This window comes from Vibrio sp. C8 (assembly GCF_054051265.1).
Genome location: NZ_JBPAOE010000022.1, coordinates 472,476 through 579,673 on the forward strand (window position 1 = coordinate 472,476; position 107,198 = coordinate 579,673).

General features: G+C 44.3%; 107 protein-coding genes (1 of these 107 only partly in view). 68 read left to right on the forward strand and 39 right to left on the reverse strand.

The window, feature by feature from the left end; translation table 11 throughout:
• Positions 1-241, reverse strand: partial view of an Hsp20/alpha crystallin family protein gene (locus ACRQQK_RS13380; protein WP_042479459.1) — the 5' portion only. Its footprint begins 182 nt before the window's first position; only the first 241 of its 423 coding nucleotides appear in the window; its start codon is at positions 239-241; the stop codon falls past the left edge of the window.
• A 275-nt stretch (positions 242-516) separates the two neighbouring features.
• Between ACRQQK_RS13380 and ACRQQK_RS13385 the strand changes: the two genes are divergently transcribed.
• From ACRQQK_RS13385 to ACRQQK_RS13405, 5 genes are all read left to right on the forward strand, one after another.
• A complete protein-coding gene (locus tag ACRQQK_RS13385) occupies positions 517-783 on the forward strand; it encodes a hypothetical protein (RefSeq protein WP_457512155.1) in 267 nt (88 codons plus the stop codon).
• 114 nt (positions 784-897) lie between these two features.
• Complete coding sequence (locus tag ACRQQK_RS13390; RefSeq protein ID WP_457512157.1) at positions 898-2,421, forward strand: ABC transporter substrate-binding protein; 1,524 nt, start codon at positions 898-900, stop codon at positions 2,419-2,421.
• A gap of 5 nt (positions 2,422-2,426) precedes the next feature.
• Positions 2,427-3,362: an ABC transporter permease gene (locus ACRQQK_RS13395; protein WP_102962326.1), complete on the forward strand. Its 936-nt coding sequence runs from the start codon at positions 2,427-2,429 to the stop codon at positions 3,360-3,362.
• Position 3,363: 1 nt separating this feature from the next.
• Positions 3,364-4,170 carry an ABC transporter permease gene (locus ACRQQK_RS13400; RefSeq protein ID WP_457512159.1) on the forward strand — a complete coding sequence of 269 codons (807 nt, stop codon included), beginning with the start codon at positions 3,364-3,366 and terminating at the stop codon, positions 4,168-4,170.
• Entirely contained in the window at positions 4,167-5,591 is a 1,425-nt protein-coding gene (locus tag ACRQQK_RS13405) for an ABC transporter ATP-binding protein (RefSeq protein ID WP_457512161.1), read from the forward strand. Before ACRQQK_RS13400 ends, ACRQQK_RS13405 begins: the two co-directional genes overlap by 4 nt.
• 70 nt (positions 5,592-5,661) lie before the next feature.
• Here the strand turns inward: ACRQQK_RS13405 and ACRQQK_RS13410 are convergent, their stop codons facing one another.
• Positions 5,662-7,728, reverse strand: coding sequence for an alpha-amylase (locus ACRQQK_RS13410; protein ID WP_457512163.1), 2,067 nt, complete (start codon positions 7,726-7,728; stop codon positions 5,662-5,664).
• A 205-nt stretch (positions 7,729-7,933) separates the two neighbouring features.
• On the opposite strand from ACRQQK_RS13410, the gene ACRQQK_RS13415 reads away from it, so the two are divergent.
• Positions 7,934-8,467, forward strand: a complete 534-nt coding sequence (locus ACRQQK_RS13415) for a hypothetical protein (protein ID WP_457512165.1) — start codon at positions 7,934-7,936, stop codon at positions 8,465-8,467.
• On the opposite strand, the gene ACRQQK_RS13420 is transcribed toward ACRQQK_RS13415, so the two are convergent.
• Entirely contained in the window at positions 8,451-8,864 is a 414-nt protein-coding gene (locus tag ACRQQK_RS13420; protein ID WP_457512167.1) for an XRE family transcriptional regulator, read from the reverse strand. The two genes, ACRQQK_RS13415 and ACRQQK_RS13420, sit on opposite strands and share 17 nt — an antisense overlap.
• 94 nt (positions 8,865-8,958) lie before the next feature.
• Here ACRQQK_RS13420 and ACRQQK_RS13425 point away from each other — a divergent pair, with 94 nt between their 5' ends.
• From ACRQQK_RS13425 to ACRQQK_RS13475, 11 genes are all read left to right on the forward strand, one after another.
• Entirely contained in the window at positions 8,959-9,867 is a 909-nt protein-coding gene (locus ACRQQK_RS13425; protein ID WP_457512169.1) for an aldo/keto reductase, read from the forward strand.
• A 431-nt stretch (positions 9,868-10,298) separates the two neighbouring features.
• Positions 10,299-11,234, forward strand: a complete 936-nt coding sequence (gene nifU, locus ACRQQK_RS13430; protein ID WP_457512171.1) for a Fe-S cluster assembly protein NifU — start codon at positions 10,299-10,301, stop codon at positions 11,232-11,234.
• Complete coding sequence (gene nifS / locus ACRQQK_RS13435; RefSeq protein WP_457512173.1) at positions 11,227-12,462, forward strand: cysteine desulfurase NifS; 1,236 nt, start codon at positions 11,227-11,229, stop codon at positions 12,460-12,462. The genes nifU and nifS overlap by 8 nt, the downstream gene beginning before the upstream one ends.
• Before the next feature lie 73 nt (positions 12,463-12,535).
• Positions 12,536-13,687, forward strand: coding sequence for a homocitrate synthase (nifV, locus tag ACRQQK_RS13440; protein ID WP_457512175.1), 1,152 nt, complete (start codon positions 12,536-12,538; stop codon positions 13,685-13,687).
• A gap of 10 nt (positions 13,688-13,697) precedes the next feature.
• Positions 13,698-13,991: a nitrogenase-stabilizing/protective protein NifW gene (locus ACRQQK_RS13445; RefSeq protein WP_457512177.1), complete on the forward strand. Its 294-nt coding sequence runs from the start codon at positions 13,698-13,700 to the stop codon at positions 13,989-13,991.
• A gap of 11 nt (positions 13,992-14,002) precedes the next feature.
• Positions 14,003-14,464 carry a nitrogen fixation protein NifZ gene (locus ACRQQK_RS13450; RefSeq protein WP_457512179.1) on the forward strand — a complete coding sequence of 154 codons (462 nt, stop codon included), beginning with the start codon at positions 14,003-14,005 and terminating at the stop codon, positions 14,462-14,464.
• 14 nt (positions 14,465-14,478) lie between these two features.
• Positions 14,479-15,324, forward strand: coding sequence for a peptidylprolyl isomerase (locus tag ACRQQK_RS13455; RefSeq protein WP_457512180.1), 846 nt, complete (start codon positions 14,479-14,481; stop codon positions 15,322-15,324).
• Positions 15,325-15,358: 34 nt separating this feature from the next.
• Entirely contained in the window at positions 15,359-16,123 is a 765-nt protein-coding gene (gene modA, locus ACRQQK_RS13460; RefSeq protein ID WP_457512182.1) for a molybdate ABC transporter substrate-binding protein, read from the forward strand.
• Between the two features lie 35 nt (positions 16,124-16,158).
• Positions 16,159-16,836, forward strand: a complete 678-nt coding sequence (modB, locus tag ACRQQK_RS13465; protein ID WP_457512382.1) for a molybdate ABC transporter permease subunit — start codon at positions 16,159-16,161, stop codon at positions 16,834-16,836.
• Positions 16,837-16,842: 6 nt separating this feature from the next.
• Complete coding sequence (gene modC, locus ACRQQK_RS13470) at positions 16,843-17,919, forward strand: molybdenum ABC transporter ATP-binding protein (RefSeq protein WP_457512184.1); 1,077 nt, start codon at positions 16,843-16,845, stop codon at positions 17,917-17,919.
• 74 nt (positions 17,920-17,993) lie between these two features.
• Positions 17,994-18,500 carry a GNAT family N-acetyltransferase gene (locus ACRQQK_RS13475; protein WP_457512186.1) on the forward strand — a complete coding sequence of 169 codons (507 nt, stop codon included), beginning with the start codon at positions 17,994-17,996 and terminating at the stop codon, positions 18,498-18,500.
• Positions 18,501-18,521: 21 nt separating this feature from the next.
• On the opposite strand, the gene ACRQQK_RS13480 is transcribed toward ACRQQK_RS13475, so the two are convergent.
• Positions 18,522-19,430 (reverse strand): DMT family transporter, encoded by a 909-nt coding sequence (locus ACRQQK_RS13480; protein WP_457512188.1) that lies wholly within the window; start codon positions 19,428-19,430, stop codon positions 18,522-18,524.
• A gap of 98 nt (positions 19,431-19,528) precedes the next feature.
• Between ACRQQK_RS13480 and ACRQQK_RS13485 the strand changes: the two genes are divergently transcribed.
• From ACRQQK_RS13485 to murQ, 3 genes are all read left to right on the forward strand, one after another.
• Positions 19,529-20,440: a LysR family transcriptional regulator gene (locus ACRQQK_RS13485; protein WP_457512190.1), complete on the forward strand. Its 912-nt coding sequence runs from the start codon at positions 19,529-19,531 to the stop codon at positions 20,438-20,440.
• A 73-nt stretch (positions 20,441-20,513) separates the two neighbouring features.
• Positions 20,514-21,071: a class IV adenylate cyclase gene (gene cyaB, locus ACRQQK_RS13490; protein ID WP_457512192.1), complete on the forward strand. Its 558-nt coding sequence runs from the start codon at positions 20,514-20,516 to the stop codon at positions 21,069-21,071.
• A gap of 35 nt (positions 21,072-21,106) precedes the next feature.
• Entirely contained in the window at positions 21,107-22,009 is a 903-nt protein-coding gene (murQ, locus tag ACRQQK_RS13495; protein ID WP_457512194.1) for an N-acetylmuramic acid 6-phosphate etherase, read from the forward strand.
• A gap of 94 nt (positions 22,010-22,103) precedes the next feature.
• Here the strand turns inward: murQ and ACRQQK_RS13500 are convergent, their stop codons facing one another.
• Positions 22,104-23,261, reverse strand: coding sequence for an iron-containing alcohol dehydrogenase (locus ACRQQK_RS13500; protein WP_457512196.1), 1,158 nt, complete (start codon positions 23,259-23,261; stop codon positions 22,104-22,106).
• Positions 23,262-23,686: 425 nt separating this feature from the next.
• On the opposite strand from ACRQQK_RS13500, the gene cspE reads away from it, so the two are divergent.
• From cspE to ACRQQK_RS13520, 4 genes are all read left to right on the forward strand, one after another.
• Positions 23,687-23,899, forward strand: a complete 213-nt coding sequence (cspE, locus tag ACRQQK_RS13505) for a transcription antiterminator/RNA stability regulator CspE (RefSeq protein WP_042479407.1) — start codon at positions 23,687-23,689, stop codon at positions 23,897-23,899.
• Between the two features lie 414 nt (positions 23,900-24,313).
• The gene (locus ACRQQK_RS13510) at positions 24,314-24,463 is read left to right on the forward strand and encodes a hypothetical protein (RefSeq protein ID WP_457512198.1); all 150 of its coding nucleotides are present in this window, start codon (positions 24,314-24,316) and stop codon (positions 24,461-24,463) included.
• 289 nt (positions 24,464-24,752) lie between these two features.
• Positions 24,753-26,177 carry an MATE family efflux transporter gene (locus tag ACRQQK_RS13515; protein WP_457512200.1) on the forward strand — a complete coding sequence of 475 codons (1,425 nt, stop codon included), beginning with the start codon at positions 24,753-24,755 and terminating at the stop codon, positions 26,175-26,177.
• A gap of 105 nt (positions 26,178-26,282) precedes the next feature.
• Positions 26,283-27,188, forward strand: coding sequence for a hypothetical protein (locus ACRQQK_RS13520; protein ID WP_457512202.1), 906 nt, complete (start codon positions 26,283-26,285; stop codon positions 27,186-27,188).
• Positions 27,189-27,195: 7 nt separating this feature from the next.
• Here the strand turns inward: ACRQQK_RS13520 and soxR are convergent, their stop codons facing one another.
• Positions 27,196-27,660 carry a redox-sensitive transcriptional activator SoxR gene (gene soxR, locus ACRQQK_RS13525; protein ID WP_457512204.1) on the reverse strand — a complete coding sequence of 155 codons (465 nt, stop codon included), beginning with the start codon at positions 27,658-27,660 and terminating at the stop codon, positions 27,196-27,198.
• A 116-nt stretch (positions 27,661-27,776) separates the two neighbouring features.
• On the opposite strand from soxR, the gene ACRQQK_RS13530 reads away from it, so the two are divergent.
• Entirely contained in the window at positions 27,777-28,979 is a 1,203-nt protein-coding gene (locus ACRQQK_RS13530) for an MFS transporter (RefSeq protein ID WP_457512206.1), read from the forward strand.
• 75 nt (positions 28,980-29,054) lie between these two features.
• On the opposite strand, the gene ACRQQK_RS13535 is transcribed toward ACRQQK_RS13530, so the two are convergent.
• Positions 29,055-29,681 (reverse strand): TetR/AcrR family transcriptional regulator, encoded by a 627-nt coding sequence (locus ACRQQK_RS13535; protein WP_457512208.1) that lies wholly within the window; start codon positions 29,679-29,681, stop codon positions 29,055-29,057.
• Between the two features lie 385 nt (positions 29,682-30,066).
• On the opposite strand from ACRQQK_RS13535, the gene ACRQQK_RS13540 reads away from it, so the two are divergent.
• Together ACRQQK_RS13540 and ACRQQK_RS13545 are read left to right on the forward strand one after the other, a co-directional pair.
• Positions 30,067-31,152 (forward strand): efflux RND transporter periplasmic adaptor subunit, encoded by a 1,086-nt coding sequence (locus ACRQQK_RS13540; RefSeq protein WP_457512210.1) that lies wholly within the window; start codon positions 30,067-30,069, stop codon positions 31,150-31,152.
• Positions 31,153-31,156: 4 nt separating this feature from the next.
• On the forward strand, positions 31,157-34,195 hold the full coding sequence (locus tag ACRQQK_RS13545) for an efflux RND transporter permease subunit (RefSeq protein ID WP_457512212.1): 3,039 nt from the start codon (positions 31,157-31,159) through the stop codon (positions 34,193-34,195).
• A gap of 275 nt (positions 34,196-34,470) precedes the next feature.
• Here the strand turns inward: ACRQQK_RS13545 and ACRQQK_RS13550 are convergent, their stop codons facing one another.
• A complete protein-coding gene (locus tag ACRQQK_RS13550; protein WP_457512214.1) occupies positions 34,471-35,364 on the reverse strand; it encodes a LysR substrate-binding domain-containing protein in 894 nt (297 codons plus the stop codon).
• 173 nt (positions 35,365-35,537) lie between these two features.
• Here ACRQQK_RS13550 and ACRQQK_RS13555 point away from each other — a divergent pair, with 173 nt between their 5' ends.
• The 9 genes from ACRQQK_RS13555 (at position 35,538) to ACRQQK_RS13595 (ending at position 42,422) form a co-directional block, all read left to right on the forward strand.
• Positions 35,538-36,518: a hydroxyacid dehydrogenase gene (locus tag ACRQQK_RS13555; RefSeq protein WP_457512216.1), complete on the forward strand. Its 981-nt coding sequence runs from the start codon at positions 35,538-35,540 to the stop codon at positions 36,516-36,518.
• A gap of 27 nt (positions 36,519-36,545) precedes the next feature.
• Complete coding sequence (locus tag ACRQQK_RS13560; protein ID WP_457512218.1) at positions 36,546-37,220, forward strand: RraA family protein; 675 nt, start codon at positions 36,546-36,548, stop codon at positions 37,218-37,220.
• A 259-nt stretch (positions 37,221-37,479) separates the two neighbouring features.
• A complete protein-coding gene (locus tag ACRQQK_RS13565) occupies positions 37,480-38,433 on the forward strand; it encodes a Bug family tripartite tricarboxylate transporter substrate binding protein (RefSeq protein WP_457512220.1) in 954 nt (317 codons plus the stop codon).
• Positions 38,434-38,486: 53 nt separating this feature from the next.
• Complete coding sequence (locus ACRQQK_RS13570) at positions 38,487-38,942, forward strand: tripartite tricarboxylate transporter TctB family protein (RefSeq protein WP_457512222.1); 456 nt, start codon at positions 38,487-38,489, stop codon at positions 38,940-38,942.
• Between the two features lie 12 nt (positions 38,943-38,954).
• Positions 38,955-40,436, forward strand: coding sequence for a tripartite tricarboxylate transporter permease (locus ACRQQK_RS13575; protein WP_457512224.1), 1,482 nt, complete (start codon positions 38,955-38,957; stop codon positions 40,434-40,436).
• 178 nt (positions 40,437-40,614) lie between these two features.
• The gene (locus tag ACRQQK_RS13580) at positions 40,615-40,932 is read left to right on the forward strand and encodes an NIPSNAP family protein (protein ID WP_457512226.1); all 318 of its coding nucleotides are present in this window, start codon (positions 40,615-40,617) and stop codon (positions 40,930-40,932) included.
• Positions 40,933-41,039: 107 nt separating this feature from the next.
• The gene (locus ACRQQK_RS13585) at positions 41,040-41,474 is read left to right on the forward strand and encodes a GNAT family N-acetyltransferase (protein ID WP_457512228.1); all 435 of its coding nucleotides are present in this window, start codon (positions 41,040-41,042) and stop codon (positions 41,472-41,474) included.
• A 105-nt stretch (positions 41,475-41,579) separates the two neighbouring features.
• Positions 41,580-41,924 (forward strand): hypothetical protein, encoded by a 345-nt coding sequence (locus ACRQQK_RS13590; protein ID WP_457512230.1) that lies wholly within the window; start codon positions 41,580-41,582, stop codon positions 41,922-41,924.
• Between the two features lie 27 nt (positions 41,925-41,951).
• Positions 41,952-42,422: an AAA family ATPase gene (locus tag ACRQQK_RS13595; RefSeq protein ID WP_457512232.1), complete on the forward strand. Its 471-nt coding sequence runs from the start codon at positions 41,952-41,954 to the stop codon at positions 42,420-42,422.
• A 124-nt stretch (positions 42,423-42,546) separates the two neighbouring features.
• On the opposite strand, the gene ACRQQK_RS13600 is transcribed toward ACRQQK_RS13595, so the two are convergent.
• From ACRQQK_RS13600 to norR, 3 genes are all read right to left on the reverse strand, one after another.
• A complete protein-coding gene (locus tag ACRQQK_RS13600; RefSeq protein ID WP_457512234.1) occupies positions 42,547-43,602 on the reverse strand; it encodes an FAD-binding oxidoreductase in 1,056 nt (351 codons plus the stop codon).
• Between the two features lie 54 nt (positions 43,603-43,656).
• Positions 43,657-45,330 carry a hydroxylamine reductase gene (gene hcp, locus ACRQQK_RS13605; RefSeq protein ID WP_457512236.1) on the reverse strand — a complete coding sequence of 558 codons (1,674 nt, stop codon included), beginning with the start codon at positions 45,328-45,330 and terminating at the stop codon, positions 43,657-43,659.
• 200 nt (positions 45,331-45,530) lie between these two features.
• The gene (gene norR / locus ACRQQK_RS13610) at positions 45,531-47,099 is read right to left on the reverse strand and encodes a nitric oxide reductase transcriptional regulator NorR (RefSeq protein WP_457512384.1); all 1,569 of its coding nucleotides are present in this window, start codon (positions 47,097-47,099) and stop codon (positions 45,531-45,533) included.
• A 182-nt stretch (positions 47,100-47,281) separates the two neighbouring features.
• On the opposite strand from norR, the gene ACRQQK_RS13615 reads away from it, so the two are divergent.
• Positions 47,282-48,484 carry an NnrS family protein gene (locus ACRQQK_RS13615; RefSeq protein WP_457512238.1) on the forward strand — a complete coding sequence of 401 codons (1,203 nt, stop codon included), beginning with the start codon at positions 47,282-47,284 and terminating at the stop codon, positions 48,482-48,484.
• 170 nt (positions 48,485-48,654) lie between these two features.
• Positions 48,655-49,845, forward strand: coding sequence for an NO-inducible flavohemoprotein (hmpA, locus tag ACRQQK_RS13620; RefSeq protein WP_457512240.1), 1,191 nt, complete (start codon positions 48,655-48,657; stop codon positions 49,843-49,845).
• A 70-nt stretch (positions 49,846-49,915) separates the two neighbouring features.
• Here hmpA and ACRQQK_RS13625 read toward each other — a convergent pair whose 3' ends face one another.
• The gene (locus ACRQQK_RS13625) at positions 49,916-51,292 is read right to left on the reverse strand and encodes an MFS transporter (RefSeq protein WP_102962360.1); all 1,377 of its coding nucleotides are present in this window, start codon (positions 51,290-51,292) and stop codon (positions 49,916-49,918) included.
• A gap of 268 nt (positions 51,293-51,560) precedes the next feature.
• On the opposite strand from ACRQQK_RS13625, the gene ACRQQK_RS13630 reads away from it, so the two are divergent.
• The gene (locus ACRQQK_RS13630; RefSeq protein ID WP_457512242.1) at positions 51,561-51,947 is read left to right on the forward strand and encodes a hypothetical protein; all 387 of its coding nucleotides are present in this window, start codon (positions 51,561-51,563) and stop codon (positions 51,945-51,947) included.
• A 50-nt stretch (positions 51,948-51,997) separates the two neighbouring features.
• On the opposite strand, the gene ACRQQK_RS13635 is transcribed toward ACRQQK_RS13630, so the two are convergent.
• Positions 51,998-52,507: an RNA methyltransferase gene (locus tag ACRQQK_RS13635; RefSeq protein ID WP_102962362.1), complete on the reverse strand. Its 510-nt coding sequence runs from the start codon at positions 52,505-52,507 to the stop codon at positions 51,998-52,000.
• A gap of 211 nt (positions 52,508-52,718) precedes the next feature.
• On the opposite strand from ACRQQK_RS13635, the gene ACRQQK_RS13640 reads away from it, so the two are divergent.
• Genes ACRQQK_RS13640 through ACRQQK_RS13655 form a run of 4 tightly spaced genes read left to right on the forward strand, consistent with a single transcriptional unit; the run spans position 52,719 to position 54,260 of the window.
• Positions 52,719-53,051 (forward strand): hypothetical protein, encoded by a 333-nt coding sequence (locus ACRQQK_RS13640; protein WP_457512244.1) that lies wholly within the window; start codon positions 52,719-52,721, stop codon positions 53,049-53,051.
• The gene (locus tag ACRQQK_RS13645; protein WP_457512246.1) at positions 53,026-53,196 is read left to right on the forward strand and encodes a DUF2059 domain-containing protein; all 171 of its coding nucleotides are present in this window, start codon (positions 53,026-53,028) and stop codon (positions 53,194-53,196) included. The genes ACRQQK_RS13640 and ACRQQK_RS13645 overlap by 26 nt, the downstream gene beginning before the upstream one ends.
• 36 nt (positions 53,197-53,232) lie before the next feature.
• On the forward strand, positions 53,233-53,727 hold the full coding sequence (locus tag ACRQQK_RS13650; RefSeq protein WP_457512248.1) for an AAA family ATPase: 495 nt from the start codon (positions 53,233-53,235) through the stop codon (positions 53,725-53,727).
• 38 nt (positions 53,728-53,765) lie between these two features.
• A complete protein-coding gene (locus ACRQQK_RS13655) occupies positions 53,766-54,260 on the forward strand; it encodes a DinB family protein (RefSeq protein ID WP_457512250.1) in 495 nt (164 codons plus the stop codon).
• Between the two features lie 87 nt (positions 54,261-54,347).
• On the opposite strand, the gene ACRQQK_RS13660 is transcribed toward ACRQQK_RS13655, so the two are convergent.
• The 5 genes from ACRQQK_RS13660 to nifL all read right to left on the reverse strand — a co-directional run bounded on the left by ACRQQK_RS13660 (position 54,348) and on the right by nifL (position 59,879).
• Positions 54,348-54,878: a nitrogen fixation protein NifQ gene (locus tag ACRQQK_RS13660; RefSeq protein ID WP_457512252.1), complete on the reverse strand. Its 531-nt coding sequence runs from the start codon at positions 54,876-54,878 to the stop codon at positions 54,348-54,350.
• 37 nt (positions 54,879-54,915) lie between these two features.
• Positions 54,916-55,203: a 4Fe-4S dicluster domain-containing protein gene (locus tag ACRQQK_RS13665; RefSeq protein ID WP_457512254.1), complete on the reverse strand. Its 288-nt coding sequence runs from the start codon at positions 55,201-55,203 to the stop codon at positions 54,916-54,918.
• Positions 55,181-56,539, reverse strand: a complete 1,359-nt coding sequence (gene nifB, locus ACRQQK_RS13670; RefSeq protein ID WP_457512256.1) for a nitrogenase cofactor biosynthesis protein NifB — start codon at positions 56,537-56,539, stop codon at positions 55,181-55,183. The genes ACRQQK_RS13665 and nifB overlap by 23 nt, the downstream gene beginning before the upstream one ends.
• Before the next feature lie 166 nt (positions 56,540-56,705).
• Positions 56,706-58,343: a nif-specific transcriptional activator NifA gene (gene nifA, locus ACRQQK_RS13675; protein ID WP_457512258.1), complete on the reverse strand. Its 1,638-nt coding sequence runs from the start codon at positions 58,341-58,343 to the stop codon at positions 56,706-56,708.
• Positions 58,344-58,349: 6 nt separating this feature from the next.
• Positions 58,350-59,879 carry a nitrogen fixation negative regulator NifL gene (gene nifL, locus ACRQQK_RS13680; RefSeq protein ID WP_457512260.1) on the reverse strand — a complete coding sequence of 510 codons (1,530 nt, stop codon included), beginning with the start codon at positions 59,877-59,879 and terminating at the stop codon, positions 58,350-58,352.
• Positions 59,880-60,193: 314 nt separating this feature from the next.
• Here nifL and rsxA point away from each other — a divergent pair, with 314 nt between their 5' ends.
• From rsxA to ACRQQK_RS13725, 9 genes are all read left to right on the forward strand, one after another.
• Positions 60,194-60,769 carry an electron transport complex subunit RsxA gene (gene rsxA / locus ACRQQK_RS13685; RefSeq protein ID WP_457512262.1) on the forward strand — a complete coding sequence of 192 codons (576 nt, stop codon included), beginning with the start codon at positions 60,194-60,196 and terminating at the stop codon, positions 60,767-60,769.
• 72 nt (positions 60,770-60,841) lie between these two features.
• Complete coding sequence (locus ACRQQK_RS13690) at positions 60,842-61,375, forward strand: RnfABCDGE type electron transport complex subunit B (protein WP_457512264.1); 534 nt, start codon at positions 60,842-60,844, stop codon at positions 61,373-61,375.
• Positions 61,376-61,384: 9 nt separating this feature from the next.
• Positions 61,385-63,025 (forward strand): electron transport complex subunit RsxC, encoded by a 1,641-nt coding sequence (gene rsxC / locus ACRQQK_RS13695; RefSeq protein ID WP_457512266.1) that lies wholly within the window; start codon positions 61,385-61,387, stop codon positions 63,023-63,025.
• On the forward strand, positions 63,022-64,023 hold the full coding sequence (locus ACRQQK_RS13700; RefSeq protein WP_457512268.1) for an RnfABCDGE type electron transport complex subunit D: 1,002 nt from the start codon (positions 63,022-63,024) through the stop codon (positions 64,021-64,023). The genes rsxC and ACRQQK_RS13700 overlap by 4 nt, the downstream gene beginning before the upstream one ends.
• Positions 64,020-64,628 carry an RnfABCDGE type electron transport complex subunit G gene (locus tag ACRQQK_RS13705; RefSeq protein ID WP_457512270.1) on the forward strand — a complete coding sequence of 203 codons (609 nt, stop codon included), beginning with the start codon at positions 64,020-64,022 and terminating at the stop codon, positions 64,626-64,628. Before ACRQQK_RS13700 ends, ACRQQK_RS13705 begins: the two co-directional genes overlap by 4 nt.
• Positions 64,621-65,328 carry an electron transport complex subunit E gene (locus ACRQQK_RS13710; protein WP_457512272.1) on the forward strand — a complete coding sequence of 236 codons (708 nt, stop codon included), beginning with the start codon at positions 64,621-64,623 and terminating at the stop codon, positions 65,326-65,328. Before ACRQQK_RS13705 ends, ACRQQK_RS13710 begins: the two co-directional genes overlap by 8 nt.
• On the forward strand, positions 65,325-65,579 hold the full coding sequence (locus ACRQQK_RS13715; protein ID WP_457512274.1) for an RnfH family protein: 255 nt from the start codon (positions 65,325-65,327) through the stop codon (positions 65,577-65,579). Before ACRQQK_RS13710 ends, ACRQQK_RS13715 begins: the two co-directional genes overlap by 4 nt.
• Positions 65,580-65,745: 166 nt before the next feature.
• Complete coding sequence (locus tag ACRQQK_RS13720; protein WP_457512276.1) at positions 65,746-66,282, forward strand: flavodoxin; 537 nt, start codon at positions 65,746-65,748, stop codon at positions 66,280-66,282.
• Between the two features lie 369 nt (positions 66,283-66,651).
• Positions 66,652-67,842, forward strand: coding sequence for a DEAD/DEAH box helicase (locus ACRQQK_RS13725; RefSeq protein ID WP_457512278.1), 1,191 nt, complete (start codon positions 66,652-66,654; stop codon positions 67,840-67,842).
• Positions 67,843-67,932: 90 nt separating this feature from the next.
• Here the strand turns inward: ACRQQK_RS13725 and ACRQQK_RS13730 are convergent, their stop codons facing one another.
• The 3 genes from ACRQQK_RS13730 to ACRQQK_RS13740 form a co-directional block, all read right to left on the reverse strand.
• The gene (locus ACRQQK_RS13730) at positions 67,933-68,544 is read right to left on the reverse strand and encodes a hypothetical protein (protein WP_457512280.1); all 612 of its coding nucleotides are present in this window, start codon (positions 68,542-68,544) and stop codon (positions 67,933-67,935) included.
• Positions 68,545-68,830: 286 nt separating this feature from the next.
• Positions 68,831-69,715, reverse strand: coding sequence for a DMT family transporter (locus tag ACRQQK_RS13735; RefSeq protein WP_457512282.1), 885 nt, complete (start codon positions 69,713-69,715; stop codon positions 68,831-68,833).
• 183 nt (positions 69,716-69,898) lie between these two features.
• Complete coding sequence (locus tag ACRQQK_RS13740; protein ID WP_457512284.1) at positions 69,899-71,254, reverse strand: outer membrane protein transport protein; 1,356 nt, start codon at positions 71,252-71,254, stop codon at positions 69,899-69,901.
• A gap of 287 nt (positions 71,255-71,541) precedes the next feature.
• Here ACRQQK_RS13740 and ACRQQK_RS13745 point away from each other — a divergent pair, with 287 nt between their 5' ends.
• Both ACRQQK_RS13745 and ACRQQK_RS13750 read left to right on the forward strand, forming a co-directional pair.
• Entirely contained in the window at positions 71,542-72,264 is a 723-nt protein-coding gene (locus ACRQQK_RS13745) for a sulfite exporter TauE/SafE family protein (RefSeq protein ID WP_457512286.1), read from the forward strand.
• Positions 72,265-72,554: 290 nt separating this feature from the next.
• Positions 72,555-72,986 carry a YccF domain-containing protein gene (locus tag ACRQQK_RS13750; RefSeq protein ID WP_457512288.1) on the forward strand — a complete coding sequence of 144 codons (432 nt, stop codon included), beginning with the start codon at positions 72,555-72,557 and terminating at the stop codon, positions 72,984-72,986.
• A 40-nt stretch (positions 72,987-73,026) separates the two neighbouring features.
• On the opposite strand, the gene ACRQQK_RS13755 is transcribed toward ACRQQK_RS13750, so the two are convergent.
• Both ACRQQK_RS13755 and ACRQQK_RS13760 read right to left on the reverse strand, forming a co-directional pair.
• Positions 73,027-73,893 (reverse strand): glycerol kinase, encoded by an 867-nt coding sequence (locus ACRQQK_RS13755; protein ID WP_457512290.1) that lies wholly within the window; start codon positions 73,891-73,893, stop codon positions 73,027-73,029.
• A gap of 139 nt (positions 73,894-74,032) precedes the next feature.
• Positions 74,033-74,308 (reverse strand): nitrogenase-stabilizing/protective protein NifW, encoded by a 276-nt coding sequence (locus tag ACRQQK_RS13760; RefSeq protein ID WP_081878616.1) that lies wholly within the window; start codon positions 74,306-74,308, stop codon positions 74,033-74,035.
• 190 nt (positions 74,309-74,498) lie between these two features.
• On the opposite strand from ACRQQK_RS13760, the gene ACRQQK_RS13765 reads away from it, so the two are divergent.
• From ACRQQK_RS13765 to ACRQQK_RS13780, 4 genes are all read left to right on the forward strand, one after another.
• Positions 74,499-75,104, forward strand: coding sequence for an alpha/beta hydrolase (locus tag ACRQQK_RS13765; protein ID WP_457512292.1), 606 nt, complete (start codon positions 74,499-74,501; stop codon positions 75,102-75,104).
• Positions 75,105-75,253: 149 nt separating this feature from the next.
• Positions 75,254-76,849 carry an ABC-F family ATPase gene (locus ACRQQK_RS13770; protein ID WP_457512294.1) on the forward strand — a complete coding sequence of 532 codons (1,596 nt, stop codon included), beginning with the start codon at positions 75,254-75,256 and terminating at the stop codon, positions 76,847-76,849.
• A gap of 147 nt (positions 76,850-76,996) precedes the next feature.
• Entirely contained in the window at positions 76,997-78,349 is a 1,353-nt protein-coding gene (gene yegD / locus ACRQQK_RS13775) for a molecular chaperone (RefSeq protein ID WP_457512296.1), read from the forward strand.
• Positions 78,350-78,532: 183 nt separating this feature from the next.
• Positions 78,533-79,549 carry a lipoate--protein ligase gene (locus tag ACRQQK_RS13780; RefSeq protein WP_457512298.1) on the forward strand — a complete coding sequence of 339 codons (1,017 nt, stop codon included), beginning with the start codon at positions 78,533-78,535 and terminating at the stop codon, positions 79,547-79,549.
• Between the two features lie 61 nt (positions 79,550-79,610).
• Here the strand turns inward: ACRQQK_RS13780 and ACRQQK_RS13785 are convergent, their stop codons facing one another.
• The 5 genes from ACRQQK_RS13785 to ACRQQK_RS13805 all read right to left on the reverse strand — a co-directional run bounded on the left by ACRQQK_RS13785 (position 79,611) and on the right by ACRQQK_RS13805 (position 84,639).
• Positions 79,611-79,787, reverse strand: coding sequence for a hypothetical protein (locus ACRQQK_RS13785; protein WP_167410244.1), 177 nt, complete (start codon positions 79,785-79,787; stop codon positions 79,611-79,613).
• Between the two features lie 67 nt (positions 79,788-79,854).
• On the reverse strand, positions 79,855-80,781 hold the full coding sequence (locus ACRQQK_RS13790) for a Gfo/Idh/MocA family protein (protein WP_457512301.1): 927 nt from the start codon (positions 80,779-80,781) through the stop codon (positions 79,855-79,857).
• Between the two features lie 111 nt (positions 80,782-80,892).
• Complete coding sequence (locus tag ACRQQK_RS13795) at positions 80,893-81,423, reverse strand: MltR family transcriptional regulator (RefSeq protein WP_102962386.1); 531 nt, start codon at positions 81,421-81,423, stop codon at positions 80,893-80,895.
• Positions 81,424-81,506: 83 nt separating this feature from the next.
• Positions 81,507-82,652 (reverse strand): mannitol-1-phosphate 5-dehydrogenase, encoded by a 1,146-nt coding sequence (locus ACRQQK_RS13800; protein ID WP_457512303.1) that lies wholly within the window; start codon positions 82,650-82,652, stop codon positions 81,507-81,509.
• Positions 82,653-82,746: 94 nt separating this feature from the next.
• Positions 82,747-84,639 (reverse strand): PTS mannitol transporter subunit IICBA, encoded by a 1,893-nt coding sequence (locus tag ACRQQK_RS13805; protein ID WP_102962608.1) that lies wholly within the window; start codon positions 84,637-84,639, stop codon positions 82,747-82,749.
• Between the two features lie 852 nt (positions 84,640-85,491).
• Here ACRQQK_RS13805 and ACRQQK_RS13810 point away from each other — a divergent pair.
• Both ACRQQK_RS13810 and ACRQQK_RS13815 read left to right on the forward strand, forming a co-directional pair.
• The gene (locus tag ACRQQK_RS13810; protein ID WP_457512305.1) at positions 85,492-86,439 is read left to right on the forward strand and encodes a M23 family metallopeptidase; all 948 of its coding nucleotides are present in this window, start codon (positions 85,492-85,494) and stop codon (positions 86,437-86,439) included.
• Between the two features lie 8 nt (positions 86,440-86,447).
• Positions 86,448-86,813: a bactofilin family protein gene (locus ACRQQK_RS13815; RefSeq protein ID WP_042479278.1), complete on the forward strand. Its 366-nt coding sequence runs from the start codon at positions 86,448-86,450 to the stop codon at positions 86,811-86,813.
• Between the two features lie 74 nt (positions 86,814-86,887).
• Here ACRQQK_RS13815 and sstT read toward each other — a convergent pair whose 3' ends face one another.
• The 7 genes from sstT to ACRQQK_RS13850 form a co-directional block, all read right to left on the reverse strand.
• Positions 86,888-88,108: a serine/threonine transporter SstT gene (gene sstT / locus ACRQQK_RS13820; RefSeq protein ID WP_457512307.1), complete on the reverse strand. Its 1,221-nt coding sequence runs from the start codon at positions 88,106-88,108 to the stop codon at positions 86,888-86,890.
• A gap of 233 nt (positions 88,109-88,341) precedes the next feature.
• Positions 88,342-89,400, reverse strand: a complete 1,059-nt coding sequence (gene rsgA / locus ACRQQK_RS13825) for a ribosome small subunit-dependent GTPase A (protein ID WP_457512309.1) — start codon at positions 89,398-89,400, stop codon at positions 88,342-88,344.
• Positions 89,401-89,698: 298 nt separating this feature from the next.
• Positions 89,699-90,148, reverse strand: a complete 450-nt coding sequence (locus ACRQQK_RS13830) for a copper chaperone PCu(A)C (protein ID WP_457512311.1) — start codon at positions 90,146-90,148, stop codon at positions 89,699-89,701.
• 4 nt (positions 90,149-90,152) lie between these two features.
• A complete protein-coding gene (locus ACRQQK_RS13835; RefSeq protein WP_457512313.1) occupies positions 90,153-90,755 on the reverse strand; it encodes an SCO family protein in 603 nt (200 codons plus the stop codon).
• Entirely contained in the window at positions 90,752-91,180 is a 429-nt protein-coding gene (locus tag ACRQQK_RS13840; RefSeq protein WP_457512315.1) for a hypothetical protein, read from the reverse strand. Before ACRQQK_RS13840 ends, ACRQQK_RS13835 begins: the two co-directional genes overlap by 4 nt.
• Before the next feature lie 151 nt (positions 91,181-91,331).
• The gene (locus tag ACRQQK_RS13845; protein WP_457512317.1) at positions 91,332-92,252 is read right to left on the reverse strand and encodes a DUF368 domain-containing protein; all 921 of its coding nucleotides are present in this window, start codon (positions 92,250-92,252) and stop codon (positions 91,332-91,334) included.
• A gap of 94 nt (positions 92,253-92,346) precedes the next feature.
• Positions 92,347-93,099 carry a flagellar brake protein gene (locus tag ACRQQK_RS13850; RefSeq protein WP_457512319.1) on the reverse strand — a complete coding sequence of 251 codons (753 nt, stop codon included), beginning with the start codon at positions 93,097-93,099 and terminating at the stop codon, positions 92,347-92,349.
• 122 nt (positions 93,100-93,221) lie between these two features.
• On the opposite strand from ACRQQK_RS13850, the gene ACRQQK_RS13855 reads away from it, so the two are divergent.
• Positions 93,222-93,500, forward strand: coding sequence for a GNAT family N-acetyltransferase (locus tag ACRQQK_RS13855; protein WP_102940002.1), 279 nt, complete (start codon positions 93,222-93,224; stop codon positions 93,498-93,500).
• Here ACRQQK_RS13855 and ACRQQK_RS13860 read toward each other — a convergent pair.
• Complete coding sequence (locus ACRQQK_RS13860) at positions 93,489-94,454, reverse strand: endonuclease/exonuclease/phosphatase family protein (RefSeq protein ID WP_457512322.1); 966 nt, start codon at positions 94,452-94,454, stop codon at positions 93,489-93,491. The two genes, ACRQQK_RS13855 and ACRQQK_RS13860, sit on opposite strands and share 12 nt — an antisense overlap.
• 113 nt (positions 94,455-94,567) lie before the next feature.
• Here ACRQQK_RS13860 and ACRQQK_RS13865 point away from each other — a divergent pair, with 113 nt between their 5' ends.
• Both ACRQQK_RS13865 and ACRQQK_RS13870 read left to right on the forward strand, forming a co-directional pair.
• Positions 94,568-95,743, forward strand: a complete 1,176-nt coding sequence (locus ACRQQK_RS13865) for an MFS transporter (RefSeq protein WP_457512324.1) — start codon at positions 94,568-94,570, stop codon at positions 95,741-95,743.
• A 186-nt stretch (positions 95,744-95,929) separates the two neighbouring features.
• The gene (locus ACRQQK_RS13870; RefSeq protein ID WP_457512326.1) at positions 95,930-97,477 is read left to right on the forward strand and encodes a methyl-accepting chemotaxis protein; all 1,548 of its coding nucleotides are present in this window, start codon (positions 95,930-95,932) and stop codon (positions 97,475-97,477) included.
• Between the two features lie 90 nt (positions 97,478-97,567).
• On the opposite strand, the gene ACRQQK_RS13875 is transcribed toward ACRQQK_RS13870, so the two are convergent.
• From ACRQQK_RS13875 to ACRQQK_RS13885, 3 genes are all read right to left on the reverse strand, one after another.
• Entirely contained in the window at positions 97,568-97,912 is a 345-nt protein-coding gene (locus ACRQQK_RS13875; protein WP_457512327.1) for a DUF3316 domain-containing protein, read from the reverse strand.
• Between the two features lie 289 nt (positions 97,913-98,201).
• Positions 98,202-99,494 (reverse strand): hypothetical protein, encoded by a 1,293-nt coding sequence (locus tag ACRQQK_RS13880; RefSeq protein ID WP_457512328.1) that lies wholly within the window; start codon positions 99,492-99,494, stop codon positions 98,202-98,204.
• A gap of 199 nt (positions 99,495-99,693) precedes the next feature.
• A complete protein-coding gene (locus ACRQQK_RS13885) occupies positions 99,694-100,410 on the reverse strand; it encodes an NUDIX hydrolase (RefSeq protein WP_457512330.1) in 717 nt (238 codons plus the stop codon).
• Positions 100,411-100,711: 301 nt separating this feature from the next.
• On the opposite strand from ACRQQK_RS13885, the gene pncB reads away from it, so the two are divergent.
• The 5 genes from pncB to ACRQQK_RS13910 all read left to right on the forward strand — a co-directional run.
• The gene (gene pncB, locus ACRQQK_RS13890) at positions 100,712-102,019 is read left to right on the forward strand and encodes a nicotinate phosphoribosyltransferase (RefSeq protein WP_457512332.1); all 1,308 of its coding nucleotides are present in this window, start codon (positions 100,712-100,714) and stop codon (positions 102,017-102,019) included.
• Between the two features lie 110 nt (positions 102,020-102,129).
• Positions 102,130-103,170, forward strand: coding sequence for an oxidoreductase (locus ACRQQK_RS13895; RefSeq protein WP_457512334.1), 1,041 nt, complete (start codon positions 102,130-102,132; stop codon positions 103,168-103,170).
• The gene (locus ACRQQK_RS13900; protein WP_457512336.1) at positions 103,167-103,640 is read left to right on the forward strand and encodes a heme-degrading domain-containing protein; all 474 of its coding nucleotides are present in this window, start codon (positions 103,167-103,169) and stop codon (positions 103,638-103,640) included. The genes ACRQQK_RS13895 and ACRQQK_RS13900 overlap by 4 nt, the downstream gene beginning before the upstream one ends.
• A gap of 30 nt (positions 103,641-103,670) precedes the next feature.
• Positions 103,671-104,810: an amidohydrolase gene (locus tag ACRQQK_RS13905; RefSeq protein WP_457512338.1), complete on the forward strand. Its 1,140-nt coding sequence runs from the start codon at positions 103,671-103,673 to the stop codon at positions 104,808-104,810.
• A gap of 736 nt (positions 104,811-105,546) precedes the next feature.
• Positions 105,547-107,198 (forward strand): type VI secretion system Vgr family protein (locus ACRQQK_RS13910; RefSeq protein WP_457512386.1); only part of this gene is annotated, 1,652 nt, incomplete at its 3' end.

The following is a 107,198-nucleotide window of genomic DNA, read 5'->3' on the forward strand; positions in this document are numbered from 1 at the left end:
TATTTTCTTCGGTTTTGCTGGTGGAGGCTTCAATTGTTAGCGCACCATTTTTATAGGTGATGATCACATCATCTTTAGCAACTCCCGGTAAATCGGCAATGATTTCAAATGCGGTTTCTTTTTCAATCACATCAACGCGAGGTGAAAAAGCCTCCGCATCAAATCGAGTGCGAATTGATGGGAATGCATGATCAAATACGCGATAGAAATCAGACCATGAATCACGAGGAATTAAGCTCATCATAACCTCCCATTTTCTATCTTTTGCTACCTCACTAATTGTAGTTCTTGTGGCGTCAAGTGAAGGGGAAATTGAAGTTAGATTGATCAAAATCAAGCCCAATTTAAGCGTAAGAAATACGAATTCAAACCAGAATGGCATATCGGAATTTTGTCATCAAATAGCCTTTTTTCTGTAACCCATTTTTAATGTTTGCTGCGTAGGTTATGCCGGTCTTAAAAATAGTGCTCATGGGAAAATTCCAGAGAACTAAGTGGTTAATTAAGCAGGAAATGATGGCAAGAGTAACTCACGATTTTGATGTGTTGATTATTGAACTACTGCAGCAGCAGGGGTTAATCAAGAAAGAAGCGGAAGCTTACTTAAAGAATGAAGTTTACCGTTTAGAGCCGGAAGAGATTCAGAAAATTAAAAACTACGCCAAGCATTTTGGTTTATCAGCCAAAGAGAAACTGATTCAGGAAATACTCGACCTACGCAGGGAAACCTTGTTTAACAAGCTATCTAAGAAGTTTGAGAGAGAACTAGAAATTACGGCTTAGCAAGCTTTGCATTTTGCTTCCTTAATTGGTTTTGAAAATTATTCTCATTAAGATTGAAACTTAAATTAATGTTATGTTATAACAAAACACTTTTGATTCAGTAGAGTTATAATTATGAGAATTTTTACAACAGCACTGTTGGCATTAATGTTTGTTTTTCAAGCAAATGCGAACACTCCTACTTCTAAATCAAACACAGTTACCATCAGTGCTGCGTTTGAATTTGCTAACGTTGACCCATCATCAAGTGGGTATATTTTTACTAGGATGCAGGTCATTGAGACGCTTTTTGATGTGGACAATGCGGGGAATTTGCTCCCAGGTCTGGCGTTAGAAGCGACGCCAAACAATGAGCTAACTGAATGGACAATCACACTGCGTGACGGCGTTCGCTTCCACGATGATTCACTGATGAACGCGGATACAGTGGTGAACAGTTTAAACATTGCGCTGGGAAAATATGGCTCGCTAGGCAAAGTGCCAGTGAAGAACATTTTAGCGCAAGGTGAAAACAAGGTTGTTATCGAACTATCTGAAGCATACAAAAGCCTACCTGCGGTACTTGCCAACTATTCCAATGTAATTTTAAGCCGAGCCTCTTATGCTGAAGATGGCAAAGTGGTGAACTTGATTGGCACAGGCCCATACTCGCTTTTTGAGGTTACGCCGCCGCACAAAATTACCGTTAAGAAATTCGATGGCTATTGGGGTAAGAAAGCGAGTATTGAATACGCCACTTATCTGACTGGTCATCGCGGTGAAAGTCGCGTATTACAAGCCATAAGTGGTCAGGCTGATATTGCACTCCAGCTTCCGCCAGCCAGCATTATGCGTTTAAAAATGAATCCGCAAACCGATGTTCAGTCTTACTCTTTACCGCGTACGCTTGTTTTAAAACTGAACAATGCTCACCCGTACCTCAATTCCGTTAAAGCGCGTCAGGCGTTGAGCCTTGCCATTGATCGCAAAGGCATTGCTAGCGCTGTGCTAGGCACTCCAGATTCAGGAACCGCGCAACTGTTGCCTCGCTCAATGAGTGATTGGTATTTAGAGTCTTTTGCCAATCCTGAAGTTGATATTCAGAAAGCTAAAGCGATGCTTAAAGAACTCGGTTGGACTGAAAACAGCCAAGGTCTGTTGCAGCGAGACGGTAGAACGTTTGAGTTGTCTTTGATTACCTACGCAGACCGTCCAGAGCTGACGAATGTAGCCACAGCACTTCAAGCACAGTGGAAAAAGCTGGGTGTAAAACTGAATGTAAGTATTACAAGTTCAAGTTCGATTCCAGCTGGTCATCAGGATGGTTCTTTAGAAGTGGCATTGATTGCGCGCAACTATGGCGTGATTGCAGACCCTCTGGTGGTATTAAGTAATGACTTCTCTGCGGAAGGTGGGGATTGGGGCGCAATGAATTGGTCAAATCCAGAGTTTAATCAGTTGATTAAGCAGCTTAACTACACATTAGATGCAGACAAGTATCGTGAAAAAGCTCAGAGAGCGGCAACCATTCTTGCTACTGAATTGCCAGTGATCCCTGTTTCCGCTTACACAGAAGAAGTCTCTGTGAACAAACGTCTCAAAGGTTTCCACTTTGATCCATTTGGCCGCAATTTTTATCTTAGCGACTTGGAGTTTTGATTCTCGTGGGGCAGTTAATTTATAACCGCATTTTGCAGCTTTTGGCTGTGGTATTTGGCGTTGGCGCATTGACGTTTGTTCTGATGCGTTCACTTCCGGGGGATATGGCTTTCCGTATTGCCTCTAGTCGCTACGGTCAGGATAACGTCAGTGCGGAAGCGGCCGAATATATTCGCCAAGAGTTGAATTTGAACCAATCGGGGATCTCGTCTTTTTTCTCTTGGTTAATCGATCTTGCGCAGTTTAACTTGGGCAACTCTTTGGTCAGTGGTCAGCCAGTCAGCGATATTGTCAGTCATCAGTTAGGGCATTCCTTAATGCTTGCAGTTGCTGGACTCGCTTTGTCCGTTTTGATTGCATTCCCGCTTGGTCTCGCGAGTGTGAAATGGCAGAAATGGTTTGAGCCTGTCGCTGTTGTTTTTTCAATCGCAGTTCGTGCGCTTCCTGTGTTTGTAATTGGTTTAATTTTCATTCTGATGTTTGCGCTTTATTGGCAATGGTTACCCGTTGCTGGTTTTGACACACCTCAGCATTTGATTCTGCCTACCCTGACTCTAGCGATAGCGTTGGCGGCAACCTCAAACCGGATTGTCGCGAGCTCAACTCGTCAGGTTTTACGTGCGCCTTTTTATCAGTTTTCAATGATGAAAGGGCTATCACCTTTACGAACGTTTCAGCGTCACGGAGTTCGCAATATTTTGCTGCCTGTTGTTGCGTTTATCGGTATCCAATTTATTACCGTGATTGAAGGGATAGTAATGATTGAATCTCTGTTCTCATGGCCGGGGGTTGGACACGGTTTAGCTCATGCGATTTTTGCCCGCGATATTCCTGTTATTCAGGGCACGGCGCTCTGTTTAGGTGTGATGTTTGTAATGTTGAATACAGTTGTTGACCTTCTGTGCTACTGGATAGACCCGCGAATTAAGGAGGAGCAATAACATGCTATCAGCCTTCGATAACAAAAAACTCTATAGCAACAGATCGCGCCTTATCGGTGTGTTGCTGCTGTGTGTGTTGATCTCGATGTCGATGATTGGCTGGGTTATGAACTTCGACCCGGCGGAGCAAAACTTGTCTGCGGTTTTGATGCCGCCGGGTGCCGAATACTGGTTAGGTTCCGATCACTATGGTCGCAATATGTTTGCCCGTTTAAGTGAAGCTCTGCGTCTTTCCCTGAGTCTGGCAATCTTCTGCGTGTTAAGTGCGAGTACCATTGGCTGCATATTGGGTGTGATTGCAGGTTGGTACGGCCGTTGGCTCGACAATGGGCTCAATATTATCGTCAACATACTTCTGGCTATGCCGGGCTTGGTTTTCGTGCTGTTGTTTGCAGCCTTGGTACCCGGTTCTTTTACCGCCATTTATATCGCGATTGCGCTGGTACAGTGGGTAGAGTATTTCCGTGTAAGTCGCTCGTTGACTCAGTCTCTTGCCAATAGCCCTGTAATTCAAAACGCTCTGTTGTTGGGCTTTGGCCGTGTTTACATTTTTCGCCACCATTTATGGCCGACACTACGTTCACCTGTGTTGACTATGGCAGCATTCGGTGCCGCTAACGCCGTGCTTTATATGGCTTCTCTTGGCTTTGTTTATGTGGGCATTCAGCCGCCAACCAGTGAACTCGGACAAATGATTGTTGAGCTTTTTCCATATTACGGTGATGCGCCGTGGTTACTTCTTCAACCTCTAACAATGCTGGCGTTAATTGTATTGGCATTCCATTTGATTGCAGGAGAGAAACGATGAGTGAATTGCTGAGAGTTTCGAATCTGCATATCTCAATGGGTGAGCGCACTCTGTTGGAAAATGTGTCGTTAGCGGTGAATAAAAGTGAACCGCTGGTGATCCTTGGTCAAACAGGGTCAGGTAAAAGCTTGTTGCTTAAGTGGATCATGGCGAGTATTGATTCTGCATTATCGTACACTGGTGAGATTGCTGTTCACGGAGAGGTGATGAATATGGCGCAGCGCCGTACTCTCTGGGGTAAACAAATGGCAATGCTGTCACAAGAGCCAATGTCGACGCTTGACCCTTTGATGATATCGGGTGAGCAAGTGGCAGAAGTGTCGAGATTTGTCCTAGGGCATTCCGCGCCACAAGCTCGTCTCATGGCACAACAAGAACTGGATCGTTATGGTTTAGCGCAGGCTTATCAAAAGCGTGTAGGGCAACTCTCAGGAGGTATGGCACAACGTATGGCGATTTGTGTGTCAACTGCCGCCAATGCTTCCATCATTCTTGTAGACGAGCCAACCAAGGGTTTGGATGTCAGTCGACGTGATGATGTTGTCGACATGCTGCGTGATAAAACCAAAAACGATGGCCTGATTGTAGTAACGCATGATGTTGAAGTTGCGCAGCGTCTAGGCGGACAAATACTGGTTCTGCATTATGGAAAGGTCGTCGAGCAAGGGCAAACACAGCAAGTGCTTGCTCATCCGAAGCAGGAATACACCCAAAAGCTGATTCATTCGACACCGAAAAATTGGCCACAAAGCCCAAGCAAAGATATTGCTCAGGAGCGAATCTTGAGTGTAGAAAACTTGGCAATACAACGCGGCAAACAAAAGTTGTTTGATTCGCTGACGTTTAACGTTCAACAAGGTGAGATTGTCGGCATTGTTGGCGACAGTGGTTGTGGTAAAAGCAGTTTGGGTGATGCGATTTTAGGGCATCTTAAAGTGTCTTCGGGTGAGATTGTTCGTCAAAAAACTCAGGGTAAAGCGAAGTGGCTTAAGTTATATCAAGATCCATTTACTTCGCTTTCTCAGCATCTCACTCTAGGAAAAATGTTGGATGATTTGATTGAACTGCACAAGTTGGATGCCAGTCGCGTTGCACCATTAATGAAAAAACTCGCTTTGCGTGAGCAAGTACTCGCGTGTAACAGCAGTCAAGTATCAGGTGGCGAGCTTCAGCGCTTTTCGATTTTACGTGCTTTACTGATGGAGCCTGTATTCTTATTTGCTGACGAACCGACGTCGCGTTTAGATCCTATTATTGCCAAAGAGGTGACAATGCAATTGGTACAGCTAGCACGTGAGCAAAACTGCAGCTTGCTAATCGTTAGCCATGACCCTGTTTTGATTAATGCGATTACAGATAAAGTCATCAACATTAGTGATTATGCCCCTCAAGCGGTAAGTTTGCAGGAGTGTATTGCTTAGCTTTCATCTCTTCCAAAAAAAGGACAAGAGCAAAAATGCCCTTGTCCTTTTCTATCTTGATTGTGAGTCATTACTTACCGACAAACGCAACGATAACTTTGTCTTCTCCTAGGGTACGAGAAAATACGTAAGGGCTATCTTGTTTCGAAGATACTTGTTTTATCACTTGGTGCTTGCCAGCACCAATGGCTGGGTGACGCTGCCTAAATTGCCCAACAGTTTGCCAGTGTTTCAGTAACCCTTCACGCTCGGCATCGAGTTTCCAAACCATGTCTGAGCGGGTTCCTTGATGGAAATCATCCGCATAAGGGCCTAAGTCTCTTGCGACTTCATCGCCGTAATAAACCTGAACAGCACCCGGGTTTAGCAACAGGGCGTTGGCTGCGTTACGTTGCATTTCAAACGACTTGAAACGGCTGAAAAACAGCTCGGTATCGTGTGAAGACATATAACTCACAGCGTTGAAATCCGCTTCTTGTTGCAGCGTTTTCGCGTTTGCCTGATAAACACTTTCCATCTGGCTAAAGCAGGTTGCACCTTTGTCCATTTTTTTCTGCACATCAAAGTTAATCAGCGCATCGAAGCCGTCATCAAAATACGGGCTGCGATAAGCGCCATGTCCCCAAACTTCGCCCATCATCCAAAATGGTTCGCCTTGCTTGTCATGCGCTTTGCGCCACTGGTTAAGATTATCGCTGGCGGCTTGTTTCAGACGTTTCCACACTTCACTTTCAACGTGTTTCACTGTATCTACACGGTAGCCATCAATTCCAAAGCGTTTCACCCAGTCGCTTTGCCATTCAATCAGATAATCAGACACGGTGAAGTTATCTTGTGCCTTCACTCTTGTTCCGGCGTTGTCCAGCAGCCACTTAGGTGGTTTAACGAATTCAGTCGATTCAGTGCGAAAGTCGGGTAGGCCAGCTAGCGTCATAGTGATATCACCAGAGCCCGGTTTCGGATAACCCGGTAGTCCGGTGCGAACCCAGTCCCCTCCCCACCAGTCTTTCCAGTTGTTGCTGTTGTAATCAATGAACTGATGGAAACTGTGCCAGTTCTCTCCCGCAGAATTTGATGGTGCCCAGTCCGCCCATTTTGCTGGCAGCTGTGAACCGTTAACAACGTTGATTTTATCGATTTGTAAATCAGCCAGTGTCGCGTAACCCGAGTGGTTAATAACCGCATCTAACAGAATTTTTATGCCCCGTTTATGAGCTTCTTCAACCAGTGTTTTTAAATCTTCATCTACACCAAAGTTTTCATCGATTTTGGTGAAATCACGAGTCCAGTATCCGTGGTAGCCATAAAATGGGAATGAGCCACTTTCTCCACCTCCCACGAATCCGTGGATTTGTTCCACAATCGGAGAGAGCCAAATAGCGTCTGTACCTAGGCTTTTGATGTAGTCTAACTTTTCAATCACGCCTTTGAGATCACCACCGTGAAAGGTGCCGACTTCATCTTTACCGTCTTTTTTTCGCCCATAACTGTTGTCGTTACTGGTATCGCCGTTGTTAAAACGGTCGACCATGACGAAATAGATATTGGCATTACGGTAGTTGAATGGCTGAGGCTTGGTTTCAACAGGTTCAAGTAAAATTAAGCCGCCGCTGTTCGCTTGTGGGGTTAATGAAACGGCACCTTGTTTTACTGTCACTACTTTGCCACTGAAAGCATCTCTTAATTGCGTTCCGTTTGTGAAAGTATCACCGACTTTGACAGTGACTTCGCCGCCAGAGTATTTCTCACAGGTAACATTTGGAATCGGTCGCTTGAACTCACTGTTCGCTGTTTTCTTAGGCTGACGAACAAACGTTAGTGTTTGTGCTTTGTCGTCATAGCTAAACGCATAATCGCCAGTGAAGCGAATTTTAAGTGGTAGCGTGGTTGCTCCTGAACAGTTGAGAGCTACAGGAGTATTAAATTTGATGCTTGATGTTTCACCTGCCTGGCAGTTCCCCTCTAACCCAGTCACCGTTAGTGTGTAGTTATCTTTGGTTAACGGAATTACTAACGGGTTTTGGCTGTCTAGTGGGTAGTCACGACTGTTGGTTGTCGTTGCTATGGTTAGGTTTGGCGCCGCGAAGGCACTTGGAATAATGGCACATAAGGCAAGGGTTACAGTTTTTAGTTTCATCGTCACGTCCATATGGGATCTTATAGTCCCTCTAGGTAAACAAACTTTAGGATAAATCGATTAAAGACTAGGCACATCATTCCTCGCCCTACGCCTTAAGAGCTTGAAGTGGTTCACAAAAGAGAATTTGGGGGCGTAGTTCTTCAGGCACTTGTAGAAAGTGATGAAAAGGCTAACACTAAGGACAGGAAAGAGAGGAAATCGTATGTGGAAATGGTTCGTCATCATGTTTTGGAGTGGGGTAGCATTCGCTGCACACCCAAGCTTTTTGCAGCCATTTATCAGCGGTGAGCAGCTTTGGCCCACTCAGCAAGAACTTCGTCAAACCGACACATGGTTAGAGTGCAGTGAAAATATCTATATCACCTCTTGGTGTGGCGATGAGTTTAACTACTATACCTTGAGAGTGTGGCCGGAAGTCACAGGAGACCAAGATGGGGGTATTAAAACACTGACTCTGCATGGCGCTTATTCGACCAATGATTGGAGTCTGCTGCAACTGAACTTGCGAAAAGATGGTTTTCAACTGCAAAGCATCCAACTTGGAGAGCAACAGTTTTCAATCCGTGACCAGTTGAAGACTGAGTCGACCCGAGAAGTTGATAAGGCCTTAGTTTTGTTCATTAATCGCAATGCCCACTCTTTTCCTAAAATCCTTCACTGGCAGAAAAATAACGTTATGGCAAAGCTTGTCACGGACGGAAAAAACGCTGAAGTTCAGTTTACTCGTTCGGAGTAATTGCTGAAGGTTGGCGCTGAAGAAAGTTCGCCATTGAGGTCTCGTCTAAATACCCATCGGCTTTTTTATGCGCTCGCAAATACTGATAGCCAGCAATCACTTGGCGCTGCTGATGTTGCTTTTCCTGACTTAAGGTTTCGCCAGTGACGAACTTGTGCGCAAGACAATAGGCTTCCATATCTACCACTTCTGCTTTGCGATACAGATAACCACATCCAGTTGCTAACCATTCCAGCGAACAGTTAGCGCGAATGGCAATCTGATTCGCCTTTGCTAAGCTAGGTTCACTACCTTTTAGGTATTTTCTTATCAGACCTTCAGATAGATCAACGCGTCGCGCAAACCCGCTGATGCTTTCTTCGCCAATTAATTCTTGTAAACGTGTAGAAAAAGTCACAACTTCGTACTCCAGTTCGAACTTCTATAGTTTATCGGTTGAGACGAGGAATAAACAAGCTTAGGATGAGCCCGTCGGATTAAGGAGTAATATTATGGTTGCAAAAGTGACAATCGCCCCGCAAGGACCAGATTTTTCAGAACTGGTTCAAGGGTATTGGCGAATGGCTGATTGGGGAATGACTCCTCAAGAGCGCCTGACGTTTATTAAACAGCACCTAGAATTAGGTATCACGACTGTTGATCACGCAGACGTTTATGGTAACTACGAATGTGAAGCCTTGTTTGGTGAAGCTTTGGCGTTAGAACCATCTCTTCGTGATCAAATGCAGATCATTACTAAGTGTGATATCAAACTGCGCAGCGAAAAGCACCCAGAACGCAAAATTAATCACTATGACACTAGTTCTGCACACATCTACCAATCGGTGAACAACTCACTCGAGCGTTTAGGTGTCAACGAAATTGACGTTTTGTTGATCCACCGTCTAGATCTCTTGCTTGACGCGGATGAAGTAGCAGAAGCGTTTGCTGAGCTTCACAAAGTCGGTAAGGTGAAACACTTTGGTGTTTCAAACTTCACACCGTCTCAGTTTTCACTGCTTCAATCTCGTTTGGGCAAACCACTGGTTACCAATCAGGTAGAAATTAACCCGCTTAACTTTAATGTTGCTGATGACGGTACATTAGACCAGCTACAAATGCTGCGTACCCGCCCTATGGCATGGTCATGCCTAGGTGGTGGTGAAATCTTTAAAGGTCAGTCAGAGCAAGCTGTTCGCGTACGTAATGTGTTAGAAGAACTGCGTGAAGAGATTGGTGCTGAAAGCATCGACCAAGTGATCTACGCTTGGGTTCGCCGTCTACCTTCTAAGCCACTTGCAATTGTTGGCTCAGGTAAGATTGAACGCGTTCAATCGGCAGTGGCTGCACTGGACTTAGAACTGACTCGTGAGCAATGGTACCGAGTTTGGGTTGCTTCTAAAGGCCACGGTGTGCCATAGAAAGTACTTAAATCAGTATTTTTTGAATCGAAACAGCTCCCTGCCATGAATGTGGCAGGGAGTTTTTTTATAAGTATCCTCTGAGTCATACCGCTCCTGCCTCTTAACTCTTGCTGGATTTATCCCTCTTAAATTAGACAGCCAGTTCACTCATCTGTCTGATTCGTTTTTTGTCGCTTTTGTCGATGTTGTTTGTTCGGAAGCCGACAAACGAAGCGACAAATTGTCGTTTTATCTCTGGTTGTTTTGTGACCTTCTTCAAATTCATATAGTAAATCAACCTGTTAGCAAGGAGGGTGGTCTGGATTAGTAATTGCACTGGATTAGACAATGAAGACGTTATGAAAAAGTTGATGTTGTAACAATACGGTTTCAGTAACGCACCAAACCAACGCAATGGAAGCGGGTGTCGGAAAAACAAGGGAGCGGTTATGTGGGATTATTCAGAGAAAGTTAAAGAACACTTCTTTAACCCAAGAAATGCCAAGTTGGTAACAGAGGCTAACGCACGGGGCGATGTGGGTTCGCTTAGCTGCGGAGACGCTCTAAGTTTGACTCTTAAAGTCGATCCAGAAACAAACATTATTCAGGATGCAGGTTTTCAAACTTTTGGTTGCGGCAGCGCAATCGCCTCTTCTTCTGCATTAACTGAAATGATCATTGGTAAATCCATTGATGATGCGTTGGCGATCACCAACAAAGATATCGCCGACTTTCTTGATGGTTTACCGCCAGAAAAAATGCACTGCTCGGTCATGGGTATGGAAGCACTGCATGCGGCTGTCGCTAACTATCGCGGAGAAACATTGGAAGACGATCACGAAGAAGGAGAGCTGATTTGCAAATGTTTTGCGATCGACGATCTGATGATCAAACGCGTGGTTGCTTCCAATAATCTCACCACACTGGAAGAAGTTGTTAACTACACCAAAGCGGGCGGCGCATGCACCTCTTGCCACGAAAAGATCGAATGGGTATTGGAAGAGTGTTTGGCAGAAAGAGTAACAGCGCTAGCTTCTTCTATAAAGACCAATGTACAACCTGCCATAACAGCAGTTGAGGCAAGTAAAGATTCTGAAAGAGATTTGGCTGTAATCCCTGAAGTCAGTGCGCTGATTGAGAAAATTATCGAGGAAGTTCGCCCTGCTGTACAAGCTGATGGCGGAGATATCCGCTTAGTCGATGTGGAAGATTATGTTGTGTTTGTTTCGCTCACGGGGGCGTGTACTGGCTGCGGTTTATCTGGTCTGACACTGGCAAATGTTGAGCACAAGATCAGCCGAGCATTGGGTGAGTCTTACACTGTTTTTCCGGTACAAGAAGACCCACAAATGAGCGCTAAGAAAGAGGGAACTTACAATGTCTAATATCCAACCAATGACCTATTTAGATAACTTTATTTACCTAGATAACAATGCAACGACGCGAATTGACCCACGAGTATTAGATGTGATGATCCCTTATCTTGATGAGTTTTATGGCAACCCCTCATCCATTCACCGCTTAGGTGCTCGTGTTGGTCAGGCGCTGGAAATTGCGAGGGAGCAAGTTCAGATGCTGCTAGGCGCGCAACACTCTAGCGAAGTCATTTTTACTTCTTGTGCCACAGAGGCCACTACTACCGCCATTTTGTCTGCTTTAGAAGCCAACCCTGAGAGACGCGAGATTGTCACATCGGTCGTTGAGCATCCCGCAACCTTAACACTGTGCCAAAACCTTGAACGCAAAGGTTACAAGGTGCATTGGATAGGCGTCGACGGTAAAGGTAACATTGATTTAGAAGCGTATGCCCAAGCATTGAGTGAAAACGTGGCGATTGTTTCAATGATGTGGGCAAACAACGAAACCGGCACTTTGTTCCCAGTAGAATCAATGGCGATGATGGCGAAAAGTGTCGGCGCACAAATGCATGTTGACGCGGTACAGGTGGCAGGGAAACGCATGATCAACGTGCATGAAACTGAAATTGATATGCTGTCGATTTCTGGTCACAAGTTCCATGCTCCAAAAGGGATTGGTGCTTTGTACTTGCGTCGTGGTACCCGTTTTCGTCCATTACTGCGTGGTGGTCATCAGGAGCGTGGTCGCAGAGCAGGCACTGAAAATGCGGCCTCAGCGATTGCGATGGGTAAAGCGGCAGAGCTGGCTTACCAAGCGATTGGTAGTGAGCTACACCGAATCAAGTTGATGCGAGATCGCTTAGAACAAGGTTTGCTTGCACGCATTCCTAGCACTTTTGTAACAGGCAATCCAAAGCAACGAGTCGCCAACACGACCAATATTGCGGTTGAGTATATCGAGGGTGAAGCGCTGCTTTTAATGATGAACCAAGTGGGTATCGCGGCGTCATCTGGCTCGGCCTGTACTTCCGGTTCGTTAGAACCCTCGCATGTAATGAAAGCGATGAAAATTCCATTCACTGCGGCACATGGTACTTTACGCTTCTCGTTGTCTCGCTTTACCAAAGATGAAGATATCGACTATGTGCTTGAGCAACTGCCGCCAATCGTGCATCGCTTACGCCAGATGTCGCCTTATTGGGATAACGCCGCCAATGCGGGTAACGTTGAAGAGTTTGTTCCAACGTATGCCTGATAGAGGTGTGCGGTGATTAGGGAAGGATTCCCTGTAGTGAGTAAATATCAGTGAGCAAAGGGATGGTGCATGTATGGTTACAGGGATAGCAGAACCCATTCATAGGTCAGTCATTATTAATGACACCACGCTTCGGGATGGTGAGCAGGGACCTGGTGTGGCGTTCACCATAGAAGAAAAAATGCATATTGCCATGTTGCTTGAAATGGCGGGTGTGCCTGAATTGGAAGTGGGCATTCCCGCAATGGGAGCGGAAGAGCAATACGTCATCAGTTCAGTGTGTCACTCCCTTAGTACTGCGCGAACTATGGGCTGGTGTCGGATGCTGGAGCACGATGTTCATTGTGCTTCCGGTCTTGGATTAAATTGGGTTGATCTCTCTATTCCAGTCTCAATTCAGCAGATCCGCAGCAAACTCAATTTGACGCCTAAAGCGTTGTTTGAACGCTGTGAAAGAGTGATTAGCCAAGCGTTAAATGCAGGTTTGAAGGTTTGCGTGGGAATGGAGGATGCTTCGCGTGCAAACGTCGATATGCTTTATCGGGTTGCAGAAGTGGCGGAACGTTGCGGTGCAAAGCGAGTTCGTTTTGCTGACACCAACGGCATCCTCGACCCATTTTCGACTTACCACGCTATCACTCAGTTACATGCTCATACGGATCTCGAGATTGAAATGCATGCACACAATGATCTTGGGCTCGCAACCGCGAACTCATTAGCGGCGATTCGCGCGGGTGCCGCGTCAGTCAATACGACCGTGAACGGGTTAGGTGAGCGAGCGGGCAATGCAGCACTAGAAGAGATTTCCGTTGCGCTTACGGTGTTACAACAGACTCCCTGCAACATTGATTTGCGCCAATTACCGACCATTTGCAACTACGTACATCTGGCCTCAGGTCGGCCACAAACTGCGCAAAAAGCGATCACAGGCGATGTGGTGTTCACCCATGAGTCGGGAATTCACGTTGATGGCTTGTTGAAAGACATCAATAACTACCAAGGTTTTTCCCCCGCGTTGGTCGGCCGTCAACATCATTTCGTGTTGGGCAAACATTCAGGGGTGAACGCCATTATGCGTATTTATCGCGATATGGGCATTGTGCTGACAAAGCTGCAATGCGAGCAGATAAAGCAGCAACTTCGAGTTTGGTCTGAGCAGCGTAAAAGCGTTCCGACCACTGACGATCTGCTCGAGTTTGCCATTCATCACCAGCAAATCGCGTAGGGCTACAGGTATGTATTTAGAGTTAGAGAGTGATTTCACCGAGCAACTGGCGTTGTTGGAAACCGCAGAAGATTTTCTCGACTACTTCGTTGTGGATTACGACTCAGAGTTGGTGGAAAAAAAACACATACCTCTGCTGCGATTGTTTCAGAAACTACTGGCTTGCAAACCTAACGCTGATTACGCCACTTATCAGAAGTCGCTGTGTTTGGCCTATAAGCAGATAAGTATGGGGCATGAGCCAATGATAAACGCTGGTGGATGTGCCAGTTGCGCCTCTGATTGCAGTGAGTCTGGCGAATAGGAGTGAACGAAATGGACATCGAATATGGTTCTGAAACCGTACGTTTTGCGCCTGGAAGAGAAGTGAGAATTGTACGTAATATCCGTAATGACGGCAGCTTTCAGGATTTTGCTAAAGGGGATTTGTTAGTGGAAGCGGGAAGCGTCGGAATAGTGCGTAGTTACGGCTATTTTTTGCAAACTCAGGTGATCTATCAGGTATTTATTCCAACGCAAAATCGGGTGATAGGAGTACGAGATAGCGAAGTGATCGATGCTGAACTGGCTTGGGTTCCTTGTCTGTTTCGTTCATTAGAGAAAGCCAAACTCACTTGCAGTTTGCGTATGTTTGGCAAGCCTCTTGCGCAAAAGGGGGATGTGATTGAAGTACATCGCGCCTACCGAGATCTGGATGATGGGACGGTCAGTTTTGACGTGAAGTTTGGTGACCATTTGGTGAAGTTGGATTCAAGCCGACTTGAGCCTGTCAGGTAATAAGGGAGCAACGCATGGAAGCTTATCAACGCAATTATTTAACCGCCAAAATTGCCACAGATATGTACAAACTCAACCCTGAATGGCTTTCAAGCATGCAAAGGGTAAAAGTGGATGAACAGGTTGAACGTTTGTTTCGGGTGCAAAAAGCTATTCTTGGCAGCAGTGAAGCGAGCCTTGTCTCGGTATCCGCATCCGACATTGAAGACGCTTTCAATAAACTGGTTGAAGGTTATCCCTCCCATAGTGAGTTTAAAACCGCAATGCAGGGTCAGCGATTGACGGAAGGTCAACTCAAGCAAGTATTGAACGAAGAGCTGAAATGCGAAAAGGTGATGACGCTTATCTCGCAAGACATTCCAGAGCTTGAACTAGCGACAGCGATGGAATACTTCAACACCCATCAGCAGGAGTTTTCCCGTGGCAATGTGTGGGAAATGAGCCAAATTCTCATCACGGTTAACGAGGAGTTTTCAGAAAGCCATCGCGATGAAGCTTGGCGTCGTATTCACGATGTGAAAAAGCAGTGTGATTTCACAGCGTTCGGCACTTTGGCTATGAAATATTCTGAATGTCCCAGTGCCATGTCTAACGGCTATTTAGGGTGGTGCGAAGAAACCAAACTCTACCCGCAAATCGCAGCTTGTCTGTTTGAGCTCAAACACGGTGAAGTGAGCGAAGTGATTGAGACCGAACTCGGTTTTCATCTGGTGCGAGTGCATCAATACAAGGGCGCGCGCACTGCAACATTTGAAGAAGCTTATCCGTTTTTGCAAAGAAAGCATGAGCAACGTGCGCGCCAATTTTTGCAAAAGCAGTGGATTAGCCAGTTATTGCACTCTGCGTCATTGTGTCGTTGAACCCGCGTTGTTGATGTTAGATAAGGATAAATAAATGAAAGGGTTTCATCGTTTTTTGCTGCGTTTTATTTTGCATGCATTTGGTTTGGTTGGCCTGATTTTGGGCTCTTTTTCTGTTCAGGCTGAAGATGGCACTTTAGCGGTTGCCAATAATTTTTATGCTCCAATTCAAATGCTGGTGGATGACTTTGCCAAAGTGTCTGGTTTTCAACTGAGTGTCAGCACAGGTTCTACGGGACAGTTGTATGCCCAAATCGTCAATGGCGCGCCGTTTGATCTGTTTCTTGCAGCCGACACTGTCCGCCCAGAAAAGTTAGTCAATCAAGGATTAGGTTTCGAGCCGTTTGTTTATGCGAGAGGCGTATTGGTGCTCTGGTCGAAACAAGCTAACTATGACGTGAAAGAGCATATGTTGTTGGGTGATTATAACCACTTCGCGATCGCCGACCCTAAGCTTGCACCTTATGGCTTGGCGGCTCAACAAGCGCTAACCAAAATGGGTTTATGGGAGAGCATGACGCCGAAAATCGTGATGGGCAAAGGCTTGAATCCTACCTTTCAGTTCCTTTCTACAGGCAACGCGCAATTAGGCATGGTGGCGAAATCTCAAGTGTTTAAAAACGGTCAGTACATTGGCGGATCATACTGGGAAGTTCCTGAATCCGATTACGAGCTGATTGAACAGGCTGCTGTTACGTTGAAATCTGGTGTTGATAAAGCCTCAATCAAAGCTTTTCTTGAATACTATTCCAGCGAACGAGCACAGAAAATTGTCTCTAGCTTTGGTTATTTACAGTAGCCCAAACTCGGTAGGAACGAGAAGAGGTGCTCAGCATGTTGGCCATTGATACTACTGTTATCACAACCACACTTAAACTGGCTTTGGTGGTGATGGTGACACTATTACTGATAGGTGTGCCCGTTGCTTGGTGGTTGTGTCACTCCAAGTCTCGTGTAAAGGGCGCTATAGAAGCCACATTGATGCTGCCTTTGGTTTTACCGCCAACGGTTCTGGGTTTTTATCTTCTGCTGTTGCTTGGCCCTGTAGGATGGGTAGGACGATTGCTTAATCAGTTTGGGGCTGCCCAATTGCCTTTTACTTTTACAGGGATAGCGATTGCCTGCACCCTGCATTCTTTTCCATTTGTTATTCAGCCACTTAAGAATGCATTCGTCGCTATAGGGCGCAGACCTATGGAGGTCGCCGCTACACTTCGATCTTCCCCCATCGATACCTTTTTTAATGTCACTTTGCCTCTTGCTTGGCCTGCCGTGTTGTCGGCTGCGATCATGGGTTTTTGCCATACGCTTGGCGAATTCGGTGTCGTGCTGATGATCGGTGGAAATATTCCGGGGCAAACACGGGTGATGTCGGTTGAAATCTATAACAATGTTGAGGCAATGGAGTACCTGAACGCGCACATTTTGTCTGGTGGGTTGGTGGTCTTCTCTTTCGTCGCGTTGCTGCTGATTCATTGGCTCAACCAGAAACATCAACATAGGCTTGGGTAACGGCCTATGCACATAACCGCTGAGCTAAGGATTCGTTATGCCGACTTTACTCTCGATGCCAACTTAATACTGCCAGCACAAGGGATTACCGTTTTTTTTGGTCAGTCCGGATGTGGAAAAACGAGCTGTTTGCGAGCAATTGCAGGGCTGGAAAAGCTCGAATATGGAAACGTCTCTATCTCTGGAGATGTCTGGCAAAGCAGTGCAACACATCAGTTTGTTCCGACTTACAAGCGTGAGTTGGGGTATGTGTTTCAAGAGGCGGGGTTGTTTCCACATCTCACGGTGGAAGATAACCTTCAGTTTGGTGCCAAAAGAATTTCAGCACACAAACGACACGTAAAATTTGCTGAAATAACAGAACTGTTAGGTATTACGCCATTATTAAAACGCTACCCAGCTCAGCTCTCTGGTGGTGAAAAGCAACGCGTTGCGATAGGAAGAGCGCTTTTAACAAGCCCTAAACTTCTATTGATGGATGAACCACTATCGGCGCTCGATCAACCCCGCAAACAGGAGTTCTTGCCTTATCTTGAACGTTTGCATCGAGAATTAGATTTGCCCATTCTTTACGTCACTCATTCCATGCAAGAACTGGCACGACTCGCTGATCACATTGTGTTGTTTGATAAAGGTTCGATAGTGGCAAGTGGTGACGCGCACAGCATCATGTCAGACCCTAAATTCGATGCCTTGTTTGGCGACGAAATTGGCAGTGTGTTTGATACTCAAGTGGTTGCGATGCATGAAAACCAAATGACCGAATTGGATTGTGACGGCTTAACTATCTGGGCGGTTGGATACATTGCAGAACAGGGTGTCACTTATCGTTGTCGCATTCTGGCATCCGATGTTGGGCTCTCTCTGGAAGAACCTAAGTTTTCCACTGTGCTAAACCGTTTCCGCGCCACTATTATCGATATTCAGACCTCTCTTAGCGAAGATGGGCAGGCTTTGGTCGTTTTAGAGCTGGAAAATCAACAGCGCCTGTTGTCTAAAATTACCCTTAAATCACTGTTTGAGCTGAATCTCTCTCAAGGATTAAAGGTATGGGCGTTGGTGAAATCGGTCGCGCTGTCTTGATGTCTGTTCGACTTGCATTTTGTTTGAACTCCAATAGTGTAGGGTTCATATGGAACATTGAGTAAGAATGCAAAATGGAAACAAAACAGCAATGTAGCCTAAACGCCAAACTGATTAATTTTGAGCCCCAGCACTATCCGTTGCTGATGGAATGGATTGACTCAGATGAGCTGAATTACCTTTGGGGTGGGCCACAATTCGAATACCCGCTAACCGTTGAGCAACTTGAAACGCACTATAGGAAACTGGCGCCATCCCCGTTTTTATTTGGAGTGAATGACGAGATGGTGGGGTTTATTGAGCTATTTAAAGTGTCGGATTGCGAACAAAGGCTATGTCGAGTTTTTATTCACCCGACATGCCGTGGTAAAGGTTATGCGACCACGATGATTGAGTTGGCTATTGCCAAAGCCAAAATATCAGAGGGGCCGCAATCACTCTCTTTAGCGGTTTTCGCTCACAATCAGTCTGCTATCTCTTGCTATGAGAAGCTTGGCTTTAAGCCTTATGAAACGGTCAGTGGCTTACGCTTTTTCAAAGGGAAAAACTGGGATCTGATTAGAATGTCGCAGCGTATATAGCGAAATAGAAAGCTTTACGTTTTAAACCTTGTTGGGTTTGTTGACGGATGCTGTCAATACTGAAAACAGCAAAATAGCTGCGCCTATCCACTGAATATTTGACAGAGTTTCATTTAACCACATCATTGAGAACAATGCGCCGAACAGTGGTTCACTACCCATCAGTAGTGACGCTTTGGTCGGTGAAATCTTCCTCACAGCATAGTTTTGTGCGTAGAACGCAAACAGAGTACAAAACAGAACCAAAAACGCAGTCACAAGCCAGAATTCTCTATCCGTAGGGATGTGATACAAAGGCTCTTGCGCTATCAAGCTTCCAACCAAATAAGCACTTACCGCCACTGCGAAAGCTTGTATGCAGGTTAATGTGGTGTTGGTTATCTGCTTGTTGTCAGTGAGTTTCTTGGTCATGGTCACCATTAAGGCCCTCAAAGCTGCGGCAGTGAGAATGCAGAGATCACCACTGTTAAGTGAAATACCCAAATCTTGATGGTATGTGAGAAGAAGCACGCCAACAGTACTGATCACCGACAGCAACATCAGGCTTTGGCTCGGTTTGTGTTTGCTGAGCAGGCTGTCGACCAAAGCCGTAAATATCACATTCAAACTGATAAGAAAGGCTGCATTCGAGGCGGTCGTTTGCGAAACGCCGTACACTTCGAAAAAGAAAATCAACGCCAAGATAACACCTGTTGGTAGTGCCACTTTCCAGTCCCTGTTTTTGCCTTGCTTAAAATCTTTTAAAGCTAATGGAAGCAGCAGAAAACCCGTCAGCCCGAATCGGATAGCAATAAACATTGAGATACTAGTATAGGCAATGGCTGTTTTGGTTAATCCGTAACTGGTGCCCCAAACAATCGCAACCATCAGCAGCAAAAGCTCTGGCATGGTAACAAACGATGTTCTCGTTTTAATGGCTAAGCTAGACATGGTTCCCTTCCTTCTAAAACAGTTCGAAATTGACTCAATCACTATCCACTAGTACGTTATTCGGAACAATATGAGGATATGCAAAGGATTTTTGCGCTATGAACACGAATAAGCTCATTACCTTATTGCCGGAAATGGCGATATTTGTGGTGGTGATTGAAGAGGGCAGCTTTTCAAAAGCGGCAGATAGGCTGGGTGTTGCACCTTCTTCGGTGAGTCGTTCGATTGCTAAATTGGAAAGTTCTCTCAACAAAAAATTGCTTGAGCGCACGACTCGCAATATGCGTTTAAGTACTTCAGGAGAGCAGATTTACAGTTTGTGTGTCGATATGCTCAAATCTGCTCGCTTGGCGACGGATGCTGCTTATTCGTCACAAGATGAAGTATCTGGAGAGATTCGAATTGCCGCTCCAAGGGCCTTTTCCAGTAAAGTTCTGTCACCCATCATTCTGGATTTTCTCCAGCAATACCCGAAGGTAACGGTGCATTTTATTGTCGAAGACCACTTTATCGATCCGGTAGGGCACGAAGTGGACATGATCATCCACATTACAGAAAAGCCTGTAGAAGGTTTGGTTGCTAAAGTGCTAGGTACAAACCGATTGGTTTTATGTGCAAGTAAAGAATATTTAAATGAGCATGGTTACCCAACTGAGCCTGAAGAGTTGGCAAACCATCAATGCATTCGTTTGGGAGAGTCTACGTTTGACCGCAAGTGGGAGTTCCGCAAAGACCAGACGATTCGCAGTGTATCTGTCGATGGGCGACTGGCGGTGAACCACACCCATATTCGTAAAGATGCTGTACTTCGAGGAATGGGTATTTCGATATTTCCTGAGTTCTCAATCGTTAAACTTGTACGGTCTGGGGCGGTAGTAAAGCTGTTCCCTGAGTGGGAAATACTCAGCCGCTATCAAGGGGAAATTGTGGCGCAATACCCGCAGTCCCGATTCATTCCAAACCAGTTAAAAGTGTTGGTAGATTTTCTGCAGCGTAGGCTAAGTGATTAAAAAACGATAGTTTTGTACTTCAACATTGAGCTTAAGTGCTAGTATGGTTTCTTTTTTCAGGGCTGTATTTCTAATGAGTAGTGAACACTTTAAAGGTAAATACGAAGTTGAGTTGAAGTTCAGAATTGCGTCAAAAGCTGAGTTTCTGGACGCTCTCAAAGCTCTTCCTCATGAAACTATGTTAGAAGACAACACTGAGCGAGACTGGTATTTTGATACGCCTGACAATTCGCTTCAAGCGCAGAACAAAAGTTTATGTATCCGTACAATGGAGCCTTCGGGTATCAAGTTGTGGATAGTCAAAGGCCCTGAAGCAGATCGATGTGAAGCGACCAATATTACCGATGCCGACAACGCGAAGAGCATGCTGAAAAATCTGGGATATCGCGTCAGCTTACAAGCTATGAAAACGCGTAGCATTTACTTTGTCGGCGATTTCCATATTACTGTAGATTCACTGGACGGTATTGGCGACTTCGCTGAATTTGCCACCATGACGGATGATGAAAGTAAGCTCGAAACCTACCGCGTAGAACTGCTGAACTTAGCGAGTCAGTTTGGGCTTACCGAAAGCGACTTGGAGTTCAAGTCTTACAAACAAATGTTTGTGGCTAAGTCGGTGAAATCTTAGAATCACCCTCAGCTAAACTTACCGAGTGATATCTAATGAAGATTGATTTAAGCCTCTTAACCACTGAAAGCCGTAATTCAGCAAGCGCTGAGATTGATACCCTTTCAACAACCGAAATGTTGAAAGTGATCAACCAAGAAGACCAAAAAGTTGCGCTGGCAGTAGAAGCGGTACTTCCTCAGATAGCTCAAGCTGTAGATGCGATTACAGCGGCATTTGCTCAAGGCGGAAGACTGATCTACATGGGCGCGGGTACTTCAGGACGCTTGGGTATTTTGGATGCGAGTGAATGTCCTCCGACTTATGGCACGTCTCCTGATATGGTTGTCGGTCTGATTGCTGGCGGTCATCAAGCGATTCTAAAAGCAGTAGAAAACGCAGAAGACAACCGAGATCTGGCACAAAGTGATTTGAAAAATCTGAACTTAACCAATAAAGATGTAGTGGTTGGTATCGCCGCAAGTGGCCGTACGCCTTATGTATTGGGTGGCTTAGAGTATGCGACACAAGTTGGGGCAACCACGGTTTCTGTGGCGTGTAATCCTGTGTGTGCAATGGCAGACACGGCTCAAATTGCTATTCTTCCGATTGTTGGTGCAGAAGTGGTGACAGGTTCGTCACGCATGAAAGCGGGCACAGCCCAAAAGCTGGTACTAAATATGCTGACAACAGGCGCGATGATTCGCAGCGGTAAAGTGTTTGGTAACCTCATGGTGGATGTTGAAGCAACTAACGCCAAACTCATTCAACGCCAAACTAACATTGTGGTGGAAGCGACAGGCGCATCGAGTGAAGAAGCGGAACAAGCACTCAACGAATGTGATCGTCACTGTAAAACAGCCATTCTAATGATTCTTTCAGGGCTGGATGCCGAACAGGCAGCCACCAAACTTAAGCAGCACAAGGGCTTTATTCGCGCCGCACTTACCGAGAAATAGTCTTGGTGACTTATTCACGTCTATAAAAAAGAAGCGGCTTATGCCGCTTCTTTCTATTTGCACCTTAATATCCCTTCTTCGAAGGGGGAACGTATTACATTGCTAGCTTGAGGATCTCTACCACGTCATCGGGAGTAATGTCACCGTGTTCACCAAGCGCTAACATGTCGTGTTCGATAAGTTTTTGCTTCACCGCTGGAATGGCTGATTCATCCAACCCGTAAGCAGAAAGCGTGGTAGGGTTGCCCATTTGGGTGAAGAACTCTTCTGTTTTTTGAATCGTAAGTTCGATTAGCTCGTCTTCACTACCGGAAGTGATATTTAGAACTCGGTTTGCGTATTGAAGCAGTTTGCCTCTCTTCTGCTCTTTTTTATAGCGCCACAATGAGGGCATTACAATTGCCAGTGTTTGCGCGTGGTCTAAACCGAATAGCGCAGTGAGTTCATGACCAATAGCGTGAGTAGCCCAGTCTGACGGAACGCCATTTTTCAATGTGCCGTTCAAAGCCATTGTCGCTGTCCACATTAGGTTCGCACGCACTTCATAGTCGTTTGGCTTTTCTAGTGCAGTCGGACCATCTTCCAGAATGTTCAGTAGCAAGCTTTCAGCGAAACGGTCAGAGACTTTCGCGTTTACAGGGTAGGTCATGTACTGTTCCATGATGTGAACAAAACTGTCTACCGCGCCATTCGCTATCTGGCGAGCTGGGAGAGAATAGGTCGTTTCTGGATCTAGAATTGAGAACGCAGGGCGAACCAAATCCGATCCGAAAGAGAGCTTATCCTGAGTCGCTGCACGCGTTACCACACTGTTACGGTTCATCTCTGAGCCCGTGGCCGGAAGCGTCAATACGCATCCTAATGGCAGTGCTTTCTTCACGCAGTTACCACCGGTTGTAATGATGTCCCAGTAATCACCTTCATAACAAGCGCCTGCAGCAATAAGCTTGCTTCCGTCAATCACTGAACCGCCACCCACAGCAAGGATCAGGTCTACCTTCTCTTGTTTAGCCAGTTCAATCGCTTTAGTCAGCGTTTCATAATGTGGGTTTGGCTCAATACCGCTGAATTCAAATACGGTGCAATCTTTAAGCGCATCGATGACTTGGTCGTAAACACCGTTTTTCTTAATGCTGCCGCCACCATAGGTTATGAGAACTCGGCTGTTCGGTGCGATTTCTTGTTTTAGAGTCGCAATTTGACCTTTACCAAAGTGGACTTTAGTGGGGTTGAAGTAAGTAAAATTATTCATCTTCTTTGAACTCATTGAACGTGATAATTGAAGCTATTTGCCTGCTAGACAAAATCTCTGGGTATCTGATTATACTCATTGAGTAAGTTTATTGGGTCTTTTTGTCAGTAATTTATGCTTGATTTTTAAGGAGTAGATAAACGACAAACAGAGTAGCAGCATGGGCTGGAGAGTAATAATGTCGGAGAATTTATGGATGATGAAATAAATATATTAAAAATATATGCAAATATCTCTGTCTATTTGACACACAAGGTGTATAGTAGCTGCAGCTCTTAAGCATGAGCTATTAATGAAACATTAAGTACAAGTCTCTTCTCAGTTCTCTTGCGATTTTCTCGTCATATTCCTGCGATAACTTTTCTTCATATTCCATAAAGTAGTTTTTGTTTACGACTTTTAATTAATTTTATCGAGGTATATATATGTCTAACCAAACAACTGGTTCTGTAAAGTGGTTCAACGAAACTAAAGGCTTTGGCTTTATCACTCCTGATAACGGCGGCGCTGATGTATTTGTTCACTTTAACGCTATCGCTGCTGAAGGCTTTAAAACGTTAAACGAAGGTCAAAAAGTTAGCTTCGTAATTGAGAAAGGCAACAAAGGCCCTCAAGCTGCTAACGTATCACCACTATAAGTTTTAAAACTATAAGTTTTAAAGTAGGAGGTGTCGCCATCACCTCCTATTTCTTTCCCAAAGATCCCTTCCCCTTATTTCACTCCACTATCTGAAGTATTTTATGACTAGAAGAACAAGTCGCCAGCTTTACTGGTACCATAGCAAACGCGATAAAAAAACCGCTAAGGATGCATATCCGTTTGTTTAAAATAGATTTTCACTTGCACCAACAAAATGTACAGTGGTCTGCTACGATTCATCAGCTCAATAGCGATGTGTTAAAGCGACACACTTTAATTAAGCTCCAAACATTCGAAGATGATCTTCACTTTTCATTTTGTGAAACAACAAATGAAGGTGAAATATTTTCTAGCCAAGGGCGCCAATTAGGAACATTTTTGGTTCACTAATTATTGAAGAGCAAGAAGAAGCATGAAAAAAAGCAAACAAACTAAGACAAAAGCTAAGAAAAAAATTCAAGAAGAATCAATTGTTGATAAAAAACCATCGTTAAATGATACAAGAAGAAAAATTGAAGATATTTTGTTAGAAAGAGAACAAGAAAAATTGTTCAATCTTTAAATTTGCACATTATTACTGCTTCTTAAATTTGCCGCGTAAGTTGGATGGAATTCTATTGCTAAAACATTTATATGCTTTTAGTTTGAATGCCATCACGATTCCTTAAAAATTGATTTTCATTCTCCGGATTTCAATTTTGACCTATCTAGTACCAAATCCCTTAATTTTCAATTCCTAGCATTACTAAAAAGTTTTCATTCTTTTCGTTAATCTGTCTTTTTTGCCTAAATGTCGAGCTATGATAAACGTGACATGAATTGAAGAAATAGATTGAAGCAGAGGCGTTAGCATGGCAAAAACACAACAGTTGATTGAAGGTCCTATCAATAAAGCGCTTTTGTCACTCGCTATTCCCATTGTTTTCGGACAACTTTTGCAGTCAGCATATCAACTGACGGATGCGTTCTGGGTTGGCCGTTTGGGCGCTAACGAAGTGGCTGCCGTTTCTGTGAGTATGCCAGTAACTTTCCTTGTGATTGCTTTAGGTGCCGGGCTTGCAATGGCTGGTGCGACTCTGACCGCTCAATATATGGGAGCAAGGCAGTATGACAAGGTAAACCATGTCGCTGGGCAAACCATGTTGATGGTGTTTATTACCTCTGTTGTTTTGGGCTTTCTTGGCTATCTGCTTTCACCTTACTTCTTGAAGTTATTGGGTGTTGAAGAAGCGGTTTACACCAATGCTCTCAGCTTTATGCGCATCTCTTTTGTTAGCGTAATTTTTGTCTTTGTCTACAACATGTTTCAAGCATTGATGCGAGGCATTGGGCAAGTCAAAGTGCCGCTTTATATCGTGCTTGGTACGGTGCTGCTTAACTTCGTGTTAGATCCATTGTTTATTTTTGGTATCGGTAGCTTCGATGGTTTAGGAGTATCCGGCGCTGCACTGGCAACGCTTGTCACTCAAGCTCTTGCTGCACTCACTGGTTTTTATATTCTTTCCAAAGGCAAACACGGAATTCACTTAACATGGCGAGATTTATCGCCTGACTGGAGCTACATCAAACGCGCCTTCTTTTTAGGTGCACCGGGTTCGGTAGAGCTTTCAGCACGGGCGCTGGGACTGATTACTATGTCATTTTTAGTAGCGAGTTTCGGAACTGTAACGATAGCCTCTTATGGTGTAGGTTCGAACATTCTTCAGTTGATCACGATCCCTGCGATGGGATTAGCTATGGCTGTATCTACTCTTGTAGGACAAAACTTAGGTGCTAATCGTATTGATCGTGCAGCGAAAATTACCGTTATTGGCTCGGTTTGGAGTTTTGTCATGTTGACGGTTATCGGTGTGTTTGCGTATTTATTGGCACCAAACGTAGTGAGATTTTTCATTCCCGATAATCCGCAGGTCGTTGAACAAGGTGCTGAATTCCTCAAGGTGATGTGTTTATCTTGGGGCTTCATTGGCGTTCAGCTATCGATAATGTCAGCGTTTCGTGCTTCGGGGAATATGACCAACAGTATGATCCTGTCTTTACTCACTCAGTGGGTGTTCCAGTTCCCTCTGGCGTATATTCTTTCTAAACATACCTACTTAGCTGAAAAAGGCATTTGGTGGTCTTTTGCTGTCACTAACATACTTGTCGCGCTGGTCGCTGTGGCTTGGTATGCGCGTGGAAGCTGGAAGAAAACCCGTATTATTGAACAAGACGATATTGAAACGTTGGCGACATCGGAAGAAGCACTGATCGAAGTGGGTGAAAGAAGAGCTTAATCGTTTGTCAGCATTGGCTTAATCAGCCTACGTACATTAGAGTTTACTGTTTTGTTAGTGGTAATCTAGCGGTGTATTTCCTCACCTATAAGTTACTGCTTTCTCATGCAAAAAATTATCCCAGCTCTGGCTTTATCGCTGTTGCTTTCAGCCTGTGGTGGCGAAGAGTCAGACTCTCCAGATACAAATACTTCCGAGACAACTTCCGCCTTTGCAACGGATGTTGTGAATAGCATGACTAAAGCGAACCAAGCTACCCTGTTAAACGCTTCTGCAGATGCCAGTTGGTCGAAAACAGGCCATATTACACAAGGTCTACCAAGAGGGGATGCTGCACCCGCATGGTGGGCGGATTCTGTTCTTGATGACAGCCTGAAAACATCTGACTCATGGAATGCACTCACTGGCTGGTTCACTGTATTTGAATCAGTGAACAACATCGATCACAACGTAAAGGTCTACTACAGCGATTTCGAAGTATGGTTGCTTAAAGGTAGCGATGTAAACCATGCTTCTTGGGAAAAATTAGCAGTCACGCCAACCACTTGGGCTTCGTATTACGACTCCGATATTGTGACTTGGCAGGGCAGTGCGTTACCTGGTGACAGTTCTGGCTACTACGAGTTTCAGCATCCGGATATATTGCATGGTGGAAGCAGTAAAGTCGCTTTCGATGGGAATAATGTTCTTGGTGTATTTGTACGTACGCAAGCTTGGCTTGATAGTGCAGATGCTGATGCCGAACTGCTGATGAGTATTGGTGTCGATTACTATCCAACGTCTACCAGCTCTGTTTCGAAAGGAGATTTTGCTGATGCAAATTATCTTCCTGGAGCAGGCACTAGTCGCTTTGTGTATCTCACTACAGAGCCTAAATGGTTCACGATGGCAAATGTAGCCGACGATGCTTTGGTCAACGTTGATAAGTCCAGCCCATTTGTTGAAAGTGGCGGCAAGACCTATTTAACCATTGAAGAATGGATGAATAATCATCCACCCCTTGATGAATAAATCGGTATCAGTTTGGTCTCTCTACTTCACCAGACCACTCTTCAGGATTGGTTAGGCGAGTTTTGTCTTCAAAGATTTCTGCTCGAATGTCCTGCGGGTTGTAAATGGCACATGAGTCCATCGACAAACAACCGCAACCAATGCAGCCCCCAAGATCGTTTTTCAACGCTTGTAGCTGTTGAATACGGTGTTCGAGCATAGCACTCCAACTCGAAGCCATTTGCTCCCACTGTTGACGGCTGGGTGCCTGATGCTTCGGCAAATCTGCCAATGAGGCAGAGATCTCTTCTAACGTCAGTCCGACCATCTGCGCCGCTTTAATCACAGCGATTCTTCGCAGAACATTTCTATGATACCGACGTTGGTTGCCTTGATTGCGCCAACTGAAGATCAGCCCTTTCTGTTCGTAGAAGTGCAATGTGGAGACATTCACTCCAGATCGTTTAGCCACTTCACCGACTGTCATCTCCATATCTAACTCTCCATTTGCTCTCGTTATTTATCTAAATTATAGGCAAATAACGCTTTACCTAAAGTTAACTTGAGGTATTAACCTGACTGCAAATTAATAGCAGATGGAATAGAAATATGGAAGCAACAGAAAAAACGCGTGCCAACGCTTATCTAACAGGGCGTTTCTTTGATGGTATATCGTCAGGACTGTTTATGATGGCGTTACCTTGGGCAATGCTGTCAACTCCCAACATGGGGGCATTCGTCGCGATAGTGGCGTTGGCATGTACGGCAATTTCGTTTTTCCTAACACCGATTTTTTCCACCTTGATTGACCGACATTCGAGAAAGCAGTTACTGGTATTCGTACAGTTTGTGCAAGCAGGGACGGCTGTTTTTGTTGCGGTGTTTTATGGGGCTGGATACGAGTCGCATTGGCTACTTGCGGCTGCGCAGTTGGTGTTTTGGGCGTCCAGTAATCTAGCTTGGGCAACCAATAATGCGTTTACTCAGGAGAACTTTCATCAACATGAATATGCGGTTATCTCCGGCAAACAAGAAGTGATTATGCAGGGAACGACGTTGGGTTCCGGTGCTTTGGGCGTTGTGTTACTCGAAATGTGGGGAATGCTAGAGTTTTCTGCATTCGCGGCAATAGCCTCTGCAATTGCGAGTGTTAGCTACATATTGACGCCTTATCGCCGACAATTACGACAGTCTAGTTCTGTGTCGTTTGTTGGCCAAATGAAAGAGAGCAGAGACATTTTTACTCGAAGCCCCCATTTTTACGCCTTTTTAATGCTCTCTGCGTTGAGTTACCCCATTCTTACCTTCCTGACTAAGCTAGTGCCGATTTGGTTTGCTGAAACGGGTATCTCTGGCGACTGGTTTGCTGGCTATAACATCGCGTTTGGTATGGGGTCACTAGTCACAGGCTTACTGGTCGGAAGATTTTTGGGGCTAGGTTCTCATCAGGGAATTATGGTTGGTGCAATGGGGTTGGCTACGATTATGCTTTTCGGCATGAGCTTATCACCCACACCAATGATGTTGCTGATATTCACTTTTTTCTTTGGCACGTTTAACGCATTAAATAGAATCGCTCGGACAAACTGGATGCACCACAGTATCAGTATTCACCAACGTGGCCGAGCGGATGGTGGCTTGCAAATGTTTGCCACCCTAGCACAAAGCATCAGCTATGTTGCCATTGCGTTTTTGAGTCATTTTGGCATTACTCAGTTAGGTTTCTTTCTTGCTTCAATGGTTATGGCGATAGCTGTGTTGTTAATGTTACGCCTGAGCAAAGCATTCGAACTTAAAGTAAGTACGGTTTAATTTTACGTTGGCTTTTATTTTCCGGCTTAGCATTAATGATGCTATGAACAACACCATACTACTCATTCGATTATTTTATGGGGCAAGTAGTTTTAAGGTTATATCAAAAAATGCCTTGGTCTGTTGGGGATCATAACGTTGCGGTTCTATCGGCGATATGATCATCCATCCATCGACGAGGGCACTTAACTGATCAGCGAGAAATGCAGCATCAATATCGGTTCTAATTTCGCCACGAGCTTGTCCTTGCTCTAAAGTTGCGGTTAATGAGCTTCTCATTCTTACATACCACTTTTGCAGGTGCTGGGCGTAATTAGGGTCTTGTCTTGCATAAACGAACAACTCAGCGACGATAGGAGCGACCTCTGAACTTTCACTGAGAGACCAGTTAAGCCAGTTATCTAATACAATTTTCACATCCCCATTTTCTCCTGCCAAAATGAGTTCAAATTGACCAAATAAATAATCAGTAGCAGCAATCAGCATCGCTTCTTTATTTTCAAAGTAGTAGGTCACAGCGCCAGTTGTACAACCTACTTTGGCGGCTACTTTGCGAAAAGAGATACCTTGGCATCCTTTCTCAGACAGTAGCTCAATCACTGCATCAACAAGTTCATTTCGTTTTGAATCATGGTCACCAACAGGGCGGCCTCTTTTTTGTTTCACAATGGCATTGTTGGGTTCTTGATCACTTTTGCTCATCTAAAGGTGTCCACTCGTTGCTTAGGTTTTGCCACACAGGCTAGTTTGGAATTTTTTATTAAAGTAACAGTTGTTGTCAAAAAAGGGTAGTCATGTGTTGATCTGTGCCGATGTTCGATGCTGATCTAAGTCTCTAGTGGATGATTTAATTCATCTGTTTAGTTATGGGTGTTCATTAACTTAATGATTTTAAATCGATAATTTTGTTGTTTGTCATTTCTATTCCTTACTTTTTTTCACGGCTCAGAGTTCATTAATAATTAATATAACAGGTGTTGTGTTAATTAGTGATCTTGTAATAGAATCCCCTTAATCAAGGCGAAGTACACAATTTAAACAGCAACATGTATTCGCCAGTAACCGTCAGTTTATTGTGGAGGAATACATGAATGACTTATGCCAACGTTTAAGGTGGACCGTGCTTGTATTGAGTACTGCGCTTATTATGGCGGGATGCGATCAGCAACAACCACACGAGAGCGAACAGGTTTCTAGACCTGTTAAGCTTTATACGCTAGGTGGTGATGCGCCTCAGATTTTATATAAATATCCAGGCAGTGTTACTGCGGTAAACAAATCTACTCTGGCTTTTGAGGTGCCGGGTAAAGTCACTGATATAAAAGTGAAGGAAGGTGATCTCGTTGTTGCCGGGCAAGTATTAGCCCAACTTGATCCCAGAGATTATCAAGCTCAGTTTGAAAGCGCCAAGATCGAAAAAGATGCCAGTCACAAGGATTATGAGCGATATAAAAAAGCCCTAGAATCCAATGCTGTAACACCTCAGGCATTCGATCAGGCAAAGCGTAATATGGAAGTAGCACAAGCTGCATTCAAACAAGCAAAAAAAGCATTGGAAGATACGTCGTTACAAGCGCCTTTTTCTGGTCGAATTGCACGTAAAGACATTGAGAAGTTTGACACTGTCTACGCAAAACAAGCGGTTATTCAACTGCATAGTGACTCTGCTTTGGAGATGGTCGTCGATGTACCAGAGGTTGATTGGGTAAAAGGAGGAAGAGTCGCTTCAGCCAAAGACATTAATCTCTCGGAACAGCTATTTGTTACCGTAAGTGCCTTACCGAATGAACGTTTCCCAGGCGTTATTACTGAGTTTTCTAGCGTTGCTGATCCCATCACTCGTACTTACAAAGTCACCGTTGAGTTTAATGCGCCACAGAATATTTCATTGGGTTCGGGTATGAGTGGTCATGTCTTGTATCAACCCAAATCAACGGAGAACGCCAACATATATGTTCCGATAGAGGCGATTGTTGGTAACTCAGACAATAAAGCTTTCGTATGGTTATACGAAGCTGATAAGGGTGTTGTTACAAAGCAAACAATAGAATTGGGCGACATTACAGCGAAGAAAGTCTTGGTGAAATCTGGGTTAAAGAAAGGGGACCGTATAGCGGTATCAGGTGTTCACAGTTTATTCGATGGCTATTCCGTGTATCCGCTGGAGGAGTGAATCGATGAATATAGCGTCTATCGCAATTGAAAAGCGAGTTGTTACACTGGTCTTGACCGTCGTTATGTTGATTACGGGTCTTATGGTTTTCAAAGATATGAGCCGACTAGAAGACCCAGAGTTCACGATAAAAGAAGCGCTGATTGTTACCCCGTATAAAGGGGCGACAGCTCTTGAAGTGGAACAGGAAGTCACTGAATTACTTGAGAAATCCGTTCAGCAATTAGGGGAACTCGATAAAGTCACTTCTAAGTCTGAACCCGGACTTTCTACGATCACGGTTTCAATCAAAGACAAATATAACAAGGAAACCCTACCTCAGGTTTGGAACAAACTTAGGCAAAAAGTGGGTGATGTTCAGCAATATCTTCCGCCAGGATCTGGGCCTTCTCTGGTTATTGATGATTTCGGCGATGTTTACAGCATCTTCATGGTTATTACGAGTGACGGATACAGTTACGGTGAATTGAAAAAATATGTCGATGATCTGCAACAGCAGCTTCTTCTCGTTGACGGTGTTGGCAAGATAAACACTTATGGCGAGCGTACGGAAGCTATTTTCGTTGAGTTTAATCGAGACAGATTAGCGCAGCTAGGCATCTCTTCGAATGTAATTGCACAGCAATTGAGTAGTAAAGGTGTTGTGGTAGACGCTGGTAATGCCAAGATCGGTTCCTCCTACGTTGCTATTTCGCCGACGGGAGGTTTGGAATCCGTTGCAGGTTTCGAATCGATGTTGATTACAGACGGTTCAAGCAAACAGTTTTACCTTCGTGATATTGCCAAAATAAAGCGAGGTTACGTTGACCCACCGTCGGCACTTATTCAGTTTGATGGAAAGTTAGGTATCGGTATAGGGATCTCAACCGTAACGGGCGGTAATGTCGTCGATATGGGTGAAGCTGTCCTGAGCAAATTGACTGAGCTAGAAGGTCAGCGACCTGCGGGAATTGAGTTTGGCTTTGTTTCTTTGCAGTCAGAAGCGGTAACAGAAGCCATTTCTGGTTTTATCGCGAGTTTAGTGGAAGCGGTAGCCATCGTAATCGCGGTATTGCTGATTTTTATGGGATTACGTAGTGGCTTATTAATTGGTTTTATCCTCGTTCTTACTATCGCTGGTTCATTCCTATTTTTAGATCCTATGGGGGTGGCGTTAGAGCGGATTTCTCTTGGTGCTCTCATCATTGCTCTGGGTATGCTGGTTGATAATGCGATTGTGATCGTTGATGGCATTTTGATACGTATGCAGAAGGGGGAAAGTGCACGCAGCGCCGCCCCTATCGTCGTTAGTCAGTCGGCTTGGCCGTTATTGGCGGCGACATTAATTGCAATTTTGGCGTTTGCGGCAATTGGTACATCAAACGATGCCACTGGAGAGTACTGCCGTTCATTGTTTCAGGTAGTGATGGTGTCATTGTTACTAAGTTGGGTTACCGCAGTGACGGTGACGCCATTGCTGTGCGTTCTTTTTTTAAAACCGCCGAAGCAGGCCTCGGAATTAAACGATCCTTACGCAGGAAGATTCTATTCCAAATACAAACGACTGTTGAAACACTGTATTCGTCATCGATATTTAAGTTCCGCATCCGTTTTGGCGATATTTGCGGTTTCTCTATGGGGCTTCTCATTCGTTAGCCAGAACTTTTTCCCTGATTCAACACGCGCGCAGTTCATGGTTGATATGTGGTTGCCGCAAGGTACGCACATTGACGATACCAAGCAAAATGCGGGTTCAATTGAGCAGTATTTACGAGAGCAATCTCATGTCACTCATGTAACCACGATGACTGGAGAAGGCGCATTAAGGTTTTTGTTAACTTATGAACCTCAACAGCCTAATACGAGTTATGCTCAGTTTTTAGTAGACGTTGATGACTACAGAGTGATCAAAGAACTGATTCCAAAAGTTGAACAACAGCTAGTCGAGAAATATCCCAATGCTTTGATATACGCCTCTCCGTTTGCACTTGGCACCGCAGCTTTGGGAAAAATTCAGGCGAGAGTTAGTGGACCTGATCCAGAGCAGTTACGAACCATTGCTGACCAAATAACGGAGATATTTTCATCTGAACCTAATGCAAAAGCCATCCGCACGGACTGGCGACAGAAGATCAAAGTGGTCAAAGCGGTGTTGCTGGAAGAGCAGGCGAACCTGAATGGTATATCTCGATCAATGGTAGCTGAAGCAATTAAAGAGTCATTCGAGGGAGTAACGACAGGCGTATTCAGGGAAAATGATCTGCTATTGCCCATTATTGTTCGGGCAGACGATAGTGTTAGATACGATATTGGTAGCTTGGGAAATATTCAGATCTGGAGCCCTTTCGCTCAGCGAATGATCCCTTTAAGGCAAGTAGTACAGTCATTTGAATTGGTTTTCGAAGATGGCTTAATCCTTCGTCGCAACAGAGAAAGAACCATTACAGTGTTTGCGGATCCAGTCGATGGAAATGCTAGTCAACTCTTTGCTCAATTGCGCCCTCAAGTGGAGTCTATCCCGCTTCCCAAAGGCTATAAATTGGAATGGCGCGGTGAGTATGAAGAGCAAAATAAAGCTGAAGCTGGGATAGCAACAAGCATACCGCTGTTCATTCTGGCAATGATATTGCTGACCATTACTATGTTTAACTCGCTGCGACAAACGGCAGTGATATGGTTATGTGTGCCCCTTGCTTTGATCGGTGTGACCGTTGGTTTATTGGCAACGAATCAGCCATTCGGCTTTATGGCGTTATTAGGCTTTTTAAGCCTAATAGGGATGCTGATAAAGAATGCCATTGTTTTAGTAGAAGAGATCAACATAGAAACCAGAGCAGGGAAAGCCCTGATGGAAGCGATTGTTGATTCCTGTGTGAGCCGTTTGCGTCCTGTCGCAATGGCTGCGCTCACCACTGCTTTGGGAATGACGCCTCTTATTTTCGATGCATTTTTTGTATCTATGGCAATCACTATCATTGGTGGGCTGGTCTTCGCTACCGTACTCACCATGGTTGTATTACCGATATTTTATGCCCTAGTTTTCAGGGCAGAAGATGGGCAATAGGTTACTTAAAATACAGCTGTTCGCGCTACTTTGATATCGCGAACATCGTTTAAAGATGAAAAAGTAAAAAAGCCACAAATTCCTGAGAGTTTGTGGCTTTTTGTTGGGAGTAATTATGTTGATGGTTAAGTCATGGACCTACACATTACTAAAATTAGGTAAAGCGTTTAATTCTGCTTGAAACTACCTTTGGTCACATATGTTCAGTTAAGTGTTTATAAACTAATGTTAAACATCATAAAGCGACACCTTACTTTAAACTGTATTTTTCATTCTCATCTAATGTCACTTAAGTGATCGTAACCTGCCTTAATTTTATCCAACAGGATAGTGTGTAGTTTGCTAATTATAGCTTTTCTCGGACTAGATTGACGTTCCACTATACCTATTTGCCTAGTTATTTGAGGAGTGCCAAAAGGTATTCTGAATATTGATGACATTTCGGGTTTTATGGACATTTGTGGGACAATAGCAGTACCAAGACCATGTTGAACGCATGCGATTATAGACTCGATATTATCTACTTCCGCTATATCGGATGTCGTAACTTCCATTCGAGACAATTCTGTATTGATTAGGTTTGCAAGTGGAACGTTACTCGTGAAGCGAATGAAAGGAGATTCTTCTAGAATTTCTCTTAACGTAAACCCGCTCATATCCTTTGCTGATATTAACCAGAGTGGCTCATTGATGAACGGACTCCATTTTAGATTGGGTGGAATTTTTACATGTTCAGCGACGATTGCTGCATCCAATTGACCAGAAGCGATATCTGCTACCAAGTCTTTAGAATGTCCTACTTTCAATCGCGTTTTTAATTGAGGATAGTCCTTACACATCTCAACCATAGCTGTGGGTAGCAAGTTAAGCGCACTTGATCGTACAGCCCCTATAACAAACGTTCCTGATACCAAATCACCTTTGAGTGATAGTTTTGTATCTTCTTCCAGCCTCAAAATCTGACTTGCCATTTCAACGGCCTGCATACCTTGCGGTGTTAATTTAGGAGGACGATTTGTTCTATCAAACAACTGTATATCTAGCTCTTGTTCCAATGCTGCTATTTGTTGACCGACAGCGGCGGGCGTTAAACACACGTCTAAAGCCGCTTTGGCAAATGTACCATGCTTCCAAATTGCAACTAATGTTTTGAGTTGTCTTGTGTCCATTATGTAAAATTATTCTTTATTTATTGTTAAATATTTTTTGCTACCATAAGTTTTTTTTGTTTTGTAGTCTAGGTTTCAAGATCTGAAAGGTAGGAAATTGATTTGTACATCACCAATTTTTAACCTTTTTACTTTATTTTTTGCTGATACCCCTACAAAAAAGATAATAAAATATGGAAAAAACAATAATTGTAACTGGACCTAGCTTAGCTCCTTCCGCTGTTGAATTGTTAACAGCAAGAGGTTTTAAACTGGTATATACCGCTCCTTATAGTGAAGAGCATGATCTTATTGAGTTAGTGAAAAAGACGAAGCCAGTTGGCATCATCTCCCGTATGGGCAAGATTACTTCAGCGATTATTGACGCTGCTCAGGTTCATTTAAAAGTCATAGCAAAGCACGGTGTCGGCGTCGATAACATTGATATTAAAGCTGCCGCTGAAAAAGGTATTCCTGTTGTCGTGGCTTCAGGTGCTAATGCGGTGTCCGTTGCTGAACACACTATTGCTCTAATGTTGGCGGTGACAAAACAGATTATTCCTTTAAATCAAGGATTACATAGTGGTCTTTGGGAAAAGCCTCAGTTCTCCGGTTATGAAGTTGCATCTAAAACTTTTGGTCTTTTAGGTATGGGTGCTATCGCGCAGGAAACGGCCAAGATTGCCCAAGGTTTAGGGATGACTTTATTCGGCTATGATCCCTATGCAGACGCAGTAATTTTTGAGCAGTTCGGCGTTAAACGATGCGATACGTTAGAGCAACTATTATCAAAAAGTCATGTGCTAAGCCTGCACTCTCCTCTGACTTCAGAGACAAACCAAATCATCAACGAAGCCGCTATTAAACTAATGCCTGGGGGTAGCTTTATTGTGAATACCGCAAGAGGTGGATTGATCGATGAACACGCTTTGGTTAAAGCGATTCAATCTGGTCATTTAGCTGGGGCTGGTCTGGATACATTTGCAGTTGAGCCGCCTTCGGTAACCCATCCTTTCTTCCAAGAAAGAAACATAGTTGTAACCCCTCATATTGCGGGCGTTACCAATGAAGGTAGTACTCGAGTCAGTGAATCAGCTGCTGAAGGCATTATTGCCGTTGTTGAAGGTGGGCGGTTACCCGAACATCGGATAGTTAATCGTAAGTTGATGGTTTAAAAGTGACACAAGAGCGGAGAATAAAGGATGACAATTGGATTTAAAATAAATACTAGAGTTCGCACGGCTTCAAAGGAGCTACTGCAATCTTATAAAGGCTTACCTGTAGCAAATGTTTCTGACTCAATGAATCGTTTATTTGCTGCTGGTCCGAATCTTCGTCCTATGCACACATCTGGGGCATTGATTGGTTCTGCGATCACAGTTAAAACACGACCAGGAGATAACTTAATGTTACACAAAGCCATTGATATGGCTGTTCCGGGAGATGTTATTGTTGTTGATGGCGGTGGTGAAATATCGAATGCATTAATGGGTGAGTTAATGCTTGCGTATGCGATCAAGAAAGGTGTTGTTGGTTTCGTTCTCAATGGTGCTATTCGTGATTTGGATGCATTCCGATCAGTTAATTTACCAACTTTTGCAGCAGGTGTGACCCATCGTGGACCATTTAAAGATGGACCTGGGGAGATTAACGTGCCAATTAGTATTGATGGTATGGTTATTAACCCTGGAGATATCATTATTGGCGATTCAGATGGAGTATTATCGGTTCCTCTAGATGACGCCGAGTGGATTTTGGAAAGTACGCTGCTTAAACAGGATAAAGAAGTAAAGCAGATGGCTGCAATTAGCGAAGGTACTAATGATCGTACCTGGGTTGATAAAACATTGCAGAGTAAAGGATGCGTTGTATTATAAATAACTATTTAAAATAATATAAATATAAGATAATAGATATAATATTTAATAATTAAATATAACGTGAATGTGTATTGATTATAATTATAATAAGTGAGTAGTTATAAGCTACGATGATTGATTTGGGTGGTTTAAAATCAACCTTATGCTTATATTTTTTTATTGTCATTAATATATTGAATGCATTTATCGTTTGTTATTAAAGATGATTATATCTCCAATACGTGGAATACAAATTATAAAAATATGGAGAAAACAAATGTTAAACTCAATAACTAAATTGGTTCTAACAGCTAGCTGTGCTCTTACCTCTACATTAGCAATGGCAAACTACCCTGAAAAACCTATTACTCTTATTGTGGGATTTTCAGCGGGTGGTGGTACTGACGTGATGGCTCGTAACGTGGCTCCTTTCTTAGAAAAATATCTCGGAGAGGGTGCGACAGTCGTTGTAAAAAATGTTCCTGGAGCAAGCGGTCAGATAGGTATTACTGAAGTGGCGCATGCCGATGCTGATGGCTACACCATTGGTACATATAACCTTCCAGGCATGATGGCTCGTACATTGGATCGAAAAGCTAACTACTCCGCGGAAAGCTTTACCTACTTAGCTAATATCGTTAACGATCCCAATGTTATCGTGACTTCTAAGAATAGTGGTGTTGATACGTTGCAGAAATTCATCGAAGCAGCAAAAGAATCTTCTCGTCCTATGGCTATTGGTATGTCTAGCTTAGGTGGAGATGACCACTTAGGTCTTATTAAGTTTGAAGGACTGACTGATACTCAATTTAATATCATTCCTTTTAAAGGTTCTTCAGCTGCCCGCACTGCGGTTCTAGGTGAGCACGTGAAAGCTGCTGTACTTAATATTTCGGAAGTTACCGAGTTTAAAGAAGAACTAAACGTAATTGGTATTTCGCAACAAGAACGCTCTGAGTTTGATCCAAGTTTAGCGACATTTAAAGAGCAGGGTGTTGATATGGTTAATGGCTCTATGCGCGGATTTGTCGCTCCAGCGGGTCTGCCAGATGATGTGAAGGCTAAATTGTTTGATGCATTTACCAAATTGTCACAAGACCTAGCGTTTCGGGCAAAAATGAAATCTACAGCTAATCCAGTTTCTGTTGCTATCGGTGATGATTTTAAAAAGTTAAATGATGAAACATATAACTTAGCAAAAGATGTTTGGAATAAAAATCCTTGGAAATAAAAACTATGTGGGCTTAATCGCCCACATTTATAAATTTTAGAACTGAGGTGTATATGGAAAACGTAAAGTATATATTACTTAAACCGATTTCATTGATATATTTGGGTGTTATTGGCTTATCTTTATCTCTTTTAGGTCCGGCATCTGAACTCGATTCAGACGCTGGGATGTTACCTAAATCTATGTTATTCCTTTTGGTTGTCTTTTCTTTATTTTCTTTGTTGGGAATAGCGAAGGATGTATTTAAAGGCTCTCGTCAGGATATGACGGTATTAAAGTCGCCTCAAAGAGTGTTATTTGCACTTCTAGCGATGTTAGCTTTAATTGTTTGCGTGGAAATATTAGGTTTTTATCCCACGATAATTATATTTGTTCCTTTAGTATCTTATTTTTTTGGTTGTAAGAACTTTAAAGTATTATTTTTATCAACGGTTATATTTGTTTCTTTTGTATACCTAATATTTAGTTTTGCAATGTCCAAGGAATTTCCTACAGGCTGGATTATTTAAGGATGAATAAATATGTATCATGATTTAATGTCTGCCCTGCCGAACGTATTATCACTGACAAACTTCTTTGCAATCGTAATTGGAGTTTTGTCTGGCATTATCGTGGGAGCAATGCCCGGTCTCAGTGCAACGATGGCAATATCAGTATTGGTACCTTTTACTTTTGGATTGGATCCTTTAGTTGCTTTAGGTTTAATGGCTGGTATATACAATGGCGCTATGTATGGTGGTGCGATTCCTGCTGTTTTATTAAGAATCCCTGGTACACCATCAGCGGTTGCAACGAGTTTTGATGGCTATCCAATGGCCCAGAAAGGGCAGGGTGGCTTTGCGTTGCAAGTCGCGGTTATATCTTCGTCGATTGGTGGTATAGCAAGTGCTTTGGCACTGATGCTTTTAGCTCCTCCTCTCGCGAAAGTAACCCTTTTATTTGGACCGTCAGAAGTATTCTGGGTAGCGGTTTTTGGCTTATGTAGCATTATCTTCCTGCTTGGCGAAAGTCCATTAAAAGGACTGATCGCTGCATGTTTTGGTATCGCCGTTTCCATCGTCGGGGTTGACCCTATTTCAGGCGAAGACCGATTTACTTTTGGTTATTTAGAGTTGGTTGACGGTATCAATATCGTTATTCTTTTGGTCGGATTATACGCTCTACCGCCAGTCATTGATTTGCTAGAAACACCTCTAGAAACAAAAGGTGAATATAAATCTCTACAGACAGATTCATTGCTACGGTCAGTTCCAAAAATGTTTAGATTTTGGGCCACATGGCTGCGCTCTTCTTTCATAGGAATTTGCATTGGTATATTACCAGGTGCTGGAGGCTCTATGGCTGCTTTCATGTCTTACAATGAAGCGAAGAGAGCAAGTAAAACACCGGAAACATGGGGGCATGGTGAACCAGAAGGCGTAGCCGCTTCAGAAACGGCTAACAACGCTGATACTGCCTCGGCTTTAATTCCAGCATTAACTCTTGGAATTCCCGGTACAGCAGTCGCTGCTGTTATGCTTGGTGGTTTGTTAGTTCACGGTCTACAACCTGGCCCGATGTTGTTCCGAGATAACCCTGACATCGTATTTGGTTTTATGTGGCAATTTCTCTTCGGGGCTATTTTGTTAATTCTTTTAGGTGGCACGCTCGCAACAAATAGTTTTGCAAAATTATTGAAATTACCACGTCCTGTGCTGGGTTCTATCATCATGGTTCTCATGTTTATTGGTGTTTATTCAATACATGAGCGAATGTTTGACGTTTATTTGATGCTAGGTTTTGGTTTCATTGGTTATGTGATGGATAAGTTTAAATTCCCATTGCCACCCGTTGTTCTTGGTTTGATTCTCGGAGGGTTCGCTGAGGAAAATTTAAGACTGGCTTTGCTGATTGGTGGTGGTGATTGGAGCATTTTGTTTGAAAACACAACGAGCTTAGTTTTAGTTAGCCTTACTGTTGCTGTAACAATAGGTCCTACTTTAAGAAAAATTATCCGACGCTAATACTTCTATTTCGTATTAATTTAAAAGAGTGAATAACGCAGAACGTTATTCACTCTTTTTTATACTGACCCCAGAAAATTCAACACTGAACTTAATGTATCTTGAACTTTCGATCTTGCGACCAAACTAAATAGATACTTAGGATGTAGTAATTCAGTATAAAAATAAGGAAGTTCCGATGGTCACCTGTCATGTTCGATATGTTATTGACCCGAAAAAAATCGTTGAATTTGAACACTATGCTCGAATGTGGATACCATTAGTTGAGCAGTTCGGCGGTCAGCATCACGGGTATTTTTTACCGTCTGAAGGCGCTAATAATATCGCATTGGCATTGTTTTCATTTCCGTCGCTGGCGGACTATGAGAAATATCGTCTTGAATCAGTCAATGATGAAGCCTGTCAGGTTGCGTTTAAATACGCCGAACAAACGGATTGTGTATTAAGTTATGAGCGCAGTTTTTTCCGCCCAATTTTAAGTAGAGATGATCAGTAAAAATACATCTCCAACTGGACGTTTGATTTGGTTGCCACTGCTACTGTAATGTCTGTATAGCAATGGCTGCCGGCAGGATTAGTGTTACGTGTTTAAGGAAATTGAATATGGAAGTGACCATTGGTAATGGCAAAGAGTTGATACAACAAGCTCAGGCTATTCGTTATCAGGTCTTCACTTTAGAACAACATATTCCGCAAGAGTTAGATCTTGATGGTTTAGATGAAGATTCACTGCATGCGCTTGTGAGTGAACAGGGAAAACCAATTGCTACCGCGCGCTTAAAAGTGAATCAAAATGGCTCATCAGTAATGGCGAGAGTCGCTGTTACCGAAGAGAGTCGAGGTTTAGGGATTGCCACTAAACTGGTCTCAGCTTTAATCGAGCATGCAAAAAAAATTGGAGTACGCTCGATCGAGATTCATGCTCACAGCTATCTGAGAAGTTACTACGAAAAATTTGGCTTTAAATTTATCCAAGAGGTGGAGGTTGTCGGCGAGCATCAACTGATTGAAATGCAGTATTACATCGTAGAGATGTAAAGCGCTCAAAGCTGTAAATCCGTCTATTGTGTTACGTAAGTGGACTTTTTGCTCTAGAACCACGCCTATACTTACATTCCGGTGCACATAATCTGGGGTTATAGTATGAGCTTACAACTCGCTTTCTTGCTTACCTTCATTGCTGGAGGGTTATCCGTGTGGTTATTGATGAGAGTTTCCAAGCAGTCTGAACGCGAAAGAATGGCTGTTATCAATAACAAGATCCGTTCGATTGGTGGAAGCATCGTTAGTATTGATTTGATAAAAAGATCACGTTGTCCTTTTAGTTCTGAATATCAAAATCCTGATTTTGTTTATAAATTTTATAAAATTACCTACGATATCGAGCTGGAAATAAAAGAGTGTTGGGCTGTTTTGGAGATGAAACAACGCCGCTATGGGCCCGGAAGTGCTATTCATTCGAATTGGATATGGCGAGATTTAGACTAACTTGCCGTACTTAAAGAAAGAGGAAATATGAGCAAAATTTATTTTGTATGTGGCTTTATTGGCTCTGGCAAGACCACTTATTCCAAACAGCTTGCTGAAGATCATGGCGCATTTCGCTTTTCAATTGATGAATGGATGATTCCGCTTTACGGCGAGCATATGGAGCGAGAAATCTTTGATCGTCGCTTAGCTACATTAGAAGAACTATTTAAGAGTTCCGCCATGCAGCTATTTGCGCTTGGTGTACCCGTGATTTTCGATTTCGGTTTTTGGAGTAAAACAGATCGCAGTACCTTTATTGAGTGGGCCGCAAGCCTAGGGGTTGAGAGCGAAATGCACTATTTGGATGTTCCGTTTGAGATATGTAAACAAAGAGCGACCGCCCGTAACTCGGAGTTGCAAGGTAAGTCTTACGAAATGACGCCGGAGATGTTGGATTTATTCTGGTCTTGGTTTGAAATACCGACACCGGATGAAGATGTTGTCTGGGTTCATTGATAGATAACACAAGAGATATAAGTTTGCTCACAAATACAAAATCGCCTGCGCTGGTGAATGACTTTTCTCCCTGCTGATCAAGGAGAAAAGTCATGTGGAGAGGAATTAGGGCTCTGAGTGATAACTAGTTCAGAGACACTTCCACATCGGAATGAATTTGGCAGGAGCAGGCGAGTACGAATCCTTCGGCTATTTCTTGTTCCGTTAAGGTTTCGCTACTGGTGCGAGTGAAATCACCATTGGTGACTTTGCATTTGCAAGAGCCACAAATACCGCTGCGACAAGCCGCAATGACAGGCACTTTGGCACTTTCTAACGCATCAATAAGCAGGCTTCCTGTAACGATTTTAGTCTCGGTACCAAACGACGGTACAAACACGGTGGCATGCGCCAATGCCGCAGCTTTACTCTTGGTGTCTTCAAGCTCTGGTTGCGTTGATTCAGCAGGCGTAAAGCTTTCTTGATAGAACAACGTCATATCCATGCCCAACGCCGCTAAGTTCTCTTTCATCGCTTGCATAAAGCCCACAGGGCCACACAAAAACGCCGTGCGAGAAGCGATGTCCGGGCAGTAATTGGCAAGCGCCGCTTGGGTTAGACGTCCTTCCAAGTAATCAGAGTTGGTTGCATCTTCCAGTATAATGTCGAGCTTGAAACGAGGGTGCTGCAGCTCCATTTGTTGTAGTTCAGCGTGATAAATTAATTGCTCTGCACAGGTTGCTGCATGAATGAAATGTATCTCTGTGCAGTCTTGGCTGTCTGCTAACAGTGTTTTCGCCATCGACATAACTGGTGTTATGCCGCAACCCGCACTGAGCAACAAGATCTTATCGGTATGAGGCTGTTCAATGTGAAATTGTCCAGCAGGTGGAAGTACCTGCAATGATTGACCCACTTGTAAATGGTCATTGAGATAATTCGATACTTTACCGCCAGCAACCCTTTTCACGGTAAATTGCATTTCGGTCTGGTTTGACAGTGAGCTGAGAGAATACGCACGGTACTCAGTGTTGCCATCAATCTCTACCCCTAAAGTCACAAATTGCCCTGCAATAAAACTAAAGGTTTTGTCTTGCTCTTCGCTGGTTAAGGTAAAACTGATGCAATCCGGCGTTTCCTGCCATCTGCTTTTACAGATTAAGCGTGCAGCGCCTTGGCTCGGCCATTGAAATTGTTCCATAGTCGTCTCTTCAATAAGCACAGGTGGGCGATACCCACCTGTCATTAAACACATTTACGCAGCAGCTTTTTCGCCAAGGATTTGCGCAAGATCTTGTTCAACAGTCGAGATGGCTCTTAGGTCGAATTTGTCCTGAATAATGGCCATTAAGTTGTCTGTAAGGAATGCTGGTTGAGTTGGGCCGGTGTAAATACCTTTCACACCCAAAGCGAGTAGGGTAAGTAAAACTACAATCGCCTTTTGTTCGAACCAAGATAATACCAGTGTCAGTGGTAGGTCATTGACACCACAGTCAAATTCTTCTGCCAACGCTAATGCTAACTGAATCGCTGAGTAGGAGTCGTTACATTGACCGACATCGAGAAGGCGAGGAATACCGTTAATTTCACCATGTTGCTCTTTGTTAAAGCGGAACTTACCGCAAGCGAGAGTCAGGATCAGGCTGTCTTCTGGCGTTTGTTTGGTAAATTCGTTGTAGTAGTTGCGCTCTGCTTTGTCGCCATCACAGCCGCCTACCAAGAAAAAGTGACTGATGTTGCCCTGCTTCACTTGGTCAATTACAACCGGTGCCGCTTCCATTAAGGCATTACGACCGAAGCCGACAGTGATCATCTGTTCAATTTCATCATGCTGGAATCCGTCCTGAGCTAATGCACATTCGATCACTGTTGAGAAATCATCACCTTCTAAATGAGATACGCCCGGCCAGCCGACAATGCTGCGAGTGAATAGGCGATCGGCGTATTGACCGACTTCGGGATTCAGTAAGCAGTTTGATGTCATCACAATTGCACCCGGGAAGTTAGCAAACTCTTTTTGCTGGTTCTGCCAAGCGCTACCGTAGTTACCCGTTAAATGAGGATACTTGTTTAATTCTGGGTAACCATGAGCAGGTAACATTTCACCATTGGTGTAGACGTTAATGCCTTTGCCTTCAGTTTGTTGCAGGATTTTTTCTAAGTCATGAAGATCATGTCCAGACACAAGAATGCACTTGCCTTTCTTTGTTTTTACGTTGACTTGCGTTGGCGCAGGGTGACCGAAAGTTTCCGTTTCGCCTTTATCTAATAGGGCCATGATCTTGTAGTTCATTAGGCCAATTTGCATTGAGCAGTTAAGCAGTGCATTGAGATCTTGTGGTTCTGTACCTAACCAAGACATGATTTGATGATATTCAGTGTGGATCTCTACATCACTTTGTCCTAAAACACGGGCGTGTTCTAAGTAGGCAGCTGCGCCTTTTAAGCCGTACAAGCAGAGTAAACGTAAACCCATCACATCAGGATCGACGGTTTCATGGCCACGGTTTACTGCGGCTAAAGGCGCAAACTTTAACAACGCTTCACGATCCGTTGGAAGTTCAAACTGAGCTGCTGGGGAGAGCTCAGGAATTGATTTGTCAGCTAGCGTTGCGGCGGCTCTGACTCGCTGTTCTAAACTTTGTTTGTATTGATAAGCTTGGTTTGCGAACTCGACGATGCGCTTTTCATCAAAGTTTACGTTAGTCAGTGTTGCAAAGAAGGCTTTCGGTGCCCACTCGTCGATTTCAGTGTCGATAATTTGATATTCACGGCCAAGTTGAGCCCAGAATGAAACGCCTTGTAGCGTATAAACTAAAATATCTTGTAGATCAGAGACATCACTTGTTTTTCCACACATACCTTGCGAATACGCGCAACCTTTTGCGACAGGGGTTTGAATGGTTTGTTCACATTGAATACAGAACATAGTTGGGGCTCCAGTGATAATTATTAAAATTGGCCGCTTAACGTGAAGGGTGCGCTAAGCGGCCTTTAAATTTCATCGCTGGTAGTGCAGAGAGTATGCCACTTTTTATCTTATTGATTTTATGTGAATTTTTATTTTTTGAGCAAAATTGTTGTTGTATTAAATACATCGTGCGTTGTTTTTAATACAACAAATATCATTTATTTGGAAGATTCACAGGCTTGTACGCCCAATTTTTTGCCCATTTTGAACAAGTTACCTCTGTCCATCTGCAAAAAAGCCGCCGCCTGAGACCAAACACCGTTGTTCAGTTGCAGCGCATGCTCAATAAGCTGCTTTTGAAACGCTTCTACCGCTTCACGCATGGGTACTGAAGAATTGGGAAGTTGAGGCGAAGTATTGTTCTTCGTCTTTCCATTTACTGACTGTTCAGACAAGTCAAAATCGTTCATAAAATGGAGAGGTTCAATCAGATCTGATTGTGTTCTCATGGCGTGTAAGCCCGCACGCATTAAGGTGTGTTCCAGCTCCCTGACGTTACCTAACCAAGACTGTTTTTCTAATAATTGCAGTGCTTTAGGATGAATGTGCAGTGTTTTTAGGTGGAACTGGCGGCGAATGTTATCCAGTATGTATCCCACTAAAACCGGAATGTCTCCTTCACGAGAGCGTAAGGGGGGCACCTGAATTGGAAATACATTTAAACGGTGGAAAAGGTCGGGGCGGAAACGTCCTTCAGCCACTTCTTGAGCGAGGTCTCGATTGGTTGCCGCAATGACACGAACATCTACGATGTGGTTTTTATCTGCGCCCACTCGTTGTACTTCACCTTGCTGAATAACACGCAGCAGTTTGGCCTGTAATAGTAACGGCAGTTCACCGATTTCATCGAGGAAAATGGTTCCACCATCAGCCAGTTCAAATTTACCCGCACGTGAACTGTTGGCTCCCGTAAACGCGCCTTTTACATGTCCGAATAGTTCACTTTCAGCAATGGATTCGGGTAACGCCGCGCAGTTTACATAAACCATAGGCTTGTCACTGCGTAGGCTCTGTGCGTGAACTTGGTGAGCAACTACTTCCTTGCCCGTACCCGTTTCGCCGCTGATCAAAACCGCGTAATTCGAGTGCGCGACCATCTCAATGTTGGCTCTGAGTCGTTTAATCTGGGGGCTAACGCCAACCAGTTTTCCACCTTTGCTTCTCGCTTCGTCAATCAGCAATTGATTCACGGAATGTTGCTGACGATTGGCTTTATTCAATGCTTCAAACAGACTGATATTGCGAATGATCCCCGCAGCAAGCGCTGCAAAAGTCTCAATGGTTTTGTCTGGAATACTGTTGAAAGCACCGGGTTTTGCTGCGTCCAGAGTTAGCGCACCAACCAAAGTATCGCCTACGTATAAGCTGCACCCCATGCAAGAGTGAACATCAATACTGTGGTGGATATCTTCACTCAGTAAGCCGTCAAAAGGGTCTGGCAGGCTTGAATTCTCAGGGAAACGCACTGGCTTACGGTTGGCTAAGATCATAGCCAAACGCGGATGGACATCAGGCAGAAAGCGGCGTCCGAACACCTCAGATGACAAACCGCTGATGGCAATCGGTACTAAGTGCTTTTCGTTGTCGAGTGTAAATAGAGCGCTGGCATCACAGGGAAGTAGTTGTTGCAGGGCATCAATCAATTTTTGGTAGTGCTGAGTGGAAGGTTCTCCCATATTCAGCTCTACCGCAATGTTCAACAGTACTTGTTCTATGGATGGTTTGATGACTTGTGTGTCCATTTGGGCTTCTACGTTAAGACAAAAACGAGTTGATGATGTGTTTATTACAACGCAGTTGTCAAGGACTTAAAATGTAAATTATTAAAAATCAATAAGTTAAAGTTGGCTTGATTCGTGCAATAGCTATTGCTTCGTTATTTAGATGTATTGTTAGGAATCGCGCGTTTATGCTCAACATCACCGATAAGAGTGCAGAAGATAAAATCATCCCCGTTCTGCGCTTAGGCTTCAGACCTTTCTTTTTATTTGGCAGTGTATATTCAGTTATCGCGATTGGCATTTGGGTATATGCCTTTCAACACGGTCAGCCCGCTCAGTTAAGAGTTCCCGCTTTGTGGTGGCACGTTCATGAAATGTTTTTTGGCTTTGCCATGGCGATTGTGGCTGGTTTCTTACTAACCGCCGTTCAGAACTGGACAGGTGTGAATGGCACCAAAGACAAATGGTTAGGCGTGCTTGTTTCACTATGGATGCTGCCGAGAGTGCTGTTGTGGACAGACGTTCCGCTTTGGCTAACCTCTTCCATTGAAGCGCTGTTTCTTGCTTTAGTTGCGTATGAGATTTCGTTTCGAGTGGTGAAAGCCAAAGGCTACCGCAATCTGATCTTCTTGCCATTTTTTGTCTTGGCGATTGTGGCGAACTACGCCAGTTACGCAACCATCAAGGGCTTGCCTCCTTTCCCTTCAATTGCCGTTTGGCAGGCGATGTTGTGGTGGTTTGTTCTGCTTATTTCAATTATGGGCGGGCGAGTGATTCCGTTTTTCACCGCACGTCGATTTAACTTCGAGAAAGCGGACACTCTGCTTTGGTTGGATGCCGCTGCTAATACGCCATTGGTTATGCTGTTTGCTTTAAGCTTTTTCCCTTTAACCAGTGAACAAGTTAGCCCAGTTATCATGTTATTCGCAGCGGTGATGCAGTTGGCTCGTTGGCTACGTTGGAAGCCATGGACGACGCTAAAAGAGCCGTTAGTGTGGTCGTTGCATCTGACTTATGCCTGCATCCCGTCAGGGCTGCTTATCAAAGCGTTAGCGGAATTAAACTGGATTCCTAACGGCCTGTTTGTATCCCACAACATGTTACACGTGATTGCTATCGGAGCGATCGGCGGGCTTATCTTATCGATGATCTCGCGTGTGACTATGGGTCATACAGGGCGAATGATTTATCAAGGACCAAACATGTGGCTAGCGTTTGCAGCCATCTTGCTTGCTGCTTTTGTGCGAGGTTTTGGTGTCGCTTTCTGGCCGCAGCACATGTTGCTGATGGTGGATATCGCAGCAGCACTTTGGATCATCGCATTCACTTTATTCATCCTGAAATTTGGCACCATGCTGTTACGCCCACGCGCTGACGGCCACCCAGGATAACCCCATCAACAGACAAACGTTCATAGCCATTAGTCTTGCTCAACTATTCTTATTTCAATACGACTAATGGCTTGATGCGTTTGTTATTCAACGTTGAGCCCTCAAGTTCTATAACTTGCTTATTATTAATAAATAGATAATTAAAAAAGAAATTGCATAGGAAATTTCAAATGAAAGAAAGTCAAAAGTCATTAGTGTTAGCCACCGTTCCTGTTTTACGAGAGAGTGGTGTCGCACTGACTACCTATTTTTATCAACGGATGCTCAAACATAATCCAGAGCTGAAAAACGTCTTCAATCAATCGCATCAAAAAACTGGCAATCAGCCTCAAGCTTTAGCCATGGCTGTCCTCGGATATGCTGAAAACATTAATGATCCTTCCGTATTATTGTCGGTTGTTGAGCGTATCGCGCACAAACATACCAGTTTAGGAATTCGAGCTGAGCAGTATGGCATTGTCGGTAAACACCTTTTAGCTTCAATCAAAGAAGTGCTGGGTGATGCTGCAAGCGATGAATTGATCGATGCTTGGGCTGCGGCCTATCAACAGTTGGCCGATCTGTTTATTGACGTGGAATCTAAGCTTTATCAGGCGTCTGTAGAAAAGGCGCAAGGCTGGACAGGTTGGCGTCCGTTCCGCGTTCGCAGCAAAGTGGCAGAAAGTGAAGAAATCACCTCTTTCTATCTTGAGCCGACAGATGGCGGAACACTACCGGTGTTCAAACCGGGGCAATACATCAGCGTTCGCGTGTTTGTCAAAGAAACGGGACTGTATCAGCCTCGTCAGTACAGTTTGTCTCAAGCTCCTAATGAGGAGACATTGCGAATCTCAATCAAAAAAGAGTCCGCAGCAGAACACAAACCTGCTGGGCTTGTGTCTAACCATATGCACGGTGAAATCCAACAGGGTGATGTGATTGAAGTCTCTGCGCCGTATGGCGAATTTGTACTGAATGAACAGAGCGAGCGTTCAATCGTGCTGCTAAGTGGCGGTGTGGGTATTACGCCTATGATGGCAATGAGCAGCTATCTGAATAAGAAAGATGCTTTAGGCTCAGTGCATTTCATTCACAGTGCTCGCAACCCTCAAGTTCATGCATTTAAGTCGGTCACTGACGAGTTTGCTGAAAAAGGGATGAAGGTGAACTATTACTATGATCACGGTGCTAATCAGGACAACGGCGTACAACAAGCTCCGGTTGAGTTAGCACAAGTTCTGCTTCAAGACGTTACTCAAGCAGATTACTATTTGTGTGGACCAATGACATTCATGTCTCATTACATGACGCAGCTTCGTCAACTCGGTGTACCAGAGACTCAAATATACGCAGAAGCGTTTGGCTCTGGTGGCGTAGCCTAAAATAAAAAATCCCCTAAGCTGTTGAGCTTGGGGGATTTACAACCGATGATAATACAGATTGCCAGCGTGCCTATTTAAGTTCTTCCTCAATGTCGGCGTTGACAATCACAATGTCATCATGGTCGCCGTCAATTTCATCGTCTTGGTAGTTAGTGTCATCCTCTTCGCTTTCTTCTTCAGCTTCAAACGAAGGTGTCATTTCTTCCTGAACGCTTTCCACATCGACACGAGGGTCAAGTGCTACTGCCAGTGGTGAAGACACTAAGTCACCTGTTGCCATAATGTAGTCTTCCGTTACATATACTTCGGCCTTTTTCTGGCGAGAACTGATGTATTGCAAACGGAAAAACATAACCAAGGTACACGCAGCCATGAAACCATAAAGCATGTTGTTGCCAAACCATTGCATGATGGTGGAAGCAATCAATGGCCCGATAGAAGCGCCAAGACCGAATGTCAGCAATATAGTGGCGGACAAGCCGACACGCTCACCTTGTTCAACTCGCGAGTTTGCTAATGCCGTCGCCAGTGGATACAAGGTAAATCCCAAAATACCGAACAAGAAAGTCATTACCAGAGATAAATGGTCTTGATGTGGCAGAACGGCAATAGCCGCTGCTAAACCACCCAGCAATATACAGTTAATTCGGATCAGGCTGCTACGGGAAATCATGTCTGAGAGCTTACCCATGGGCCATTGAGCTAACAACCCTGCCATGATAGTGGTGGTCATGTAGGTTGCAACTTGGTCTGGATGCATACCAAGATTACTTGCGTAAGCGGGAGCAAGACCATAAAAGGAACCGACGATCATGCCGCCAATAGCAACGGTGGTCAGTGCCTGAGGTGCTTTTTTCCAGTAGTAAGTGATTTGCAGTGGCGCAGGAACCAACGGATCCGGGTGAATTCGTTTGGTCAGAGAAATTGGCACAATACACAAAGCAAAACAGATAGCGATAAGTAGTAACGGTTCTAAGCCTAGATCTGGGTAGAAGCTGATTGCGCCTTGACCAAGAATCAAACCCAGGTAGGAAACGATCATATAGCTCGCAAATACCGCGCCACGTTGATTGTTATCTGCCTGTTCATTGAGCCAGCTTTCCAACACCATGTACTGACACATCATACCGATACCGACGATCAGTCTGAGGATAATCCAGATCAATAAGTCATCGACCAATGCGTGTCCAAGTGCAGATGCGGTAACTAATCCTGCGCTAGCGACGAATGCACGAATATGGCCGACCTGCGCAACCAATTTGTGACCTATTTTTGAACCCGCGACCAGACCAGCGTAATAAGCAGACATCATGGCCCCAATCCATAATTCAGGGACCTGCATTGCTGAAAGTCGCAGACCTAAATAGGTTGTGAGTAAGCCACTTGCTAACACTGTGAGCAGTGTTGTGATGTATAAAGCTGTGAAAGTACGTAACGGATTCGCCATTCGTGGTCCCTAAGGTGCCATACCTGCGTTGATGAAATTATTAGAATTTATTGAGAAAATTGAGCATTTAACTTTGATGAGTCTAGCGTTTATGTCTCTGTTATTAAATAAGCAATTTTCTGATTTTGGCGTGAGAGATAATCGAGTTGTCAGTAAAAAGTCATGATTTTTTCGTTCATTTCTCATTCTCGCAAGTTGCCGTTATTTTAGTTTTGAACTGCGCTGTTTGCGTAAGATGATATCGCTATTGCAATCGTTGGAGAATGAAATGATAACCCAAAGTAGTTTCCAAATTAGTGGTACTGCACTTAGATTTAAAAACGACGAATATCCATTGGCGCGAATAAAACGCTCCAGAGTAAAAACGAATACGCTAAAAGATCATGTTATTAGGCTAATCGTTTTTGGCTTAATCTTTTCAAGTGTTGTTTGGTTTGTGACACCCAATTATTTTGGTATTTATGCAGGGCCAGTATCGGTGACTATTGGCATGATTGTGGCGTTTGCGACGGTAAGAAAGTACGAACTGCAAGTAGAGTTCGAACATTCAGATGAAACAGGGTTACAGTGGATTTCCGTTGCCAAAAGCAACAGCTTATGCGTCAAAACGATTTTTGAAGCACAAGCTGAGAACATTGGAAAATTCGCGGATTAACAGGCTGAAGATATGACTGACTAAATCAAAATCAACGTTCTCAGTCGGTTTTACTTCACTGCCAATCTGTTTTTATTATCGCGGTTTGCCAATACCTGCTGATGGTGATCAATATCGCCCATTGTTTTTGCTAGGCGGTCATACAGCACAACATTGACAGTAGCAGCAAGGTTCATACAGCCCGTGGTCGGAACATAGACAACATGATGGGCCTTATCGACGACCTCTTGTGGTAAAGAACCGTCTTCTGGACCGAACACGTATATCGCTTTATCTGGGTGAGTGAAGTGAGGGAGTGGTATGGCACCAAGCGCCAACTCAACACAGATGATCTCTACATCATCAGCAAGTGCTGATGTGAGGTCTTCCATTTCCACCAATCCAATTCGCTCGTGGGCATGTTTGGTATCAGTTTGGAACTTTGCTGCTCGGTTATAGCGTGTTCCGTTGTAACGAACTTGCGTTGCGTTGTAGCAACCTGCTGCGCGCAGTACCGCGCCTACATTGGTTGGATTCTTTGGATTATGCAGTCCAATAATGGCTGTCGACTCTGTTGTCATTACTGTCTTTCTACTTCTGATTTCTTTAGGTGAGAGTTTAAAACTCACGAGTTGGTCGAATTATGGATCTAAATGGTGAGAAGTACTATTGCTGGTTGATGCTTTTTTTATAAATAAAATTGATTGCTTTCGGAGAAAGTGCGATGGTCGGTTTCATTGTTTAGGGATTAGTTGCATATTAAGTTTTTACTATTAAAAGGGAAAATGAGAAATGAACAAAGTAATCGCATTGGTGTTGTCTTTTATGTTTGTTGGGTATGCGCATGCATATAGTGATTCACAAATAGAAACAGCGGAAAAATTGTTAGTCACCATGAAAGTAGATGAACAAATGTTAGGTGGTTTTGAGAGCATGCTTCCTATTGTCAATCAACTGGCTGACAATCTACGACTCAATGACGAAGAAACGGTTGAATTAAAGAACATTTATCGCGATTGGTTCAATAATGATTTGGACAGGGAAGGGCTAAAAAGACAGATTGCCGTTGTTTATGCACAAACTTTTACGGTTGATGAACATGGAAGATGTTATTCGTTTCTTTGAAAGCCCAACAGGGCAAAAACTGGTGGAGAGATCACCATCATTGACGCAACAAGGCGCTCAGTTGGGTATGAACGAAGCACAAAATAAACAGCACTTATTGTTGGAAAAGCTAACGCCTTTCATTGAAAAACATCAGGCGAAATAATCCAGTAAGTCATAAACATAACTACACGGAGGCAACATGAAGCAATTAGGAAAGCTGTTCTTCTTCTGCGGAAAAATGGGTGCAGGAAAATCAACCTATTCCAAAGTTGTCGCTGCTGAAAACAGTGCGGTACTTGTTTCCGAAGACGAATGGTTATCTGCACATTTCCCAAATCAGATTCAGACCTTTGATGACTACATCAGGTTTTCTACGGCAATTAAACCTTTCATCAAGCGCCATGTTCAAAGCATTTTGAAAACCGGGACGAATGTGGTGATGGATTTTCCCGCCAACACTGCCCGACAACGACAGTGGTTTATTTCTACATGTTCAGAATTAGGATGTGAGCATGAGCTGGTTTACTTGGATCTCTCTGACAGTCAGTGCCTGTCTCAAATAGCAAAGCGACGAACAGAGCAGCCAGAGAGAGCACAGTTTGATACAGAGGTGGTATTTCATCATGTGACTCAGTATTTCGAATCACCAGCCAGCGATGAGAATTTGAATATCGTGCGAGTGGAAAGAAGCTAATTTAATCGCGTTTTTAATGGACTATTACGGGAGCAAAAATGCAGCTAGCAAAAGCATTTCAATACAAACAATGGGCAAACGCTGAGTTACTAGCGTTAGGTGAGCAGCAGTTTGACAAACTACCGCAAGATGACGCGATTTTCTTTGTCCGAATTCTCAACCATACCACTGTGGTCGATAGCCTTTTTATCAGTCGGATTCTGGGGGAGCCAGAGAAATACAGTGCTGATAATACCGTTGAAACACCTACGATCGCAGAACTTCGTCAGACAATGGAGCAGAATGATTCATGGCTAGTGAATTTCGCTCAGTCGCTGACGCCTGAAGAGCTTGAGAGAAGTGTCGTATTTAAATTTGTTGATGGTGACACTGGCAGACTCACAGTTGAAGAGATCTTATTACACTTGTTGACCCATGGTAGTAACCATCGAGGTATGGCTTCTAAAACATTGGCTACCAATGGTCTTGAACGCCCTAAAGACACTTTTACTCGTTATTTACATCAGGCAGAGCCTTCTCGCAGGCAAAATTAGACTGGGATCGTTTATGTTCTTGGCTGTGGGTTGAAGAGTGTTCTTCAGCCTACAGACATCCCAAATTTCACTGATACTGCCAGCATCTTACTTTGCCGCAACATCAAAACACTCGGAATAACTGGCGCACTCTTCGCAACTCGGTGAGCGGCACACGTAATCGCCTCCGTTTTCACACAATTGGCGATACAAGAAGCGTTTCCAGCGCATGTTGTTGACGTTTTTGGCATGCAGTAACGGAAAGTAGTCTCGAAACAGATCCGTTAGGCGAGGGCGTTCCGGCATGCCTAAATCTCTCCATAAATGTTGGCTGCCCAAACAAGCACTGGCTAAGACGGTGACCATTTCGCTGCCAAAAGTAACGTCCGGATTGAGTGACTCCACCAACAGCCTCTCAAGTTCTTCCAACTCACCGATTCGTATATTCATCAGCTCTAATCGTAGCTGGAGTTTCTCTTCCACCTCTAGCGGAAGAGTAACGGATTCTAAGCCCATTGCTAACAATAGAGCGTTGTATCCGTTCTGGTTCAAACCCATGTAGAGAGGCAGGGCTGTATCACCCCGTCGATAGCTCTCTACTATTGGTTGCCAATACTGTTGGATGACGTTATCAATCATGCGTTTTCTCGCTAGTCTCTGACATATACTGACTACGTTAGCTATCAGCGATACTTTGCTGCGGTGGCAGTTGGCTTGCAATGATAGCTGGCATCAAGCTGCCTATCGGATTGAGCGGATTTCTAGAGCTATCAAGAATAGCTTCCTCCACAGGGCAGATACTTGCGCATTGGGGATTGTCATAATGCGCCGAGCATTCATCACACCGTTTAGGATGGATATGGAACTGATTGATGAGATTCGCATCTGGGTAGACGGCTTGATTTGGGCACACCACCATACAAGCGTGGCAACCAACACATTTATTGCTGATTACAAAGCTCATAGTCCACCTCCTTGCTTTGGTTCGCGATAATATCTTTCGCAATACTGTCCAGGCTTGCTGCGACAGACTGAAAAGCAAAATCGACATTGGGTTGAACGCCGAGTTTTTCTAACTCTCGCCATGGAGTGATCCCCATTCTGGCACTCAGTACCATTTGGCAGTCAGCGATGGACTGAATCAGAGCTTGTTTATCGATATCACCACCATCATCACAGTCATCTTTGCCGTTACAGTACAACTCAACATGACGCGTTTCCTGATAGAGAAACTGCTGTGATTTCTCACTGAACAGGTAAATTTCAAAGCGTGTCGCATGACCAAAATGAAGTTGAATATGCTCACTGCTGCTACCATCACTGGCAATTGCGACACGAATTTTGTTGCTTACACTTGACGGCTTGCTTTCACTTGATTGGGGAGCGCTAGAACACGGTGATTCACCGTTGCCTAACATGCCGACGGCATCCGCTCGGCATTGTTGGCAGTGAGTCATTTGTGGCATGTGTCCACCGCACTGTTCACGGGCAAGTGCGACTTCGATTTCGGTTGGCCCCCGTTGACCACTCAGACCAAAATAGGTGCCGTGGCTTGGATCTGAAATCAAAGGCATGATGTTGTGCAGCAGTGCGCCCCGTTGTTTAACAGCTTCAGATACCGCTGCCACGTGGTGGTCATTGATACCGGGAATCAACACGGTATTTACCTTCACTAACATGCCAGCCAAAGCAGCCATTTCAAGACCAAGCAACTGCCTTTCAATTAAGGTCTGCGCCGCTTCTTTGCCTCGCAAGCGCTGATTATTGAAATAGATCCAAGGATAGATTTTTTCACCGATATCTGGGTCGACAGTGTTAATGGTAATGGTCAGATGGTGAACGCCCACTTCTGCCAGTTCCTCCACATGTTCGGCCAAAGCCAAGCCATTGGTTGAAATGCACAATTGAACATCAGGCTGAGCTTGATTCAATAAACGAAGCGTTGCGAAGGTCGCTTTAGGGTTGGCTAATGCATCACCCGGCCCTGCAATTCCCGCCACGGTTAAATTTGGCGCACGCTTTTTAATTGCGTTGAATTGTCTTAGGGCGCCACTGCTGTCCATCACTCTTGAAACGACTCCGGGGCGGGACTCATTGCTGCAATCGTATTTGCGGTTACAGTAGTTGCACTGAATATTACAGGCTGGCGCTACAGGCAGATGCATCCGAGCATACTGGTGCGCTTCTTTGGAGTAACAAGGGTGCTGCTGAATTTTTTCTTGTACCTGTTTGGTGAAGAAATGGTGCACTTTATCTTGGTTGGAATGTTGCGGCCCGACAGCGCGAGAATGACTTTCCATGTCTACCTCTTGTTTACTGCTGAAATCAAACGATACGGTTGTTCTGCAAGCTTCGTTCCGGTTTAAATTACTTATATTCAATGGGTTAGGTGAGTGGTTGGGGCGGTTTGTCTGCCACAATGTCTGAAAGCAGACAAACCTTCCCAGCGGTTGTCTGCTCTCCTCGTTAAATTTGCTTCATTTCAATGTTCATAATCTGAATGCGATAGGCGATTTGACGCGGAGTCATATTCAGCAGCCTTGCAGCCTTAGCTTTTACCCATCCTGAGCGTTCAAGTGCATCAATCACCATGTCTCTTTCATCTCCTGTTGGCATCTCTTGGGATGAATGAGGATAGTCAGGCATTGATGCTCCATTCATCGGTGAGGCATGTGCAGTCGAATGATGAGCGGATGGACTATGGTTATGAACGGGATGGTGAAGCGTTGGCTGAACTGGTGCTTGGAAAACTGGCTGAGACTTATTGAGAGAAATTAATTCTGGGCCAATCACGCCGGATTCACACAGTACCGACGCTCGCTCTAATGTATTTTCCAGCTCACGCACGTTACCCGGCCAATGATGAGACATCATCAGACGAATCGCTTCATCGCTCAGTGTCAGCTTACGTTGCTGAGCTTTACTCAGGTTTTGCATCATGTGCTCTGCCAATTCTGGGATGTCTTGCAAACGCTCTCGTAGTGGTGGCAAATACATAGGCATAACGTTGAGGCGATAATAGAGATCCTCGCGAAAGTTGCCTTGCGCCACCTCCTGTTCAAGGTAGCGGTTGGTTGCCGCTATGATTCGAACGTTAACCGAAATGGTCGAGGTTCCACCCACGCGTTCAAACTCTTTCTCCTGCAACACCCGTAACAATTTCGCTTGAAAAGCCGGACTGGTTTCACCGATTTCGTCGAGGAATATAGTGCCGCTGTCCGCCATTTCAAAGCGCCCTTTGCGCTGTTTCACCGCGCCAGTAAATGCGCCTTTTTCGTGTCCAAACAGCTCAGATTCAAGCAAGTTATCTGGCAAAGCTGCACAGTTCAGTTTTACAAAGGGCAAGTTGGCTCTTGGCGAGTTGTAGTGAATAGCGTTGGCAACTAGCTCTTTACCTGTGCCAGATTCACCACGAATAAGTACGGTAGAATCCCAACGCGAGACCAGTCGGATCTGCTCGAAGATCTGGCGCATGGATTTGGTATGTCCAACCAGATTACGAAAGCTGTAGTTATTGCGAACTTTGCGTCGTAAGTTGTCGCGCTCATCCACTAACTGTTGTTGGTGAGTTTCTACCTTGTATGCCAGTTGAACGTTCTTGGCGATCAAGTTGGCAATCATGTTCAGGAAGTTGGTTTGTAAGGTAATCACGCCTTCAATAAACTTTAGCGGCTGGGCTGATAGTGCACCGATTACTTTGCCATTTGCGTCTTTCAGGGGAACGCAGATAAACGGTTTTTCGTAGTCATACAGTGCCAGCTTGTCTGCAAAGCGTTGGTCGCTGCCAAGATTATGCAGCACGATGGAGCTGCCTTGGCGTAGAACTTCACCCACCAATCCTTCGCCGATTTTGTAAGACACCTGCTTGTGCTGCGCTGCCGAATTCGGTTGTGGAGAGTGAACCGATTTAATCAGCAGTATGTCTCGTGTACTGTCGAGAATGGTCAGCATACCGCACTGCAAAGCGCACTCATCGTGTAGCACTTGCAGGATTTTATCGGACGATTCCACATAGTTGAGGCTGGTATTCAGCACACTGGAAATCTTGTACATGGCCGCCAACAACTGACGTTCCAAGTTCAATAAAGTCATTTCGTCTGTCATAGTTGATCACCATTGGCTGATGGGAAAAGTAAGACAGATGTGTGCGCCACGTAAGCGCTCACTATTGCTGACATTAATGGTGGCTGAGTGTTCATTGAGAACCTGCTGCACAATCGAAAGTCCGATACCTCGGCAGCCTGTCTGGTGTTTAGGTTTGGTGCTGAAGAACGGTTGGAAAATTTTGAGTCTTTGCGATTCTTCTATACCAATGCCGCTGTCTTCAACGATCACCTTAATTTCTCCATCACTTTCGTAAGAGCAGATGATGATGGTTCGGTCGCTAGTTTTCGCCGCTTGAATAGCATCAATCGCATTATCAATCAATTGTTTCAGTGCCAGAATCAGTCGGTGTGACATGCCGTTAATGGTTGAAAGACGAGGCGCTAATATCAGCTCCAAGTTAGACGATGACTTGAGCAGTTCATCGGTGCTGATATCACTGACATCACGAATTACCTGATTGAGATTAACCGGCTGAAACGCTTCGCTGGTTCGTTCAGGAATCGCAAGCTTGATGTCTTGCATCGCATCTAATGCGGTATCCATCGCCTCATCCATCGCCACTAAGCCTGGGCAGGCGGGATTAGTTCGTTTAAGAATACGTACCGCAGATTCAATCATATTGAATGGACCTTGCAATTGATGCAGCGTACCCATCAGAGCTTCTTGCATGGCATGCACGTATTTGTTATCGCGCGCCATCAGTTTCATGGCGTTAATGCGGCGCTCTTCCACCAGTTGTTTTTCACGGGTTCTTTCTGAAATTGCGATAACGGTATAGTCGTCATCTTCAGGTAGGAAGTAGGAATCCACACTGCTGGCTGCTACTGGTGTTTTCACCAAAGCGTACTCAAACCAACGTTCACGAACGGGTTCACTGGATTCGATATAAACCCCTTTATAGCGGTTGTCTTTTTTACCAAGGAAATCTGCGACTGAGTCATGCCCGTAATCGTTGAGCAAACTGTTGAGCAGTGCATCAATCGGAGATTGCCCAATGCTTTTTTCGATGTTACTGAACTTCTGATTACTAAACAGAACACTGTGTGAGCTATCAACAAGTGCGATGGCGATAGGCGCAGCGTTGAGTACCGACTGAAACATCGCAAACTGGTTTTTTTGCTCGGTAATGAGTTGGTGACGCTCGGTAATGTCTTTATGAATCGCGTAGTAACAGACTTCGCCATGAGGGTGTGATAGTCGAGAGATAGATATTTCAGCAATATAAGCTTCGCCCCATTTTTTGCGGTTAACTAATTGTCCTTGCCAGTGTTTCCCCTCAGATATGGTTTTCCATAAGCTCTCATACACGCTCCTCGGTGTGGCTTTGTAAGAGAGAAGCGATGAATTCTTACCAATTAACTCATTAAAACTGTAGCCAGTGATGTCAGAGAATGTTTGGTTCACAAATAGGATCGTGCCTTTATGGTCAGTGATGCTAATTGCCACAGGCGCATGCGAAACAATCTGTTCAAATGCTTGGTAATCAAAAATCGGCGGAGTCGCGCCTTCTAAAAGTGTGTCTACTTGTCCCATAAGTGCCATCCTTTGCTCTGTTTGGTCCTTCGTCACACTCCCTGCTGCATTTATTATTCCATATATAAACTAAGGGAATTATTAGCTATCGCTAACACCTCCTTGTTTGATTTAAGACAAACGAAAGAGAAATTTTGAACTTTGTCACCTTTCTGACAAAGCAAAAATAGGCTTAAAAAGAACGCTTAATCGCGCGTTAACATCTGTATTTTCAGGGCTGTACGAGTCAATTTAGTGCAAAAAAGACGTCTGGCATAACGTATGCACCAAGCTAGGGAAAGGTCAATTGACCCTAGTAGAAAAGGAATGAAGTTATGTCTGAAGGATTGATTATTTTGCTCAGTGCTGCGTTCGTCAACAACGTGGTATTGGCTAAGTTTCTCGGTCTGTGTCCGTTCATGGGTGTATCGAGCAAGATCAGTAGTGCTGTGGGAATGGGGGTGGCGACCACATTCGTACTCACTATCGCAACTGTCTCAACTTGGCTGCTGGAGTTCTATGTTTTGCGCCCTTTGGGGCTCGAATTCATGCGTATTATCGCGTTCATTCTTGTCATCGCCGCTGTGGTTCAGTTTACCGAGTTGTATGTAAAGAAAAGCTTCCCCGCGCTGTATCAGGCTTTGGGTGTTTATCTTCCGCTGATCACCACTAACTGCGCTGTATTCGGTGTTGCGCTGCTCGCTGTTCAGGATGATCTCTCTTTTATCGATACCTTGATGTTCAGTGTCGGTTCAGCAGCGGGTTTCTTAATCGTGATTACGTTGTTCGCAGGGTTACGTAACCAACTGGTGCTCAGCCGTGTTCCCGCTGCATTCAAAGGTACACCCATCGCATTTATTACCGCAGGGTTTCTATCCATGGCTTTTATGGGCTTTTCAGGAATGGCTTAGGTCTGACCCAAGCTTAAGTAGCTGTTGAGCGAGGTAAAGGTCAAAGAAGGTAGCGGTCAAGGAGGACTGTCGATGTTAATCATAGCTTTAGTGTTTTTTGTCTGTCTGGGGGCTTTACTGGGTATCGCACTCGGTTATGCCGCCATTTTGTTTCACGTAGAGAGCAATCCACTGGTTGACCAAATTGAAGCCGTTTTGCCCGGAGGTCAATGCGGGCAATGTGGTGAAGCTGGTTGTCGACAAGCGGCTGAAAAAATGGTGGCAGGTGAACTCAATCCAAATGCTTGTCCTCCGGGTGGATCGAATTTGGCAGTGTCAGTTGCTGAGATGCTGGGTGTATCTATTGATGTCGCTGATCAAGACAAGCCGTTAGTGGCATACATCGCAGAAAGTCAGTGCACGGGGTGTAACCGCTGCTATAAAGCGTGCCCATTTGATGCGATTGTCGGCGCGCCTAAACAACTGCATACGGTCATTAAGGATGTGTGTACTGGATGTCAGTTATGTCAAAAAGCCTGTTCTCAAGGCTGCCTATCTATGGTTGAGGTTCAACCAGATGCAGCGAGTTGGTACTGGCCAAAACCAACATTACCGGTTGCGGTGTAGGAGTAAATCATGTTGAGTTTAAGCGGCCATCCGTTTCGTGGTGGGATCCATCCCAAAGCATACAAAGAGCTAACCAGTGAGAAGAAAATTGATACTGGCTTCTGGCCTCGTAATGTCTTCTTGCCTTTGCAATTACGTAATGGCGCACGTTTAAAATCGCTGGTGGCTGTGGGTGAACACGTCTATCGCGGTCAAAAAATTGCAGTCGGGCATACCGATATGGTGGCTCCGGTTCATTCGCCAGTAAATGGCATTGTTACCGCAATCACTGAGCATTTGACTACCCATCCTGCCAAGGTGAAGTGCGATACCATCATCATTCGTGCAAACGAAGATCGCCAATGGGGAAAACCAGCGTTCAGTGGCAGTATCACTAACCTCGACCCTGAAACAATTATCGAGCGAGTAAAAGAAGCGGGGATTGTTGGTTTGGGTGGTGCTGGTTTCCCAACCGCCGCCAAATTGATGTTTGCACGTAAAGCGAATGTGGAGACGCTCATTATTAACGGCGGTGAGTGCGAGCCCTATCTCACCTGTGATGATCTCACTATGCAGTCGTATCCGGCTGAAATCATTGCCGGAATAAAACTGATGATGACGGCCAGTGGTGCGAAAAAAGCGATTGTCGGAATTGAAGATAATAAACGCGAAGCCTTTGATGAAATGTTTCATGCCGCGAATGCGGAGCCGGATGTAGAAATACGTCTGGTGCCAAGCGTGTATCCTATGGGTTCAGAAAAACACATGATCAAAACCCTCACTGGGCATGAAGTTCCGGCTGGAGGTCTATCCACGCAAATTGGCATTCTGGTGAACAACATTGCGACGGCTCGCGCTGTTTATCACGCGGTGCGTTTTGAACGACCTTTGGTTTCGCGCATTGTGACGGTTTCGGGCAAAGGTATTGATCAGCCATGCAACATAGATATACCCATCGGCACACCCGTCAATGATGTGATCAACTATTGCGGCGGATTAAGTGATAGCACAGAACGCCTTATTTTTGGTGGACCAATGATGGGGCAAGTGATCCCGTCACTTCAGGCCGCGATAGATAAAACGGTCGGCGGCATTCTAGCTCTCACAGAAGATGAAGTGATCGATGAATACAAACATCAGGAGTGTATTCGTTGCGGTCAATGTGTGCGAGCATGTCCGATGAATCTTATGCCGTTTCAGATGGCCGCGTACACACGAGTTTCTGATTTCAAACGCACTCAAGAACTTGGTGTACAAAACTGTTTGTCTTGTGGCGCGTGCAGCTACGTCTGCCCATCTTCGATTCCTTTGGTGCAGTATTTTATGCATGCCAAAGGGGTGATTAACTCTAACGCACAACAAGAGCGAAAATCAGCTCAAGTAAAAGCGTTGAATGAAGCTCGTAAACAACGCTTGCAAGAAGAGGCGCTCGCTGTTGCCGCTGCGAAATCGGCACCACGTCCGTCACGCCCATCTCGCAAGGTTGCGCCTCGTGAAAGCTCAAACACAGCAAAAGCTGATAACCCCTCAAGACCAGCGAGACCAAGCAGAGTGGCTCGTAATCAAGTGGCTGACACAATAGAAGCTAGTGTACAGACAACTTCTGAGAAGCCCATTCGCCCAGCGCGACCACCCAGACCTCAACGCAAAGCCACGGAGGATCAAGCATGATTAAGTATGACGCTGCGATAGGGCCATTTGCCCACAATGCGAATTCCAGCACTCGCATCATGTACACCGTGATTTTGACCTTGCTGCCAGCCTGCCTGTTTGGCTTCTTTCAGTTTGGTTTAAACAGCGCGGTGCTAATGCTGGCAACTTGTGTAGCTGCTGTGGTTGCTGAGTGGCTATGCTTGATGGCGATGAAAAAGAACCCAATTGCCTGTATGGACGGGTCGGCGTTACTTACAGGCATGTTACTGACGATGAGTTTGCCACCCACTTTTCCGGTCATGCTTGGTGTATTTGGCGCTGTTTTTGCTATCGCTTTGGGTAAACATATCTATGGTGGGTTAGGGCAAAACCTTTTCAATCCAGCGATGTTAGCGCGTGTGATGTTGTTGGTCTGTTTCCCTGTGGAAATGACGCTTTGGGCAGACCCAACTCCCATTGATTTAAGCCATAACTTGGTTTCAGTACCTGATGCTTGGTTTCATTTTGATGGTGTCACTTCCGCGACCGCTCTGAGCACCGAGCGGACCGAACCTATCGTATTTATTGACCTATTGCTGGGTAAGCAATCAGGCAGTTTCGGTGAAACTAACGCACTGTTTATATTGCTTGGCGGTTTGTATCTGCTCTATCGCCGCATTATTCATTGGGCAATTCCAACCAGTTTTATGCTAGGGCTGGGCGCACCTGCATTGGTGGCGAATTTTATCTCTCCAGAGAGCTACCTTCCGTTTTGGATTCAATGGACCAGTGGTGGCGCTATGCTTGGTGCGTTTTATATCGCAACCGATCTTGTGACATCACCAACCAGTGTTCGAGGTCAGATGCTGTACGGCTTGGGTTGCGGATTCTTAGTCTGGTTAATTCGAACATTTGGTAGCTATCCCGAGGGGGTGGCGTTTGCCGTATTGATGATGAATGCTGCCAGTCCGCTCATTGATTACTACATGCGTCCTAATGTGTTTGGCCGTCGTCCTGCGGTGGAGAAATCGTCATGATGGAGCAGATTGAAAAATGGAAAGAACAGGTTGGCTACCAAGCAGGTTTGCTTGCTGTGACATGCGGTCTGGCTGCCATATTTTTGGTGCTGACGCAGTGGATTACCCAGCCTTTGATTGAACAGCGTATCGCAGAAGACCAGAATGCGCTTCTGAGCGAAGTACTGGCGGGGCAGGAGTACAGCAACGATGTGTTTGCCAGCGGAAAAGTCATTGAGTATCAAGGTTCACAGTTTGATTTATTTGCGGTTGAGAACAGCCAACACGAAGTGATCAGTTGGGTTATTCGTGGCGTACAAGATGGTTATAGCGGCCCTATCAGCTATTTGGTAGGGACTACACCACAAGGCCAAATTCTCGGAGTTCGGATCATCAGCCACAGTGAAACTCCGGGGCTGGGTGACAAAATCGAATTAGCGAAAAGCTCATGGATTTTGAGTTTTGCCAAACGTTCACTAGAAAGCACTCCACTTTGGGCGGTGAAAAAAGATGGCGGTGACTTTGATCAGTTCAGTGGCGCGACTATCACGCCACGCAGTGTGGTGAAGGGTGTCCATAAAGCGCTACACGCATTAGCACAAGAGCAGGAGGCAAACCATGAGTGATTGTTCTTCAAGCAATAAGTCAAATGGTGAGTACAAAAATATCATTAAGCAAGGTCTGTGGAGCAACAACATTATTCTCAGTCAGTCGTTAGCGTTATGTCCACTGCTGGCGGTTACCAGCAGTGCCACCAACGGTTTAGGTTTGGGACTGGCGACAATGGTGGTGATGGTGCTCTCGAATGCTCTCAATTCCCTAGCAAAAGGCGTGATCAGTAAAGCGGTTCGGATCCCCGTGAACGTTATCATCATCGCGACTCTTGTGACTGTTATCGATGCTTTACTCAACGCCTATCTGCATCCACTGCATAAAGTGCTGGGGCTTTTTATTCCGCTCATCGTAACCAACTGCGCAATTTTAGGAAGGGTTGAGTCCTATGCCAGTCGTTCTCCCTTAGTGCCTTCCATTATTGACGGTGTGTTCATGGGCTTAGGTTTTACTTGGGTACTGACCGTACTTGGCGGTATTCGGGAAGTGGTTGGTAGCGGCACTTTGTTTAGTAATGCGAGCTTGTTACTCGGCAAGAGTTTTTCGTTTTTGGAAACCACGGTGATTGCTGATTATCACGGCCTGTTGTTGGTGATTCTTCCACCCGGCGGTTTCCTCGCACTGGGCTTGGTTCTGGCTTTGAAGCAGAAACTGCTTGCGGTTATAGAGAGCAGTCGCCTTGAGAAATTGGATATGCAAGGAGATCAGGAATGAAAGTAAGCGTTGTCTATGCTTTGCCAACCGAGCAAGTGTGGCTTCCCGTGACAGTGGATGAACAGGCGACCGTTTTAAGTGCCATTCATGGTTCGAAGATTTTAGAAATGTATCCGACCATCGAACTCGACAGCCAGAAGGTTGGCATATTCGGCAAGATAACTACCCTCGATGCACCGTTGAAAAACGGAGAACGAGTGGAAATTTATCGACCTCTGATATGGAAGCCAGAGGACGACGACGATGATTGATGTCGTGTTTGTGACAATTTGTCGTTTGTAGGTTTTAGGGAGTTTATAACCTATTGAATTTAATAGACCCAACTCAGGAACGGCGATTGCATTACAGATAAAGGTCAATCGATGTCACTGAAACGATTTAGGAATGGTCAGGACATATTTTTCAAAGGAGTGATGTATGGCTAAAGTAGGCATTTTTTTTGGTACCGATACAGGTAGCACTCGCAAGATGGCGAAGCTGATTCAAAAGCAACTGGGTGATGTAATTGCGGATAAACCAAAGAACATCAACCGAGTCGATGTGGAAGAGTTCACCAGCTACGAATTTTTGATTCTCGGTACGCCGACATTAGGACAAGGGCAGCTTCCGGGCTTGTCAGTGGATTGCCAAGAGGAGAGCTGGGAAGAGTTTCTTCCTAACTTTTCCGATATGGATCTGACAGGCAAGAAAGTTGCGTTATATGGCTTAGGTGATCAAGTGAGTTACAGCAATGAGTTCGTCGATGCTCTTGGTGAGCTCTATGACTACGTGGCGAACTGCGGCGCTGAGATGGTTGGCTTTTGGCCAACAGAGGGTTATGAATTTAACTCATCCAATGCGGTCGATGGTGACGACTTCGTCGGCTTAGTTCTCGACAAAGATAATCAAGCAAGTCTTACCGAGCAGCGTATTGCTGGTTGGATTGAGCAGTTAACTTCTGAAATGGGTCTTTAACTCATTATCGGTGACAGAGTGATTGGGCAGTGATAAGCAAACCTTGCGTGCCAAGGATGGTACGCTAGAGCCCCATGGAAGGGTTTATGCGTGTTTGTGTTCACTGCCTAATCACTTAGCCAAATTAAAGTATTTGAATACCAGTTTCTTAACGGTGGCTGGTGCGTTCCCACATTACGCAGACTTACAGGCAGTCAGGATGTTTAGCTCTTAGTCTTTGATTGAGCATTTAAACAAGAAAGCAGCCACCGTTAAGTTTTTTTATTGTCTCTTCGTGTTAGAATCCGCGGTTCAATTTAGAGTGGCATAGAGCAGAGGTTCAAAAGCTGTTCTATCTTTTTCGTAAATTAATCTTTTCAGAGTCGATTCATGTCATTTGCAAAACTAGGATTGAGTGAAGCACTGTCAAAAGCAGTGGCGGATCTTGGTTATCAGAAACCTACATCTATTCAAACCAAAGCCATTCCAGTGATTTTGCAAGGGCAGGATTTGATCGCCGCTGCACAAACAGGTACGGGTAAAACCGCCAGTTTTGTGCTGCCAATATTGGAAAAGTTACAACGCGGAAAAACACAGAAGAAAAAACGTGTTCGTGCGCTGATTCTGGTACCGACTCGTGAGTTGGCAATTCAAGTTGCAGACAAGGTAAAAGAATACGGTCAGTTTACTGAGCTCACTTCGCTTGCGATGTACGGCGGCGTAGACGAAAAGGCGCAAAAGCAGGCGTTGATTGATGGCGTAGATGTGCTGGTGGCGACACCGGGACGTTTACTTGATATGTATGGTCAGCGCGCAGTGTATTTCGAAGAGATCGAAATGCTGGTGCTGGATGAAGCTGACCGCATGTTAGACATGGGCTTTATCGAATCTATCAACAAGATCATTGACCGTGTGCCAAGAGATGCGCAAAGTTTACTCTTTTCGGCCACGCTGTCTCATAAGGTTCGTGATTTAGCGAAAACGGCAGTGAACGATCCGTATGAAATTTCAATTGCGGCGAATCAGGCTTCGAAGTCCAACATTGAGCAGTGGCTTATCACCGTCGACAAAGACATGAAATCAGCGCTGCTTAGTCATCTGATCAAAGAAAATCAGTGGGATCAGGCTTTAATTTTCATTGAGACTAAACACGGTGCGGCTAAGTTGGTATCACAGCTAGAAAAGCGTGAAATCGCCGCTGAAGCATTCCACAGTGGTCGCAGTCAAGAAGTGCGTACGCGCTTACTGGAAGATTTCAAAAACGGCAAAATTAAGTACCTAGTGGCGACAGGTGTGGCCGCGCGCGGTATCGACATTGAAGAACTTTCGCGAGTGGTTAATTATGATTTGCCATTCCCAGCGGATGAATACGTTCACCGTATTGGTCGTACTGGTCGTGCAAATGCTCGTGGTGAAGCGATTTCGTTTGTATCGAAAGACAACTTCAAGAACCTTTGCATGATTGAGAGCCGTTTAGGCCACTTGATTGAACGCCGCGAAGTTGAAGGTTTTGAGCCTCGTAAACCCGTGCCAATTTCAATTCTGAACTATGTACCTAAGCATAAGCGTCCTAAAGAGTAATTGTAATAGACGCTTAAGTTATGTTGAACGTCATCCCAGATAATATCTAATGTTGCTCTGGGATGATTTGAAAGTAGATAATATACCAGACTAAATTAATTTCAGCTTTAGATCCCAGCCATTTTCGGTGACCACTTTTATCAACTCTCTGTGTAATTCCGCGTTACTAAATTGAACCAAGTTTCCTGTTGAGTCCATGAGATAAGTTGCCGTTGATACATAACCAGATTGAGAACTCACAGAAAATGAAAAGTTGTTACACCCTATCAGCGAAGAGCTTGAAACTAGATGGTCTTTGAATCTAACTAAATGCTTACTATCATCGAACCATAGTTTCATATAGTACGTTTGTTGTATGTTTTGGCTCTGAGTTAGTGAGATAAAATCAGCATTCATATAGGGGGATGTTAACACTAAGAAATCATCATGGTGTTCAGCAGTTAACTTACAGTTTTTTAGATTCAGTTGCTTAATCTTTTCTACTAATTTGTCTTCGCTGAGAGGATTTTGGTGTAGAGCTTTAAACATGAATAGTTTGTTAGAAAGAAAAAACATCAGAGGGAAAAAGCCAATAACAAAAGCCAGTACCATCCCTACTAAATACTCTGTTGTCAGTGAGTCTTCGAATACGTTAGTAACTAAAAATGGTAACGAAAAATAACCAAGAATAATGACAAAACCGAGGAAAAATTTTTTTATCATTGATAAGCCTTTAAAGTGAGTTTATGGTTGGTAAAGGTTACGTCGGACGTACCTTAATTTATGGTTAGAATTATGTTTGTTTTTCAGGTGATGTTGTCAGAATAAAGTATGGTTTTAGTGTTAATTATAGTTTTTTTAGATATAAAAGCGAGCTTATTAGCTCGTTTGTGTATGTGTTAGGTTTTGTCCATTGTCATCATCAGGTGCTATATGAAGGATCGTAAAGATCTAAAATCCAAATAGGCTAACTGAGTAAGTTCGATTATCGTTTGTCTGCTTCGTTTATTTAGATGTGCTCTGTAGCGGTCGGCGGCAGTTTTGATTTGAACTTTATAACTTTCGACCATTTGATTGGCATCATAGGCACGACAATCAACAAAATACCCAGCGCGGTTAGTAAGTCTGGAATTTCATCAAACCACATAATACCGAACCAAGTGACAAACACTAAGCCGGAGTATTCCGCTAATGCAATTCTGTTGGCTTCTACTTTCTTATAAGCAATAACAACCAGTGCGTGATAAGCCAGAACCAATAGGTTAATGATCACTATCCAGCCTAAGTGGGTCCAAGAAATGGCCGACCAACCCGGAATCGCAAGTATTAATGCTAGTGGCAGCGTCATAACGTTTGTCCAGAACAAAGTGCTGACCAAAGGTTGATCCGCTGGCAGACGACGAATCAGGATGTTGCCTAATCCCATCGATAACGCACAGCCCAAACCCGCAATACCTGCCCAGTGAAACTGCTCAGGACGCAGCACAACTAACACGCCGATAAATCCAATGATGGTCGCGATGATCTGCTTTAGTGCGGGTTGTTCACCCAACAAAAACACAGACAGCGGCAACATCAGTATTGGGCCGACATAGAAAATCGCATTGGCAGTCGCAAGTGGAATGTAGGTAATGGTGATCATGGCACAAGCACTGCCAAGCAGAATGAGCTGTGCGCGAGTAAAGGCAACTTTGCAGCGACCTTGCTGGCGTTGTTCTTTGGGCAGCTTCCACCATAAAGGCAACAGAATAATCGTACCAATGAACTGGCGAATAAATACGTATTGGAAAGTAGGCACTTCGCCGTTAAGTATTTTTAGTGATACATCGGAAAACGATGCCACCAAGTTTGCGAGAACCAACAATATGATGGATCTCGTAATGGTATTCGACATGAAAGAGTTGCCTGCTTATTTAAGATCACTAGACCTTGGTTTGGAATGCGCTCGGAAGTGTCGCTATTGTAGAGCAATTTTGATAATTGAAAAGCTGTTTTAGAACGAGAAGGATAGAGAACTTCATCGTGCTGATTCGAACCATCCAACACGATGAAAATAGGCTTATTGAAACTACTCAAATTAGAAGCTGTGGCTAAATTGCATCGCAAACAACAGCGCATCAGAACGCGTGGTTGCTTCAATGCGGGGAACAGCAACGTGTTCTTCCAAATATTCAGTGATTGCTACATCTTCACCAATCAGATAAGTCATACCGAAATCAATGCTGGTATTGGCTGACCAGTGATAAGTGGCACCTGCGGATAGCCATTGACGGTTTGAATCGGGAATTGAAATCGATGCCAGTTGGTCGACCGGTGTTTTGTCGAACATATATCCGGTGCGTAGTGCCCAGTTGTCGGTAGCATACCAAGTTGCACCCAGAGAGTAGTGGTAAGAGTCCTGCCATTGGAACTCTTTCAGTGCCACATCATCTGCTTTGAGCGAATCAAATTTAGACCAGTTGATCCATTGTACCGAGTAGTGCAGGGCAACTTCTGGTAGTACACGGTGATAGCCAGAAAATTCAGCAATATCAGGCAGCGCTAAATAGAGGGTATCGAATGTCTGGCCGACGTAATGGATGTCACCTTGCGCTTGGATTTCAGGGCTGTATTTGTAGCTCAGACCAAAGCGGTTGTTGTCATTCACTTCATACATCATGCCGATGTTTGCGCCTACGCCTACTCCAGACGCTTCAACACTTAACGCGTTGCCTTGCACGCCACTGCATCGTTCAGAAGTACCTGAGCCGGGTACGGTTGCGCTTAAACACAACTCTAACCCCATATCTCTATACAGTGTACCGATACCGTAAATCACATCGATACCACCACCAAAACTCAGGTGGTCATTCATTTTATACGCCAAGCTGATACCCGCATTCATGCTGGTGACCTTAGTTGTGCCACCAAACACAGCCGCAGCGTAATCCGGTTCAAATTCGATATCAGTACCGAAGTTCGAATAAGCCGAAAGACCGATATACCAGTCGTCGCTCAGCCGATGAATGTAATAAATATTAGGTACCACAGCTTGCTTACCGATACCTTCAACATCATCGACATTGGTGACGGTTGAGGTCGCGTAAGGTGTGACCTCAAGAGATAGACTTGGATTGAAGAAAGTACCGTTATTAACGGCATGTATATTTCCACCAACTTGCGCTGAATGATATTGCGCATCTTTGATGGTTGAATCTGGACGAACATAAGTCAAACCCATAGACATAGCGTCGCGTTTAAACAGCGTCATTGCTGCTGCGTTACGACTGAGCACCGAAGCGTTATCACCAATAACGGCATCACCAGCAAAAGCACGACCAAGACCTGTCGCTGAATGTTCATTGATCTGGAATCCAGCCGCGCCAGCGCCAGCGGAGATCAAACTTGCAGATGCAAGAGCAGATAGCGATGTTATCAGTGGTGTTTTTTTCATTGGTGTAATGCCTCGAACAATTGGATGCCGGATTTAAGCCAATGAAAGTACAGAAACACATCAGTCCAGTGGATATTTGACATCTTTCTGACGGGAACTTACTTGTTATTCACATAACAGTAGATTTTGCGTAGGAATGGACTGACTTATGTTCGCCCGTTTTTGTTTATTAATGAAATCAAAGAGTGACTCTACAAATTTGATGGTTTGTGTAAGAATGCAGCCATCGATAGGATCGTTCGATCTTGGCAAACTTTCTCACAATTAGGGTCTTTTAAGGCAGCATGATGGAATATTTAAGCAGTACCACTCTTATTGCTATGTTTTTGATATTTGTTGGTTCATATGTTCAAACAGCAATAGGATTTGGTTTGGCTATTGTTGCAGCGCCACTTTTATTCTCGGTCTCTCCTGATTATGTACCTGCACCCATCGTTATTTGTGCGCTGTTTATCTCATTGCTGAATGCGATTAAGTTACGTTCAGACATTTCTATTGGTGGATTGAAAATGGCACTGATTGGTCGAGTGCCTGGTTCAATTGCTGGTGGCTTTTTACTGGTAATGGTATCAAGCGATGTTTTGGCTCTGTGGCTTGGCATGCTGGTTTGGTTTGCCGTTATCGTGAGTTTGCTGCCTTACCGTATTGAACCAACTCCGGGGCGAATGGTTGTTGCTGGTTTCTTCTCTGGCTTCTTTGGTACCAGTAGTTCTATTGGTGGACCACCAATGGCATTACTGCTACAACACCAAGAAGCGAACCAGTTACGTGGTAACCTATCTGCTTTCTTTCTATTTAGTTCCATAATTTCGTTAGTTATTCAAGTTCCAGCGGGATACCTCAACATGCATCATGTAATGTTGAGCATTCCTTTGTTACCTGCCGCTTGGTTAGGTTATGCGCTGGCTCGGAAAACAACACATGCGTTGCCTAAAGAGAAAATTCGTCTCGGTGCATTAGTGCTTTGTTTGATCAGCGGTACCACTGCAATTTGGCGTAGCTTTATGTGATATACCGTTGTAGTTCTCGATCTTTCAGGGGAATTCATCTCCTGTTAAGAAAGGTTCGACAATACTCTTTTCAGTAAACCTTATGGGAAAACGCTGATTTATGCGCCAACCGCAAGTCTTTTCTTGCTGGCTCTAGTAGCATTAGTGGATTCAGCCTTTAAGGTCTGGGGTTTCTTTTTTATATGGGGCGCTTACTAATGCGTTGCTTCTTTAAGCTGAAGGGTGAAGTCGCCCTCAGTCATTATTGGACACAGAAGCTTAACTAACAGCGTCTCAAGTCAGAGGTTTTAATGAGAACGATCGGTAATATTATTTGGTTTTTATGTGGCGGTGTCGTGATGGGACTGGCATGGTGGCTGGTTGGCCTACTTGCGTTTGTTAGTCTTATTGGTATTCCATGGGGGCGCGCATGCTTCGTTATCGGCACTTTCTCGTTTTTCCCGTTTGGTAAAGAAGCGGTTTATCGCAACGAACTGACGTTCCGTAAAGATGTTGGTACTGGCATCTTAGGCAAGATAGGTAATGTTATTTGGTTCTTTCTTGCAGGTATCTGGTTGGCTATCGGTCACGTGCTGTCAGCGGTGGCGTGTTTTGTTACCATCATTGGGATTCCGTTCGCGTTGCAACATCTGAAACTGGCTGTAATTTCACTGGCTCCTATTGGTCAAACGATTGTGCCAAAAGAAGTGGCTTACGGTGCAAGATACGGCCGCCGCCGTTAGTCAGTTCTAGTTTGTTATAGTCGGTTTGGTATCCGGCCAGTTAATACGCTTTGATACCAAACTGGCGCAATTTCTCAGGCAACACATCATCCAACTGATGGACTTCATCTCCTGAAATCTCAATTAAATTGAATTCATGTGCAGCGTAAAGCTGACGTGTTTTTTCCTGCTGTTGCAGAGATATCTCTCCGCTATCACTTCCCCAGTATTGTATGTAGACCTTACCTAAGGGCAGGTAAAAGTCGCTCATTACAGGCTCTTCAATAGGTAGAGGGCGTTGATATGCGTGCATCACTCCTGCCAGATAAAGCCAGTTATCGATAAGCAGTTCGCCGGCAGAACGTACGTAATGACCGTCCAATGTTCGGTGTTTAGCTTCGAATTTTTGGCGGAAACTGGAGTAGGATTTATCCGTTGCGTGCGTTTGTGCATCTTGCCCTAAAAACTCGACCACGGACTGACGCAGGTGAGGGTTGTGACGGATAGAGTCATGCCACACCACAAATTTTTGCTGAGATGATTTATCTTCACGTTGTTTCGCACCAACTCGAATGCCTGATGGGGTGGCGATCCATCCATTCTCTTCTTTATTAATCCAACCGAGTTCGCTAAAAAGCTGATTGATCTTCTTAGGATTGAGTTTGAAATACTCACCCACTTGGGTTGCCGTTAAGGTGCTGCCACCCGTGGCCATTAGGTCGATAAGCAAGTTTTCCGGCCAAACGACAAATTTACCGAATTTAGGATGTTCAACATATTCTCCACCAAATTTTGCGCCGAGATCAGTAAGCAGCCATTGACCTTCATGGCGACTGAGATAGCCTGCCTTGGATAGATCAGAAAATAGCTGTTTCGCATCGACATTACGCAGTTTAGCTAACGCAGAAGTGGAGAGTTTGTCGGACATAGCAATTCCTTTCAGTGATTTATGCCCATTCAATCAGCTTCAAAGCAAATGCTCAACACCGTTATTCGCTGCTGGCTTGAAACTGTGATTTACAATGTAAATGAGAACGTTAGCAAGGACACTCACGGGGCTGCTAAGGTTAGCGACGCTGACATGAAGTGCAGCCACGGCATGCGGAGCGAGTATGTGGATCTAACCTTCCTCGTTGAACTTTACAGTAAGCGTTCTTTAAAGCGCGTCTTGCTGCAAACCAGTCTTCGGGTTTTTGCATGATCAAATAGCCGTTAAATATCTTCGTTACCTGTAAGCGGTACTCATCAATAAAACGACTGTCAAATTCAATCTCAAAATGGTCGAGAGCCTGCTCGATAGAGGTAAAACTCGCGATGGTTTTAAGGATGTCTGGCTGGCTCATAGGTATAGTCGAGAGGTGGATGTTGAGTCATGGTAAAAGAGTTTGCGTGAACATGCTTTGATATAAGCTAAAACGAATGGCATCAAACTTTTATCTTCCGTATGTTGTTAATCATTCATTTAATCGCTACATAATCATCAAAATATTCTAAGTTAAGATGAAGAAGTCAGTTCAGCTTTAAGGGTTAAAAATGTCTAAACAAGTAGTAATTCTGCTCCATGGGGTAGGAAGTAATGGTGAAGATTTAAGTACATTAGGGGATTTTTGGCATCCATTGTTGCCCGAGACTCTGTTTCTATCACCTAACGCGCCATTCGCTTTTGATCAAGCCAATGTGGGTTATCAATGGTTCAGTCTGATTGGTGTGACCGCTGAAAATCGTCCGCAGCGTATTGTTGAGGCGAGAAGAGCATTTGATAAGACGATTAAAGGGCTGCTTGCTGAAAACAACGTAGATTTCGCCACAGACAAAGTGGTGCTTGTTGGCTTTTCACAAGGCTCAATTATGTCGTTAGATGCGCTAGTGAGTGCGCGATACCCGCTAGCCGGAGTGGTGGCTTTTTCAGGTCGGCTGTCTTCGCCACAACCTTATGCAAAGAATTCGGACACTCCTGTGTTATTGATTCACGGTCAGAGTGACCCTGTCATTCCTTGGACTGAAAGTCAGAACGCGGCAAAGCTTCTTACCAAGTCAAACTTCAATGTTGAAGAGAGTTATGAGCCAGAGACAGAGCATACGATCTCTTCTGAAGGTGCGATACTCGCAGCTCAGTTCATTCAAAGGTGTTTTGCTTAGTCACTTTGTTTGTGCCAATTAAGCGAGTCAGTAAAAACAAATGAACCTCATTGGGGGTGATGTCTATCACAAAAGCTGCTACTATTGCGCCAGTTTGAAAAGTTGGCTAATTGCCAACTTTTTTCTTGTTTACTACTTAGGAATTTTACGTGCTAACAACTGCAAACATCACCATGCAATTTGGCGATAAGCCATTATTTGAAAATATCTCGATCAAATTCGGTAATGGCAACCGTTACGGCCTTATTGGGGCGAATGGTTGTGGTAAATCCACTTTCATGAAGATCTTAGGTGGTGAGCTTGAAGCATCTTCAGGCAACGTTTCTGTCGATCCTAACGAGCGTATGGCGAAACTGGGGCAGGATCAGTTCGCGTTCGAAAAATACACCGTTGTTGATACCGTTATCATGGGTCACAAAGAGCTTTGGGCAGTGAAAGAAGAGCGTGACCGCATTTACGCACTTCCAGAAATGTCTGATGAAGACGGTATGCGTGTAGGCGACCTAGAAACTGAATTTGCTGAGATGGACGGTTACTCTGCAGAAGCCCGCGCAGGTGAGTTATTGCTGGGTCTTGGTATTCCTGAAGATCAACACTTTGGTCTAATGAGTGAAATTGCACCGGGCTTAAAACTTCGTGTGTTATTGGCTCAGGTTCTATTTGCTGAACCAGAAATTATGCTACTAGACGAACCAACCAACAACTTGGACATGCACACTATCGCGTGGTTGGAACAGGTTTTGTTATCACGTAACTGCACAATGATCATCATTTCGCACGACCGTCACTTCTTGAACACTGTGTGTACTCACATGGCAGACTTAGATTACGGTGAACTGCGCCTATTCCACGGTAACTACGACGAATACATGATCGCCGCTGAACAAGCTCGTGATCGTCTACATGCCGATAACGCGAAGAAGAAAGCTCAAATGGCTGAACTTCAAACCTTCGTAAGCCGCTTCTCTGCAAACGCATCGAAAGCAAAACAAGCGACTTCTCGTCAGAAGCAGTTAGACAAGATCCAACTTGAAGATGTGAAACCTTCAAGTCGTCAAAACCCGTTTATCCGTTTTGAACAGGAGAAAGAGCTGTTCCGTAACGCGTTAGAAGTGACTGGCCTAAAACAAGGCTATGGCGAAAACATCTTGTTCAACGGCGTTAACCTGATGGTTGAAGTGGGTGAGCGCATTGCGATCATCGGTGAGAACGGTATCGGTAAGTCGACACTGCTTAACACGCTAGCGGGCGCTATGGCTCCGATGGATGGTGTGATTAAATGGTCTGAAAACAACAACATCGGTTTCTATGCTCAGGATCATGCGCACGATTTCGAACAGGATATGAGCCTGCTTGACTGGATGGGTCAATGGAAAAAAGATGGTGACGATGAGCAAACTGTTCGCGGCATCCTAGGTCGTATGCTGTTCTCTCAAAATGACATCAAGAAATCGGTAAAAGTGATTTCCGGTGGTGAGCAAGGTCGTATGTTGTTTGGTAAGTTGATCATGCAAAAACCAAACATCATGCTAATGGACGAACCGACCAACCACATGGATATGGAATCGATCGAGTCTTTGAACTTGGCGTTAGAGAACTACAAAGGTACGCTACTGTTCGTTTCTCATGACCGTCAATTCGTATCGTCTATTGCTACGCGTATCATCGAAATTACTAAAGATGGCGTGAATGACTTCCACGGCACTTACGATGAGTACTTGGCGAAGCAAGGCTTAACTGGCTAATTCCTCAAGGATTAGACAGAAACATGCATTATTGAAAGGGGACAGTGATTTATCTGTCCCCTTTTTTGTCTCTTTTCTTCGTAGAGGCTGTTTTTACCTCGTCGTTTGCGGTAGCATCTCCGGCCTTTTTCAAGTTGGAGGCTTAAGATGTATATCGGTTTTGACTACGGTACCGCGAACTGCTCTGTGGCAAGTATGGATGGCAACGACCCGAAGTTGCACCTATTAGAGAAAGACAGTTTCTACATCCCTTCAACATTAGCCGCTCCTACGCGTGATTCGGTTGCAGAACATCTGTTTCGTCATCGTGATCTTACGCCTTTAGATGCAGCAGGGGAGCAACGTCTTCGTCGTGCCATTGCGGCAAACCGCGAAGAAGATATTGATCTTCAGTTTGATGATGTGATGTTTGGTCAGGCCGCGCTTGATCTATATCTGTCTGATCCACACGAAGTCTATTATGTAAAATCACCAAAATCTTTCCTTGGCGCGATGGGGCTGCGTGAAGCTCAATTGGGTTTCTTTGAAGACTTAGTCTGCGCCATGATGGCGAACATCAAATCACAAGCAGAAAACAGTGCACAGAAAGTGATTACCGATGCGGTAATTGGTCGCCCTGTAAACTTCCAAGGTAGAGGCGGCGAGGCTTCTAACTTACAAGCTGAAACTATTTTGCGTCGCGCTGCTACCCGAGCAGGGTTCCGCAATATTGAATTTCAGTTTGAACCTGTTGCTGCCGGCTTAGAATATGAAGCGTCACTCACCGAAGACAAAACCGTGTTAGTGGTAGATATCGGTGGTGGTACTACCGACTGTTCGCTGATTAAAATGGGGCCATCTTGGGCTGGCAAAGCTGACCGTACTGATAGCCTGATTGCGCATACTGGCCAGCGTATCGGTGGTAACGATCTTGATATTCATATGACGTTTAAGCAGTTGATGTATCCTTTCGGTTTTGGTAGCAGAACGCTTTCAGGGCTCGAAATGCCATTGACCCAATTCTGGAATCCGATTGCGATTAACGATGTTAGCGCTCAAGCCAAGTTCTTTGCCAAAGAGAATCTAAAAGATCTCAAGCATCTGCACAAAGAAGCGGCCGAACCTGAAAAGCTGGCGCGGTTACTGTCGGTCTACCATGATACTTTGGGTTACAGTCTCGTGAAGAAAGCAGAAGAAGCGAAAATCGCGCTTTCCGATTCTCAAGTATTCACGGCGCAGCTCAAGGTCTTGTCAGAACTGATTGATGTAGATATTCGCTTAGAAGAAATGATTGAAGCGATTGAAGTGCCAAAAAGCAAAATGGTGGAACTGGTGTCTGAAGCGGTAACACTTGGCGGGACTAAGCCGGATGTGATCTTCATGACTGGTGGTTCAGCACGTTCTCCGATTTTGCGTAGCGCAGTAGAGCAAGTGCTGCCAAATATACCTGTTGTCAGCGGTAACTACTTTGGTTCGGTAACGGCGGGTCTCGCTCGTTGGGCGAAGGTCTGTTTCGAGTAACAAGTTACTTGGTTTTCTGAGAATATTGTCATGTTTAACAGCCTCTACTAGAGGCTGTTTTGTTATTTAATCTTCATGATTGTAAAGAGTTACCAATCAGAGCAATCGAAATTATCTGCTCGTGTTTATGCTATCTGGTTAGTATCATAGCGAAGTCTTATCCCCTAGAAGGAACAGAACTTGATGAGCAAAACCCGCATTCTAATCTCAGACTCCACTAACCCTTGGTTTAATTTAGCCGTCGAAGATACCATTTTTCGATCTATGCCTTCTGACCAAAGAGTACTGTTCCTATGGCGCAATGCCGATACTGTGGTCATTGGTCGCGCACAAAACCCGTGGAGGGAGTGTAAGACAGACAGAATGGAGCAAGACGGTGTTAAGCTCGCTCGTCGCCAGACTGGGGGAGGTGCGGTATTTCATGACTTAGGTAATAGCAATTTTACTTTTATGGCTGCAAAGCCTGAGTATGATAAAGAAATCTCAACCAATATTGTGCTGGCTGCTTTGGCGAAGTTGGGCATTAACGGTGTGGCAAATGGTCGTAACGATTTAGTGATAGAAGACGAAGCTGGAATTAAGAAGTTCTCGGGGTCGGCTTACCGTGAAACCTTAGACAGAGGTTTCCATCACGGCACTTTATTGCTCAGTGCAGACTTGAACCGCCTTGCTGATTACCTCAATCCTGATGAGAAAAAGCTGCAAGCAAAGGGCATCACTTCAGTAAAATCTCGTGTGATTAACCTGAATACGGTTAAGCCAGATATCAATCACGAGCAAGTGTGTGAAGCAATTATCGAAGCGTATTTAGAACATTATGACGAGTCAGTCACCGCTGAATGGATCACGCCAGAAAACTTCCACGATTTACCAACATTCAGTGATAAGTTCGCTGTACAACAAAGCTGGGATTGGAACTTCGGGCAAACGCCACCGTTTACTCATCGTATGGATGAACGTTTTACATGGGGTGGGGTAGATGTGTATCTGGATGTAGAGAAGGGTACCATTCTCGAAGCGAAGATCTTCAGCGATATGCTAGACCCACTGCCGATGGAGCTATTAGCGCAGAAACTGGCGAATTTGAGTTATAACAGAGCAAGCATTGAGCCGTGTATTACCACACTGGCTTTGCAAATGCCTCAATACTCAGAAGTGCTGAATGAGTTTAAACCGTGGTTTATCAATCAAATTGATTAGCATCTAGATTTTAACTTCAAGGATAAAAGATGAAAACCGAGCCTAGCAGCTCGGTTTATCGTTATTCCTCAGGATAATCTCGGCGTTGGTTGTGCTTATCTTGCTGAACCTGCCAATGTTCGTTTGGGTCATAGGCTTCATCACACAAGTCGATGGTGAATCCCATATCCTGAACTTCTTTTAAAGTGAGGTTATCTGCCAGTTGAGTGACCTGCCCAGTTTTATTTCTTAATTCCATATACCCTCCCATAGTGCATTCTAGGAATAGAGTTGCAACGAGTTAAGTATAGGCGATACAGATCCTTTTAGAGCGAACTGCGTATTTTATTACATAGAGCTTCTGCTAACTGATGGCTGGCGAGATTGCGTTCGATGATGGACGTGGCAAGAGTGCCTTTCTCCACAACGCTTATCCAGTCTTTAATCATGTGTGCAAAGCCTTTGCTTTCTAACATGGGTGTCCAATCTTTGAGTGACAGTGACGTTTGTTGGTTGTTCGCCCAGCGAGTACCTGAAACGAAGGAGTCGAACTCATACGCTTCATTAACCAAATGAGCCTGTATACGTTCGCCTGTGATGCCATATTGACGATTCATTGAAGAATGCAATAGTGTTTCGCCATGCTGCCATTGCACATCAATACGCGCCAGTTCATTGCCAGACATTTGGTGCGTGACATACACATCTTGCAGGTCGGCTTTTGCGAACAGGTTTACGCTGTCTAATGGGTGAATAAAGTCATCGAAAATAAAGGTGCGAATATCGCCCGTTAAGTTATAGCGATGTTTTTCCCAACGAAGGGCGCGCAAGTTGTCGAGAGTGCCCTGATGTAAGCCAGACAGATGTTGATTAAACAGCGGAATATGGCGGCGGTTAAAGCCAACATACAGCGGCTGATTGTGCTTCTGTGCTAATTGGTAAAGTGTTTCGCATGCTTGAGCACTGTCAGCCAATGGTTTATCTACAAATGTTGGGATCCCGTGGCTGAGAAAGAAGCTGGCGACTTTCGGATGAATGGCTGTCGCAGCATGGATCATTACTGCATCAACATTGAAGCTAAGTAGCTCTTTGTAATCACTACAGTAAGACGGAACTCGGTATTGATTGGCGAGTGTCTTAAGCGCGTGTTCGTTACGAGTACAAAATACGAGTTCGATGTCAGGAATGGATGTGATTACAGGGAGATAGGCCTTTTGCGCGATATCACCTAGGCCAATAATACCGATTTTCATTGCACGCTCTCATTTAACGAATAATGGTCAGAAGGCTAACATGCTGATGAAAAAACGGTAGTGTCATGATTTAAAAGTGGGAATGTGAGGCCATTAACTTTGGACAACTGTTTAAAAAGGGCTCTCTTTGTTGAGGTCATTACATATGTCAATGATCGCTAGAGATAGGCCTGATTTAATCATCTGTTGCTGTCGTTGAAGCTGCAGATGGTAAAAGTCTAGGTCGATGTCTAAGTCTGGATCCATTGAGTCAAAAGGAACCATGCCTGACTTTTTAACTAGGTTCAGTTCTTTGATTTGAGAAACGATGTTTGGATCGGTAAAGGTATACTCGGACCCGTCTTTGTTTAGTTGATTACGGATTTTGATAAAGCACTCAATATCATGATAAACATCATCCGCAACAACGCCCAAACCATAAAGCAGTTTGAGTCTGACAGAACGATTTCCTAATGGACCAGTATCGTGCAGTAGTGGGCCTACTACAGATTGAACTGCGAAATTATCTTTACGAAAAATCCTTTCCATCAGATCGGTAATGGCATCACTGAATATCTCTACGGCAGCAATGAAATAACCACGAACGGAAGGAGCATTATTCAATCGTTCTAATATTTCAGTTTCGTTAATTGTGTTTACCATATAATGTTCTAATTGAATTTTAGGCTAGAGGGCTGAAAGCCAGCCCTCTAAAGTTGTCACTTTATTTAACGTTTACTCTTCTTTTAGAGCTGAGCGTATAAAGCTTCAATTTGTTGTATTTCTTTGCTGTTCTCATTCAAACCAGTGTAATGCGCTAGAGTCTTTTTCACGCCCACATCTTGAAGAGATGCTTGCAGTTCTACTGCTTGCGGGTCACTGTCATTGGTGTATTTCAGAGCAGCCGCTACGCCTTTTAGTAGAGTTCCATTTGCTACGTTGTACTCAATAGTCCCTAGCAAAGGTTTAATGAGTCGATCATTTGGCCCCAATTTTCTGATTGGTTGGCGCCCAACGCGATCCACTTCGTCAACAAGGTAAGGATTTGCAAAACGTCCTAGAATCTTTTCGATATAGGCTGCGTGTTTTTCTCTCTCAAACCCGTAACGATTAATTAATACTTCACCGCTCTCTTCCATCGCTTGTTTCACTTCGCTACGAATAGCAGGATCTTCGATGGCTTCACGGATCGTTTTATGGCCGGCAATATTACCTAAATAAGCCGTCACACAGTGACCAGTATTCAGGGTAAACAGCTTACGCTCTACAAATGCCATTAGGTTGTCTGTGCATTCCATACCAGGAATGTTAGGGATGTCGCCTTTAAACTGAGTCTCATCGACAATCCACTCGCTGAATGTTTCTACCGTTACTGCGAGAGGATCAGTTTCTCCCTCTTCTGCTGGAGGAACGATACGGTCTACAGCTGAGTCAACAAAACCCACAAACTGTTCTACTTGCGCCTTCACATCTTCTGCAAGAAGCTCAAATACTGCTTCTTTTAGCTGAGTGGTACCACGTACCATGTTTTCGCAGGCAATAATATTTAGAGGCGAAGTCTTACCGCTCTTGACTCTTTTTTCAAGCCCCTGAGCTAATGTTTTTGCAATGATTCTTAAAACTGTAGGTCCAACCGCAGTAGTAATAATATCTGCTTCTTCAATACAGTCGATTACCGCTGGGTCGTTAGAATTAATAGCAGTGACACCGGTTACAACCTCTGTAACACAATCTGCGCCTACTACTTTTACTGGATATTCCTTTCTTTCAATCAGTGCATTTACAACCACTTGATTGACGTCTGTGAATGTAACGTGAATGTTTGCGTCTGCGAGTAACTTACCAATAAAACCGCGGCCAATGTTGCCGGCACCAAAATGCAACGCTTTCATAACATACCTTCCAAAAATTCAAATTTAAAAGAAGGCCAGTCGGGGGGAGACCGGCCTTAAGTTCATCGTGTAGGAGCATGGCTTAAAACGCTAATTAGCCATTTAATATACGAAGAACATCACCAGGGTTAGTTGTGGTCTTCAAACACTCGATGGCTTCTTCGTCATCAAGTGAGTTGGTGATAGCAGTGATAACTTGAATATGTTCATCACCTTGCGCAGCAATACCGATAACCAGTTTCGCAACATCGTCTTCGTCTTCACCCCACTGGATACCTTCAGGGAATTGGCAAAAGACGATGCCGGTTTTCTTAACGTACTGCTTAGCTTCGATAGTCCCGTGAGGGACGGCGATGGACTCACCCAGATATGTAGACACCAGTTGCTCTCGAGCTAGCATGCCTTCGACATACTCAGGTTCTACATTGCCCAGTCTTACAAGTTGTTCACCAGCAAACTTGATCACTTCTTCTTTGCTCTTCGGAGTTAAGCCCAAGAAGATGCTTTCATTGGATAGCTTTAGTGTTTTGTCTTCACTAGAGTTAGTGTTTGCTGGTGTTTCAGGCTTTTTTAGAGCGCCCTCTTTAGCCGTGGTAAGTTCTGCAACCAAGTTGTCGTACAAAGCGTTATCAAGGAAGTTTGATAGCGAAATGTGCTTAGCATTAGCCGCATGTTTACGTGCACGGTCTGTAAGATCACGGTGAGTGACAACGATATCTACATCGTTTGGAAGGTTGTTAATTGCTAGGTTTGTTACTTCGATATCTAGATTTGCAGCATCAACTTTCTTGCGTAACAGGCTCGCACCCATAGCACTTGAACCCATACCTGCGTCACAAGCTACGATGATTTTACGAACTGCACCCATGTCGATGTTTGCAGCAACTGGGTTTTGACCTTTAGAAGACGCTTTCATGTCTTGCATTTGGCTAGTTGCTTGCTCTAGAGAATCGTCATCTTCAGTTGTTTGCTTCTGAGTTTTCATCAGTAGAGAAGCTACAAAGAATGAAACAGCTGCTGAACAGATTACTGAGAGGATAACGCCAGTAAATGCAGATTTTGGTGTCATCAGTAGAACTGCGAAGATAGAACCAGGAGATGCTGGAGATACAAGACCTGAACTAAACATTACGTTAGTGAATACGCCTGTCATACCACCTGCGATTACAGCAAGGATAAGACGAGGGTTCATCAATACATATGGGAAGTAAATTTCGTGGATACCACCGAAGAAGTGGATGATCGATGCACCAGCCGCAGACTGTTTAGCACTACCTTTACCGAATACCATGTAAGCGATAAGTAGACCCATACCCGGACCAGGGTTTGCTTCGATAAGGAAGAAGATTGATTTACCCAGTTCTTCAGACTGTTGGATACCAAGTGGGGTGAAGATACCGTGGTTGATTGCGTTGTTCAGGAACAGAATCTTAGCTGGTTCAACAAAGATTGAAGTCAGAGGTAGAAGACCGTTTTCAACCAGTAAGTGTACGCCACCAGCCAGAGCAGTAGATAATACTTTAACTGAAGGACCGATAACTAAGTATGCGATGATCGCACAGATCATACCGATGATACCTGCAGAGAAGTTATTCACCAGCATTTCGAAGCCGCTTTTCACTTTACCGTGAACAGCTTGGTCGAATTTTTTGATAGCAAGTGCACCAAGAGGACCTGCAATCATTGCACCCATAAACATTGGGATGTCAGTACCAACAATGACACCCATAGTGGTTACCGCACCAACAACTGCACCACGATCGCCTGCAACCATTTTACCACCAGTATAACCGATAAGTAGTGGCAGCAAGTAAGTGATCATAGGACCTACCATGCTGGATAGTGTTTCATTTGGAATCCAGCCAGTTGGAATGAATAGTGCTGTAATAAAACCCCAAGCGATAAATGCGCCGATGTTCGGCATTACCATATTGGAAAGGAATCGGCCAAAATTCTGTACCTTGACCTTTGCTTCTGGTGATAACATAAGTTTACCCCGTTCGATGTTCTGATTAGTTTTTTTGTAGTAACGGTTCGCCAAAACCGCTGATTGAATAACACTCAATAAATTTACCACACAATTTCTATTTGGCTCTGAGAACGGGGTTTTTGTGATCAACCAATCATAATTGATGCCCTTCAAATAAATTCTTTGTGATCTTCTTCATTTTTCTACTATGTAATTTTGCTACAAATCATTCATTGTGAAAATGTCAACAATTATTAAATGATCTAAATCTCGTTATAAATAAAAAAACATTTTTAAATAAGGCGATGAATGTCACATATTTACCAAATTAAGAACTTGGTAATATTTTTTGAGTGATCAAAGTCACCCTTGAGTATTTATTTCACACTTTGAAATAAATTGGAAAATTAATTAATGAGATATTTGTAATTTAGGTACAGGAATTCTGGTGTGCAAAAAGCAGTCAATTCTGGTTTTTGAAGTTTTCTTAAGTTGGCTGTGAAATGGACAAGCTGTATGTAGCAGTTATGTGTCTAGTTGTGTATTTATTGCCCTCATATTTTTGTTCAAATAGAAAGCAATCAGTTGTAGGTTTGCAGGGGTAACTTAACGCCATGCTCTGATTCGCTTGTGGGTAGAATCTTAATCTTGGGTTTCTCTCACTAGCATAAATGTGCACTAATATGAGTAAAGACTAAATTAAATCAGTCACTTAGTTTCATATCTATTTGCATTTCATGAATGATTAATAACGAAGAAAAGTCGCTAAGAAGTGTGAATTGGAAGCAACTACGGCAACCAAGTGGTTTAGCCAGTTGCATTTCCTTGCTAGAATTCCGCCACTTTCAATATGGACACTAGAATTTGTGAATGAAAGAGAACGTTATAGTTTCCGTTTCGTCTATTAACGGAACACGGCATTTCCATCTTGGTAAGCTCTATCGGTACTGCTTGAAAGGTGTTGGTTATTTGCTTATTGCCAGCGTGCTTGCTACAGGAGCATTTATTTATAAGTTGGTAAACGATGCATATTTTGCGCGCTTGAAGCAAATTGAGTTGGAAAATAAATCATTAACATTGTCTGAGGAAGTTTCTTCCCTTAAAAGTTTAAAAGCGAGTTTAGAGGGAGACTTGCTGGAACGCGAAGAAAAAATTCAGCTTGTTTCTGATAAGCTAGGTGACCTTGAGAAAGTGCTCGGAATGGGAGAGACATCTTCCGAATTGGAGTCTCGTTTAGATACGGCTGCAATTACATCATCGGTCAGGATGGTGATGTTGACTCAAATTCCAAGCGGTTCTCCTGTACAAAAAGGACGAATTTCGTCTAGTTATGGTAAAAGGGTTCATCCAGTTACGGGTAAAACAGCATTCCACAGAGGCCAAGATTTCGCGGTAAATACTGGTACTCCAATTTATGCACCTGCAGATGGTGTTGTGGAAATCACCCGTAGGAGTAATCAAGGTTCGGGTAATTTTCTGCGCTTATTACATATGCACGGATTTAGCAGTTCATTTTCACATCTACAAAAGTTCGCGGTTAAAAGTGGCGACTTTGTACAACAAGGTGACTTGATAGCATATTCGGGCAACAGCGGTCTTTCTTCCGGACCGCATTTACATTATGAAATTCGATTCGTCGGCCGTTCGTTAGACCCTAAGCCATTTGTTCATTGGGGGATAAATAACTTTGAGACGATATTTAGTGAGGTTAAAGGTATTCGATGGGAATCTTTGGTAAATCAAGTCGAGCTAAGAGTCAGCACTCAGCTACCACTCTCATTGCAAAGGGCTGTTCAATCAACGGAAAATTCCGGGTAGAAAGCAACATGCAAGTGGATGGCACAGTTGAAGGTGAAATTCACGTTGATAAAACTTTAATCATTAGCGAATCAGGTCGTGCAGTTGGTGAAATTTTTGCGAAACACCTTGTGATTAACGGCGAGTTTGAAGGAACTTGCCACGCGGCTAAAATAGAAATTCTTAGACGCGGTAAGGTCACAGGAACCATCTACAGTGACGATTTGAGTATCGAACAGGGTGGTCGCTTCAATGGTGTTACTCATCCTGCAGAAAACAACACTGATAACAAATCAGTGGTTGAACTTGCAGACAAGGTGAAAGAAGTGAAAGCTCAAGAGACTAAGGTTCAAGAGATGAAAGATCACGAACCTAAAGTCGCTGCTAAGAAGTAATGATTTAGAGTCATAAAAAAATCCGCCCAATGAGGCGGATTTTTTTTACAACGGCGAGTAACTATAGTTAATACTTATTTTTGAGATTTCTTGTGCTCTGCTTTACATACAGCGGCTGTGAACACAACGTCCGTTGAACTGTTTAGCGCAGTCTCAGCAGAATCTTGAATCACACCGATAATGAAGCCAACAGCAACAACTTGCATCGCAACGTCATTTGAAATGCCGAATAGGCCACATGCTAGAGGGATCAGAAGCAGTGAACCACCAGCAACACCTGATGCACCACAAGCTGATACAGCAGCAACGACACTAAGTAGTACTGCAGTTAACAGATCAACTTCAATACCTAATGTGTGTACAGCAGCAAGCGTAAGAACGGTAATTGTGATCGCCGCACCCGCCATGTTAATAGTTGCGCCTAGAGGAATCGATACTGAGTAAGTATCTTCGTCCAGATTTAACTTCTCACAAAGAGCCATGTTAACAGGGATGTTTGCTGCGCTTGAACGAGTGAAGAACGCAGTCACACCACTTTCACGCAAACATTGCAGAACAAGTGGGTATGGGTTTTCGCCAGTCTTAACGTATACGATCAATGGGTTAACGATCAGAGCAATAATTGCCATTGCACCTAGAAGAACCGCAAGAAGCTGAGCATAGCCCGCCAACGCACCGAAACCTGTAGTTGCAAATGTAGATGCAACTAAGCCAAAGATACCGAAAGGTGCAAGACGAATGATGAAGCGAACGATTTGAGAAACGCCGTGGCTCAGATCTTCAAACACTGCTTTTGTTGTTGCTGATGCATGATGCAACGCTAAACCTAAACCAACGCCCCAAGCCAAAATACCGATGTAGTTCGCTGTCATCAGTGCATTTACAGGGTTATCGACCAGTTTGAATAGAAGGGTGTTTAGTACTTCTGTAATGCCTTGTGGAGGAGTTGCACCTTCTGCGCCCGCAACAAGTGTCAAAGTTGTTGGGAACATGAAGCTAAGTACAACGGCGGTTAAAGCTGCGGTAAACGTGCCTAGTAGGTATAAAACTACGATAGGACGCATGTACGTATGTTGGTTTTTCTTTTGATTTGCAATTGACGCGGCTACCAAGATGAAAACAAGTACTGGCGCTACGGCTTTTAGAGCACCGACAAAAAGGTTACCAAGTAAGCCCACACTTTGCGCAGAATCAGGAGAAACAGTCGCTACGATAGCACCTAAAATGATACCAACGAGGATCTGAAGCACCAGATTGCCACGAGCGAAACGGGCAAAAATATTGTTGCTTTGCATAATTATCCCTGCAATGAATAAATAGTTTGAATTGTAATGTTTACAGCAGTACTTGCTGTAGGGGGGTAATATTAACGTTGCAGGACAATGTGTCTAGGATTTATTTATAGATAGAATAATATTTAACAGAGATGTTGAATTTCGACACATTTTTGATGAAATGTTGCGTATTTGTAGCGGATGTTTTTTATAAAAATAAAGGGTGAAATATCACCCTTTGCTAATATTCTGGATTAATATCCTTTTTCCCTAGATTGCTTTTCCTTGATCACGCTTTTGACGTGTTTATGAAAATATTTCTCTTTGGAACGCCTTTCTGCAATGGATTCACTATTGCGTGCTTGCTCGGCAAGAAGTTTGCGATAGTTACGCAGTCTTCTTTCATCCAGCTCTTCACTTTCTATCGCTTTTAGAACGGCACAGCCCGGCTCGCTAATGTGTTTGCAATCGCTAAAGCGGCACTTGTCCGCCAAATTGGCGACGTCTGCAAATACTTCTTCGATGCCTTGTTCACAATCACTGATTTGAAGCTCTCGCATTCCTGGCGTATCAAGTAACAATGCACCTGATGGCATAGAAAGCAATGAACGTGATGTGGTTGTGTGGCGGCCTTTACTATCGTGTTCACGAATACCACTGGTCTCTTGAATATCACTACCCATAAGCGTATTCACTAAGGTAGATTTACCCACACCAGAAGAACCCATAACGGCTATGGTTTTTCCAATTTTGCACCAGGCTTTCAAACTCTTGCAGCTTTCGCTGGACAGTGCGTTGATAGATTCTACGTACAACATTGGATTCAGTGCTTGAACCTGCTGTTTTTTGTCATCCGCATCGTCACATAGGTCGGCTTTAGTCAGCACAATAACAGGTTCTACCTGAGCTTCTTTGGCAAGAGCCAGATAGCGTTCTATTCGACTGAGATTAAAGTCCTGATTGAGCGATGAGACGATAAACACGGTATCGACGTTGGAAGCGATAAGTTGTTCGTAAGACTTAATACCTGCGGCTTTTCTACTAAAAAGCGACTGGCGTTCAAGCAACTTAACAAACTGGTTCGTTTCACGGTCGAGCAGTACCCAGTCTCCAACTGTCATTGGAGGCAGTTTTGCGTGAATATCTAAGTGAATTTCGCCATTTTCTGTCCAACAAATGTAGCCAGTTCGGTGATGTTCACTAATACGCGCGGGAATTACCGCTTCTAATTCATCCCAGCTTAATTGTTGCTGGTAAACAGGTCGCCATCCTAATTGTGGCAAAGAAAGTGATAAAGTTTCGTTTAAACTCATTTGGTTACCCCAGACACGCGTAGGTACGCTGTCTTATAACGCAATTAAATATGACTAGGGCCGAATAAAGGTGTGACCCCGGTTTAGTTGAACACCGGGCAATTCGAGGGAAAGAAAGAGTTGAAGATTAAGCTTTCTTCTCTGAAGTTGCGCGGTGGGTTTGAAATACAATCATTAAAATCTCCTAAATTTCTGGTTGAAACGCATGCAAATGATAGCAGAAGAGGCGGGAATACCCACCTCTTTTTTATGGTTTGAATAATACAAAGATTGGACAGCGCAAGTCGCTCATCTTGTATTAATGATGTTCCATCTTCATGCCACTCATTACTTTTTTAACGGGTGCTTTAAATGTCAGTTGCTCACCATCTTTAAAGGTCACCTGAACATTGATCTCTTCATTCTCTGCCAGTGGTTTTGGCAAGTTAAATAGCATAATGTGGAAGCTGCCCGGTTTTAGTTCCAGCTTGCCTTTAGCTGGGACTTTTAACTCAGAAACCTGACGCATTTTCATCACTTCACCTTCTGTGATGACATCGTGCAGTTCCACTTTTCCGGCTGCTTCTGTAGTTGCTGAAACAATGTATCGGTCAGTGTCGCTTCGGTTAACAATCTCACCAAATACTGCGCTGGTTACGGCAGTAGGTGGCGTCGCTCTCGCGTAAGGGTGATGAACCATGATGTCCATTTTCGCGTAGGCTAAAGGGCTTGCTAATAAGCTGATAAGTAACAGGGCTTTACCTTTCATTGTTTCATCCTTTTGTTGGTTGAGTGACTTCTTTTATCGCTTCCACTATTGGCGCAGGGTTCTGCGTATGTGGAACTTTTGTTATTAGAGTGCCGTCGGGTTTTAAGAAATAAAAATAGGAGCTGTGGTCGAGTGTGTACTTAAGCTCCGAGTTAGGTAATTCGGTTTTACGAAAAATTACACCATATCGATTCGCTAGTGATGTCGTAATATCCAGAGAGCCAGATAGGCCCTCTATCATTGCATGGAAGTAGTGAGCATAGGTCGCAGAAGACTCAGCATCATCACGCTCTGGATCTAACGAAACAAACATGGGTCTAAGTTGTTTTTTTGTTTCATCGTCGATTTGATTTAACGCACCTGCCAGCATGGCCAGTGAAGTTGGGCAAACGTCCGGACAACGAGTGAAGCCAAAATAGACAATACGGATACGGTTATCCGATGTATCAAAGATGTTCACCGCTTGGTTATTTTCACCATACAGCGTTACGTCAGTGGCGGATTGCATCTCTTCTTGTTTTAAGGTTTTCTGAGAATCGAAATAACTCTTGGTACCAAAACCAAGTACGAATGCCATGATTAAAACTAAAGACCAATTTTTACTCATCGTTCCATCCTTAATGCTGGTAGAACTGTTGTTTTACCGTCAGTGAGTTGTCCTACCCATGTCATTGAATCACTAGTACATACGGGCAAAATGATGTCAGATTCAAATCTGCCAGACTCTGTTTTTTTTAGTACGTATTTTACGATTCCCATGTCCATTTCGACACCTTGTAGTCGTAACTGAAGTTGCTCAGAATCGCTGTTAGGCCATGAAACCGAGAGACGATTTGCCACTAGAGGGTGCACTTTGTCCTGAGCAAGAGTCATTGAGACATTCTGCTGCGAGCAAGGGGTCGTTGACAATACGCAATATTGCGACAGGTCTATGTTCTTTGTCTCAGATGAGAAGAGCCTAATGATGTCGCTTGCAAAGAAACCAGCAAGAAGTGCGGCAATAATGAAGAGAAGTTTTAACGCTGAACGCATTTTCTTACACATGGTTAGGAAAGATGTGCGCATCCTAGCATAAACAGAGATTAAGTTTAGGAAAAGTAGGGCAAAATGTGGAAGGGTTCAAGCAAACATTTAGGAGCTGAATAGGCGACTTGAAGCCGCCTATTCAGGGAATCTGAAACGATTAAACGTCGTGTTTCTCTGCGTATTTTTCTAGTCCCAAAACTAAAGCGATTGCACAGCACATAAAGACAACAGCAATCACTAACTGCGAAGACTGAGAGGTGATCGCTTCAAACTCAAATGGAGACAAGTTGTGCTGAACCAGTGGCACCTGTTCACCATGGGAGTTAGTGCGCCACGAAATCGTCTCTTTCCAAGGCCAGATCTTAGGCAAAGTGCCAAGCATTAATCCAGTCAGGAACATTAAGGTCACTTCGCGGAACCTTTTCAGCAGCCAAGACAGCACGTGAGAGAAGCTCAATAAACCAATGACACAGCCGGACAAAAACAACAATAGGATATCGATTTGTACATTTTTTACCGCACCTAAAACGGTCGCATACATGCCGATCAGCAGCAAAATAAAACTGCCTGAAATACCTGGCAATATCATCGCGCAAATGGCAATAGCTCCAGCAATAATGACGTTGATATTGCTGAGTTCAAGGTTCAGTGGTTTTAAAATTGTAATGCTATAGGCAAATGCGACACCTAAAACAAGACATACCCAACGTGAAGCGGTTTTGTGTTCGACTTGTTTAAGCATGTGAAATACTGAAACAAGGATTAAGCCGAAGAAAAACGACCAAGTTGGGATAGGATGAGTGACCAATGCCCAAGAGATCAGTTTTGCCAAAGTAGCAATACTGGTGAATATTCCTGCGAACAACGAAATGAGGAAAAAGCCATTAATATACTGGAATGCAGCGGCAAAACCCTTGCGCTTCCAAATGCCGAGTAAGCTTGGGTTTATGCGTCGAATACTTTCCAACAAAGTGTCGTAGATGCCAGTAATGAATGCGATGGTACCACCTGAAACGCCGGGAACAACATCCGCAGCGCCCATCGCCATTCCTTTAATGAAAGTACTAAAGTAGTTCATTTCAAACCTTTAAGAGAGGATAGTGCTGAGGAGTATAGCGAAAAAGTAACGTCCATACTCCTAGGTTTTGGTGAGATATCGAGAATTTAAGGTTTTAAGCAACGCGTTCAATGTTCAACGTTAGCTTGGTTCCATTGAACTTCAATTGGCTGAGTAGATTTTTAGCGTTCTTCTGCCCTTCTTCGTCAAACTCCATACCGTAGCGAGCATAGTGAGTTGAACGTTGTAGATTACAAACTTTACCCGTTAAAGGCGCAAAAACTTTGGTGCCACGCTGATCTGCAAATATCTCTATCGAGACCATTTCGCCTACTTGATACGTTTTGCCTACTGGTGGGGCGATAAATCGGCAGCCACATTTTGATAAATCACGAACTTCGCCACTGGCTTTGTGTTCACCACAAACCACTCTGCCAGGCAGATTGACGTCATAACGAGGTTCTTTTCTCAGTTGCGTTACTTGCATTGAGCTTGGTATTGAAAGCATGGCTAGAGGGATTGGCTCTTGAACAACATGCAATAACTGGCTGCGAAAGTGGATCATTGCACCTTCGCCACGAGAAGATATTGCACGAATATTGATCCAAAAGCCTTCCTGAAAATAAAAGCTCATATCGCTGGCTGAAATATTTGGAATTTCAGCCAGAAGATACGTGTCAGAGTGAGTACCGATAAATGGTGTTCTACAGATAAACTTTGTGCCGACAGGAGTGGTAATATTCAGCTTCAATTCGCTACCGTGCTCGACCATTGCAAGCGCGTCGGTACTATTGAGCGTGATAACGGATTTAGTCGATTTCGCGACATTTGGTTTAATACTTTTAGTCGCTAGTTGCGGCGAGCTCATCCATAATCTCCAACAAGATAATTTATAATTTTTTTAAGAGTTGAGATTTTATGGTGATGCATTCAGACTTTCAATTCGCCATGCTTATAAATTAAGACTTAATTATCATTTTGGATATAAAAATGGAACATACCGTCATTTACGACAGAGAGAACGAGTGCTTTCGCGTCCACCTTGAAGGTGAACATTACGCGGTTGTGCGCTATCAGTTCTTCGATAAGGCTATGCACATAACGTCAACCAAAGTCCCGCAAGAATTACAGGGAAAAGGCTACGGAAAAATTATGATGGAAAGCGTTTTACCACTGATTGAAACGCAAGGTTTTAAGATTGTGCCCGTTTGCAGTTACGTAAAACACTATTTAGACCGTCATCCGCAATGGCAACATTTACGAGCGTAACTCCAGTGTCACGCTCACAAATGCATGGTCACTGGCGAATTTATCCAGCTCGAAACTTGGATTGATCAGATGCTGATCCTCAACATGAAAATCAATGACTCGGGCGATATTACGGCCTGTCTCTAAGCCGGATTCGCTCGACATCAGTATGTAATCCAGAACTTGCCCTGAAGCTCCTGTGTAATGAGTTGGTTGACGCTGAACTTTTCCAGTGTGGCAATACAGTTCCCAGCTATCGATAAGATGGTAGGGAAGGAGCGGCAGGTAAGAGTCCGGCTGGCGAAAACGGTGAGTAGAACGTAAACAGGCGAACTCTTGGCTATCAAGCAATTGGTTAAAATCACCCATTAGCACCACCGGATGCCCAGTGGCTCGTTTTCTCTCCATGATAGCGTGATGCAATATTGTTGCTTCGAATCCACGCTGCACTGTGGAAAGCCAGTTGCCATAGTTTTCTTGTTGCCAAGTTTCAAACACGCTCGAACCTTCTTCCTTGTTTTCTAGTGTCGGGCGTTGTGATTTAAAGTGAACGATATAGACATCCACTTTCCCTATTACAGGGTGGTTCAACGTTGCTCGAAGCGGTTTGCGATAGAAAGTAAAAGCGTCATCAGAATTCGGTTTCTTGGCCTCAACGGCCTCTATATCTGTCAGCTCATAACGTGACGCAATACCGACCACTGGGTGCGTGTAAATATAGTCTTTTGAGACATTTGGCTGGTCTACAACAGCGAAATATGAATAACCTAGCGGCTTTAACTGCGCCTCCAGCGCTTCTGCACTGAAGATCTCCTGAAATCCAATCACATCCGCATCTAAGGTTAATAATTTCCGTTCTAACCACTGTTGTTTTTTATGCCATTGGTTGAGCTCGTAAATATTATTGAACTCGTAAAATGCGTTAGGGGGAGCGAGATAGTTGAACAAGTTTGCGGTAGCAAAACGGATTTGCATCGATTGCTCCTATTTTTATTAGGATCTATCGATCCTAGTATTAATAGTTAGGTTACAGCTAAAGCAGTATTGGTTAGACTGATAATATGATAACAAGGATGATAATGCTTTTAATGAACACTAAAACTTGGCGTACCCCACAAAACTTCTTAATGGTTATTTCAGCGATTGTTCCGATTGCGTTTGCTAGCTGGATGGCACTGCTCAATAACTTTGTGATTGAAAAAGCGAACTTTGATGGAGCCGATATCGGTTTGCTGCAAAGTATACGGGAAGTGCCGGGATTCCTCGCTTTCACTGCTGTTTTTGTTCTGCTTTTTATCCGAGAGCAACGCTTTTTGTTGATCTCCCTTATGATGCTGACGTTGGGTACAGCAATCACGGGGTTGTTTCCTTCTCTCATCGGCTTGTTGTTAACTACTCTGTTGATGTCTACGGGTTTTCACTATTTCGAAACATTGAAGCAGTCATTATCACTGCAGTGGCTCAGTAAAGACGAAGCACCAGAAATGCTCGGTAAGATGATCTCTGTAGGGGCGTTGGCATCCCTCATCACTTATAGCGCACTGTGGATAATGCTAGAGCAAATCCATCTTAGTTACGAATGGGTGTATGGCATTACTGGCGGACTTGCTTTGGCTCTAGTTATTGTCGCTGCCGTTGCATTTCCAGAGTTCAAATCAGCTACACCGCAAAACAAGAAATTGGTGCTACGCAAGCGTTACTGGCTTTACTACGCTTTGACCTTTATGAGTGGTGCTCGCCGTCAAATCTTCACTGTGTTTGCTGGCTTTTTAATGGTTGAGAAATTCGGTTATACAGCAGCAGACATCACGTTACTTTTCTTAATCAACTACGGTTTTAACTTCTTATTTGCCAAAAAAATTGGTCGTTTTATCGGTGTGGTTGGCGAACGCAAAGCGTTAATTGTTGAGTATGTTGGCTTGATTGGTGTATTTGTTGGCTATGCTGTGGTGACGGATGCACACTGGGCTGCGGGACTCTATGTCATAGACCATCTGTTCTTCGCTTTGGCTCTGGCTGTGAAAACCTACTTTCAAAAAATAGCCGACCCAGCAGATATGGCGTCGACAGCGGGTGTGGCATTTACCATCAACCATATTGCAGCCGTCATTATTCCAGTCAGTTTTGGCATGTTATGGCTGATATCATCAGCGGCAGTTTTCTATATTGGCGCAGGAATGGCGGGTATATCACTGCTGCTCTCACTGAATATTCCTAAGCAACCTGAAGAAGGAAATGAAGTACGCCTATTTCGTTGGGCTTGAGGTAATTAAAAACGGAGTGATGCAAAAACTGTTCATTTGTCTCAGTTATGATAAGTATCTTATTGATAAGTTTCTGAATTGATTAGGGTCAAAGTAGCGACAGGTGTCCCATGCTAAAAAAGCTGCAAAATTTATCGTAATTTTTGAAATCATATTTCAACATGAACGTTAGTGAGCGCTATTTGCATGGAAGTTACTGAAAATAAAGATTACCCAGATCACGTCAGTTTTATTTCTACAACTGATTGTTCTAGTCACATCACTTATGCGAACCAAGTATTCTGTGATATTGCTGAGTATACGCAGGAAGAGTTGCTGGGTAATCCTCATAACCTAGTTCGTCATGCAGATATGCCCAAAGCGGCTTTCGGACAACTATGGAGCTACATCCAGGAAGGCAAAAGCTGGATGGGTATAGTGAAAAACAAATGCAAAAGCTCTAAGCATTACTGGGTTTCTGCATTCGTCACACCGATAAAAAACGAAAAAGGCGAGATCATTGAGTATCAATCGGTTCGCTCTAAGCCCACGGCTGAACAGGTGAAGCGCGCTGATGCGCTTTACAAAGCAATTAACGCGGGTAAAAAAATCTCCCTCACACGTTCTCCTTTAACCAAACTTCTGATGCTGATAAGTGTTCTCGGATTGGCAACCAATCTTTATTGGATGTTGCAGCAGCAAACTTGGCTATTGGGTGAGCTTTCGATTGCATTTTTGTTAGCGCTAATGATCGGAATCGCCCATGTACAGCGCCGATTAAGTCATTTGCAGGTATTGGCTAGCGAAGCCTATTCCAATCCTCTGTTAGAAAAGGTGTATACCGGCCGTCGCGACGAATTTTCCCAAGTAGAACTCGCTCTTATGATGCGCAAGGCCGAGTTAAGAGCTGTCACAGCGCGAAGCGGTGATACTTCTGGTCGTATTTTGAAAGATGCCCAACATGAATTTGAAACGGCCAAATCGATAGAGCAAAGCTTAACCGCGCAGCATGCGGAAACGGAACAAGTGGCATCAGCAGTAGAGGAACTTACATACTCTATTCACGATATCGCCAGTGCGGCTTCACTGACTTCTCAACTCACTCAGGAAGCTCGTTCTGAATCCATTACGGGATTAAAGAGCATTAAAGCAACCGTGAGCAAAGTTAATGAGTTGGATAAAGAACTGCTCAACAGCCAGACTATTTTGCAAACATTGTCTGCCCATACCAAGCAGGTTGAGTCGATCTTAGATGTGATTAGCGCGATTTCAGAGCAAACCAATTTACTCGCCTTAAATGCGGCGATTGAAGCTGCACGAGCTGGAGAGTCTGGTCGAGGATTTGCTGTGGTGGCAGACGAAGTTCGTCATTTAGCAATTAAAACCAATGATTCGACAACCGAAATTCATAGCATGATTACAGAACTGCAAGATCTCGCAGCTCAAGGTGTAAACGCCATTCAGCGTGGTTCAGATTTGTCTCAGCAGTGTATTGTGAGCGCAGATGAAACTGGCGAGATTATCAACGATATCACGTCAAAACTGGAGCAGGTATCTGACCGAAGTCAGCAGATAGCGGTTGCAGTAGAGCAGCAGGCGATTGCGACCAAAGAGATCACCTCCAATGCGGTCAACATTAAGATGTTAACGGAAAAAACCGCTCAGTCTTCGGCTGACTCGGTGAACCGTACCAGAGTGCTGGTATCAAATCTGAAAGAGTTGCAGAGGCTCATCAGTCAGTTTGAACGTAACTGATCACCTGTCAGTTTGGTCAGCAGCAAATTGATGACACTCCGTTGTCATCAATTTAGCGTGACTAACTTATATAGGGGTAAGAAGTCGAGGCTAGTTGTTTTGATCTCTGGTGTCATATTGGTAATCAACATTGACTAAACCGCGATAAGACGTTTTGTCCGGTTCAACCATGATAGATTCAACTTTCAGTTCGCTGTTGTTGATTTTAACACTGTCTGGAACAACCAGAGGTTCAACAACACCCAACTTGAAGCTGAGCTCTTCTGGAGATAACTCTCTCAAATCGTGAATAATTTTGAATCCTGCTTGCTGCGCTTTTTGTTCAGAATTGAACACTTCTGTTTGCAGCGTGGTTTCTGATTGTTTAGTTTGGGTAGCAGCCAATACACTACCGCTTACGACCATCATCGTGATTAATGCGAGCGCTTTTTTCATGTGAATACTCCTTTAACTGTCGTTGTTATGCCCTTCTGACAAAAAAGCTAAACGGTGTTGATGCTATTCATCTGCCAGTGACAACTTATTGTTTAGGTATCATGTGCATGTTGAGCACGAAATTATCCTAACAACAGACATGTAAGGAGTCCGTCAACCAATGTAAAACGATAGAAATCTTATCTTCAACTTTCTGACATTCCTGATTTAGTTGCGGCTTTTTCTAACACTGTAAAACTATTGACCAAATTTTGTTCGCATTATTACGTACACAGTAAGGTTTAGTGCGTTATATTTGAGTCGAATACCACCAGAGCACAGAGTAGCAAACCAGATACATGATGGTGATGTAGCGCCAGTTGGCCTTAAGCAATGCTTTTGCACTGATATCGTAGCGAGACTGAATACTGAGTTGGACACCAGAAAAAGGTGAGGCAGTAATGCCTAATGACCAGCCCATCAGCAGAGTTAAACCAAGCATATTAGGGTCTGCCATTGAAGGCGCAAGTACACTGCCTGCCAGTACCACACTGGTCACTGGGTGCATTCCTGTCATCGCCAAAGCAATCAGTACGGCGACCGTCACGCTGGCTTCAATCGGGCCAAAATGTTGCGGTGCTAATTGAATGTTCATTGCATCTAAAGAGGCAGCAACACCGGAGGCGAGCATAGCTGCGGCAGCAAACAAAACCACTTCGCCGCTGGAATTGGCAATCCCAGACTCAATATGGTTACGTGCCGCGACAATTGCGTGATAGCCCTTATTAATCAGAAGCCACAAAGCGATAAAGCACAAAGACGTTAAAGTCACCAGAGAGAGCACGCTAATGTGCGGATAGAACTTATGAGCGGCGATTACAACGGATGCAAGTAAAGCGGGCATCCACAAAGAGTAGATAGAAATTGGGTAGCCCGAAACAGAGTCTGCATCTGTGCGACGAACAAGTTGCCAGCCGCTTATGGCTAATGCCACTGCGCATACAGGAATACCGTAGCTCACCAAGGTACTAAGTTCAGAGCCGGGAGCACTAGTCAACGCTAAACCCATAGAAGCAAAAAACGGTGACCATAACGCACAGGCAGAGAAGCCTCGCAGTAACACTAAACCTTGAGTTGTGCTGAGTTTGCTTTGTGTTGCCAGCTTATCGCCGATAATCATAACGGACGAGATGTTGAGCACAGTGCCAAATAGATGAGCGCCAAGCAGAGTCCGAATCACAGCGCTTTTGCCTTGAGGAAGCGTTTCTCCTGTTTTGACGCTATTGACCGCGAAAATACGAAGAAACCCAACACCGACGATCATCGCCACCACGTTTTGGTTGGCATCTAAGGCTTTTAACAGATAACGTCCATCAAGCCCTTTGAACACTCCGTAGAGCAAGCCAATTGAGCCTACTGCGATGAGCAGGATAATTTGTTTTCTCTGTGTTGGTTTGACGTAGGGCACGAAAAGCATGACGACTAGCCAGATAGGAATTCCCGCCCAGTAGCCGCTGAATAGACCTGTGATCTGAGCGACGAGCGAAAGTAATACGCTAAGCATTAACAACCAGCCGCCAGTAGCAGCAACAGAGGGTTTCATAGTTTTAAGTACGCCAAACAAAAAGTGAATGAAATGTAGGGAAGTGGCGATATTTGTTGGAATTATTTTTGTTTATACACAAAACGCTTGAAGAAAAAGCTTCAAGCCGTAACGGTATGATTGTTTACATATTACTCAGCAATGTTGCGGGCGCAATAGCGATTGTGAATAAAATTTAGGCGCACTAAAAATGGGCGGTTTAACCACGCAGGCAAGTCTGGAAATAGCTCACTTCGCTGGTCGCTAATTTATATACGTTTGCAGGTTTGCCGCCTTTGCCTTTGCTCGAGGCCGCAATTTTGTTGGCACTGACAATGATGCCAGTATCAATTAAGCGTCGCTTGATGGTCATACGGTTTACTTCAACGCCAAACTTGCTGTAGGCATCAATAATGTCTGCCACCAGGAATTCTTTTTCCAATAGGAACAGAACCACAGAGGTATATTCCACCGCCGCTCTAAGCTTTTTCCATGCGTGCTGAATTTGTGCGACGTGGTCAAAAGCCAGTTCCAGTTTTTCCTCAAGCAAAGGTGGCAAGTCAAACCAATCCGCGCGGCTTTTGTCTGTTCCTGCATTTTCGATTTGCTGAACATTGGATGGATTGAGAAGCGCATAGTGAGAAATACTGATGCTCCAGCCTTCCGGATCTCGTTTAGGGTTACCATCCACCAGAGGATCGCTGATGTAATTGGGATAGGTGTGTATCTTTTGGCGACAGATTCTTCGGTGTGCAGAATTGAAATCTTCATCTGCGGGCTCACCACCTTGACTGGTCATATCTTCGTCGTAAACGAATCCGCCCGGCAGCGCCCATTTACCGCAGTCAGGGCGGTTTGGGTTACAGCGTTTTACGAGTAGGGTCTGAATCCCCGATGGTGCGAGACGAAGGCAAACCATATCAATGGTAACAATCATAATAAGAATCCTGACATTTGGTGGCACCATTCTAGGCAAGTGAATATTGAGGGTCAATGTAAATAACATATCGTGACAAACTAGATTAGAAATTTGAGAAAAGATGTAGGCAGTTGCAATAAGTCTCTGTAATTAAAATGAATCAATGCAGACGAGTTCCAGAGCTATAAAACGCTACTTTTTGTGTGGTTTGTAACAAAGTTTGACAAACTAAAAGGGTTGAATTATTGTTCATGGCAAAGTTAGGAACAAAATGTTACTAACGCGAACCACTCCTTGCAGTAAACAGAAGGAAGGCATCATGAGTAATCGCCTATTCTCTCCTCAAATCATCCGCAGTCTATTGGATTTAGATGCCTATAAAATCAATATGATGCAGGCGATTCATTCCAATTATCCTGATGCACAAGTGCGTTATGAACTGATTGTTCGTAGCGATGAAGATGTCAGTGACTTATTGGAAGAAGTTGGTGAAGAAATTGCTCATCTGTCTTCTTTAAGATTCTCGGATGCCGATATCGCGTATTTAGGCGCTCATTTCCCGCATTTGAAGCCGTCGTTCATTCAGTCTTTACGCTATTTCCACTTCCAGCCTGAACGTCAGGTTGAGTTAGATGTGGTTAAACAGGACGGTAAACATCAGCTGCGAATCAGCATTCAAGGTTCTTGGCGTGACACCATCTTGTACGAAACCATAGTGATGGCGATTGTGTCTGAAGTTCGCAACCGTCGCCGTTGGGCTGATGTGCCTGCTGAACTGCCAATGCAAGTGTTTGCCGAGAAAATAGCGTTGCTGAAATCAGAAATCGCTAAACGCGGCATTACCAATTTCTCACTAACCGAAATGGGTACGCGTCGCCGCTTCTCCGGTCAGGTGCAAAGAGATGTGATGGCGCATCTGAAAAAAGAAATACCGGAATTGTTATTGGGTACCAGTAACTGCCACTTTGCCCGTGAGTTTGATTTAAAACCAATTGGCACTATCGCCCACGAGTGGTTCATGGGGCATCAAGCGTTAGTGAATGTACGTGATTCTCAGCGCGTGGCACTTGAACAATGGCTAAACGCCTTTGAAGGCCAGATCGCTATTGCACCAACAGATACACTTACGATTGATGCTTTCATCAATGACTTCAATATGCATTTGGCTAAAGCCTACAGTGGCGTTAGACATGATTCCGGTTGCCCGTTTAAGTGGGGTGATCGAATGATTGCTCACTATGAAAGCCTTGGTATTGATCCGAAAACGAAAATCTTCATTTTCTCCAACGGATTGAACTTCAATGAAGCGTTGGATCTGTGCGAATACTTTGCAGGTCGAGTTCAGATTTCCTTCGGTATCGGTACGTTTTTGACTAACGATCTCGCAGGTTGGCAAAATGAGCAGGGCAAGAGCTACAAGCCACTTTCTATCGTGATTAAGTTGACAGAGTGCAATGGCAGACCTGTGGCGAAGATCAGTGATGAGCCGGAAAAAGCCATGTGTGAAGACCCGCTGTTTCTCGCCAACCTGAAGCGCAGATTCGATATTGAAGTCGATATCGATGCCTTGATTAAATCTCTCAAGAAACAAAAGCAGATCACGCGTAAATACATCGTCGCTGCTTAATCCGTCAGTCATACCATTAAATAAGCCTTCTCTGGTTTTTTCACTAGAGAGGGCTTTATTTTTATGTCACGATACCGGTTTCATTTCGCCTCTAAAAGGATTGCTTTGATATGAGTTTCACTCCTGTAAAAACAGCTGTTATTGGTTACGGCTTTTCAGCAAAAACCTTCCACCTCCCATTTATCAAAGCGTTACCAGAGTTAGAGTTATCCGCTATCAGCTCCAGTCAACAAGCGAGTGTGGAAGCTGACTGGCCGCAAGCGAAGTGGTTTGCTGATGCGAATGAATTACTAGATAACAGTGATGCAGAACTGGTGATCATCACCGCGCCAAACGATGTGCATTACTCACTGACAAAACGCGCTCTGGAAAATGGCAAGCACGTTATCGTTGAAAAGCCGTTTGTTACTAGAGTGGAAGAGGGTGAAGAGCTGATTGCTCTGGCTGAAGAGAAAGGACTCGTGCTGAGCGTGTTCCACAACCGCCGCTGGGATGGTGATCTTCTTACAGTAAAAAAACTCATTGATGAGGGCCGCCTTGGCGAAGTGAAATTGTTTGAATCTCACTTCGATCGCTACCGTCCGGAAGTTCGTCAACGCTGGAGAGAAATGTCCGCTGACGGAGGCGGTATTCTGTTTGATTTAGCGCCTCATTTGCTGGATCAGGCGCTTATGCTATTCGGGATGCCACAAGCCATCAATGCACAATGCAGAAATATGCGTCCGAGTTCGACCACCAACGACTACTTCAATCTTATTCTGCATTATCCAGAACGTCTGGTTCACTTGCACGGCAACATGTATAGCCCAGAGCCGAACTTACGGTACAAGGTATTAGGCACCTTGGGTAAATATGAAAAATACGGATTAGACCCGCAAGAGCAGTGTCTAAAAGATGGCGTGGAGCCAAACGCATCAGGCTGGGCGAAAGAAGAGGAATCATCGTACGGCAAACTGTATCTGGAAAATGAATCTCACACGATTACTACCGAACACGGCTGCTACGAACTGTACTTTAAGGCTGTTGCATCGGCTATTCGCCTTGGAACAGAAAACCCTGTACCAGCGACGGAAGCACTGAAAAATATCACCTTAATTCAGATGGCGATGGAAAGCAGCGAAACGGGTCAAACGCTAACGGTGAACCTATGAGTTACACCCTAGAAAGCTTGATTGAACAAGAACACCAGCTTGAGTTGGAATATTTCAACCAAGATGTTGCTTGGCAGTTGGGCTCCTGCATTAAAACGCTTGCCGAGAAAAAAGGCGCGTCGATATCGATAGAAGTGTTTGGTTTCGGCCAAACCTTATTTCAATATTGCATGATGGGTTCGAGTGCGGATCAGCTGGATTGGATTCGTCGCAAGCGTAATTCAGTGCTGTGTTATGGCAAAAGTACTTACTACTTGTCACTCTACAATGAGGGTAAGAAGCGGGTATTTGAAACTCAGCCACACATTGACCCGAATGAATACTGTGCTCACGGTGGCTCATTCCCAATCCGAATCAAAGGTTCTGGTTTAGTGGGAGCGGTAACGGCATCTGGGTTGGCCTCTCTGGAAGATCATGAGCTGGTAACCGAGGCAATGAAGCAAGCGCTGGAATCTCAAATAGCACAATAAATACTGAGAACGACAAGGAGGTCGTGAATTATGTCTCAAACAACGTGGAGTAATTTTAGACGCACGCTACACCAGCATCCTGAACTCTCAAACCATGAGCATCAAACCGCTCATCGTGTCAAAGATGTGTTTAAGCGTTTCCAGCCCGATGAAATGGTTTCTTCTCTTGGCGGTCATGGCGTTGCTTTCGTCTTTAACGGTTTCAAAAAAGGGCCCACAACGTTAATTCGTTGTGAGTTGGATGCGCTACCCATCGAAGAGTGTAATGACTTCGCTCATCGCTCGGTTCATCAGGGTGTGTCGCACAAGTGTGGTCATGATGGTCATATGGCAATTGTGACCGCATTGGGTGAAATGCTCTCCGAAAACAAGCCAAAAGCTGGTCGCGTTATTCTCGCCTTTCAACCAGCAGAAGAGACGGGAGAAGGTGCAATTAATATGGTGAATGACCCTTCGTTTTCCAGTTATCTGCCGGACTTCGCTTTTGCTTTGCATAATTATCCGGGGTTGGAGTTAGGGCATGTCGCGGTAAAATCCGGTTCGTTTAACTGCGCATCTCGCGGCATGATTGTTCGCCTTAAAGGGAAAACCTCTCACGCAGCTCATCCGGAAAATGGCGTCAGTCCTGCTTTGGCGATGTGCAGCATTATTGAATCCTTGGCTGCCTTACCTGAAACCCATACTCAGAGAAGTTGGGTGACCGTTATTCATGCATCTCTTGGCGAAATTGCTTTTGGTACATCACCGGGTGATGCAGTTGTTATGGCGACGCTGCGCAGTGAAACTAACGAAGCAATGGAGAGTTTGGTTCATGCAGCAACAGAAATTGCGCAGGAACTGGCACAGCAAAATGGGCTAACGTGGTCGCTGGAATGGCAGGATGTTTTTCAGGCCAGTGTGAACTCGCAACTGGGTGCCGAGCTGGTGGTGAAAGCGTGTCAAAGCACTCAGACACCTTGCCATATTCTTAAGGAACCAATGCGCTGGTCGGAAGATTTCGGACAGTTTACTGCGGTTGCAAAAGAGGGCGCGATGTTTGTGCTCGGCTCAGGCAGCAAAAGCCCACAACTGCATAACCCCGATTACGATTTCCCAGATGAGTTAATTCCAGTTGGCAAAGCGGTATTCGCAGATCTTATTGAACAGATTAATGGTTTAAACAGAGCTTAAACCTAAACAATAGCGGCATCTTAAGATGACGTTATTGAAATAAGCTTATGTAAACTAAGGGTGTTTGTTATTTGATGCCCACTTAATGATTTCAACGACGAACCGACCACATTCCGAAATGAATCTTTCACCTCCACCTAGCCAACAGATTTAAGTTCTGGCGCTTTGGCATCTTTGCCTTTGGTATTCACGAACATGATTTAGTTTTCGAATCTAGAATGTGAAATTATTAAACGCCACTCGATATGGCTGGTGTAGTTAAAACGACTTTTACATTACGGATATAAACGAAGGATTACCCAGAAGGAGCGTTTAGAACCTTTTGTGGTCAGGTTTTGAGGAATTTGAGTAGATAAATCGTTTATGGACAAAAATCATTTAACGCGATGAGCTACAAACACACCATCACCTTTCCGACTCTCATTGCCATTTTGGCCATAGCGTATTAACCACTTCCTCTGCTTTATTCAGAATTCCAGTGTCATCTGGTGATACAGAGAGTTCACACTTGTCGTGGTGAACAACGCTTCTTACGACTTCAGGTCGCACGGGCAGATATAAGTAACGTGATCTCGCTTCGGGCAACTTTTTGCTCAATTGAGCAAGAAGTTGCCCCGTTTGAGCAACTTCTTGCTTGTTGAAGTATTATGTTGTTCTAAATTATTGATTTTTAATGATATTGATGTTGGTTCGATTATTGCTTATGGTGGGTATTCAGTGGTATGAAGGAAAACGCATGACAACGCTGCATTACACGCTCACCGTTGATGGATTAGACGACGACAGTCTCGTAGTTCGAGGCTTTGAAGGGCAAGAAACACTGTCGGATGGTCTATCTCTGGACTACTACGGCTTTCGATACGAGATAGCGCTGGCAAGCCGCCGCCCCGATTTATCCCCTGAGCAAATGGTGGATATGCAGGCAGAGCTCAAACTCTATCGCAATGGTGAGTTGACACAGCGAGTACACGGGATTATTCGCCAGTTTACTCAAGGCGACATTGGGCATCATCACACCTTCTACTCTCTCACGTTGGTGCCTGCGTTAGAGCGTTTATCTCTTCGTCATAACAGCCGCATATTCCAGCAGAAAAACGTTAAGGACATCATTACGGTTCTACTCTCGGAAATGGGTGTTCAGGAGTATGCGTTTTCGCTGACCAGATCGCTCCCTGTGCGTGAGTTTTGCGTGCAGTACCGTGAAACGGATTTGGCCTTTGTGCAGCGCCTAGCCGCAGAGGAAGGCTTGGTGTACAGCTTTGAACACAACCAAGGTAAACATACCATACTCTTTAGTGACAATTCAGAGTCATTGCCCAAACTGGAGGCGCCCATTCCTTATCACAATACCGCTGGTGGTGTTGTGGATGAGGCGTACATTTCTGGGCTGCAAAGACGCACCCAATCGGAAACCTCCGAAGTATCACTCCAAGACTACAGTTTTAAAAAGCCCGATTACAGCTTATCCCAAACCCAGCACGGTACGGAGATGGCATATCAACGAGAAGGCTATCAGCACTTTGATGCGCCAGGGCGCTACAAAGACGATACGAGTGGAAAAGCCTTCAGTCAGGTCCGTCTCGATTACTTGCGCCGAGAAGCTCATATCGCCACGGGGCAAAGTAATCATATGCAGATTCGTACGGGGGTACGATTTGAGCTTCAAGACCATTTATCCCAAGAGATGAACCAAGATTGGGTGGTGGTTTCCGTCACCTGTAAAGGCACGCAAGACCAAGCGCTTGAAGAATCCGGAGGAGAAGGTGCCACCACGTATGAGAATACGTTCACACTCATTCCGGCAACGCTCACTTGGCGAGCCACACCGCAACCTAAACCGCAAGTCGATGGTCCAATGATAGCCCTTGTGGTGGGACCAAAAGGGGAAGAAATCTACTGTGACAAACATGGACGAGTGAAGATTCATTTTCCATGGGATAGGTATTCCTCTGGAGATGAACATAGCTCTTGTTGGGTAAGGGTCTCACAAGGCTGGGCGGGGGCACAATATGGCATGATGGCAATACCACGCATTGGGCATGAAGTGATTGTGGACTTTCTCAATGGTGACCCAGACCAACCCATTATCATCGGACGTAGTTATCATGCGACCAATACCCCACCGTATGTGCTCCCTGAGCATAAGACCAAAACCGTCTTGCGCAGCGAAACACACCAAGGGCAAGGCTTTAACGAGTTGAGCTTTGAAGACCAAGCGGAATCAGAGAAAGTGTACCTGCATGCACAAAAAGATTTTGAAGCGGATATCTTAAATGACCACACCACGCATATTAAACACGATAAACACCTGACAGTAGAAAATGACCACTTTACCCACATCAAGAATAATCATCACCTGACGGTGGAAGGGGAAAGCCGTAATAAAAT

Excerpts from the sequence above, each read along its gene's own strand:
- ACRQQK_RS13385 (WP_457512155.1), top strand. The coding sequence starts at position 517 with ATGGCAAGAGTAACTCACGATTTTGATGTGTTGATTATTGAACTACTG.
- ACRQQK_RS13390 (WP_457512157.1), top strand. The coding sequence starts at position 898 with ATGAGAATTTTTACAACAGCACTGTTGGCATTAATGTTTGTTTTTCAA.
- ACRQQK_RS13400 (WP_457512159.1), top strand. The coding sequence starts at position 3,364 with ATGCTATCAGCCTTCGATAACAAAAAACTCTATAGCAACAGATCGCGC.
- ACRQQK_RS13405 (WP_457512161.1), top strand. The coding sequence starts at position 4,167 with ATGAGTGAATTGCTGAGAGTTTCGAATCTGCATATCTCAATGGGTGAG.
- ACRQQK_RS13410 (WP_457512163.1), bottom strand. The coding sequence starts at position 7,728 with ATGAAACTAAAAACTGTAACCCTTGCCTTATGTGCCATTATTCCAAGT.
- ACRQQK_RS13415 (WP_457512165.1), top strand. The coding sequence starts at position 7,934 with ATGTGGAAATGGTTCGTCATCATGTTTTGGAGTGGGGTAGCATTCGCT.
- ACRQQK_RS13425 (WP_457512169.1), top strand. The coding sequence starts at position 8,959 with ATGGTTGCAAAAGTGACAATCGCCCCGCAAGGACCAGATTTTTCAGAA.
- nifU (WP_457512171.1), top strand. The coding sequence starts at position 10,299 with ATGTGGGATTATTCAGAGAAAGTTAAAGAACACTTCTTTAACCCAAGA.
- nifS (WP_457512173.1), top strand. The coding sequence starts at position 11,227 with ATGTCTAATATCCAACCAATGACCTATTTAGATAACTTTATTTACCTA.
- nifV (WP_457512175.1), top strand. The coding sequence starts at position 12,536 with ATGGTTACAGGGATAGCAGAACCCATTCATAGGTCAGTCATTATTAAT.
- ACRQQK_RS13445 (WP_457512177.1), top strand. The coding sequence starts at position 13,698 with ATGTATTTAGAGTTAGAGAGTGATTTCACCGAGCAACTGGCGTTGTTG.
- ACRQQK_RS13450 (WP_457512179.1), top strand. The coding sequence starts at position 14,003 with ATGGACATCGAATATGGTTCTGAAACCGTACGTTTTGCGCCTGGAAGA.
- ACRQQK_RS13455 (WP_457512180.1), top strand. The coding sequence starts at position 14,479 with ATGGAAGCTTATCAACGCAATTATTTAACCGCCAAAATTGCCACAGAT.
- modA (WP_457512182.1), top strand. The coding sequence starts at position 15,359 with ATGAAAGGGTTTCATCGTTTTTTGCTGCGTTTTATTTTGCATGCATTT.
- modB (WP_457512382.1), top strand. The coding sequence starts at position 16,159 with ATGTTGGCCATTGATACTACTGTTATCACAACCACACTTAAACTGGCT.
- modC (WP_457512184.1), top strand. The coding sequence starts at position 16,843 with ATGCACATAACCGCTGAGCTAAGGATTCGTTATGCCGACTTTACTCTC.
- ACRQQK_RS13475 (WP_457512186.1), top strand. The coding sequence starts at position 17,994 with ATGGAAACAAAACAGCAATGTAGCCTAAACGCCAAACTGATTAATTTT.
- ACRQQK_RS13480 (WP_457512188.1), bottom strand. The coding sequence starts at position 19,430 with ATGTCTAGCTTAGCCATTAAAACGAGAACATCGTTTGTTACCATGCCA.
- ACRQQK_RS13485 (WP_457512190.1), top strand. The coding sequence starts at position 19,529 with ATGAACACGAATAAGCTCATTACCTTATTGCCGGAAATGGCGATATTT.
- cyaB (WP_457512192.1), top strand. The coding sequence starts at position 20,514 with ATGAGTAGTGAACACTTTAAAGGTAAATACGAAGTTGAGTTGAAGTTC.
- murQ (WP_457512194.1), top strand. The coding sequence starts at position 21,107 with ATGAAGATTGATTTAAGCCTCTTAACCACTGAAAGCCGTAATTCAGCA.
- ACRQQK_RS13500 (WP_457512196.1), bottom strand. The coding sequence starts at position 23,261 with ATGAATAATTTTACTTACTTCAACCCCACTAAAGTCCACTTTGGTAAA.
- cspE (WP_042479407.1), top strand. The coding sequence starts at position 23,687 with ATGTCTAACCAAACAACTGGTTCTGTAAAGTGGTTCAACGAAACTAAA.
- ACRQQK_RS13510 (WP_457512198.1), top strand. The coding sequence starts at position 24,314 with ATGAAAAAAAGCAAACAAACTAAGACAAAAGCTAAGAAAAAAATTCAA.
- ACRQQK_RS13515 (WP_457512200.1), top strand. The coding sequence starts at position 24,753 with ATGGCAAAAACACAACAGTTGATTGAAGGTCCTATCAATAAAGCGCTT.
- ACRQQK_RS13520 (WP_457512202.1), top strand. The coding sequence starts at position 26,283 with ATGCAAAAAATTATCCCAGCTCTGGCTTTATCGCTGTTGCTTTCAGCC.
- soxR (WP_457512204.1), bottom strand. The coding sequence starts at position 27,660 with ATGGAGATGACAGTCGGTGAAGTGGCTAAACGATCTGGAGTGAATGTC.
- ACRQQK_RS13530 (WP_457512206.1), top strand. The coding sequence starts at position 27,777 with ATGGAAGCAACAGAAAAAACGCGTGCCAACGCTTATCTAACAGGGCGT.
- ACRQQK_RS13535 (WP_457512208.1), bottom strand. The coding sequence starts at position 29,681 with ATGAGCAAAAGTGATCAAGAACCCAACAATGCCATTGTGAAACAAAAA.
- ACRQQK_RS13540 (WP_457512210.1), top strand. The coding sequence starts at position 30,067 with ATGAATGACTTATGCCAACGTTTAAGGTGGACCGTGCTTGTATTGAGT.
- ACRQQK_RS13545 (WP_457512212.1), top strand. The coding sequence starts at position 31,157 with ATGAATATAGCGTCTATCGCAATTGAAAAGCGAGTTGTTACACTGGTC.
- ACRQQK_RS13550 (WP_457512214.1), bottom strand. The coding sequence starts at position 35,364 with ATGGACACAAGACAACTCAAAACATTAGTTGCAATTTGGAAGCATGGT.
- ACRQQK_RS13555 (WP_457512216.1), top strand. The coding sequence starts at position 35,538 with ATGGAAAAAACAATAATTGTAACTGGACCTAGCTTAGCTCCTTCCGCT.
- ACRQQK_RS13560 (WP_457512218.1), top strand. The coding sequence starts at position 36,546 with ATGACAATTGGATTTAAAATAAATACTAGAGTTCGCACGGCTTCAAAG.
- ACRQQK_RS13565 (WP_457512220.1), top strand. The coding sequence starts at position 37,480 with ATGTTAAACTCAATAACTAAATTGGTTCTAACAGCTAGCTGTGCTCTT.
- ACRQQK_RS13570 (WP_457512222.1), top strand. The coding sequence starts at position 38,487 with ATGGAAAACGTAAAGTATATATTACTTAAACCGATTTCATTGATATAT.
- ACRQQK_RS13575 (WP_457512224.1), top strand. The coding sequence starts at position 38,955 with ATGTATCATGATTTAATGTCTGCCCTGCCGAACGTATTATCACTGACA.
- ACRQQK_RS13580 (WP_457512226.1), top strand. The coding sequence starts at position 40,615 with ATGGTCACCTGTCATGTTCGATATGTTATTGACCCGAAAAAAATCGTT.
- ACRQQK_RS13585 (WP_457512228.1), top strand. The coding sequence starts at position 41,040 with ATGGAAGTGACCATTGGTAATGGCAAAGAGTTGATACAACAAGCTCAG.
- ACRQQK_RS13590 (WP_457512230.1), top strand. The coding sequence starts at position 41,580 with ATGAGCTTACAACTCGCTTTCTTGCTTACCTTCATTGCTGGAGGGTTA.
- ACRQQK_RS13595 (WP_457512232.1), top strand. The coding sequence starts at position 41,952 with ATGAGCAAAATTTATTTTGTATGTGGCTTTATTGGCTCTGGCAAGACC.
- ACRQQK_RS13600 (WP_457512234.1), bottom strand. The coding sequence starts at position 43,602 with ATGGAACAATTTCAATGGCCGAGCCAAGGCGCTGCACGCTTAATCTGT.
- hcp (WP_457512236.1), bottom strand. The coding sequence starts at position 45,330 with ATGTTCTGTATTCAATGTGAACAAACCATTCAAACCCCTGTCGCAAAA.
- ACRQQK_RS13615 (WP_457512238.1), top strand. The coding sequence starts at position 47,282 with ATGCTCAACATCACCGATAAGAGTGCAGAAGATAAAATCATCCCCGTT.
- hmpA (WP_457512240.1), top strand. The coding sequence starts at position 48,655 with ATGAAAGAAAGTCAAAAGTCATTAGTGTTAGCCACCGTTCCTGTTTTA.
- ACRQQK_RS13625 (WP_102962360.1), bottom strand. The coding sequence starts at position 51,292 with ATGGCGAATCCGTTACGTACTTTCACAGCTTTATACATCACAACACTG.
- ACRQQK_RS13630 (WP_457512242.1), top strand. The coding sequence starts at position 51,561 with ATGATAACCCAAAGTAGTTTCCAAATTAGTGGTACTGCACTTAGATTT.
- ACRQQK_RS13635 (WP_102962362.1), bottom strand. The coding sequence starts at position 52,507 with ATGACAACAGAGTCGACAGCCATTATTGGACTGCATAATCCAAAGAAT.
- ACRQQK_RS13640 (WP_457512244.1), top strand. The coding sequence starts at position 52,719 with ATGAACAAAGTAATCGCATTGGTGTTGTCTTTTATGTTTGTTGGGTAT.
- ACRQQK_RS13645 (WP_457512246.1), top strand. The coding sequence starts at position 53,026 with ATGGAAGATGTTATTCGTTTCTTTGAAAGCCCAACAGGGCAAAAACTG.
- ACRQQK_RS13650 (WP_457512248.1), top strand. The coding sequence starts at position 53,233 with ATGAAGCAATTAGGAAAGCTGTTCTTCTTCTGCGGAAAAATGGGTGCA.
- ACRQQK_RS13655 (WP_457512250.1), top strand. The coding sequence starts at position 53,766 with ATGCAGCTAGCAAAAGCATTTCAATACAAACAATGGGCAAACGCTGAG.
- ACRQQK_RS13660 (WP_457512252.1), bottom strand. The coding sequence starts at position 54,878 with ATGATTGATAACGTCATCCAACAGTATTGGCAACCAATAGTAGAGAGC.
- ACRQQK_RS13665 (WP_457512254.1), bottom strand. The coding sequence starts at position 55,203 with ATGAGCTTTGTAATCAGCAATAAATGTGTTGGTTGCCACGCTTGTATG.
- nifB (WP_457512256.1), bottom strand. The coding sequence starts at position 56,539 with ATGGAAAGTCATTCTCGCGCTGTCGGGCCGCAACATTCCAACCAAGAT.
- nifA (WP_457512258.1), bottom strand. The coding sequence starts at position 58,343 with ATGACAGACGAAATGACTTTATTGAACTTGGAACGTCAGTTGTTGGCG.
- nifL (WP_457512260.1), bottom strand. The coding sequence starts at position 59,879 with ATGGGACAAGTAGACACACTTTTAGAAGGCGCGACTCCGCCGATTTTT.
- rsxA (WP_457512262.1), top strand. The coding sequence starts at position 60,194 with ATGTCTGAAGGATTGATTATTTTGCTCAGTGCTGCGTTCGTCAACAAC.
- ACRQQK_RS13690 (WP_457512264.1), top strand. The coding sequence starts at position 60,842 with ATGTTAATCATAGCTTTAGTGTTTTTTGTCTGTCTGGGGGCTTTACTG.
- rsxC (WP_457512266.1), top strand. The coding sequence starts at position 61,385 with ATGTTGAGTTTAAGCGGCCATCCGTTTCGTGGTGGGATCCATCCCAAA.
- ACRQQK_RS13700 (WP_457512268.1), top strand. The coding sequence starts at position 63,022 with ATGATTAAGTATGACGCTGCGATAGGGCCATTTGCCCACAATGCGAAT.
- ACRQQK_RS13705 (WP_457512270.1), top strand. The coding sequence starts at position 64,020 with ATGATGGAGCAGATTGAAAAATGGAAAGAACAGGTTGGCTACCAAGCA.
- ACRQQK_RS13710 (WP_457512272.1), top strand. The coding sequence starts at position 64,621 with ATGAGTGATTGTTCTTCAAGCAATAAGTCAAATGGTGAGTACAAAAAT.
- ACRQQK_RS13715 (WP_457512274.1), top strand. The coding sequence starts at position 65,325 with ATGAAAGTAAGCGTTGTCTATGCTTTGCCAACCGAGCAAGTGTGGCTT.
- ACRQQK_RS13720 (WP_457512276.1), top strand. The coding sequence starts at position 65,746 with ATGGCTAAAGTAGGCATTTTTTTTGGTACCGATACAGGTAGCACTCGC.
- ACRQQK_RS13725 (WP_457512278.1), top strand. The coding sequence starts at position 66,652 with ATGTCATTTGCAAAACTAGGATTGAGTGAAGCACTGTCAAAAGCAGTG.
- ACRQQK_RS13730 (WP_457512280.1), bottom strand. The coding sequence starts at position 68,544 with ATGATAAAAAAATTTTTCCTCGGTTTTGTCATTATTCTTGGTTATTTT.
- ACRQQK_RS13735 (WP_457512282.1), bottom strand. The coding sequence starts at position 69,715 with ATGTCGAATACCATTACGAGATCCATCATATTGTTGGTTCTCGCAAAC.
- ACRQQK_RS13740 (WP_457512284.1), bottom strand. The coding sequence starts at position 71,254 with ATGAAAAAAACACCACTGATAACATCGCTATCTGCTCTTGCATCTGCA.
- ACRQQK_RS13745 (WP_457512286.1), top strand. The coding sequence starts at position 71,542 with ATGGAATATTTAAGCAGTACCACTCTTATTGCTATGTTTTTGATATTT.
- ACRQQK_RS13750 (WP_457512288.1), top strand. The coding sequence starts at position 72,555 with ATGAGAACGATCGGTAATATTATTTGGTTTTTATGTGGCGGTGTCGTG.
- ACRQQK_RS13755 (WP_457512290.1), bottom strand. The coding sequence starts at position 73,893 with ATGTCCGACAAACTCTCCACTTCTGCGTTAGCTAAACTGCGTAATGTC.
- ACRQQK_RS13760 (WP_081878616.1), bottom strand. The coding sequence starts at position 74,308 with ATGAGCCAGCCAGACATCCTTAAAACCATCGCGAGTTTTACCTCTATC.
- ACRQQK_RS13765 (WP_457512292.1), top strand. The coding sequence starts at position 74,499 with ATGTCTAAACAAGTAGTAATTCTGCTCCATGGGGTAGGAAGTAATGGT.
- yegD (WP_457512296.1), top strand. The coding sequence starts at position 76,997 with ATGTATATCGGTTTTGACTACGGTACCGCGAACTGCTCTGTGGCAAGT.
- ACRQQK_RS13780 (WP_457512298.1), top strand. The coding sequence starts at position 78,533 with ATGAGCAAAACCCGCATTCTAATCTCAGACTCCACTAACCCTTGGTTT.
- ACRQQK_RS13785 (WP_167410244.1), bottom strand. The coding sequence starts at position 79,787 with ATGGAATTAAGAAATAAAACTGGGCAGGTCACTCAACTGGCAGATAAC.
- ACRQQK_RS13790 (WP_457512301.1), bottom strand. The coding sequence starts at position 80,781 with ATGAAAATCGGTATTATTGGCCTAGGTGATATCGCGCAAAAGGCCTAT.
- ACRQQK_RS13795 (WP_102962386.1), bottom strand. The coding sequence starts at position 81,423 with ATGGTAAACACAATTAACGAAACTGAAATATTAGAACGATTGAATAAT.
- ACRQQK_RS13800 (WP_457512303.1), bottom strand. The coding sequence starts at position 82,652 with ATGAAAGCGTTGCATTTTGGTGCCGGCAACATTGGCCGCGGTTTTATT.
- ACRQQK_RS13805 (WP_102962608.1), bottom strand. The coding sequence starts at position 84,639 with ATGTTATCACCAGAAGCAAAGGTCAAGGTACAGAATTTTGGCCGATTC.
- ACRQQK_RS13810 (WP_457512305.1), top strand. The coding sequence starts at position 85,492 with ATGAAAGAGAACGTTATAGTTTCCGTTTCGTCTATTAACGGAACACGG.
- ACRQQK_RS13815 (WP_042479278.1), top strand. The coding sequence starts at position 86,448 with ATGCAAGTGGATGGCACAGTTGAAGGTGAAATTCACGTTGATAAAACT.
- sstT (WP_457512307.1), bottom strand. The coding sequence starts at position 88,108 with ATGCAAAGCAACAATATTTTTGCCCGTTTCGCTCGTGGCAATCTGGTG.
- rsgA (WP_457512309.1), bottom strand. The coding sequence starts at position 89,400 with ATGAGTTTAAACGAAACTTTATCACTTTCTTTGCCACAATTAGGATGG.
- ACRQQK_RS13830 (WP_457512311.1), bottom strand. The coding sequence starts at position 90,148 with ATGAAAGGTAAAGCCCTGTTACTTATCAGCTTATTAGCAAGCCCTTTA.
- ACRQQK_RS13835 (WP_457512313.1), bottom strand. The coding sequence starts at position 90,755 with ATGAGTAAAAATTGGTCTTTAGTTTTAATCATGGCATTCGTACTTGGT.
- ACRQQK_RS13840 (WP_457512315.1), bottom strand. The coding sequence starts at position 91,180 with ATGCGTTCAGCGTTAAAACTTCTCTTCATTATTGCCGCACTTCTTGCT.
- ACRQQK_RS13845 (WP_457512317.1), bottom strand. The coding sequence starts at position 92,252 with ATGAACTACTTTAGTACTTTCATTAAAGGAATGGCGATGGGCGCTGCG.
- ACRQQK_RS13850 (WP_457512319.1), bottom strand. The coding sequence starts at position 93,099 with ATGAGCTCGCCGCAACTAGCGACTAAAAGTATTAAACCAAATGTCGCG.
- ACRQQK_RS13855 (WP_102940002.1), top strand. The coding sequence starts at position 93,222 with ATGGAACATACCGTCATTTACGACAGAGAGAACGAGTGCTTTCGCGTC.
- ACRQQK_RS13860 (WP_457512322.1), bottom strand. The coding sequence starts at position 94,454 with ATGCAAATCCGTTTTGCTACCGCAAACTTGTTCAACTATCTCGCTCCC.
- ACRQQK_RS13865 (WP_457512324.1), top strand. The coding sequence starts at position 94,568 with ATGAACACTAAAACTTGGCGTACCCCACAAAACTTCTTAATGGTTATT.
- ACRQQK_RS13870 (WP_457512326.1), top strand. The coding sequence starts at position 95,930 with ATGGAAGTTACTGAAAATAAAGATTACCCAGATCACGTCAGTTTTATT.
- ACRQQK_RS13875 (WP_457512327.1), bottom strand. The coding sequence starts at position 97,912 with ATGAAAAAAGCGCTCGCATTAATCACGATGATGGTCGTAAGCGGTAGT.
- ACRQQK_RS13880 (WP_457512328.1), bottom strand. The coding sequence starts at position 99,494 with ATGAAACCCTCTGTTGCTGCTACTGGCGGCTGGTTGTTAATGCTTAGC.
- ACRQQK_RS13885 (WP_457512330.1), bottom strand. The coding sequence starts at position 100,410 with ATGATTGTTACCATTGATATGGTTTGCCTTCGTCTCGCACCATCGGGG.
- pncB (WP_457512332.1), top strand. The coding sequence starts at position 100,712 with ATGAGTAATCGCCTATTCTCTCCTCAAATCATCCGCAGTCTATTGGAT.
- ACRQQK_RS13895 (WP_457512334.1), top strand. The coding sequence starts at position 102,130 with ATGAGTTTCACTCCTGTAAAAACAGCTGTTATTGGTTACGGCTTTTCA.
- ACRQQK_RS13900 (WP_457512336.1), top strand. The coding sequence starts at position 103,167 with ATGAGTTACACCCTAGAAAGCTTGATTGAACAAGAACACCAGCTTGAG.
- ACRQQK_RS13905 (WP_457512338.1), top strand. The coding sequence starts at position 103,671 with ATGTCTCAAACAACGTGGAGTAATTTTAGACGCACGCTACACCAGCAT.